This is a genomic window from Parahoeflea alexandrii (assembly GCF_027214025.1).
Lineage (GTDB): Bacteria > Pseudomonadota > Alphaproteobacteria > Rhizobiales > Rhizobiaceae > Hoeflea > Hoeflea alexandrii_A.
Map to the genome: position 1 here is coordinate 225734 of NZ_JAPWHB010000002.1, position 114249 is coordinate 339982.

The window sequence follows — 114249 nt, forward strand, 5'->3', positions numbered from 1 at the left end:
CCCGCCACCTGGTCTCGGGCGTCGTCGCCGGCGTCGGCGGTTACGGCAATTCCTTCGGCGTCCCCACCGTCGGCGGCGAGGTCGAGTTCGACCCGCGCTACAACGGCAACTGCCTGGTCAACGCCTTTGCAGCCGGCATCGCCAAAACAGACGGCATCTTCCTCTCCGAAGCCAAGGGCGTCGGCCTGCCGGTGGTCTATCTTGGCGCCAAGACCGGCCGCGACGGCGTCGGCGGCGCCACCATGGCCTCGGCCGAGTTCGACGAATCGATCGAGGAAAAGCGCCCCACCGTCCAGGTCGGCGATCCTTTCACCGAAAAATGCCTGCTCGAGGCCTGCCTCGAGCTGATGCAGACCGGCGCCGTCATCGCCATCCAGGACATGGGCGCTGCGGGGCTGACCTGCTCGGCGGTCGAGATGGGCGCCAAGGGCGAGCTCGGCATCGAGCTTGATCTCGATCACGTGCCGGTGCGCGAAATCAACATGAGCGCCTACGAGATGATGCTGTCGGAAAGCCAGGAGCGCATGCTCATGGTGCTCGAGCCGTCGAAGGAAGAGATCGCCAAGGCGATCTTCGTCAAATGGGGTCTCGATTTCGCCATCGTCGGCAAGACCACCGACGATTTGCGCTTCCGCATCCTGCACCAGGGCGAGGAAGTCGCCAACCTGCCGATCAAGGAACTGGGCGACGAAGCCCCCGAATATGACCGCGAATGGCGCGAGATCGGCAGCCTGTCGCCGCTCGATATTGCGGAAGTCGAGGAGCCCGAGGACTACGGCCAGGCCCTGCTCGACCTTCTCGGCTCGCCCAACAACGCCTCCCGGCGCTGGGTCTGGGAGCAGTACGACACGCTGATCCAGGGCAATTCACTGCAGATCCCCGGCGGCGACGCCGGCGTCGTCCGCGTCGACGGCCACGCCACCAAGGCGCTGGCCTTCTCCTCCGACGTCACCCCCCGCTATGTCGAGGCCAACCCCTACGAGGGCGGCAAGCAGGCAGTCGCCGAATGCTGGCGCAACCTCACGGCCACCGGCGCCGAGCCGCTGGCTTCCACCGACAACCTCAATTTCGGCAATCCCGAGCGGCCCGAGATCATGGGCCAGCTGGTCATGGCCATCCAGGGCATTGGCGAGGCCTGCACAGCACTCGATTTCCCCATCGTGTCGGGCAATGTCTCGCTCTACAACGAGACCAATGGCGAGGCGATCCTGCCGACCCCCACCATCGGCGGCGTCGGCCTGATCGACGACTGGAACCACATGGCCCGCATCGGCGGCGCCAGCTCTGGTGATGCCGTCATCCTCATCGGCGGTGATTGCAGCCATCTCGGCCAGTCGGCCTGGATGCGCGATTGCCTCGGCCGTGCCGAAGGCGCGCCGCCGCCGGTCGACCTGATGGAAGAGCGCCGCAACGGCGATTTCGTCCGCTCCGCCATCCGCAACGGCCAGGTCACCTCCTGCCACGACATTTCCTCCGGCGGTCTCGCCACCACGCTCGCCGAAATGGCCATGGCGTCCGATCTCGGCATGCAGCTTGATTTTTCCGCCTGCCACGGCCCGGCGCATGCGCTGCTGTTTGGCGAGGACCAGGCGCGCTATGTGTTGACCGTCCCCGCCGACCTCTCGGGCTACGTCATGGCCAGCGCCGAAGGTGCGGGCGTGCCCTTCCGCCATCTCGGCGCCATGTCAGGCGACAGCCTGCGGATCGAAGGTCTGATGTCGGTCCCCGTATCCGCATTGCGCGCCACCCATGAATCGTGGTTCCCTGCGTTCATGGACGTCCCCGAAGCCCTTGCCGCCGAATAGCCCAATCAGGAGCCCCCCCATGCCAATGAACGCAGGCGATATCGAGAAACTCATCAAGACCGGGATTCCTGACGCCAAGGTCACCATCCGCGATCTGGCGGGCGACGGCGATCACTACGCGGCGGAAGTGGTCTCCGAGAGCTTCCGCGGCAAGAGCCGGGTGCAGCAGCACCAGATGGTCTACAACGCGCTCGAGGGCAACATGGGCGGCGTCCTGCATGCCCTGGCGCTGCAGACCAGCGTTCCGGACTGAGACAAGCCATGGCGGGATTTCTCGACGGCCTGATCGGCGAGATCATTGACGGCGTCGTTGACGGCATGGCCAAGGGCGCCGTCACCCGCAAACGCCGCCGCTCCACCACCCGCCGCAAGACAAGCCGCAGGAAAACCACGTCGCGGCGCAAGCGCTCGACCACCACATCGACCATTGAAAAGGTGCTGGTCGAGGCGCTGACCGGCAAGAAACCTGCTACCGCCCCCCGCACCCGCGCCAAGACCCGCCGGACAAAGGCCCGGGCCACCCGCCGCAAGACCACAACGCGCAAGCGCTAAGCTTAGCAGCGGTCGATCGTCCAATGACAGGGCCGGAGCCGAATTCGGCCGTTCGCAGACCGCTTTCCCGGTCCCGTCAGGCCGCCAGACGGCGCGATTTGCGCAGGCCAGCAAGTGTCAGGCCGTAAATCGAAAGCGCCACCACGGTGAACGCCACGACTTGATGGACAGCGATCTGCTCGCCCAGCACGACTACGGCGAGGATCATGGTAAAGGCCGGCCAAGGCGTGGTGATCGAACTGGCGAGCGATACGTCGATGTGCCGGACCGCATAAAACCAGACCACGAGTTCGAGATAATAGACCAGCCCCATCAGCAGGGCGAAGCCCTGGAAGCCGGCGTCGAGCCCCGAGGCAAAGCCCGACGGCTCCGCCACCGCCAGCGCGACGGCCAGGAAGACCGTCGAAATCACCACCCGGAAGAAGGTCACCTGGATCGGGCTGATCGGCATTCGCCCCAGTTCCTCCTTGATGATAACGTGGGCGATGCTCCACAGCAGCGGCACGCCCAGGGCAACGAGGAACCATGCCGAGATCCCCTCGAGCCGCAGGCTGCCGCCGGTCGCCAGATAGTAGAGAGCCGCCATCAGCAGCGCTGTGAACCCGAGTTCGACCGGCGACTTCCGCCGCTTCAGGAACAGCGTTTCCCACAGGATCGCGAACATCGGATAGGCTTGCATGGCAATTGCCGCGTTGCCCGCACCGGCTTTCTCCACGCCCAGCACATACAGGAAGGTCGACAGGCCGAACATGGCGCCGGTCGCCAGCGCAACCCCGATGCTGCGGCGAGTTTGGCGCGGCGTGAGCCCGGCGGAGAAGATGCCCCGTCGTCCCGACCATAGCTCAAGCACAAATGGCGGCACCGCGAACACCACCTGCCAGACGGAAAGAAAGAACGCGAAACTGAGCGCGCTGAAACCCGCCGGCCGGCTGTTTGAGATGACCGGCATGACCGAGAGGATGCACAGACACACAAGCGCAAGCGAGACGCCCGTCTTCATGGAGTGGTTGGCCAAGATTTGCCTCCGCGCTTGCAAATTGCTCTGATTGACCTCAAAATTACATCTGAAATTGATACCATCAAGGAAATCATTGCACTGATGGCAATATGGAAGCCCGATCTCGCCAACCGGCGCGGCCCGAAATATCTGCAGATCGTCGAGGCGCTTTCCGACGACATCGCCGCGGGAATCCTGAGCTGCGGCGACAGGCTGCCGCCGCACCGGGAGCTGGCCTATCAGCTACAGCTCTCCCCGAACACCACCAGCCGGGCCTATGCCGAGGCGGTGAACCGCGCGCTCATCCGCGGTGAAGTCGGCCGCGGCACCTTCGTGCGCGGTCCCGCAACGGAAGCGCCGGCCTCGGACGGCGGAACGCTGCGGCGCCCGGCGACCGGACCGATCGACCTCTCGCGCAACCTGCCTCTGCCGGGGCTCGCCGGCGAAATGCTCGCCAGGACCTGCATCGAGCTCGGCCGGTCGGGCAACCTCGCCGCATTGGCCGACTATCAAACCGGGGCTGATCTCGATCGCCACACGGCCGCCGCCAAACTTTGGCTGAAGCGTCATGGCGTCATTTCAACCGCCGAGGAGACCGTCATCACCGCCGGCGCCCAGCATGGCATCCTCTGCGCGCTGATGGCGCTCGGCCAGCCGGGCGACCTGCTGCTTGCCGAACAGCTGACCTATCAGCCGGTCAAGGCAATGGCCGCGCGCCTCGGGCTCAAGATCGCAGCCATCGCCTCCGATTCCGAGGGGCCCTGCCCCGAGGACATCGACCGGCTCTGCCGGCAGCGCAGGGTCAGGGCGCTCTATCTCACCCCGACGCTCCAAACCCCGACCGGCCGCACCATGCCGCAACACCGGCGCGAGGCGATCGCCGCGATCCTCAACGCGCACGGCGTCCACCTGATCGAGGACGACGTGTTCGGGTTGTTTCACCCCGAGCGGCCGCAACCGATCGCCAGCCTGGCGCCGGACCTGACCATCTCCATCACCAGCACATCCAAGTACCTGGCACCCGGGCTCCGGGTCGGCTTCGTCCGCGCGCCCGCCGGTCTCGCCGGGGCGGTCCGCAGCGCGGTCAATCTGAGTTGCTGGATGACGCCCCCGCTCACCACCGAGATCGTTGCACGCTGGATTGCCGACGGCACGGCGGACGAGCTTGTCGCACGCCAGCTTGCGGCGGCATCCACCCGGCAGGCCCTCACCCGCCGGATCCTCGGTGAACATGCGCCCAGCGATCACGCCGCCGGCCTGCATCTGTGGCTGGACCTGCCGGACGGATGGAGCGCCGATCTGTTCTGCGCCCGCGCGGCCAGTCGAAATGTCCTGGTCACCGGCGGCGAGGCCTTCGCGATTGCGCGCTCGGCCGGAGCATCCTCGATACGAATCTGCCTCAGCCACGAGGCCGATGCGGCCCGGCTGGAAACCGGTCTTTCCGTGATTCGGGAAATTCTCGATGCCGGACCGCGCCAGGCGCCGCTGGTTCTTTGAAACGCCGGCGGCCGCGCGCATCCGCTCAAGCCCCTGGCCCGGATTTCAGTCCTCGGCCTTCGCAAACACCGCCACCACCGGCCCCGCCCGTTCGCCCGCATCGATGACCATCTGCGTGCCCCAGGCGAGGCTCGACACCGCGCCGTCGAAGAACAGCGCGTTCGGGCACTTAGCTACATCCCTGAACAGCCGTCCGAATGACCCGAGACTCACCGGGTCGCGGGTGATCGCCAGCACGATGCTGCCGTCGGCCCTCACGCCGACGCCGTTGCGGATGTATTTCGACGTGCCGTCAGGCAGGAAACGCGGATGGATGGCGCCGTCGATGACCAGCATCGGCCCCGACTGGGTGGCAAATTCCGGCGCAAGTCCCGCCGCCCGGTAGGCCTCCGTCTCCCTCACCCCGGCGCTTCCGTCCTCGCGGACAAAGAACACGCCGTTCGGCTTGAGAAAGAAGTTGCCGAACCCGTTATCCTCGTTGAGTGGCGCCAGCTCCGTGCCGTTTTCGACATAGAGACCCACCGGCGTCATGTCGGCGTGATACATGCCGGCGTTCATTGCCAGGATCGGTGTCTGTCCGACGGTCGCCAGCGCTGCGACCGCCTTTGCCACACTGCCCAGCACCTCGCCATCCGGCCCGCGATAGGCGAGCCGGACCGCATGAACGGCGGGATCGGCGACACACAGGATCGCCCGCGCGCCCTCGAACACGGTCTCCTCGCAGATATCGGGCTTGTCAGTCACCGTCTCGTTCCCCCTCGTCGGGCCACCCGCCATTGCACTTTCTGGCTGGCTTCGCTCCGGCAGTTCAAGCCGCGCCGGTTCCATCCGCACGGCCATCATCATCCATGCGCCCCATGCCCCGGCGGCCACGAGCAGGATCAGGACAAAATAACCGGCGCGATACATCCTCATACGATCACTTATAGGGCGCGCCTTCTTGTCTTGTCATGCCGCCCGCGTTATCTGAAGGACAAGAAATATCGTGGTCACGCGCTTTGAAAGGATCCAACGATGTCCGGCATCAATGATTTCATCGACAACGAAGTGAAAAACAACGACGTGGTGCTGTTCATGAAGGGCACCCCGCAATTCCCGCAATGCGGTTTCTCGGGCCAGGTCGTCCAGATTCTCGATTATCTCGGCGTTCCCTACAAGGGCATCAACGTTCTGGCTGACGATGCGCTCCGGAACGGCATCAAGGAATATTCCAACTGGCCGACCATCCCCCAGCTCTACGTCAAGGGCGAGTTCATCGGCGGCTGCGACATCATCCGCGAGATGTTCCAGTCGAGCGAGCTGCAGCAGCACATGACCGACGCCGGAGTGCCGGTCAAAGCCGCCTGACACTGACCAAATACGAAACGGCAAGAGGCGGATTTTCCGCCTCTTTTCATTTCAGCGGCAGCCGGAAATCCTGCCAGGCTGCCCGATGACAAGAATGCGACTGGAGACATGATCATGCCCTGGACCATCTATCTCTCGGGCGAAATCCACACCGACTGGCGCGATCAGATCGCAGCCGGCGCCAGGGCGGCCGGGCTGCCGGTGCAGTTCTCGGGTCCCGTTACCCATCATGAAGCTTCCGACGATGTCGGCGTCGCCATCCTTGGCGCCGAGCCGGACAAGTTCTGGCACGACCACAAGGGCGCGCAGATCAACGCTATCCGCACCCGCACGCTTTTGCAGAAGGCCGATATCGTCGTCGTCCGCTTCGGCGAGAAATACAAGCAATGGAACGCCGCCTTTGATGCGGGCTTCGCCGTCGCTCTCGGCAAGCCGCTGATCATCCTGCACCAGGACGAACACGCCCATGCGCTCAAGGAGGTCGATGCCGCCGCCCTCGCCGTCGCCAAAACTCCAGACCAGGTGGTCTCGATCCTCAGCTACGTCATCAATGGCGAATTGTCCGGCTACACCGATGCGCGGGACGCAGCCCAATGAGCCAAGCCGCCTATTCCGGTTTCGGCGACAAGGCCCTGCCCTTCCTGAAAGCCTTGGGCTTTCACCAGAACCGGGAGTGGTTTCACGAGAACAGGGACATCTTCGAAGAGCATCTGAACGAGCCCCGCGGGCGGCTGATCGACGATCTGGCGGTGCGCTTGGCCGAAAAGAAGATCCCGCTCACCTGCAACCGCAAGACCTCGACCTTCCGCATCAACCGCGACGTTCGCTTCGCCAAGGAAAAGCACCCTTACAACACCCATGTCAGCGCGGTGATCACCCGCTCGGGCACGAAAAAGGACCAGGGGCTGCTCTATTTCCACGTCTCGCCGGACGAGAGCTTCCTGGCCGTCGGTTTCTACGCGATGGAATCCGACGAACTGCGCGCCTTCCGGGAGGCCATCGTCAAGCGCAAGGACCAGTTCGACGCGGCGGTGAAGCCGCTCACCGCTCTCGGGTTTGCCTTCGACCGCGAAAACAGCCTCAAGCGCACCCCGCGCGGGTTCGAAGACATCACCGATCCGGAGATCGTCGATCTGCTCCGGCTCAGGCACCTGACCCTGTCGCGGCGCTTTGCCGCCGAGCGGCTTAAAGGCACGGCGCTGCTCGACGATCTCGTTGAACTCGCCGCCGCCGCGCAGCCGTTCCTGAGTTTCGGCTGGCGTGTCATCGACCCGGTCCGCGCCGCCCGCGACGAAACCAACCGCTGAGACAGTCAGACGTCCGTATCTGCCTTGAAAGCGGACCCAACCTGTATCAGGCCCCCTTCGGCCGATGATCTGATCATGGCCTCAATCAGCGCCTGCACTTCAAGCGCCCCGCGCCCTGTAACCGCCGGCAGGCGGTCGTCGCGGATCGCATCGGCGAAATCCTCAATCAGCGCCTTGTGCCAATCGCAGGGAAACGCCATCGGATCGGCGCCGCCGCCGGTCGCCGCCGGCTCGCCGGTCTCTTCCCGCCGCCCGTCGCGCCAGTTGACCGTGAGCCGCCCTGCCTTCAGAACCGCCGTGGCAAGCGCGCCATCGAGCGTGATCGATTCCGCCGATCCAGGATAACTCGCCGTCGTCGCCACGATCGAACCCACCGCCCCGGACGCAAAGCGGACGCCGGCGGCCACGAAATCCTCGGCTTCCATCCGGTGCAGGCTGGTCGTGGCGCTCAGCGCATGAACGGACGCGACAGGCCCGGCAAGATGCAGCATCAGGTCGAGCGTGTGGATCGCCTGGCTGATCAGCACGCCGCCGCCGTCGCGCGCATAGGTGCCGCGCCCCGGCTGGTCGTAGTAGTCCTGGCCGCGCCACCAGGGCACCTCCACCCGCACCAGCCCGATCTCGCCCAGCGCGCCATCTTCCAGCAGGGTTCGCAATTTCAGGGATCCAGCCCGAAACCTGTGCTGCAGCACGATGCCCAGGTGCACGTCATGACGCTCACAGGTCTCCACCAGGGCTTGGGCGGCTGACAGCGTCCGCTCGACCGGCTTCTCCATCAGCATATGCTTGCCGGCCTTCGCCATCATCCCGACAATTTCGGTCCGCTGGTCAGGAGGAGTGGCAAGGATGACACCGTCGACCGCCGGGTCGGATGCGATCTCCTCGAGATTGTCGAATATCCGGTAGCCGCAAGCCTTTGCGACACTCTCGGACCGGCCGCGGCTGCGGTTGTAGATGCCCGCAACCTCGGCTCCGCAGCCCGGATCCGACAGCGCCTCGAGATGCGGCCTCGTCGCCATGCCAAGTCCGATCAGCGCGAGGCGTACGGGTCGCCTTGTCTCCATGAAACATCCCTCCCTCAATCGCTTCAGCGAGCGATGCTGCAATTCCGGGCTGAATGTAGACGGCTTGCCGGCCACCGGGAAGGCCGCCGGCATGACGCATCCTCAGCCAATCGGCATCGCCTCCGATGGATCTCGATCCGCCGGCCCATAGAGAGCGCCCGTTTGCCCGAAAACTTCCCGGTGAAACCAAAAGCCCCGTGAAACCAAAGCTTGTCGGATTGGAAAACCGGGTTTAAGAACGGTTCCGGCATCAGCCAGTAAGGCCTGCCTTCTGATCTCCAGACACACCACGTTCAGGCAGATGCCGCATCACGAGGTGCCCATTGCTGGGACAGCTTCGAAAATCACCGGGCGCTTTCACGCACTCTGGTCCCGATAGGACAGTCAATACAATGCACGGAACCACGGCAACCGCCGTCAGCCCACCCGCGACCATCGGCGGAATTGGCCGTCCGCAATTCATCGCCATCATCGCTTCGCTGATGGCGCTCAATGCGGTGGCCATCGACATCATGCTGCCGGCGTTCCCGAACATATCGGGCAGCTACGGCATCACCGATGCCAACCGGGTCCAGCACATCCTGTTGTCCTATATCATCGGCTTCGGTCTGGCACAGCTGTTCTTCGGGCCGGTTTCCGATCGCTATGGCCGCCGCGCACCCTTGTTCATCGGCATCGGGCTCTATGCTTTCTGTGCCGTCGCCGGTGCATTCGCGCCGAGTTTCGAGATCCTGCTGGTCGCCCGCTTCCTGCAGGGCGTCGGAGCCGCCGCCACCCGCGTCATTGCCATTTCCGTTGTCCGCGACACCCATTCAGGCCGCGGCATGGCCGCCACCATGTCGCTGGTCATGATGGTCTTCATGGTGGTACCGGTGTTCGCGCCGATGATCGGACAGGTGATGATTCTTGCCGGCGACTGGTATCTGATCTTCATCTTCATGGCCTTTGTGTCGCTCGTGGTCGGCGCCTGGGCGCTGTTTCGCCTGCCCGAAACCCTGCATGAGGAATACCGCCGCCCGCTGACCGTCAAAAGCATCAGCCAGGCCTTCGCCATGGTGCTGTCGAACCGGATCGCGCTGTTCTACACACTGGCGACGAGTTTCTATTTCGGCTCTCTGTTCGGCTTCCTCAACGTGGCGCAGCCGATCTATGTCGACATTTATGGTCTGGGGTCCTATTTTCCGATCGCGTTTGCAGCAGTGGCCGTTGTCATGGCCGGCTCGTCATTCCTCAATTCACGGCTTGTCGGCCGGTTCGGCCAGCGCCGTCTCTCGCACGGCGCGCTAATCGCCTATTTCACCATGGCCCTGCTGCTCGCCGGGCTGACCGCAATGGGGCCGATCCCGTTCTGGCTGTTCTTCGGAATTTCCATGCTGATGATGCCGCTGTTCGGCTTTGTCGGCTCCAATTTCAATTCGATCGCCATGGAGCCGCTCGGCGCCATCGCCGGCACCGCATCATCGACGCTGGGCTTTGCCCAGACCGTCGGCGGTGGACTTGTCGGCGCGCTGATCGGGCAGGCCTATGACGGCACTGTCTTCCCGCTGGCCGCAGGCTATGCCCTGGTCTCCGCGGTGGCGGTGGCGATGGTGCTCATCGCCGAGAAAGGCCGGTTGTTCGGCGTCGGAACGCCGGACTGATGTGAGTCCGGCTCAGGCCCGCCACAGCGCTTCGCGTACAAGGTTCCAGCTGTCGATGTCGGTGGTGGCCAGCACACCGCCGTCGAGATGCTCCGGCCGGTAGACACTGCCGTCGAAACGGCGGACATAGCCGCCCGCCTCGCTCGTGATCAGGCTGCCCGCCAGATGGTCCCAGGGCATTAGCTTGTTGTAGAGCGCAAAGTGGATGTGACCGCCGCACAGCAGCCTGTATTCCTGTGCCGCGCAGCGATAGGCGACGCTGCCCAGGCAGAGCGCCTGGTTGCCGGCGATCCTGCTGCGCTCGGGCTCGGGCATGTATTGCCAGGACGCCGAACCGATCATGCGGCTGACCGCGCCTGCGGGCTCGGCAACCTTGAGCGCGCTCTCGCGCCCGTCAAGCCGGCGCAGGATCGCGCCGCCGCCCTTTTCCGCCATGATCCAGTCCTGGCCGACCGGATCGTGAATGATCCCGGCGATCGTCTCGCCGGCTTCCACCACCGCAAGCATGACGCCGAAGGCAGCAACGCCGGAGGCGAAATTGAAAGTCCCGTCGATCGGATCGACGACAAAGGTCAGGCTGTCCGATGTGCTCCAGCCTTCGAGCAGCGCCGGATTGTCCGACACCGCCTCCTCGCCGATCACCATCGCTCCGGGAAATCGCTCCAGCAGCGCTTCGGTGATCACCCGCTCGGCGCTCACGTCGGCTTCGGTGACCAGGTCGGCGGCAGAGGTCTTCTGCTGCACCGCGCCATCTCCGAGATTGCGGAACCGAGGCATGATTTCCGCCGTGCCGACGTCCAGCAGCAGCGCTGCCAGCCAATCCATATCCGCCGAGCCGAGTGTGGTCATGTTTCCGCTTTCCTTGGTTGAACGGCAAGTGCCGCAAAATCGAACAGCGATCTGTCGAGCAGATGCGAAGGCCGCGTGTTGGACAGAGCCCGGATCATCGACTCCTTGCGACCGGGCATCCGCCGCTCGATGTCGTTGATCATCAGCTTCATGGCATTGCGCTGCAGCCCGTCCTGCGATCCGCACAGGTCGCACGGGATGATCGGAAACTTCAGTGCTTCGGCAAAGCGCGCCAGGTCCTCTTCCGCGCAATAGGCCATCGGCCGGAGCACCATCACGTCGCCATCGTCGTTGAGCAGCTTCGGCGGCATCGCTTCGAGCCGCCCGCCATGGAAGAAATTGAGAAAGAAGGTCTCGAGAATGTCGTCGCGATGATGGCCGAGCACCAGCGCCTCGCAGCCCTCCTCCCGCGCGATGCGGTAGAGATTGCCGCGTCTGAGCCGTGAGCACAGCGCGCAATAGGTGGCGCCTTCGGGCACCTTCGATGTCACCACCGAATAGGTATCGCGGTACTCGATCCGGTGCGGCACGCCATGGGCGCCGAGATAGTCGGGCAGGATGTGCTTGGGGAAATTCGGCTGGCCCTGGTCGAGATTGCAGGCGATCAGGTCGACCGGCAGCATGCCGCGCCATTGCAGATCCATCAGCAGCGCCAGCAGTCCGTATGAATCCTTGCCGCCCGACAGCGCCACCAGCCAGCGCGGCCGCTTGCCGGTCTCACCCGCAGCCGACACCATCGAGAAATCTTCGATCGCCTGCCGCACATTGCGGATCAGCCGCTTGCGCAGCTTGTTGAACGACACGCTCGACGGCGCCTGCGCATAGAGCGACGGGCCGGCGCTTGCAGCGTCGACTGGACCGTCTGTCTCCAGGTCGGCCGCCCGCGCGGTATCATTATCGGCGGCAGGCGCGCCCAATGTCTCAAGTGTCTCGCTCATGCCACCGGGATGATGGCTTTGACCTGTCCAGTCAAGCCCCGAACACCGACCATTGCATCCGCCTGGCCAATTGCTCGAGCGCGTGCGTGCCGAGTTTCGAATTGCCGACCGTATCGAGCCCCGGCGACCATACTGCAATCGAGGCCTTGCCCGGCGCGATCGCCAGGATGCCGCCGCCGACGCCGCTCTTGCCCGGCAGGCCGACCCGGTAGGCGAACTCGCCCGAGCCGTCATAATGCCCGCACATCAGCATGATGGCGTTGATCCGTCGCGCCCGCTGCGGTGGCACCACCTGCGCGCCGGTCAGCGGGTTCTGCCCCTGGCTGGCCAGGAAAAGACCGGCCCGCGCCAGTTGCCGGCAATTCATGGCAATGGCGCACTGGTGGAAATAGACACCCAGCACATGGTCGACCGGATGGGAAATGCTGCCGAAGGAGCGCATGAAATGCGCCAGCGACGCGTTGCGGTCACCATGCTCGGTTTCCGAGCGCGCCACCCGCTCGTCGATTCTGATCGTGTCGTCATCGGCCAGGTAGCGCATGAACCGGACGATCTCGCCGATCGCCTCGCGCGGCTGGTGGCCCGCCAGGATGAGATCGGCCAGCACGATGGCGCCGGCATTGATGAACGGGTTGCGCGGCCGCCCTTTCTCCTGCTCCAGCTGGACAATCGAATTGAACGGATTGCCCGAGGGCTCGCGCCCTACCCGGGCCCACAGCGCATCGCCAAGCTTGCCCAGCGCCAGCGACAGCGTGAACACCTTCGACACGCTCTGGATCGAGAACGCCGTATCGGCGTCCCCCGCGCAGAAGACCTGCCCGTCCGGAAGCGCCACCGCGATGCCGAACTGGCCCGGATCCACCTTGGCAAGCTCTGGAATGTACTGCGCCACCGCGCCCCGGTCAGCCGCCATCGCCGCATCAAGGGCGATCTCGTCAAGCACTTGCTGAAGATCGGTCATTCACGGCCTCCCGTCGCGCCTCGGACGCGATAACAACGGACACAAAAAAGCCGCCCCGAAGGGCGGCCTTGATCTGGCGCAATCCGAAGAACGGATCAGCGCGAATAGAATTCGACGACCAGGTTCGGTTCCATCACGACGGCGTAAGGAACGTCCGACAGGGCCGGAACGCGAACGTAGGTGGCAGCCATCTTGTGGTGATCGGTTTCCACGTACTCGGGAACGTCACGCTCGGCCAGCTGCGAGGCTTCGATGACGAAGGCCAGCTGCTTGGACTTTTCCTTGACCGCGATCACATCACCCGGCTTGCAGCGGTACGAACCGATGTTGACGCGCTTGCCGTTGACGGTGACGTGGCCATGGTTGACGAACTGACGGGCGGCGAAGATCGTGGCGACGAACTTGGCGCGGTAGACGATGGCGTCCAGACGCGATTCCAAGAGGCCGATCAGGTTTTCAGGCGTATCGCCCTTCATCCGGTTGGCTTCGTCGTAGATCTTGCGGAACTGCTTTTCCGAGATATCGCCGTAGTAGCCCTTCAGCTTCTGCTTGGCGCGCAGCTGCACACCGAAGTCGGAAAGCTTGCTCTTGCGGCGCTGACCGTGCTGGCCGGGGCCGTATTCGCGACGGTTGACCGGGGACTTCGGACGGCCCCAGATGTTTTCGCCCATACGGCGATCGAGTTTGTATTTTGCCGATTCGCGCTTGCTCATCGCATTTCCTCTCAAAAGGTTACACCGGTCTGTTGCCAAACCGGATGAAGGAAACGCGCCCTCCTCTGGCCCCTGTTGATGAGACCTGACAGAACGGTTCACGCACGCATTGTGACAAACCGTCCACGGGACACGTAAGAAAACGCGAGGGCATGAACCCTCGCGCTGGCCGGGTCTCTAGAGCATCCGGCCCGGGCTGTCAACGCTTGCGGCGCTAGGCAGACACCGCAGAACAGCTTGCCGGCACGCACCGATCCGGCCCGGGTCTCGGCGCCCGGCGGTGGATGGCGGCGATGGCAGCACTATGTCGCGTCCGGCCACGGTTCCCCGACCCCGCCAGGATCGCTATAGCAGGTGAGACCCGCAATTGGAATCAGACCCTCCCATGACAGACACCGTACTCGACCGCCTGCTCCGCTATGTCGTCATCGACACCCAGTCCGACCCCGAGTCGCGCACCCAGCCCTCAACCGAGAAGCAGAAGGATCTCGGCCGCCTGCTGGTCGAAGAACTCCTGGCGCTCGGCCTCGATGACGCGCACATGGACGAGCACGGCAATGTCTACGCGACGGTTCCCTCCAACATCGACAAGCAGGTGCCGGTGATCTGCTTCTGTTCGCACATGGACACTGCACCCGACTTCACCGGCACCAACGTCAAGCCCAACATCGTGAAGAACTACCAGGGCGGCGACATCCAGCTCAGCGGCGACACCAGCCGCATCATCAAGGTCTCCGAGCATCCCGACCTCGCCCATCAGATCGGCCACGACATCGTCACCACCGACGGCACCACGCTGCTCGGCGCCGACGACAAGGCCGGCATTGCCGAGATCATGACCGCCGCCGCGACCCTCATCGCCAATCCGGAGATCAAACACGGCACCATCAGGATCCTCTTTACCACCGACGAGGAGATCGGCCGCGGCGCCGACAAGGTCGACATCGCCAAGCTTGGCGCCGCATTCGCCTACACGCTGGATGGCGGACGCATCGGCGAGATCGACAACGAGACCTTCTCCGCCGATGGCGTCGACATCGAGATCACGGGCGTGGCCCAGCACCCGGGCACCTCCAAGGGCGTGATGGAAAACGCCATCAAGATCGCCAGCGACATCGTCGCCCGGTTGCCGAAGGATCTGGCGCCGGAAACCACCGAGGGCCGCCAGGGCTTCATCCACCCCACCGACATCTCAGGCTCGATGGACGCGGCACATTTGAAGTTCATCATCCGCGATTTCGTCAACGAAGGTCTGACGGAGAAGGAAGGCCTGCTCAAGTCCATCGCCGAAGAGGTGATGAAAGCCTATCCCGGCTCAACCATGTGCCTCACGGTCACCGAGCAGTACCGCAACATGAAGCAAGTGCTCGACCTGAACCCCGAGATCGTCGAGAACCTGCTGGAGGCCGTCCGCCGCGCCGGCCTCGAACCGGTCACCAGCTCGATCCGCGGCGGCACCGACGGCTCGCGTTTCTCCTTCATGGGCCTGCCCTGCCCCAACATCTACACCGGCGGCCATTCCTACCACTCGCCGCTCGAATGGGTGAGCGTTCAGGACATGGAAAAGTCGGTCGAGACGATCGTCGAACTGGTGAAGGTGTGGGAGGAGCGGGCGTGAGTGTGAGCTCTCCCGCCTGCGGCCCGATGCAATGATCCGTCAGCGATGAAACGCAACTGAGGAGAAAAGTCGATGACTGATGAGTTCAACCTTCGACGCTTTGTCAAGGCCCAGGACCCGGTCTACAGCCGCGTCCTTGCCGAGTTGCGCCATGGCGAAAAGCGAAGCCACTGGATGTGGTTCGTTTTTCCGCAGATCCAGGGTCTCGGCTCCAGCCCGCTGGCCGAGTGCTACGCCATCACCTCGCTCGAGGAGGCCCGCGCCTATCTCGACCACGAACTGCTGGGACCTAGGCTTAAAGAATGCTGCGAAATCCTCGAAACGATCGAGGATCGAAGCGCCGAAGAGATTTTCGGCTATCCCGACGTCGACAAGCTGCGCTCGTCGATGACGCTGTTTGCCCGGGCAAGCGAGGGAGAAAACATCTTCACCCGGATTCTGGACAAGTTTTATTCGGGCGAAGCCGACCCTCAAACGCTCGACAGGATCGGCAGGAGCTGAGGCCTACTCGCTGCGGCGACACCGACGGCTCGCGCCTGTCCTTCATGGGCCCGCCCTGCCCCAACATCTACACGGCGGCCATTTCTGCCACTCGCCGCTCGAATGGGTGAGCCGCCAGGACATGGAAAAGTCGGTCGAGACGATCGTCGAACTTGTAATGGTCTGGCAGGAATGGGCAGCGGATTAGGCGCGGGGGATGAATACTGCAGCGGCCTTTGAGACTAGCCCGAATCTTTTATTGAGTTGCATAGGATTTTTTTGGGCTGTTCAAAAATGACTCAAACCCCATCACTCTCGCCAGCAGTATCAGCTTTCCGAAGGCCAGACGCAATTTGTTTTGCCCGCACTCTTGCAATCGTAGCGGGACGGACAAAAAGTCGATCCAGGAGATCAATGGTCAGTTCTTCGAGAGCCTCTGCTTCTTTGGTAGTGTAGGGATCTTCATCATGAGTTGCGTCATTGCCATCAAGCGCAGCAATATCTGCAAGCTCCACAATATCTTCATCCAATACCTTCATGTCACCTAACGCCTTCAACCGGCTCCTTAAAGCATTCGCCGGCTGTTTATCTTTCAGTCGTTCATTATTTGAATAGAATTCTTTCGTACCCACATCGATCGTTTTGCGAAACATAGCACCTGCAGGTTCACTAAGACCATAACGCAGGCAAGTGGCGGCCTGCCTAAAAAGATCGCGTGTTCTTGCCGGAATATCATCGCTAAGCTTAGGGATTTCGGGATAGATTTGCACTGGAGAGTCCCTAATAGAACGGCCGGTTTCTAGGTCCCGATCATCTGCAAAATTTCCTTTTGGCTGACCTTGATAAATGCTGCCGCGACCGCAAGCATTACAAACCATAAACATCTCGTAATTCAGGTCATCTTGTGTCGCAAACCCCTTGATCTGCATTTGAACATGTGATTTTCCACACCTTTGGCAATCCCTAATCAGATATCCCATCAATTCCCCGCCAATTGCTTCGTTTTGTCGATCACAAAGACATTATAACAATTTGTGCAACAGATTCTCTATCACCATGCACGATGCCAAATTTTAAGAAAGTACTGGCGATCTTAAATACACATCGCTTAATGACGTTCAGCGAGAACTCGGGTTCGACGGATATTCCTGAGGTTAAGCGAGAGAACGCTAAGTTCAGACCGCGAGACGGTTACCCCTCACTCCGCCGCTTCCGCCCCGCCTGCATCCTCGTCCGGCGCATCCGCCGCTCCGGGCGCGGTTTCGGCCTGGAGTTCGGGAATGCCGACGATCCGTTTTCCCGCATGATCAGCATGCACGATGATCAGGTCCTGCTCCTCGAAATAGCCGAGCAGCCTGCGGGCGCGGCGCGCCGAATGGGTGCCGTAAGCCCTTGCGATGCGGGCGTCTGACGGACACGGCTCGGCCCGGATCGCGGCCACCGCCAGCATCAGGAACACGCCCTGCAGGTCTTCCGACACCTGCGCCGAGAGCCGGAGCGCCGTGGCCCAGGCCTCGCCTGCGGCGGTTTCCGCATCGACGCCCGAGCGGGCGATGGCGACGCGGCGGCGGAATTCGCCGAGCGACATCGGCGACCCTGACACCCGGCGCATTCTCAGCCGCACCAGGAAATCCTGGTACAGCGCCGAATCCGTCCGGTAGCCCGATTCCGGATCGGCGAGGATTTCGCCAAGCACCGCCGCCACCCGCTCCTCGCGCTCTTCCGCCGACAGGCCGCCGGAACCGGCCGCCTCCCCGCCCGACCGCGCGATCGGCTGATCGGAGAGCGGCGTGGCGCGCGACAGTTCCGCCAGGATATCGGTGGTCGGCCGAGGCGCCGGACGCGCCCGGCGCGTGAGCGGCCGGGTCAGCTCTTCCGGATCGGGGGTGAAGATCAGGTCTTCGACGTCTTCCACGGTTTCGGGCATCGGCATCAGCTTCGGGCTCGATGACCGCGCCTGCGTTTCCACCGCGCCGATGGCGATCGGCAGCGGACGCCGCGACAAGGCCGGTCCGAGACCGACGAAATTGCCGCGCTGCAGATCGCGGAACATCTCCGCCTGCCGCCGGTCCATGCCGAGCAGATCGGCGGCGCGCGCCATGTCGATGTCGAGGAAGGTCCGGCCCATCAGGAAGTTCGAGGCTTCAGCCGCCACGTTCTTGGCCAGTTTCGCCAGCCGCTGGGTGGCGATCACGCCGGCGAGACCACGTTTTCTGCCGCGGCACATCAGGTTGGTCATCGCGCCGAGCGACATCTTGCGCGCGTCTTCGGACACGTCGCCGCCAACGGCGGGCGCGAACAGCTGCGCCTCGTCCACCACCACCAGCACCGGGTACCAGTACTCGTGATCGGCATCGAACATGGCGTTGAGAAACACCGCCGCCGCGCGCATCTGCTGCTCGACATCGAGCCCTTCCAGCGAGAGCACGCACGACACCCGGTGCCGCCTGATCCGGCTGGCGATACCGGCAAGCTCGCCCTCGCTGCGCTCGCCCTCGACCACCAGGTGGCCGTATCTCTCCGACAGGGTGACGAAATCGCCCTCGGGATCGATGATCACCTGCTGCACCCATTGCGCCGACTGCTCGAGCAGGCGCCTGAGCAGGTGCGACTTGCCCGAGCCGGAATTGCCCTGCACCAGGAGACGGGTCGCCAGCAGCTCTTCGATGTCGAGCCTGGCCGGCTGTCCGCCCGTCAAGCTTCCCATGTCAATTCCGACCTGCACCTTGGCTTTACTCCGTAAACGCGACGCGGCAATTCAGCGATTCGGCCAACACTCGGCCACCGCATTCCCTAGCAGAATTTCCCGGCCCTGCTGCCGGTGATCTCGGAAATACACAGGATTTCGTACACGCAATTAAAGGCCAACATGCAGCACAACAACACCGAACAACTGCGTATGAGATTCCTCACGTGCCCAAAATCTATCGCTACTCCTCAATATTCAACTTTGCTTAGCTTGCTTCGGCCCCACTGGAGGAGAAATAGACATGCTCAAATCCTAATACCCAAATAGCATCTCGCCCACGACTCCTCTTTACCACCAAGATAAGTATTGATACTGATGGCTAAAAAAAATCACGAGAATGGCGGGCTGCATCACTTTTTCAGCCAAACGGGGGAGTTATGTTCGATATATTGAGGCGTGCAAAGAACGCGATTTTTTTGTTTTTCGGCATAATTGGAGGTATGGCCACCTACTTCGCCACATTTGACCCAATTCAAAAGCTCTTAGAGGACCATGTAGCCGTTAGCACCTTAGCAGCAATATATCTAGGATTACTCATATGCTCGATAGTCATTTTCTTCGTATTTAGAGAATACCAAACAAGCAGAAAAGAAAAATATGCAAACATAGCAAACAGTCTTCATGTAATAAATCACAACATTAGAGACTTAAACTACATACAAAACAAACACATTAAAAGTAAAAGCGATCTCGAATTAACAATAAATCAACAAAGATCGAAAATTGTTGACATACTTGATGGCATCGCCCTCGTATTCCATACGATTACAGGAACTAAGTGCAGATCATCAATAAAAATTATTTCAGCTATAGAAGAAACAGAATACGTAGTAACAATCGCTAGAAATAAATCTGAAGACGAAATACTGAAGAATTTTGATAAAAAAAGACGGAAAGCCCTTGTTGACCCTCTATCTGAGAATGAAAAGTACAAACAACTCATCTCTCCAGACAAGGAAAAATGGCATATTTACTGCCCAAGCGTTGCAAATGCTCCCAACTCTACAAGCTTTACCGCGTACATGGAGAAAGAAAAAGATGTTCGACCACCAACTGGCTGGTTTTCCAGTGTATACAATCGAGACCCACGCCCCTATCGATCATTCATGACGTGCGTTATACGAGCATCCAACTCAGGGACACCCGACGGAGAACAGAAAATAATTGGATTTCTATCTGTAGATAGCGAGGCCACAGACGCATTTGTTGAACGCTGGGACGCACAGCTTTTGTACTCATTTGCTGATTCTATGGCCTATGCCTTAGACAAGTACCAAGTCATGGCAGCTTCTTCAGGGTCCGAAACCTGATGATGCCGACGCTGCCCGCCAGCGAGCGCAGGAAAGCCCGTCCCATTGCTCTTCACATATTGGTCGGCTTGTAAAGCTGTCAAGATTTTTACAGATAATATTGTGGGTTTGTAAATCCTTCGGAAATATCCTATATTGCTTATATCGAAAGGGTGAAATTATGGCTGATAGTTCATCGTCTATTACTTCATCAACATGGAAGGAGCAGATTTCCGTTCCACTCCAAACCAAAGACCAATCGAATGTTAAGACCGTCGAGAACAGATACGACGATGGATTTGGGTTAATGTCAGTAGTTTATTATCGGACTTTTGATGATTCAGTCATTGATCGGTTTTTCGAAGATTGAATTTGTGGCCCGGTATTGAGTTCGAGGATCAAGCGCCCGAGAAAATGATTGATTAACTAGCTTACCTACCCCGCCGTCAGCCCGAAGCCGTGCATCAATCTCAGCGCGCTGTAGTCGGGATTGCCCGAGGTGAATTCCACCGTGTCACGCGCGTCCGGCAGCGCGTGGCCGCCCGGCAGCGTCTCCACGATCGCCAGCGCCCGGCGCGCGATCGCTTCCGCCGGGTCGATCCAGTCCACCGGCCAGGGCGCGAGCTTGCGCATGCGGTTGACCAGGAACGGAAAATGCGTGCAGGCCAGCACCACGATATCGGTCTTGCGTCCGTCCTTCGTAACGAAGCACGGTTCGATCTCGGCCTTCACCGCCGCCTCGTCGACAAAGCCCTTTCGCATGTAGGTCTCGGCAAGTTCGGCGAGATTTTCCGATCCCACCAGCCGCACATGCACCTTGTCGGCATAGTCGCGGATCAGGTCGCGGGTGTATTGCCGCTTCACCGTGCCCGGCGTCGCCAGCACCGAGACCAGGCCCGAGCGGGTCCGTTCGGCCGCAGGCTTGATCGCCGGCACCGTGCCGACGAACGGCACGCCGAGATAGGCCGCCCGTAGCGCCGGCATGACGATGGTCGAGGCGGTGTTGCAGGCAATGATCACCAGCGCGGGGTCGTGGCGTTCGATCAGGCCGGCAAACAGCCCGACGATCCGGTCGCTGAGCGCGCCCTCTTCCCAGCGGCCATAGGGAAAGCCGGCATCGTCGGCGACATAGACAAAGCGTCGGCCCGGCATGATCACCCGCGCCTCGCGCAGCACGCTTAAGCCCCCGATGCCGCTGTCGAAGACCAGAACCGGCCGCTCGCTCATTCGTCGTCCCCCTGCCCCTTGTCGAAAGTTTCGTCGCCCGCGCCGGGCGTTCTTTGTCCGGGGCGACTGAACCTGTCAAATGAGGCGAAAAGACCGCGCAGCACGGCGATTTCATCGCTGGAGAACCCCGGCCGGGTCAGCACGGCGCGCAAGTTGTCGACCGCCTTCATCTTCTTGGTCTCGGAGCGGAAATAGCCGCGCGCCTCGAGCCCTTCCTCGATCTGGGCGAAAAGGCCGAACAGATCGGCCTTCGGCGCCGGCTCCACCTCGGCCTTGTCGAACGCCGTCTGGTGCGGGCTCGAAAGCCCCGATTTCATCCATTCATAGGACATCAAGAGCACGGCCTGGGCGATGTTCAATGAGGCATAGGCCGGGTTGACCGGAAATGTGACGATCTCGTCGGCAAGGCCGACTTCCCAGTTGCGCAGGCCGATGCGTTCGCGCCCGAACAGGATCCCGGTCTTCTCGCCGCCGTTCTCCCGCCCGCGCAGCACTTCGCCCGCCTCCACCGGCCCGCGCACCGGCTTGTGCCCGTCGCGCGGCCGCGCCGTGGTGGCGTAGACGAAACTCAGATCCGCGAGTGCGGCTTCCAGCGTGTCATAGACGATCGCCCCCTCGATCACGTGGTCGGCGCGCGCGGCCGCGCTCACCGCCTTCTCGTTCGGCCAGCCGTCGCGCGGATTGACGATCCTAAGGTTCGACAGCCCGAAATTGGCCATGGCGCGCGCCACCATGCCGATATTCTCGCCCAGTTGCGGTTCGACCAGGATGATCGCCGGCCCGCCGGTGATCAGTTCGCGATTTCGATCCGTCCCGGCCATTCAGAAACCGCCCTTGTCCATTTCGTTCCATTCCCTTGCCAGCATGGCGTAGTGGAATTCTTCGTCCCAGACGCCCTTGAACAGCGCATGCTCGCGAAAATGCGCTTCGCGCCGCATGCCCAGGCGTTCCATCAGCCGCCACGAAGCCCTGTTGCGCGCGTCGCAACGCCCGAAGATCCGGTGCAGATTGAAGTGGCCGAAACCGATTGCCAACACCGCGCGCGCCGCCTCGGTAGCGTAGCCCTTGCCGCCATGCGAGGGATGGAAGGTGAAACCGATCTCGCCCTGCCGCGCCTCCCTGTCACGGAACAACAGCACCATGTCGCCGATCAGGATCCCGCTCTGCTTCAGGGTGACGGCGAAAACGATGGCGTCGGCATCGGGCGCCTGCCGGTCCCAGCCTCCGTCAGCCCACTTGCTGACTTCCTCGACCACCTCGTCGCGCGAACGCGGCTCCCAGTACTGGTAGCGCGCCACCGCTTCCAGGCTGTGATAGCCATGCACGGCATCCACATCCGCGGGCGTGAACGGGCGCAACCGCAATCGCGCCGTCTCGATCGGATAGGTCAAATCAGCCAAGGCGTGCCCCGTTTCTGTCAGGCCGACAGCACTAATGCCGCGCCCGCGCACAATCAAGGCTCGCCACGGCTAGATCCCGCTGAACACCAGCGAGGCGTTGACGCCGCCAAACCCGAAGGCGTTCGACAGCACATTCCGCAACTGTTTCCGGCGCGGCGTGTTCGGCACCAGGTCAAACCGGGCGGCAGCCTCGTCGGGGTGGTCGAGATTGATCGTCGCCGGCATCATGCCGTCACGCAGCGCCAGGACCGAAAACACCGCCTCGATGGCGCCGGCCGCGCCGAGCAGATGCCCGGTGGAGGACTTTGTCGCCGAGACCGACAGGTCCTGCCCCCTGCCAGCGAAAACATGGCCGATGGCGGCGATTTCCGCGGCATCGCCGACGCCGGTCGAGGTCGAATGGGCATTGACATAATCGATATCGTCCGGCGTCAGCCCCGCCATCTTCAGCGCACCGCGCATCGCCTTTTGGGCGCCATGGCCTTCCGGATGACCGGCCGTGAGATGATAGGCATCGGCGGACGTGCCGTATCCCGACAGGATCGCCAGCGGTTTGGCGCCGCGCGCCATCGCATGGCTGAGCCGCTCGATGACCAGCACCGCCGCCCCTTCCGAAAGCACGAACCCGGCACGCGACTGGTCGAACGGCCGCGAGGCGCGCGCCGGATCGTCATTATAGGCCGTGCACAGCGCCCGCGCGGCGGCAAACCCGCCGATCGAGATCGGATCGACCGAGCCTTCGGCGCCGCCGCAGACGACAACGTCGGCTTCGCCGGTGTGGATCAGTCGCATGCCGTCGCCGATAGCCTGTGCCGAGGCGGCGCATGCCGTCACGGGCGCGCCGATCGGGCCGGTGAAGCCGTGGCTGATCGAGATCCAGCCGGATGCCAGATTGGGCAGGAATGCCGGAACAGTGAAAGGCGACAGCCGCCTCGGTCCCCTTTCAGCGATCGTCTGCGCCGTCTGCGCCATCAACGGCGAGCCACCGACGCCGGTGCCGATAATGGTGGCGGTCGCATCCCGATCCGCCTCGGTTTCGGGTCTCCAGCCGGATTGCGCCAGCGCCTGCGTCGCCGCGGCGAGGCCATACTGGATGAACCAGTCCATCTTCTTGACGTCCTTACCGTCAATCCAGTCGCGCGCATCAAACCCGTCCGGGTCGACGCTCTTTGGCGGAACCAGGCCGGCGATGGTACAGCCGTAGTCGCTGGTGTCGAAACGGTCATTGTGAACCACGCCGCTGCGTCCGGCGAGCAGCCTTGACCAGTTGGTCTCCACTCCCACGCCCAGCGGGCTGACGACGCCCATTCCGGTGACCACGATCGGATCCTTGTGCATGCTCATGCCTTTCGTTGCTATTACACTGGTGTATTTACACTATTGTGATCAAAAAAAGTCCTGGATCGTGCCTCAACCCGCCGTCAACGCCCGCAGGGCTGAGAGCAGATGCTCGGATTGCGCCGGACTGAGCAGCCCGCGCACCTCGACCTGCGCCTCCCGCCAATGCGGCACCAACTCGTCCGCCAGTTCATGACCGGCCGGCGTCAGCCTGAACGCGCGGCCATTGCCCTTGGCCGCCGGCGCCGTTGCCACCAAACCCTTGCGGATCAGCAGTTCGAGATTGCGGATCAGCGTGGTGCGGTCCATGGCAATCCGCCTGGCCATGTGGCTCACCGGTTCGTCCCGTTCCTGCAGCAACACCATGAGCACAGAAAACTGCACCACCGAGACGCCAAAGCGCTGCAAGCGGGCATCGTAGCGGCGGGTCATGGCGCGCGCCGCCATGACCGTGTTGAGCAACAGGCAATCGGAGAAGTCAGGGTCCATCGCGGGCACGATACCGTGTAACTACACGTTGTCAATGCCCCGCCCGCTCCGGTCCCGCCGCGGCCGCCGAACCGGAGGATGATGGCGCGCCGGAACGATGGGGGCCGTGGCGCACACCCATGCGGACAGCTTTCCCCGCAAGTCAAACGGAAAGAAGTCGCCTGACAGTCGAGCAAAACCGGCGGCCTTGGCGGGCTGGTGGCTGCGCCTCACACCTTCGCCGCAATCGGGCCGCAGGGGGCGCCCGGCATGTTGTGCGCGCGCGCGGCTTTTGTTATGAGAAGCGCCAACTGAACGGGTGGCTTTCGGCCTCCCCCTGATAACCCCCTCGGAAGGTCAAACAAGCATGGCAAAGATCAAGGTTGCAAACCCCGTCGTCGATCTCGACGGCGATGAGATGACACGGATCATCTGGCAGTTCATCAAGGAAAAGCTGATCCTGCCCTACCTCGACCTGCCGATCGACTATTACGACCTCTCGGTCGAGTATCGCGACGAGACCAACGACCAGGTCACCATCGACGCCGCCAACGCCATCAAGAAGCACGGCGTCGGCATCAAGTGCGCCACCATCACCCCCGATGAGGCCCGCGTCGAGGAATTTGGCCTCAAGAAGATGTGGCGTTCGCCCAACGGCACCATCCGCAACATCCTCGGCGGCGTCATCTTCCGCGAGCCGATCATCATGAAGAACGTACCGCGCCTGGTTCCCGGCTGGACCAAGCCGATCATCGTCGGCCGTCACGCCTTCGGCGACCAGTACCGCGCCACCGATTTCCGTTTCCCCGGCAAGGGCAAGCTGTCGATCAAGTTCGTCGGCGAGGATGGCGAAACCATCGAGCACGACGTCTTCGACGCGCCGTCCTCGGGCGTTGCCATGGCCATGTACAACCTCGATGATTCGATCCGTGACTTTGCCCGCGCCTCATTGAACTACGCGCTGATGCGCGGCGTGCCCTGCTACCTGTCGACCAAGAACACCATCCTCAAGGCCTATGACGGCCGCTTCAAGGACCTGTTCCAGGAAGTCTTCGACGCCGAATTCAAGGCTCAGTACGACGAAGCCAAGATCTGGTACGAACACCGCCTGATCGACGACATGGTCGCCTCGGCGCTGAAATGGTCCGGCGGCTATGTCTGGGCCTGCAAGAACTATGACGGCGACGTCCAGTCCGACATCGTCGCCCAGGGCTTCGGCTCGCTCGGCCTGATGACCTCTGTGCTGATGACACCCGATGGCAAGACCGTGGAAGCCGAAGCCGCGCACGGCACCGTGACCCGCCACTACCGCCAGCACCAGAAGGGCGAGGAAACCTCAACCAACTCGATCGCCTCGATCTTCGCCTGGACCCGTGGCCTGGCGCACCGCGCCAAGCTCGACGACAATGCCGAGCTCGCCACCTTCGCCGAAACGCTGGAAAAGGTCTGCATCCAGACCGTCGAATCCGGTTTCATGACCAAGGATCTGGCGCTGCTCATCGGTCCCGACCAGCCCTGGCTGTCGACCACCGGTTTCCTCGACAAGATCGACGAGAACCTGCAGAAGGCCATGGGCTGAGCGATGGCCGCCGGAGCCGTCGCCACGCTCAAGCGGCTGTGGCGGCACAACCGGTGGCTCACGATTGCCTTTGCACTGACATTGACGCTGGCGCTGGTGTTCATCATCCGCGCCGGCGTTTTTTTTGTCTACTGGCAGCAGCACCGGGACGAGCCGATCGAAGGCTGGATGACCGTACGCTACATCGCCCGTTCCTACCGGGTCGATCCGAAGATCGTACGCGACGCTGTCGGCCTGCCTGAGACCGGCCCGGACCGCCGCCCGCTGGTGAGAATCGCCCGCGAGGACGGCAAGCCGCTCGATGAAATGACCACCGGGATCCTCCAGGCGATCAGGGCGGACCGCGCCGCCCGCGGACAGCCCGGGGGCACTCTTCCCGCCCCCGCTCTGTCGCCTCCAGGAACGGCGCCAAGCGCATCCTCGCAGTCCTCCCGGCAGCCATGACCGCATACCTGCTGGAGTTCCTCACCAGCTATGGCATTCCCGCAGCCGCGCTGCTTCTGGCGATCGGCCAGTTCGGCGTGCCGATTCCCACCTCGCTGGCCCTGCTGACGCTGGGAGCACTTGCCGCCAATGGCGACGCGGACGTGGCAACCGCCTTCTTCTGGGCGATTGCCGGCGCCACCCTTGGCGATCAGACGGGCTTTCTCGCCGGCCGCTTCGTCGTCCTGTCCGCCGAAGGACGCCCCGGATTTCTCGGCGGACTGGCCAGGAAGGCCCGCGCCGCCGAACCGAAGCTGAAAAGATGGGGCGCAAGCGGCGTGTTCCTCAGCCGCTGGCTGTTCACCCCGCTCGGCCCGGCCATCAACATCGCCAGCGGCATCACCGGGCTCTCCTGGCCGCGCTTCACCCTCTGGGGCGTTCTGGGCGAAGGCCTGTGGGTGTCGATCTACATCACGCTCGGCTACGCCTTCGGCTCCAACATCGAGACTTTGTCCGGCATCCTCGGCAACCTGTCGATGGCGCTGGCCATGCTGGCGCTGGCAGCCTTGCTTGGCTGGCGGCTGAAGCTGGCGGTAGATGTCGCACAGGCCCGTTCGGGCCGGAAATCGGAAGGTCAACACTGAGAGCCCGGCGAAGAACGCAAACTCTCAAAAACTCAGGCTGAAGACCGCACCGGCTGGCGCAACAGCGTCTTGATCTTTTCCGGCGCCACCTTGCGCGGATCGTTGAGATAGATCTCGTGGTGCAGCCCGGTTGGCTCGTAGCCATGCTCCGGCATGAACCGGTCATGCAGGTCGATCAGCAGCGGTGCCTCGTCGACATAGGGGCCGAAATAGAGCCGCTGCAGCGAGCTGCCTTCCCGGTAGGCCGTGAGCGCGACCGCTTGCAGCGTCTCGGCGTTCGTCCCGGCCTCCGCCTGCCCCTTGAGCTTACCAAGCACAGCCAGCCGAACCGCCTCCAGATCGGCTTGAGTGATCCAGTCCGGCTGCCGTATCATCATCCGCCACTTCCACGCCGCCCGGTCGCCGGAGCGGTAGGCCTCCATGTCGTCGGCCCACCACAACCCTTCCAGCGGGCCCACCACGTAATCGCGGCCGTAAACTGATTTCGACCGGAACTTCAGCCCGTAGGACAGGCTGTAGAGCGCCGACACGGCGGCGCTGTAGGCGGGCGAAGTCTGCGGATCGCCCTGCCCCTCGACCTTCAGGAACTGCCATTCCGGCACATCGACCGGCTCCCACCGGTCGGTCTTCGCCGTATAGAAAGCCTTGTCGGTTTTCTTGAAATCAATCTTGTCCATTTCAGCCTCTCCGTGCGCTGCGCTTCAGCCAAGCTGCATGTGGATTTCAGTCAGCAATTCAGTCGGCCCGGCATCGAGCGGCGTGTTGAGATAGCGCTCGACCACCGGCGCCGGACCGGCGCTCTCGCCGCTCTGCGCCAGCCACGGTCCGAACAGCCACTGATAGGCCTTTCCCAGCTCCGCATAAGGGCCCTTGTGGGTCAGCACCGCATAGCGCCCCGCCGGCAGCAAGCAGGTTTCCACCCCGTCCGGCGGCACCGCCCCCGGTTTCAGCGCCATGCCGGCCAGCGACTTGAGCTCCTCGGGCGGCGTGATGTCGGGATCGGAGAAATAGACCGCCGCCATGCCAGCCGACTTCTCCCAGCCGCCCGTCACCGCCAGGTGCGAGCCGAACCGCTCGAACGCGGCGCCGACATCGATGTAGGGGCCGGTATGAATCAGGCCCGTGATTGTTACAGGATCATGCTCTTCTATCCGCACGTCATACATCTCTTCGATCTCCTGCCAGTCAGGATTGTCATAGCGCCGGTGGCCGCCCTCGGCGCGATAGCGAAGCGGTGGCAGACCGAAATCCGACTTGAAGGCCTGGGAGAAGGCGCGCGGATTGGTGTAACCCGACCGGGCCGCGATCTCTTCGATCGGCAATGTGCCGTTGACCAGTTCCGATGCTGCACGATGCAGCCTCAGCCGTCTGACCGTCTGCCACACGGTTTCCCCGGTCATGCCGCGATAGGTGCGGTGCCAGTGGAAGCGGGACATGCAGGCGATGTCGGCAAGCTCGTCGAGATTGAGCGGCCGGTCGAGATTGGCGCGAATATGCCTTTGCACCCGCTCGAGCCGTTCGCGATAGTTCCTGATGCCCGCATTGTTCACGATACCTGTCCCTCCGTCGGTCGACAGATTAACAGCACATCCCGACCGCACAAATCTTGCTGAGTTGCAGTGGCCAGACTGCCGGCAAGATCGCTGCCGCGCCATCGATAACAGCCCGATCCGCGCGAGAAATCCGTAGCCGGCCGCTGGCTGAGCAAGGCTGGAACAAAATGCGGTCATTGCGGGACGAACTCGGCGTTGAGCGATATATGCCGGGCCTCTTCGTTCGCCTATAAACTCGTCCAAGGCATGTGCCGTAATGCGTATCTGGTTACATCCGATCCATTCCACACCTTGCGACAAATCAGCGAACACAAAAGGCATGAACTCGTTTCAAGCCTGATGGAACTTGCTGTTTCCGGTTCGAGAGGCGACGGAACAGGCGTGGTGTATTGCATTGATAGCAAACAGATATCCCGCAGCCGGCAATTTGACCTGAATTGAACTCGCTACATTGCGACAATGCGGAGAATTTTCATGGACTTTACTGCAACCAACGCGGTTTGTCGGCGCGGCCGGAACAGCAGCCTGGGCTCTGTCTGTCTGCTGACGGCACTTCTTGCCTCGACCTCTCTGGTCGCAAGCCCGCTGATGGCGGCGAACAGACTGCCCGCCGGCGGCGACGCTGCGGCGAGCGTGGAAACCGCCGTACCTTCCACCGCCCCGGCGCAATCGGTTTCGGTTGAACTGACCGAGGCGCTGAAACTGGCTGTGTCCTACGGTCAGTCCTCGCTGATTGCCTCGGTCTACGAGAACACCCGGATCACACCATTCCGGGCAGACGCGGTGGTGAGCCAGGCGATTGCCCTCGCACCCGGGCTTTCACGGGAAATCCGGCTCGCGACGGACCTGGCGCTCAGCCACGCCAGAAGAATGGGTCTTGGCGCCGCCGCCTCGGAGAACAGCCTGCGTGCGGCGACCGCCTTGCCGCCAGGAGCAGATAACGCGGTCGACCTGAGCACCATGACGGAGTTCCAGCGCAACTGGGGCCTTGGCGCGATCGGCGCGCAGGAGGCCGTCATCCGCAACCTGACCGGCAAAGGGGTCGTCGTCGGCGTCGTCGATACGGGACTGGACATGCTTGCCAGCGGCACTCCGCATTCGGAATTTACCGGCCGGGTCGATGAGCGTTCGGCTTCCCTGTATCACTGGTATGACCCGAACCTCGCGGTTGCGGCTGGCGATGTGGCCGCCGGTTTCAACCGGCCGTCCAATGCATCCACGGACGGCAGTGGTCACGGAACCCATGTTGCCGGGATCATCGCTGCGGCCAGGGATGGCAATGGCATGCAAGGGGTAGCGCCCGGCGCCACCATCCTTGCCATTCAGGGGCTTGCGTCCGTGCAGCCATCCCAATTCGTGGACGAGAGCAACAACTTCGTCATCAACGGCACGACCTACAACGCGGCAGCGCTCGCATATTGTGGCAGCGCAATCTATCTCACCGACGAGGATCAGTGCACTCAGGCCAACCAGATGGGCATCGGCACGACTGCGGCCATCACCTATCTGGCAACCCAGAAGGATGTACGCGTCATCAACGGCTCGTTCGGACCGGATCCGGCTGCCGGTGAGAAAACCTGGGCGACCGGCGATCTGGCAGAGGAGGCGACCGCCGTGCGCGCTTCGCTCATGGCCGGACAGATATTGACGATTGCAGCCGGCAACGAACGCGCCAAGGCGCCGATCTATGGTGAAAACCCCTCGGGAATCGGGCTTTTCCCGTTCATCAACCCGTCCAACGCCTTCAAGACCAACTCGGCGGGCGAGCGGATCTACTCAGGCTCCGACACCGCCGACTTCAGCGACATGACCGATGCGTCGCTGGCCGCGGCCGAAGCCGCCGATGGCATCAAGCGCGGCCGTATCATCGTCGTCGTGGCAACGGATTCCAAGAAGGTCATCGCCGACTATTCCAACACCTGCGGCGTCGCCGCCGAATGGTGCATCGCCGCTCCCGGCGGCACGTATGATGACAGCGTCGAACGGCCGATCTATTCGACCTATACAGGCGGCGAATACAAGGCGCTTCAGGGTACCTCGATGGCCGCACCGCATGTCGCGGGCGCTCTTGCGGTTCTCATCGAGGCCTTCCCGACCTACACCCCGGCCCAGATTACCAACATCCTTTTCGAAACTGCCGAGGATCTGGGTGCCGCCGGCACCGACTCGGTCTATGGCCGCGGCTTCCTTCGGCTTGACCTGGCGCTGCAGTCGGGACCCGCCGGGCTCGACCCCGCCGACAAGGGAAAGTTCGTCGCCGGCGCCGGTGCGGCAAAGGGCGACAAGACCGTCTGGACCAAACAGGTCGACAGTTCCGGTTCGCTCGGCAAGCAGGGCGAAGGCACCCTGGTGCTGCTTGGCAATGCCAGCTTCGATCAGGGCGTGGCCGTCGAACAGGGCGAGTTGCGCGTCGACGGCAACCTGACTGGCGCTTTTGTCACTGTCGCCAAGGGCGGCACCATGTCCGGTAATGGCAAGATTACGGCCAACGTCACATCGAACGGCACCCTTTCGCCGGGCCAGTCACCCGGCCTGCTGACGATCAACGGCAACCTGACGCTCGCCGCCGGCAGCCAAACCGATATCGAAGTCGATGGAACCGCAGCACAGGTCGGTGCCGGCGGCTTCGACCGGATTTCGGTCGAGGGGACCGGTCGAACCGCCACCGTCGGCGGCATTCTGGCACCCACCCTGCGCGGCATATCCGGTTCGGCCAACAACACCTTCACGCCGTCGCTCGGCAACGGCTTCAAGTTCCTCGAAGTGGTCAACGGCCAGGTCGTCGGCTCGTTTGCCAGCCTGCTGCAGCCGGCGGCCGGACTCGCCGCCAACACGCGCTTTGACGTTGTCTATGGCGCCAGCAGCCTGACGCTGGCAACGACGCCGCTCAGCTACGCCAATCTTGGGGCCTTCGGCGTGGCGCAAAGCGCAGCGGCAAAGGCGGTCGGCAGCGCAATCGATGCCGCACGGCCCGCAGCGGGCGTCCGTCCGACTTCCGATCTCTCGGCACTTTTCTCGAGCCTCTATCTCGGCGACGCGAAAAACCTCGGGCTCGGCCTGGAGCAGGCGACCGGCCAGATCTACGTGGACAGCGGCCAGTCCGCCGTTCTTTCGGTCGGACGGTTCGCCGATCAGCTCTGGCAGCACCAGACGGACCTGTCGATCGCCGGCGCGCCGGAAGGCGACGCCACACGCCTCTGGTCCCAGGGAGACGCGTGGTTCACCAACACCACCGGCTACAGATCCGAAAGCGCAAGCGCCACATTCGGCATGGATGTTCCCCTCAATACAGGATGGGTCGGCGGCGTGTTCCGCTACGAGGGCACCGGCATTTCAGCCGGCACCAACGGCAAGGCCGATCTCGGCACCTATCAGGCCGCGGCCCATGGCCAGATCGAGTATGGCGCCGTCCAACTGTCCGGCCGCGCCGGCCTGACCTACGGCCAGCTGGATGTGTCGCGCCGCATCAGCTTCGGGGCGGGCGCTGCGTCGACGCTGAAGGGCAAGGACAATGGCTTCGGCGGATTTGCCGAGGCCACGGTCCAGAAGACCATCGCTCTCGGCGAGACCAGGGCCATCCCCTCGCTCACCTTTGGTTACCGCGCATTCGGCTTTGACGGAACCAGGGAAACCGGCGACTTCCTGCCGCTGACCACATCAGGCAAGACCTTCCGGCAGGGGCACGTCACGGCGGCAGTCACGGTCTCGCACAGGTTCGATCTCGACAACGGCTACCAGGTGACGCCGGTGGGAACGGTCGGCTATCGCCGCGACCTGCTGCCGGTTTCCGATTATGCGTCCGCGACAGTTCTCGGCACCGGATTCACCACCCATGGACCAGAGATCGGCCGTGATGCGCTCGTCGGAAGCGTCAAGCTCCAGGCCGGCAAGGGCGAGGGTCTGTCCTTCGCCACCGGCTATGACATCGACATCCGCAAGGGCGCACGGCAGCATCGTTTGTCCGGATCTCTCACAATGCGGTGGTAACAACCACACGTCCTGCAAGGCAAGGTCAGCCCGCGGCATTTCATGCCGCGGGCTTTGAGTATGACCGGCCGCGATCGCTGCTCGCCTGCCCGTCGATTCTGTCGTTGACAGGAGGCAATGCCGGCCATATTTCCGGTCACGCGGATCAGGGCTTGATGTCGTGCGGAAGATCGCCCGGGGGCGTCGGCTGCGATCAGGGCCGGCACTGCCGGTCGAATTCGGGATGACACGGGCCGCTGATAACCTTTCAGTGAGAACAACAGCGTAACGATCCCTCAGGCGAGCGGGCCGGAAACCGTGTTGCGAGCATTTGCCTTGACCACTGCAGACATCGAACATCAGATCCTTCTATCCTCCGAGCTTGACCGGAAGGCAAACTATGAGCATTGGCGCACCGGGGTCGCGAGCCTGTTTGAGGCAGCACCTGCCAGCGGCAACCTCGACGATTTCAGCGCCGATCTCGCAAGCTACAATCTCGGGCACTTCCTCATCGGCGCCTCGTCGGCCACCGCGCAGCACTTCCATCGCTCCCGTGAACTGGTGGCCGCAACCGGCGTCGATCACCTGCTGATCCAGCTCTATGTCAAGGGCGAATGTGCCTATGACGCCGATGGCGGCATCGGCAAGGGCGTCACGGGCGACATCATCTGCTTTGACCTTAGCCGGCCGATGCGCAGCCAGACCACCGATATGGACATCATCAGCCTGATTCTGCCCCGCTCGATGATCCGGCTGATGCCGCGAACGATCGACGCGTTGCACGGCGCGCGCCTTGACGGGTCCACGCCGCTGGGGATCCTCTTGGGCGAGCACATGCAATCGATGGCGAAAATCGCGCCCAGACTGGCCGGCCCGGATGGAAACCTGGCGGCCGAAGTCGCCTCGGTTCTGGTCTCGAGCGCACTGTCGGCGGCAATCGCGGCGGAAAACGGCACGCTGATGGACAATAGTCTGCAAGCCATTCAGGTCTTCATCGAGCGGAACCTGACCAATCCGGATCTGTCCACCGAAATGGTCCTGCGCCAGTTCGCGATGTCGCGTTCGGTGCTTTACCGTCTATTCGAGCCGATCGGCGGGATTGCGAATTACATTCGCGAGCGGCGCCTGCTGCTGGCCAAGCTCAAGCTCGCCTCCGTCGGCACGGGGCGCGGTTCCGTGGCGAGGCTCGCCTACTCCACCGGTTTTTCCAGCGAAGACGCCTTTTCCCGCGCCTTCCAGCAATATTTCGGCATCCGGCCGAGCGAGGCCATCCGCAACGCCGAAGCGGGCATTCAGCTCAAGCGTCACATTGACTCGAGCCAGGAGAACTGGATGCAGCCCTGGCTTGATAAGCTCCGCGCCACATCCTGAGCAACGGCCGGATCCCGGCCGTTGCAATGAGGCATCAACACAAAGCAGTCAGCCCAGCGCAGCGGCAACCGCATCAATGGCGGCGTTGGCATTGACGCCGTCCGGGCCGCCGGCCTGGGCCATGTCGGGCCGGCCGCCGCCGCCCTTGCCGCCGATGGCCTCGGACGCCGCGCGCACCAGCTCGACCGCCGACAACCGCGATGTCAGGTCCTCGGTGACGCCGACCACGACGCTGGCCTTGCCGTCCTCGCTGACCGCCACGAAGGCCGCAACGCCCGAGCCGAGCGAGGCCTTGGCGGCATCCACCAGGCCCTTGAGATCCTTCGGCGCCACGCCGGTGACCACCTTGCCGAGATATTTCACCCCGCCGATGTCGCGGCTTTCGTCGCCGCCCGCCGCACCGCCGCCGCCCAGCGCCAGCTTCTTGCGCGCTTCGGTAAGCTCGCGCTCGAGCTTCTTGCGCTCGTCCATCAGCGCCTCGATCCGCGAGGCGACATCGCCGGGCTGCACCTTGAGCAGTGCCGCGGCCTGCTTGAGCTTCTCGTCCTGCTCGCTCAGGTGCTGGCGCGCGGCCTCCCCGGTCAGCGCCTCGATGCGGCGCACCCCGGCGCTCACCGCGCTGTCGGACAACACCCGTACCAGGCCGATCTCGCCGGTGGCCGCCACATGGGTGCCGCCGCAGAGCTCGACCGAGTAAGGCCGGTTGGCCTTGACCCCGTGCGTGGCCGTGCCCATCGACACCACCCGCACCTCGTCGCCGTATTTCTCGCCGAACAGCGCCATCGCGCCCTCGGCGATGGCGTCGTCGACCGCCATCAGCCGGGTCGTCACCGGGCTGTTCTGCAGGATGATCTCGTTGGCCATGGTCTCGACCTCGGCCAGCTCCTCGGCGGTCATCGGCTTCGGGTGCGAGACGTCGAACCTGAGACGCTCGGGCGCGACCAGCGAGCCCTTCTGCGCCACATGGGTGCCGAGCACTTCTCTCAGCGCCTCGTGCAGCAGATGCGTGGCCGAGTGATTGGCGCGGATCTTCGCGCGCCGGGCATGATCAACCGTCAGCTGCGCCACCGCGCCGCGCGTCACCTTGCCGGATACCACCTTGGCGCGGTGCACGAAGACGCCTTCGCCGCGCTTCTGCGTGTCACTCACCTCGAGCTGATAGCCTTCGCCCGAAATCGTGCCCTGGTCGCCCATCTGGCCGCCCGATTCGCCGTAAAACGGCGTCTGGTTGACCACCACGTCGACCAGCTCTCCGGCCTGGGCGGCATCCACCTGCTTGCCGTCGCGCACCAGCGCCAGGATCACGCCTTCGGCCGCCTCGGTGTCGTAGCCGAGGAAATCGGTGGCGCCGGCCTTGTCCTTGATCTCGTACCAGATCGTCTCGGTCGCCGCGTCGCCCGAGCCCGACCAGTGCTTGCGCGCCTCGGCCTTCTGCCGCTCCATCGCCACATTGAAAGCATCGGTGTCGACATCAACGCCGCGCTGACGCAGTGCATCCTGGGTCAGGTCGAGCGGGAAGCCGTAGGTGTCATAGAGCTTGAAGGCGGTCTCGCCATCGAGACGGTCGCCTTCGCCAAGCTCGGCACTGGCTTCATCGAGCAGGCTGAGGCCACGCTCCAGCGTCTTGCGGAAGCGGGTTTCCTCGAGCTTCAGCGTTTCCGAGATCAGCGCCTCGGCGCGCTGCAGTTCCGGATAGGCGCGGCCCATTTCTGCCACAAGTGTCGGCAACAGCCGGTACATCAGCGGATCGCGCGCGCCGAGCAACTGCGCGTGGCGCATGGCGCGCCGCATGATGCGGCGGAGCACATAGCCACGGCCCTCGTTCGACGGCAGCACGCCGTCGGCAATCAGGAACGAGGCGGAGCGCAGATGGTCGGCGATCACCCGGTGGCTGGCCCGGTGCTTGCCCTCGGCGGGCACACCGGTCGCATCTTCCGAGGCGGAAATCAGCCGGCGGAACAGGTCGATGTCGTAATTGTCGTGCTGGCCCTGCAACAGAGCCGCGATGCGCTCGAGCCCCATGCCGGTGTCGATCGACGGTCTGGGCAGGTCGACACGCTCTTCCGTGGTGACCTGCTCGAACTGCATGAACACCAGGTTCCAGATCTCGATGAAGCGGTCGCCATCCTCTTCGGCCGATCCGGGAGGTCCGCCCCAGATATGGTCGCCGTGATCGTAGAAGATCTCCGAGCAGGGACCGCACGGTCCGGTGTCGCCCATCGCCCAGAAATTGTCATTTGTCGGGATCCGGATGATCCGGCTTTCGGGAATTCCGGCGATCTTGCGCCACAGATCGAAGGCATCGTCGTCGGTGTGGTAGACGGTGACCAGCAGCCGGTCCTTGTTGATGGCGAAGTCCTTGGTCAACAGGTTCCAGGCAAGCTCGATGGCGCGTTCCTTGAAATAATCGCCGAACGAGAAATTGCCGAGCATCTCGAAGAAGGTGTGGTGACGCGCGGTGTAGCCGACATTGTCGAGGTCGTTGTGCTTGCCGCCGGCGCGGACGCATTTCTGCGACGTCGCCGCCGTCGAATAGGGCCGCTGCTCGAGACCGGTAAAGACATTCTTGAACTGCACCATGCCCGCATTGGTGAACATCAGTGTCGGGTCATTGCGCGGCACCAGCGGGCTCGAGGCCACCACTTCATGCCCGTTCTTCTTGAAATAGTCGAGAAACGCCGACCGGATTTCGTTCACGCCACTCATGATCAACCCTTTGTCTGATAGGCAGTCCACCACAAAACCGCATCGAATGCCGGTTCCGGGATCCGCATCGCGACGTGCGGACCGCCGCTTTTATCTCTCGCCCGGATGCCTGTCCAGACGCCAGCCGCCGCCCTGTCAACGGAAAACCGGCCGCCAGCCCCCAAAAGGACCGGCGGCCGGCTTGAAACCAGCGCCATAAGTGCGCCGAAAGGCCTACATTTCGGCTGCGCCCGCGCTGCCGTCGTCATCCTCGCCGCCGCTGCGATCCTCATCGAGGAACTTCTCGGCGATCAGCCCTGCATTCTGCCTCAGCGCCAGCTCGATCTCGTCGGCCAGCACCGGATTGTCGCGCAGGAACTGCTTGGCGTTCTCGCGCCCCTGCCCCAGCCGCTGACTGTTGTAGGAGAACCAGGCGCCGGACTTCTCGACGATGCCGGCCTTGACGCCGAGATCGACCAGTTCGCCCATCTTCGACACGCCCTCGCCATACATGATGTCGAACTCGACCTGCTTGAAGGGCGGCGCCATCTTGTTCTTGACCACCTTGACCCGCGTCTGGTTGCCCACCACCTCGTCGCGGTCCTTGACCGAGCCGATGCGGCGGATGTCGAGACGCACCGAGGCGTAGAATTTCAGCGCATTGCCGCCGGTGGTGGTTTCGGGCGAGCCGAACATCACGCCGATCTTCATGCGGATCTGGTTGATGAAGATCACCATGCAGTTCGAGCGCGAGATCGAGGCGGTGAGCTTCCTGAGCGCCTGGCTCATCAGACGCGCCTGCAGGCCGGGAAGGCTGTCGCCCATCTCGCCCTCGATTTCGGCGCGAGGCGTCAGTGCCGCCACCGAATCGACCACCAGCACGTCGATGGCGCCGGAGCGGACCAGCGTGTCGGTGATTTCCAGCGCCTGCTCGCCATTGTCGGGCTGCGAAATCAACAGGTTCTCGAGGTCGACGCCAAGCTTGCGGGCATAGACCGGGTCGAGCGCATGCTCGGCGTCGATGAAGCCGCAGATGCCGCCCTTCTTCTGGGCTTCCGCGATGGTCTGCAGCGCCAGCGTGGTCTTGCCCGAGCTTTCCGGTCCGAAAATCTCGATCACACGGCCGCGCGGCAGGCCGCCGATGCCGAGCGCGATGTCGAGCCCCAGCGAGCCGGTCGGAACCGTTTCGATCTCGACCACGCCCTCATTGGCGCCGAGCTTCATGATCGAGCCCTTGCCGAACGAGCGTTCGATCTGGGAAAGTGCGGCGTCGAGCGCCTTGCTTTTGTCCACGGATTTTTCCTCTACCAGCCGCAAAGAGTTCTGTGCCATTCGGTCCACCTTTAGGTTATCGTGCCAACGCAAGCAATGTGTGCTCGTTTGTGCAATTTGTACTCTATTTGTTCCGGTTGCGCAAGACCCCATCAAGGCACTGAAATAAAATGAAAAACGCCGCCATGTTCTTTTTTTGTTTTTCGGCAGGGCCACGCACCGCCGCACGCGTCGCGCCGGCCCGCTGCCGCCATTTCCGGCCCTGTGCGATTCGGCCCGGCGCCGCTCTGGCGGGGCATTGAGATGGCGCGCATTCTGGCCATCGGCGGCGCCCATGTCGACCGCAAGGGCTGGCTCTCGGCCCCGCACCGGCCCGGCGCCTCCAATCCCGGACGCTGGGAAGCCGAGGCCGGCGGCGGCGCCTTCAACGCGGCGCGCAACTTGGCCCGGCTCGGTCACAATGTCACCCTCGTCGCCCCGCGCGGCGGCGATGCGGCAGCGGAGATGGTGGCCCGCGCTGCCGACGAGGCAGGCATCGAGGATTGCCCGCTGACCTTCCTCGATCGGGCCACGCCGAGCTATTCGGCGATCCTCGAGCCGGACGGCAACCTGGTCACGGCGCTGGCCGACATGGCGCTTTACGATCTCATACCGGCGCGCCGGCTGCTGACCTCGCGGCTGCGCAAGCGTCTCGCTGAGGCCGATCTGCTCTTGATGGATTCCAACCTGCCCGAAAGCGCGCTCACCGCGATGGCCGGGGCCGCGTCAGGTCTCGGCCTGCCGCTGGCCGTCATCGCCGTCTCGCCGGCCAAGGTGGTGCGGTGGAAACAGAGCCTTTCCAGCATCACCTGCCTCGCCATGAACCAGGCCGAGGCCGCGGCGCTAACCGGTACGCAGGTGCAATCGCCAGGCGACTGGCGAACGGTGCTTTCCGGCAAGGGCCTCGCGGGCGGCCTTGTCACCGCCAGCGCCGGCCCGGTCGCGGCCTTCGCCGCCCTGCCCTCCGGCCCCGCGTCCACCGTGCTGCTGCCGCCGCTGCTCTATCAGGTGCGCGATGTCACCGGCGCCGGCGATGCACTGGCCTCGGGCTATCTCGACGGCTGGCTCTCGGGCGGCGCCTTCGAAGACAATCTTACCCGCGGCATTGCGCTGGCCCGGCTCACCGCCTCGGTGCGCGGCCCGGTGCGGCCGGATTTGTCGCCAGACCTGCTTGCGCGGACGCTTGAAGACATGCCAAAGCCCGCCCAGTTCCCCTTGCCCCACTCAGGAGCCTCCGCATGACCGGATCCGTCCCCATCCAAACCACGCCCGAAGTCACAGCCGCGCTGGCCGAGGGCCGGCCCGTCGTGGCGCTCGAATCCACCATCATCACCCATGGCATGCCCTGGCCGGGCAACCGCGACATGGCGCTCGAGGTCGAGGCCGCGATCCGTGCCGAGGGCGCGGTCCCCGCCACCATCGCCGTCATCGACGGCCGCCTGCATGCGGGCCTCGATGAGGCCGCCATCACCGCCCTCGCCCAGGCAAAGGACGTGATGAAGCTCTCGCGCGCCGATTTCGCCTATGCGCTGTCGGAGGGACGCACCGGCGCCACCACCGTCGCCGCCACCATGATGGCCGCCCATCTCGCCGGCATCTCGGTCTTTGCCACCGGCGGCATCGGCGGCGTCCACCAGGGCGCGGAAACCAGCTTCGACATTTCCGCCGATCTCGACGAGCTCGGCCGCACCCCGGTGATCGTCGTTTCCGCTGGCGCCAAGGCCATTCTTGACATCCCCAAGACGCTGGAAGCGCTCGAAACCCGCGGCGTGCCGGTGGTGGCCTTCGGTCAGGACGCGATGCCGGCCTTCTGGTCGCGCGAGTCCGGGCTCAGGGCGCCGCTCAGGCTCGACACGGCGCAGGCCATCGCCCGCTTCGAAGCAACCCGACGGGCGCTCGGCGGCCATGGCGGCATGCTGATCGCCAATCCGGTGCCGGTGGAGGACGAGATCGCGGCATCCGAGATGAACCGCCATATCGCATCCGCGCTCGCCACCGCCAGGGCGAAGGGCATCGAGGGCAAGGCGGTCACCCCGTTCCTGCTCGGCGAGATACTCGAGCTGACAAAGGGCGCAAGCCTGAAAACCAACATCGCGCTGGTGCTCAACAATGCCCGGCTCGCCGCCCGCATCGCCGCGGCTCTCGCCTCGCCCGCCGCCTGATCGCCCGCCTCCACCTGTCCAATCGAGAGGATATCGAGATGAAGCCACCCCGCCGCACCGGCAGCGCCTTCGAACGCGCCGAAGCAGCCTTCAAGTCCGCCACCACCAAGCCGGTGGAGGCCGCCCCCAAATCAACGACGGTGCCCGAGGGCAAGGAAATGGTCTCGATCCGCCTCGACCGCGCCGTGCTCGAGCATTTCCAGGAAGACGGCCCCGGCTGGCAGGACCGCATCAACGCCGCCCTTCGAAAGGCTGCGGGGCTGGACGGGGAATAGGTCGGCTTCCGCCGCGAAGAGCCTGGCTGGGGAAGAAGACACCGTTCTCGTCATCCCGGCCTCGACACTTCGCATGATCTCCGGCAAGGGCGCTACCACGTCGGCAGGCGGCCTTTCCGGTGACAAATCCAGGGTTTGCATCCGGCAGAGGCTCCACCCACCGTCATCCCGGCCTTGAGCCAGACAAACGAAGCGACGTCGTAGGCTCCGGGATCCAGCCAGCCCAAGTCCTTGGGCTGTATGAGTCCTTCGACCCGGCAGACGCCGGGTCTCCTGGATGCCGGATCAGGTCCGGCATGACGGGGTCTAGAGATCGATGCACCGCACAGCCGCCTGCCGCAAGCCTCCCATAGGAAAAGACCCGACCGCTTCACGCAGCCGGGCCTGATATCGCTTCAAACGATGGTGTTTCGCGCAAGCCTAAGCTCAGCCGCGAATTCCGAGACTTCCAGCGACTTGCTCTACGGTCGAACGCGCATGTGATTTTGTGTAGGATTGAACACCACGTTTCACCGTACTGATGTAACCAGCGTTCTTCGCAAATGCCGAAGTTGTGCCCATCATTGTCACAGCTGCAATTGCGCCAATCCCGGTCAGCAGATGACGACGGGAAATTCCGCCTTCGCCTCCAGTCGAAGCCTCGTTCTTTGCCGCTGCCGCAAGGCCCAGCATGGCAGGCGCCACCAGAACGTCCACATCCAGAGCGGAGCTCTTCTTCCCCTTGTTATTCTTCTTCCAGTCCTTGTAGGCGGCCTTGATGGCTGATTTCGCCGCACCTTCAATCGCCTGGTTGATGCTGTTGGCGGTAGCTGTGCTCCAGGACTTGGCGTAGCCCTTTTCCTTGCCGCGCGCCGCCTTGTCAGCAGCCACCGATGAATTCCAGCTCGCCTTCTTGGCAGCCGCCGCCGAAGGTCCGCGCTTGCCGAACGCCTTGTGGGCTTCTGCAGTCATCACTGCATCGGCATAAGCCTTGTGTGCCGAATTGAAATCGAGTGCCATGATTCTTCCCTACTAATTCCGACGAAAATGCAACCTGGACACTGATAGATTCGTTTAATGCAATTGCAACATGAAAAAGACCCGGCCACTTTCGCGGCCGGGTCTGATGTTGCCTCAGAAGCTGGTTTCGCCTGAGCCTAGCTCAGCGGCGAAATCTGGATTTCCACGCGGCGGTTGGCGGCGCGGCCGGCGTCAGAGCCGTTGTCGGCGATCGGCTGGCTTTCGCCGAAGCCCTGGGTGTAGAAGCGGCGCGGATCGTTGCCCTGCGAGATCAGGTAACTTGTCACCGACTGCGCCCGCTGTTGCGAGAGCGTCAGGTTGTAGCTGTCGGAACCGGTGGAATCAGTGTGTCCGGCCACGTCGACCAGCGAGCGGTTGAACTTCTGCAGCACCAGCGCCACCGAATTCAGCGTGTCGTAGAACTGCGGCTTGACCGCCGACTGGTCGGTGTCGAACGTGATGTTGGAGGGCATGTTGAGCACGATCTTGTCGCCGACGCGCGTCACCGACACGCCGGTGCCCTGCAGCTGCGCCCGCAGCTGCGCTTCCTGCTGGTCCATGTAGCCGCCCACGGCGCCACCGGCGAGTGCGCCGATGCCCGCGCCGATCAGCGCATTGCGGCGGTCGTCGCCGCCGGCCAGCGTGCCGAGCGCGGCCCCGCCGAGCGCACCAAGCGCCGCGCCGCCGGCCAGGTTGGAAACCTTCTGCTGACCGGTATAGGGATCGGTCGTGCAGCCGGAGACGAAGACGGCGGCCAGCGCCGCGATCAGGAGTTTGGATTTCATGATGGCCCCTCTTGGCGAAACTCGAAAATCGGACTTTAGCGGAAAATGCGGCAGGATGATGAATATTCTGTCACCGCGAAATTAACCCTGTGCCGCGCGGCGCGGCCCCTGCCCCCGCTCCGCCTTACAGTCGTGATCCTGATCGCTCTCCTCTCGTCATCCTCGGCCTCCGAGCAAGACAAGCGAAGCGCCGTCGTTGCCTCCGAGGATCCATTCCGTGATCCCTCCGCGTGCCGCATTGTGCCGAGAGACAACGGAATGGATCTCGGGGTCGTGGCCCCGGGATGACGTCGGCGAGGGCGCGTCATGACAAGAACCGGGTGCCTCCATCATAGCCACGATTGTGGGCACCCATCGAGAGAATTGCTATGAAGAATTCATGGTGACATCGTCATTAGTTTTTCTCCGTGTCAAAAGCGCCAGAAGCCAATGAATTTGCAAAACGGTTCTCAGCATTGACCGTTTCGAGTCGATTTCCGTCCAAATGCTTGTCGTAGTATTCGCCCAACCACCCCAACACCGCCTCCACCCGGCCCTTGGTCACTGGCTCGTCGGTGATCGCAAGCGTGATCGAGGAGAGCGCGTAGCCGGGACCGAAATGGGCTGCGAGATCATCGGGATCGACGCGGGCAACGCTGGCCGGGTCATTGATGTCGGCGAAGGTAACCAGCAGGGGATATTGAAAGCGCGGCACGGCAATGGGCTTTGCCGCAGCGCCCTGCCGGTTTTTAATCTGCCCGAACAGGTCTTCGTCGATCACCCGGCCCTTGCGGCCCGAAAGGCTGGCTGCGGCCACCGACCCCATGTATTCCGTCGTGCCCGCACCTTTCATGAGGGCGAACAGATAGCGCGGACGTGACGCGGAAGACCCCAGATCGACAACCACCGCCTCGCCGGTCACCTTGAGGCTCCAGCCCATGCCCTCAGCCTTGATGGCGTGCTCTTTCCAGCGCACCGCGCTGACGCTCCAGCCGGACACCGGCCCATCGGGCGTGTCGATCACAACGGTCATTTGCTGATGCCAGTCATAGACCGGCGTGCCAAACCTCAGAAACAGCAACAGGGCAATGATGGCAGCGACGACCAGCCCGACAATCCAGCCCAGCAGTTTGAAAACAAACATCATGCGGCTGGCTCCATTCGAGCGTGCGAGCAGTCCGTCATCCTCGGCCTCCCACTCTCGTCATCCTCGGCCCCCGAGCAAGACAAACGAAGCGCCGTCGTTGCCTCCGAGGATCCATTCCGCGATCCATCGGCACACCGTTTGTTTGGAGAGACAACGGAATGGATCCCGGGGTCGTGGCCCCGGGATGACGACGGTGAGAGCATGTCAAAACGGAAACCTGATGCCGGCATTAAGAATCCATCGCAAGGATTGCCATAAACAAGTCTTGTGAGATTGGCATGATCAAAGCCCTCTTTGAAAATCAAGTCGATTTAACGAGTTAGCAAAACGATTGGGTACGCTGAGTTTGGTGTAGCGATCACCATCAAGCTGCCTATTTTCATACGCTTCCCACCACCCCAACACCGCATCCACCCGGCCCTTGGTCACCTTCTCGTCGGTAATCGCAAGCGTGATCGAGGAGAGCGCGTAGCCGGGGCCAAAACTGGCTGCGACATCATCGGGATCGACGCGGGCAACGCTTGCGGGGTCATTGATGTCGGCGAAGGTGACCAGAAGGGGGTAAACCCCGACCGGAAGGACAAGCGGCTCCTTCAGTCCGAGAATGGCCCGGCTGTTGTCCTTCATGCTGGCGCCGCGGCCATCCTTGTTGCGGAGCTGGTAGAGCAACTTGCTGTCCATGCCGTCGATCAGCGCGAACAGATGGCGCCCGTTGCCGAGCTTCACCACGGGAGCTTCCCCCGTCAGTTTGAAGCCGCCACCTCTTGCATCGCCCACGATGAAGGGAATACCGCCGCTCCACGAGACTTCCATGACGCTTGCGCCGGACACTTCGCCATTTGGTGTCACCATTGTCACCGTGACTTTCTGCCGCCAGCTGACATCGCCGCCGCAGGCCGAGAGGCCCGCCACGGCCAACGTCAGAACGAAAGCTCCCAAAAGCCGACGCCAGCCACTCATACGCGATACCCTCGTTTCGTCATCCTCGCCCCCCGAACCGAGGATCCATTCCGTGATCCATCCGCGCATCGCATTGTGCGGAGAGACAACGGCATGGATCCCAGAAGCAACGACGTCGCTTCGCTTGTCCTGGTCGTGGCCCTGGAATGACGACGACGGGGGGCACGTCATGACAAGAACCGGGTGCCGAAGTGATAACCGCGGTTGCAGAAATCCATCGAGAGGATGGCTATGAAGAGTTCAGATGACATGGTCATTAGTTTTTCTCCGTGTCAAAATCGCCAGAGGCCAATGAATTTGCAAAGCGGTTCTCGGCTTCGACCGTTTCGAGGCGATTTCCGTCGAAATGCTTATTGTAATAATCTCCCAACCACCCCAACACCGCCTCCACCCGGCCCTTGGTCACCGGCTCGTCGGTGATCGCAAGCGTGATCGAGGAAAGCGCGTAGCCGGGGCCGAAACTGGCTGCGAGATCGTCGGGATCGACGCGGGCAACGCTTGCCGGGTCATTGATGTCGGCGAAGGTGACCAGCAGCGGGCGGTGGGCCGGCGGGACTTCGCGGGTCTCGCCGCGGCTCGCGGCGACTGTCTTGATCTGTTCCAGCCAATAGCTGCGACCGTCGCCAAACATGGCGATCCCGCGCCGCTCGGCGCCCTTGATCAGCGCAAACAGGTACTTGCCCTCGCCCAGATCGACCACCGTCGCCTCGCCGCGCACGTCGGACTGGAAAGTGGGCGCATCAGGCAGAATATCGGGCGTATCCGCCCAGCGGACCTGCACCACCGCACTGCCGCTGCGTTCCCCCGCGGGGGTCATCACAGTCACGGTCGTCTTCTGGCCCCAGCTATAGGTGGGGAAGTTCAACTTGTACAAAAAATACGGCAGCCCCACCAGGATAAGGAGCCAGATGGCGAGCTTGCGCAGCAGCCGCCTCGTAGCCTTGGGATTGAGCGGCGGCGCGTCCACAGGCGGACGGGTCCCCGGGCGTGGAAAGTTCATCGGATTTTGCTCGTCCCACCGACTCATCGCGCCCTCGCTCGTCACAACCCAGAGACGAACATCGAACACGCCGCCACGCAACCCTGCACACAAAGGAAGATGCGGATGTGGTTGCTGACCCGTTAGCGGGCTTGAAGCCTACACCGGTCCGCGCGTGCCCGCCTCAGGCGTCCAGCATCTCGCGCACGGCGGTGGCCAGTTGCTTGAGCGAGAACGGCTTGGCCAGGAAGCCGAATTTGGCGTCGGCGGGCAGGTTTTTCGCAAAAGCATCCTCGGCATAGCCCGAGACGAAGATGAACTTCATGTCGGGATAGTCCTTACGCAGCTCGGTCAGCAGCGTCGGGCCGTCCATCTCCGGCATCACCACGTCGGAGACGACGATGTCGACCCTGCCCTCGAGTTCCTGCAACACGTCCAGCGCCTCGACGCCGGTGCCGGCCTCGTGCACCTCGTAGCCGCGCGCCTCGAGCATGCGTTTTCCCCCGCGCCTGACCGCCTCCTCGTCCTCGACCAGCAGCACCACGGCGGAGCCGCCGGTGAGGTCCTCCGGCCCGTCGGCGACGATTTTGGCCTGCTTCGCAGCACCGGCTTCAAGCGTGGCTGCGGCTTCGGCGGCGGCCACGGCCTTCTCCGCCTCGTCCTCGACATGGCGCGGCAGGTAGATGCGGAACGTGGTGCCCTGCCCCACTTCGGAATCGGGATAGATGTAGCCGCCCGACTGCTTGACGATGCCGTAGACCATCGACAGGCCAAGCCCGGTGCCCTTGCCCACGTCCTTGGTGGTGAAGAACGGCTCGAAGATCTTTTCCAAAACGTCGGGCGCGATCCCCGTGCCCTGGTCGGCCACCTCGATCAGCACGTAGTCGCCAACCTCCATGCCGCGGTGATTGAGCCGCTCGACCTCGCCCGCATCGACATTGCGGGTACGGACGGTGATCGTGCCGCCGTCCGGCATGGCGTCGCGGGCGTTGACCGCCAGATTGATCAGCACCTGCTCGAACTGCCCCAGATCGGTCTTGACCGGCCACAGGTCGCGGCCGAATTCAAGCTCCAGCTTCACATTGGTGCCGATCAGCCGGTCAACCAGCATGCGCAAATCGCCGATCACGTCGGTCATCGACAGCACCGTCGGCCGCATCGTCTGCTTGCGCGAAAACGCCAGCAACTGCCTTACCAGCACCGCGGCGCGGTTGGCGTTGCGCTTGATCTCGATGAGATCGGCAAAGCTCGAATCCGCCGGCCTCAGCGACATCAGCAAATGATCGGCCGACAGCAGGATGGCGGTGAGAACATTGTTGAAATCGTGCGCGATGCCGCCGGCCAGCGTGCCCACGGCATTCATCTTCTGGGTCTGCGCCATCTGCGCTTCCAGCGCCTTCTGCTCGGTGGTCTCCACCGCGTAGATGATCGCGGTCTCCTCCGGCGCCTCTTCCGAATGCTCGATCACCGCGTTGACGTAGAAGCGGAAATGCCGCTCCTCGTTATCGGCGCGGCGGCTGTCGATCGGCGCGATGTCGCCCTGCTTGTCGGCTGCCTGATCAAGCGCGTCCTGGAACGCCTTGCGGTCTTCCTCGCGCAGCACGGTCTCAAACAGCGAACCGCGCTCCATGTCATCGCGGGTGATGAGGCCCGCGAACATCTGCAGGAACGGACCGTTGGTCCTGAGAATCTTGCCGTCGCCGTCGACCGAGGCGATCGCCATCGGCGTGTTGTTGAAGAAGCGGGTGAAGCGCATTTCGGCGCTGGCCGCGTCGTGGACGCCCGTGCCGCCCTCTTCCCGGCTGATGACGATGGTCCGGCTTTCGCCCGGCGCGCCATCGCGCGTGGCCGAAACCCGGTGCACCAGACGCACCGGCAGGCTTTGGCCGTTGGATTTGAGCAGATCAAGATCGAGCTGAGCGGTGCGGTTGAGGCCGGGTTCCGCCTGCACCGATTCCACCAGCGCCATGCCGGCGCCGGCAACGAGGTCGCGCAGCATCACCTTGCCCGGCAGGAACGAGGTGAGATCGATGCCGAGCCAGTCGGCCAGCGTCGCGTTGAGATAGACGATCTCGCCGTCGCGGCCCGCCGAGAAGAAGCCGACCGGCGCGTGGTCGAGATAGTTGATGGCGTTCTGCAACTCCTTGAACACCATTTCCTGTTCGGTGCGTTCATGGCTGATGTCGGACAATTGCCAAGCCATCAGCGTGACGTCCTTTTCGCCCGAGGCGATCGGCCGGCCGCGCAGCCGGTACCAGTGGCCGCCCTCGGTGCTCTCCTTGCCCGCGCCCAGCGGCTGGGTCATGCGGAATTCTTCCTGCCCCTCCCGGCCCTCGCGCATGGCGTTGGTCAGCCGGTAGACGGCTTCCGCCGACTCCCGGTGGCGCGACAGGATGGCCTCGATCGACTGCACGTCGGCTGCACTGGTCGAGCCGGTCAGCTGCCCGTAGGCATGGTTGGCATAGACCACCCTGTCCTTGTCGTCGGTCACCAGCGTGCCTTCGGGATGGGTGTCGATGAAGGCGCGGGCCAGCGGGTCCGCCGTCGTCTTCGGCATGATGTCGACAAAGCCGATCACGGTCGAGACGAGGAAGAAGATCCCCACCACCGCCAGCACGCCGAGAATGCCGAGCATCAGCTCGTTGTTGAGCCTGTCCTTGAACAGGAAGAATACGATCGACGCGCCGATCATCACCAGCGCGAGAAAGATCAGCCTCGACACCGAGCGTGGTTTCGCGCTTCGGTCTACAAGCGCCGCCGGGTTTCCCGCCGCTGGTTTCGTCTCGGTCATGAATCGCTCTTTCGCCCCGCCACGGATCCGTCCGGTTTGAATCACATTCCGCCGCTGATGGAAAGCCCAAACACCGCCAGCGCCTGCTTCGCACCCCAGTTTACCGGGGAAACCGCTCCTGGCGTTCGCGCGGCAGGCATATCCTCGCCACATTTCACACGATACTGGAAAACCGCTTCATCCGGCTTGTGAACCGGGTGGAAAACAAGTCAAATGCGCTCCGGTCACGATCAAATCCGGTGGAGCGCCGCTGATTTCATCGGCTTTATCGACTGCAACGGGAGGACGCCGGATGCCGGACAGTCTATTGGGCGGCCAGGGTGCAACACTGTTGACCGCCATCATCATCGTCGCCGTGGCGCTGCTGGCGCTTGTCGGGGTGTTCTGGCTGATCCGCAACCGCGCCGCCTCGACCTTCATCCGCGGCGGCAAGAACCGGCAGCCACGCCTCGCCGTGCTCGATGCCACCGCCGTCGATACCCGCCGCCGGCTGGTGCTGATCCGCCGCGACGATGTCGAGCATCTGGTGATGATCGGCGGCCCGACCGACGTCGTCATTGAAAGCCGCATCGTCCACCCGGAGCAGGCCGGAGGCGCCCGGCAAGCCGAGCAACAACAGTCCGTTGCGCCAGCCGCACCGCGACCGCAGCGCGCGCCCCAACCCGCCCCGGCTCAGCAACCCGCCCCGGCTCAGCAACCAGCGCAGGCACGTGAGCCAGCACCGGCACGTGCCGCGCCGCCCCAGCCGGCCCGCACCACGGTTCCGGGGACCGCTTCCGGTGGCTTTGTCGAACCCTCGGTGCGCCAGGCGGAAACCGCTCCCCAGCCAGCGGCCCGGCCACAACCTTCCGTATCTGCCTCACCCCCCTCTCGCGGACCGGCAGCGGCCGCAGCGACAGCCGTCGCCGCCGGCTCTATCCGCGCCGAGGCCGCAGACCTGCTCGACAGCGCCAGAACGCGGGTCTTCGAAGAACCGGATTTCGACGAAAGCGATCTTGACGACCTGATGGACGTCCCGCCGGTTACTGCCCGGCCGACACCCTCGCCATCAGCCGCTGCACCCTCAAGACCGCAAACGCCGCAAACCCCGGCCTCGGCCCAGGCGCCATCCCATGGCGCTCCCGGGGCAGAAGCCGCGGCCGATCCCCTGCAGGCGGAAGCCGCCGACCTGCTCGAAAACGCCAGGACGCGGGTCTTCGAGAACCCAAGCTTCGACGAGAGCGCCTTTGACGAACTGACTGCGGCTCCCGCAGAACAGGAGCGGTCCGCCGCACCGATCCCCGGCGGCGGCAGGGCGACCGGCGAACCGGCCACACCGGCCAAGCCTGCAGCCACGGTGCCGTCCGAATTCGAGGCCGTGCTGGCCGCGGAGCTGTCGCAGGACCTGACCCACGAATCCCCGCGCGACAGCCTGATCGCCGCTCACTACACCGAGCACCAGCTCGATCCGGACGAAGCCGACTTGCTGGAAGCACCGGAGGTTCAGCCCGAAACCGAGCCGTCAAGGGATTCGCTTGAAGCCGAGATGGAACGCCTGCTCGGCGACCTTTCGCGCAAGCCCTGAAGGCCTTGGCGACAGCCTGCCGTTGGCCAGGGCCCTTCCGCTGAACCATGCTTGCCCAGGCCATTCACAAGCGGGCATGAAAAAAGCCGGCGCAGCGGCCGGCTTTAAAAACAATTCGAAAATTTCGGACAAAGCCTATTCGTCGCGGTAGACCTTCTCGCGCCGCTCGTGGCGTTCCTGCGCCTCGATCGACAAGGTGGCGATCGGCCGGGCATCGAGCCGCTTCAGGCTGATCGGCTCGCCGGTCTCCTCGCAATAACCGTAGGTGCCGTCATCAATGCGCGCGAGCGCCGCATCGATCTTGCCAATCAGCTTGCGTTGACGGTCGCGGGCGCGCAATTCGATGGCGCGGTCCGTCTCGGACGATGCGCGATCGGCCACATCGGGGTGGTTGGCACTTTCCTCCGCGAGATGGTCAAGCGTCTCGCGAGCCTCCTTGAGAATGTCATTCCGCCAGGCAATCAGCTTGGCCCGGAAATAGGCCTTCTGCTTGGCATTCATGAAATCCTCGTCATCCGAAGGCACATAAGAGGAAAAATCGAAGTCTTCACTCATGACGATTCTCCCGGCTAAGCCATTTCGGGGGGTGTATAGCCACACGGCGGCACCGGTACAAGCAGGAAAGTGGCGGATCACCGCAATTTCATCGAACTGTCAAATTGTATTAGAATTCCGACATATACCGGTTTTCTCGGGCCTGCCGGGCGGCGCCTGCCATCCCGGAGCTTCCCAGCCGTGGCTGCACCCCGGCGCCGCCGGCCGCCCAGCCGGCAAGTTGATATTGCAGTGCACTTTGTCCTTTTGGAGAATTGAAGCACCGGCGCAAATGGCTACATTCACGAGATGAATCCTGCACCGCTCACACATCTGCGCATTTTTCTCGTCCGCCACGCGCATGCCGCCTGGGCCCTGCCCGGTGTGCGCGATTTCGACCGTCCGTTGGATGAGCGCGGGCGCGAGGAAGCCGCCCGCCTTGCCGCGACCATGTCGGTCAACGGTTTTGAGCCGGACCTGGTCTACTGCTCCAACGCGCGCCGCTGCGCCGAAACCCTCGAAATCCTGCAGAAAGCCCGCGCCAATGGCGAACTGCGGGTCGAATACAGCGATGCACTTTATGCCTCCAGCCATGACGCCTATCTCGACCTGATCGGATCCGCGCATGACGACACCATCCAGTCGATCATGATCATCGGCCACAATCCGATGCTTGAGGACACGGCACAGGCCTTGCTGCAGGACGACCCGGCGGCTTTTGAAACCGCGCTCGGCAATGGCTTTCCGACCGCCGGCCTGATGATTCTCGATTGCGACACTCGCGGCGGCAGCGCGATCAAGGGCGGCGCCCGGTTTGTCGGCCTGCTCTCCCCCGTGGACGCCTGAACCCGGCATTCGGGCCCTTCGATAGGAGCCGGGATCGCATTTCACTGTTGCGCTTTCAATTGCACCGGCAAATTCCTATATCTTGGCAAGCAATTCGGAGCAGGCCGCAACGTGTCATCGTCCATCACCAGTTTCACCGATGAGGCACTGATCGCCTTTGACACCCTCACGGACCGCGCCAGCAACCTGATCCAGCCGACCCTGCGGCTCGGCGTCACCGGGCTTTCGCGCGCCGGCAAGACCGTCTTCATCACCTCACTTGTGCACAATCTGCTGCATGGCGGCCGTCTGCCGATGTTCGAGGCCGCCCATTCCGGCAGGCTGTCACGCTCGTTTCTCGAACCCCAGCCCGATGATGCGGTGCCGCGGTTTCAATACGAGGATCATGCCGCCCGCATGATCGGCGAGCGCATCTGGCCGGATTCAACCCGCGCCATCTCCGAGCTGCGGCTGGTCATCGAGTATGAATCGGCCAGCGGCTGGAACCGTTTCTTCTCCGGCGGCAGGCTCTGTCTCGACATCGTCGACTATCCCGGCGAATGGCTGCTCGACCTGCCGTTGCTCGGTCAGGATTTTGCCGCTTTCTCGCTCAACGCCGCGTCGCTGGCGCGATCCCCGGTGCGCGCCGATCTCGCCGCCGCCTGGCTTGAAAAGGCCGGCTCCATCGATCCGCTCAAGCCCGCCGACGAGTCTGACGCGCGCGAGCTCGCCCGGCTGTTCACCGATTACCTGAGGGCCTGCAAGAAGGACGAGCGGGCGCTGTCCACCCTGCCCCCCGGCCGCTTCCTGATGCCGGGCGATCTCGACGGTTCGCCCGCGCTCACCTTCGCGCCGCTGCCCAACCTGCCCGATGGGCCTGCGCCGAAAGGCTCGCTGATGGCGATGATGGAGCGGCGCTACGAGAGCTACAAGTCGGTGGTGGTCAAGCCGTTCTTCCGCGAGCACGTTGCCCGTCTCGACCGGCAGATCGTGCTGATCGACGCGATGCAGGCGATGAATGCCGGCCGCGAGGCTGTGATCGATCTCGAACGCGCGCTCTCGGACGTGCTCTCCTGCTTCCGCCCCGGCAGCGGCAACCTGCTGACCAGCCTGGTCTCGCGCCGCATCGACAAGGTGCTGATCGCCGCCACCAAGGCCGATCACCTGCACCATGAAAGCCATGACCGGCTCGAGGCCATCGCGCGGCGCATCGTCGAGCGCGCCTCGACCGGCATCGGCTCCTCCGGCGCCGACATCGAGGTGCTGGCGCTGGCCGCCGTCCGCGCCACCCGCGAAGCCACCGTCCGCCAGGATGGCGAGGAGCTTCCGGTGATCGTCGGCACCCCGCTCGAAGGCGAGCGCATTGCCGGCGAACTGTTCGACGGCAATCGCAAAACAGCCATATTTCCCGGTGACTTGCCAAAGAATCCGGACTCATTCTTCAAGGCGGTTGATTCATCCCGTGAACCGCTCCTGCCGGAGATCAACATCGTCCGTTTCCGCCCGCCGCTGATCGAGGAAATCGACACCGGCATCAAGCTGTCGCTGCCCCACATCCGCCTCGACCGGGCCCTGGATTATCTTCTGGGAGACCGTCTGGCATGACCGACAGCAATGCTTCATCCGGATCCCGCAAGCCGCGCTCCTTCACCGTCGACGACCCCGCTGCCAAGGCTTCCACCGGCGCACCGGAGAGCAAGGCGAAAACGGCGCGCAAGCCTGCGGCCATCCCCGTCACCGTCGAAATGACGATGGAACAGGACGATCCGTTCGTGTCGCAGCCGGAAGCTCTCGAGGCTCTGACGCCGCCGCCGGCAACGCCGCGGCCGCGCCGCCTGACCGCGGGTAAGATACTGCTGACGAGTCTCGGTTTTCTCTTCGCGCTGGCGCTCGGGATCTGGACCGACACGCTGATCCGCAGCCTGTTCGACCGCATTGCCTGGCTCGGCTGGGCCGCAACCGCCGCGGCAGCGATCGCGGCGCTCGCCCTGCTGGCGCTGGTGATCAGGGAAATCATCGGCATCCGCCGGCTGGCGAAGGTTGCGCATATGCGCGAGAATATCGCCACGAAGGCCCGCTCCGCCACGGCCAGGGAAGCCCGCGCGCTTGCAGCCGAGGTTGCGGGCCTGGTTGCCGCCAACCCGCTGACGGCGCGCGGCCGCAAGAGCCTCAAGGCGCTCGATGACGAGATCATCGACGGGCCGCATTACCTTGCCTTCGCCGAACGCGAACTGATGGCGCCGCTCGACCGGCAGGCCCGCCAGCTGACCGCCAACGCGGCCAAGCGGGTGTCCGTCGTCACCGCGGTCAGCCCCCGCGCCTTCGTCGATCTCGCCTATGTCGGCTTCGAAGCCGTCCGGCTGATCCGGGCCATGGCCGAACTTTATGGCGGACGGCCCGGCGCCATCGGCATGATCCGCCTGTTCCGTGACGTGATCGCCCACCTGGCCGTGACCGGCGCCATTGCCGCAGGCGACAGCCTGATCCAGCAGGTGGTCGGGCACGGGGTTGCGGCGAAGCTCTCGGCCCGGCTCGGCGAGGGCGTCATCAACGGCCTGATGACCGCCCGGATCGGCATTTCCGCCATGGATCTGTGCCGCCCGATGCCGTTCAAGGCTCTCAAGCGGCCCGGCATCAGCGATTTCATGTCGGACATCGCCAATGTCGCCGGCAAGCAGGCTGACCCGGGAAAAGCCGCCGGCGGGCTATGAATTACCCCGAAAATGTGGATATATCGGCGCCGATTACGGTCCATTAACCATTCTGGGGCAATCTCAGATCTCGTTTCCAGCCGCAACAGGTGTGACCATGTTCTCGAAGTTTCGCATCATCCCGCTCTGTCTTGCGGCAGTCGTGCTCTCGCCCGTCCCGTCCTCCGAGGCTCGGGACAGGGATACGGTCTTCTTCGAATCTGTAGCCGGCGAATGGAAGGGTCCGGGCGAAATCGTTGCCGGCAAGTACAAGGGCACCAAGTTCGTCTGCAATCTCAGCGGCGATGCCGTGCAGGGCGATGCCGCCGGCATTTCGCTTGACGGCCATTGCCGCGTCGGCGTCTTCAACCAGAAAATGTCGGCCATGATCACCCGCAAGGGCGCCACCTACACCGGACGCTTCCTCGATGGCTCCGCCGGCGAAGGCCTCGACATCGTTTCCGGAAAGATCACCCGCGACCGCGCGGTGATGGCGATCAACCGCAAGACGCTTGACGGCGCCATGATCGCCCGCCTGCACGACGAGCAGACCATGAACGTCACCATTTCGGTCAAGGTCGGCAAGGAAATGGTCCCGGTCATCGGCATGACGCTCAAGCGCGGCGCCCGCAAGGTCGCCTCCGGCGTGCTGCGCTGATTCAGGCCAGCCGCGCCTCTAATCCTCGTCCTGCCACCAGTCGCCCGTGCGGCTCAGCGCCTCGATCCCCTCGGAATCCACCTCGCTCGACCAGTCGGCGATGCTTTGCAGGTTGACCACGGCCTTGGGCGCGATGTCGGCCAGCGGCACCATGACGAAGGCGCGCTCGGTCATCCGCGGATGCGGCACAGTGAGATCCGCGTGATCGGACAGGAAATCGCCGTGCAGGAGCACGTCGAGATCGATGGTGCGCGGCCCCCAGCGGTCGGTGCGCACCCGGTCGAGCTTGAGTTCGATACCCAGGCACACCTTGAGCAGCTCATGCGGATCGAGCGTCGTTTCCACCAGCGCGCAGGCATTGTGGAACCATTCCTGGTCGGTCTTGCCCCAGGGCGGCGTGCGGTAGAGCCGCGACACCGTGCGGATGGCGACATCGTCGCGCGCATCGAGCAGTTTCAGCGCCCGCGCCATGGTCCGGCGCGGATTGCCGATATTGCCGCCAAGCCCGATGGCGGCGATCACCTTCTTCGCCTCAGGCACGATGTTCGACCGTCACTTCGACATGGTCGAGAATGCCGGGCACTGCCGCACTCGGCTTGCGCACCGTGATCCGCGCCAGCCGGATCTGCGAAAACCGGGCGGTCAGCGCCCTGGCAATATCCATCGCCAGCGCCTCGATCAGGTAGCGCCGCTTGCCGGTGACGATCTCCTCGATCACCTGGAAGGCGATGCCGTAATGCACCGTGCCCTCGATATCGTCGGTTTCAAGCGCATCGCCCGGATCGACTTCCAGTTCGGCGTCGACGAAGAAGCGCTGGCCGAGGAATTCCTCCTCGTCATGCACCCCGTGGCGGGCGAAGAACGCGCAATTGGCGAGGCGGATTGTGTAACTGTCAGCCATGGCCGGGTTCCTTTTTGCGGCTGCTTTGAACCATCGCGTCGGCGACCGCAAGCCCGTCCTTGTTGAAAGCCACATTGTGTACCCGAAACATCGCTGCACCCGCGAGCCTGAGCACGACGCTGGTCGCCACCGTGCCGACATCGCGGTCGGCGGCCTCGCGCCCCGTCAGCCCGCCGATGAAGCGCTTGCGCGAGGTGCCCGCCAGCAGCGGCAGACCGAGAGCGTGCAGCTCGGTAAACCGCGCCATCAGTTCGAGATTGTCATCCGCGTCCTTGGCGAAGCCGAAGCCGGGATCGAGCAGGATCCGGTCGTCGTCGATCCCGGCCCTGCGGGCGATCTCCAGCGAACCGGCGAACCAGCCAAACTGGTCCTCGACCAGGTCGGGCAGACATTGCCGCTCGCGGCCGGTGTGCATGATCGCCACCGCGGCCCCGGCGTCGCTCGCAAACCGCGCTATCTCCGGCTCGCGCTGCAGCCCCCAGACATCGTTGATCAGGTGAGCGCCGGCGGCGAGCGCCAGCCGCGCCGTCTCCGCCCGCCAGGTGTCGACCGAGATCAGCACCCCCTCCTGCCCTGCCAGCGCCTCGATCACCGGCAGGATCCGCCGCTGTTCCTCGAGCGCGCTCACCGGGTCGGCGCCCGGACGCGTCGATTCACCGCCGATATCGACGATGTCGGCGCCCTCCCCGACCATCGCCAGCGCCGCTTCTACGGCGATGCGCTGGTCCGCATGCAGCCCGCCGTCGGAAAACGAATCCGGCGTCACGTTGAGAATGCCCATCAGCCGCGCCCGCGGCCCCAGCTCGATTGCCCTGTCCCGGCCAAGCCGCAGGGGTCTGGGAAGAAAGACGCTGTCGGGTGGCGTTTGCATGGCGGTTTGACCTGTTACCTGTGGCAATATGGCTACGGGTTCCTGTTGCATGAGCCAGCGGCATGGCGCAAGTTCCGGTTTGCTGTTTCTGACCGGGAGTTCTCCATGCGCCGCCTGCGCTTCGCCGTCATGGCCCTGACGTTGCTGTGCGCATCGGCGGTTGCGGTGTCTTCCACGCCGCTGATCAAGAAAACCTACTCCTATTTCAACATTTCCGGGCTCACAGGCGCCGATCTTGAGCGAGAATTATCAAAGCACGGGCCGATCCTGTCGGAAACCGGCATCCGCCATCCCGGCGCCACCAAGATCAAGCTCGGCGGATCGGTCGATTACAGGAGTTCCGACGGCAGATGCCGCGTGCTCGACGCCAAGGTCACGCTCGAAACCCATCTGACCCTGCCGCGCTGGAAAGACAGGAACCGCGCCGCCCGCGAAACCGTTCTGGTCTGGGACACCCTGTCATCCGACATCAAGCGCCACGAGGAGCGCCACGCCGAGATTGCCCGGCAATACGCCCGCAAGCTGGAAAAGACGCTTGAAGCGCTGCATCCCGAGCGGACCTGCCAGCAGATGGAAGCCAGGGTCGATGCGACCAGCAAGCGGATCATCGAAGAACACGCCGCCGACCAGCAGCGGTTCGACCGTGTCGAGGCCGCCAGCTTCGAACGCCGCATGCTCAGAATGCTCCGCTTCAAGGCGGCCGAGGAAAACAACCGCAGCTGACCCCTGCCCCGACACAGCCGGGCAGGCCCGGCCGATCCCGGCCTGTGTCCGTCAACGCATTAATCTCTTGTTGATGTCTTCAGCGCAAGATTGTAGTACTGATTCATACAACTTATGGGCTTTCCATTAGGGAGAGCTTACATATTTCAGTGACTTGACGCCAATGAGTGGCTATCCGGGCACATTTTTTGTGAGCTTGATATGACCATAGGCATTTCAAACAATTCCGCAGCTCTTGCCATCCTCAGGCAGTCCTTTGCGCAGGACCTCTCCGGGCAGCAGCAGAACGCCACCGACAGGATCATCGACATCGTTTCCGGCAAGACCGCAGGCAGCACCGCCACCGGCACGATCTCCAAGATCGCCGCCAAGGCGCAATCGCTGGCCGACGCGGAAAAGCGCGAGGCCGGCGGAACCGTATCTTCGGAAATGTCCAGGAGCTACTCGGGCGCCGTGAACCAGGCCGTGCAGTCCAGCATGAACCGCATGTATGCGGAAGGCGAAGCTGCCGGCATGAAGCTTTGGGAAGCCAATCTGGAAAACGGCAAGGCCGTGGCAGGCATACTTGTCAATTCCATCAACGGCTACAACAACCCGCCTCAAATGAAAGAAATTCCAACTCGCGAAGAGTTCAACAATTCAGCATTGGAGGGCGAGAAGGATAGACTATCAAGGGGGGCAGACCCTGTTGATGCCAAAAGAATAACCGAAATAAATATGAGCGATGAAGCCTACAAGCGCAAGATCGACTACATAAACGGACATAATGAGCGCGTTGCAAACCGTGACCCGAACCTACACGTCAATAATTTCTACTATTTTGGAGGCCAGTTCTCATACAGATTTGGCGTTTCACCAAAACTGAGTTTCGATGACCAAGGAAAGGCCCACATGAGCGCTTTTGAAATCAAATACGCCAGTGGCCAGACAATGCTGCGCTATGACGGCGAGACACTGACGGCCTACAATGAAGACGGAAGCGTGTCGAAATAGCGGTACTCCCCCCAGTCAACAACCATCAATCCTCTGCTGATGACTTCATCATATGGTTGTATCAACGTTTGACACAATTGCAATCGGGCGCCATCAGGGCGGTCCAATCGTTTCAGTGACTTGGCGCCAATGACTGGCATCTCGGGCACAAGTTTATTGAGCTTGATATGACCATAGGCATTTCCAACAATTCGGCAGCGCTTGCCATCCTCAGGCAGTCCTCCGTGCAGGACCTCTCCGGGCAGCAGCAGACCGCCACCGACAGGATCATCGACATCGTCTCCGGCAAGACCGGCGCCAGCGCCGCCACCGGCACGATCTCGAAGATCGCCGCCAAGGCGCAATCTCTGGCCGACGCGGAAAAGAGCGCATCAGGCGGCGGCACCGTATCGTCGGAAATGTCCAGGAGCTACTCGGGCGCCATGAACCAGGCCGTGCAGTCGAGCATGGACCGCATGTACGCGGAAGGCGAAGCTGTCGGCATGAAGCTTTGGGAAGGCAACCTGGAGCAAGGCAGTGCCGTAGCAACGATCCTGATCAATTCCGTCCTCCGCTACAACAACCCACCTCAAGCGAAAGAAATTCTGACTCGAGAAGAGTTTAATGAACGCATACCGGAAACAATTGAGAAAAATTTGGCGATGGGCATCGATCCTAAACACATCGAAGAACACGCATCATTCTGGAGAAGCGACGAAGGTTACGATAAATATGTAGACACCATTAATAAGTTGAATAAACACAATGAGAGAATAGACACAGATATACTTATCGAAGGCTTCAACATGCTTGGCGGCCAATTTGGTTACAGGTTCGGGGTTACGCCAAAGCTGAGCTTCGATGATGCCGGACAGGCTCAAGTCGGCGCGTTTGAAGTCAAGTATCGCAATGGCCAGACAATGATGAGCTATGACGGCTCGGGTAATCTTAAGACCTACAACGCGGATGGCAGTGAGTATAAGAGCTTTGTTGAAAGCTATGGCGAGTGATTTCAGCGGGTAGCCATGACAATACCTTGTCGGGCAGGAGAATGCTCGGCGCCTTCGAAGTCAAATATGGCAGCGGCCAGACCATGCTGAGCTATGATGGTAAGGCCCTTACGGCCTACAATGAAGACGGCAGCGACCAATGATCAGGGTATCAATAGCGAAGTAAATTCCGCCTTCCGCCGTTGCCCGGCAACCCTGATTCCAGCCTGCGGCAACAGCGGCGTTTCCGGTCTCCGAAGCTTACAGACAAGCCCAACCAAATTCCATTATCTGGGAAAATAAACCCTCAAATAGTCTTCGCCATTCGAGTTCACCCCAAGTTTCCACCGGGCATTACTTCCAATATTCGCACCGGCTTCATTGTATAAGAGTGTGCTTAAGGGACAGTTTTCAGCACTTGATTCGGGTTCCCCGGCGCATGGAAGCCATCTGGCGGTCCTCCCTCGTCAGGTTTGAGACCTAGGCGCCTATTGGCCCCGCTTTTCCTCGATGGGAGAGCGGGGCTCTTTTTGCGCAGTGCCTCGGGTCGCGACCGTGCGCGGCGCGGCCTTACTGGACGCCGAGCTTCTTCTGCAGGCTGGTCGAGGACGTGGTGTACTGGAACACCATCTTCTCCCCCGGATGCGCCAGCCGCTTGACCGCCTGGGTCATCAGCGCCGCCTCGTGGAAGCCCGACAGGATCAGCTTGAGCTTGCCCGGGTACCAGTTGATGTCGCCGATGGCGAAGACGCCGGGAATGCTGGTCTCGAACTTCTCGGTGTCGACCTTGATCAGGTTTTCGTGCTGGTTCAGGCCCCAGTCGGCGATCGGGCCGAGCTTCATGGTCAGGCCGAAGAACGGCAGCATGCGGTTGCAGGCAACCTCGACCTCGCCGTCCGGGCCCTTGATCGTGGCGCCTTCGAGCTGGCCGCCCTCGCCCTTGAGCCCGGTCACCTGGCCGACCTCGAAGTTGATCTTGCCCTCTTCGCGCATGGCGAACATCTTGTTGACGCTGTCGGGAGCCGCGCGGAACTCGGGCCGGCGGTGCACCAGCGTCACCGATTTGGCCACCGGCTGCAGGTTGAGCGTCCAGTCGAGCGCTGAATCGCCGCCGCCGACGATCAGCAGATCCTTGTCGCGGAATTCTTCCATGCGGCGCACGGAATAGAACACGCTCTTGCCTTCATAGGCCTCGATGCCCGGCACCGGGGGTCGCTTCGGCTGGAACGATCCGCCACCGGCCGCGATTACCACGGCATGGGCATGGAACAGCTCGCCCTCGTCGGTCTCGACCTCGAAGCGGCCATTGTCGAGCTTGCGGAAGCCGGTCACCATCCGGTTGAAATGGAATTCGGGCGAAAACGGCGCGATCTGCTCCATCAGCTTGTCGGTCAGCACCTGGCCGGAGATCTCGGGCCATGCCGGAATGTCGTAGATCGGCTTTTCCGGGTAGAGCTCGGCGCACTGGCCGCCCGGACGATCGAGAATGTCGATCAGGTGGCATTTCAGGTCGTAAAGCCCAAGTTCGAACACGGCGAACAGGCCAACCGGCCCGGCGCCAATTATCACGACATCGGTTTCAATCGGGGAAGTCATAAGGCGTATCCGGAAATGAGAGAAAAATCAGGCCTGCCGCTCGGGCACATGCACCACCAGGCCATCCAGTTCGTCGCGAACCTTGATCTGGCAGGACAACCGCGAGGTCGGACGCACGTCGAATGCGAAATCGAGCATATCCTCTTCCATCGCTTCGGGTGCACCGACGGTTTCGGCCCAGGCATCGTCGACATAGACATGGCAGGTCGCGCAGGCGCAGGCCCCGCCACACTCGGCTTCGATGCCCGGAACGGAATTGCGGATCGCGTTTTCCATGACGGTAGAGCCGTTTTCGGCATCGACATCGAAACGCGTGCCGTCAAAAGCGACGAGGGTGATTTTGGTCATTACGGCCTCTGGCATAGTCTCAGGGATATGAGGCTTTCATACACGCTGGACTGTGCGAGGCAAGAATGAAAACCGCCCTGCGACAGTGATTCGCGGCATGGTTTTCCAAAATGACGATTTGCCGGCCTGAATCGGCCGGCTGGTCAGCGCATCAGCCCGACGATGAAAGTGTCGGCCTCGACCACCGCCTTGGTAAACGCCGCCACCGCCGCGGCATTGCCCGGCTGGGTTTCCAGCGCCGAGGCGCAGCGGGCAACGTCGGAAGCGCCCACGCCCTTGGCGGCGCCGGCAATCCTGTGTGCCAGTTCGGAGCGTGCGTCGGTCTTCATGTCACCGATCTGGGCCACGGCCTGCCGCGCCTGACGTGCAAACAGCGCCAGAACCTCCGTTTCAAGCGACTTGTCGCCACCGGTCTGACGCGCCAAATGCACCAGATCGATTGGCCGGCCGCCCGAGGGGCGCGGCTGGGGGCTGACTTCCTGAACTTCGAACGCGATACCGAGTGCCGCCATTGCGGATTTCCTTTGCGAGATCAATGATTGGGATGGTTATGACGCATTCAGTGTCTAGATCGGGTAAACACCGGCGCCAGGCGGGCTTGAAAACCTGCCGGAATGGTTAACAGCCCGTAAATATGGCGTTTCATTGACGTTTATGGCTCTTTTTGAGACAGCCAATCGTTAAAAACCAGTGGATGCAGGGGCCATCTTACCGGTTTCATTTGTGAATTAGCGCCGTGTGTGCCACTAAATTGAGAGTTTAAAGGGCCGGAAAGCTGTTTTCCGGATCCTGTCGCATGCCCCGAGCGAGCCTGATCCGGCGCTCCGGGAGTGCGAAAATGACGGGGAACATGCGCGAACCCTGTTCGGAGTAATGAGGCTTGAGTGGCATGAGTAAGACACCAGCGGACAAAACCATTGAAGAGCAGACTTTCGAGGCGCTTGAAGACGCCTTGAAGATCGACTTGGGCGAAGACGGCCTCGGCGTGCTCGACGATGTTTCGTTGGACGAGCTGGAGGACAAGGTTTCCAGCGCCGCCCGCGAACTCAAGAGCGCAGGCGCGACGCCGCGGGCATCGTCCGTTTCGCAGCAGTCCGCCCCCGGCGAGAGCACCGCGCCAAGAATGCCGACGCCGCCGTTCACGCCCGCCGGCCCGATGGCGCCCGCCAATGACGACAGCCGCAAGAACATGGCCGGGCTGCTGCGCACGCTCGAAAGCCGTTCGAGCCGCGGCGCGCTGCGCAATGCCGCCATCCTCTCGGCGCTGTGGACCGTTGGCGGCATCGGGCTGGCCAACCTGCTCTACTCGCCCGCCATCTGGCAGATCCGCTCGGTCTCCGACCTGCTGGCGATGCCGGCGGCCATCGGCCTTTTGGTCGGGATTATTGTCCCGATCCTGATCTTCTTCTCGTTCTCGATCATGATGGCCCGCGCCCGCGAAATGCGCTCGGCCGCCCGCTCGATGGCCGAGGTCGCGCTCCGCCTTGCCGAACCGGAAAACATCGCCGGCGACCGTATCCTCACCGTCGGCCAGGCCGTCCGCCGCGAAGTCTCGGCCATGAACGAAGGCATCGAGCGCACGATCGCCCGCGCCTCCGAACTCGAGACCCTGGTCCATTCCGAGGTCAATGCACTCGAGCGCAGCTATTCCGACAACGAAATGCGGGTCCGCGGCCTTGTCCAGGAACTGGGCAGCGAGCGCGATGCGATCGTCAGCCACGCCGAGCGGATCCGCGCCTCCATTGCCGGCGCCCATGAACAGCTCAAGGAAGAGCTGACGACGGCCAGCGAGGAAATCTCCACCCGCATCTCGACGTCGGGCGAGGCTTTCGCCCAGCTCATGGAAACCCGCGCCGCCGCCCTGCAGGAGCGCACCTCGCAGACCAGCCGCGAGCTGGAGCAGCTGCTCGATGGCCGCACCGAGGCGCTGATCACATCGCTGAAGACCTCCGGCGGCGAGCTCACCGACGAGTTCGACACCCGTCTGGAAATGCTCAACGTCCAGCTCAACCATCGCGGCAAGGCGCTGCTGGCCGAGTTCGAGACCCGCGCCTCGACACTCGACGCCAACACCGAAAAGCTCAACGCCGCCCTTGGCGAGCGCGCCCGCCAGCTCAACGAAACACTTATCGCCCGCACCCGGGAAATCTCCGACAGCCTGTTCTCGGGCCAGCAGGCGATCTCGGCGGGCCTCGAGGAAACCCTCGCGGCACTCAATTCCTCGCTCGACGAAAAGGGCTCGTCCTTCAGCCAGGCGCTCAAGTCGAGCGCCGACGACGCGATCATGGATCTCGATCTGCGCTCCGGCTTCTTCGAGGAAAAGCTCGAATCCACCATCGGCCGCATCACCACGGTGTTCGACGAGCGCGTCGGCGAATTCACCTCCGCCTTCGACAGCCGCGCCGGCAATCTCGACACCAAGCTGTCCGAAAGCCTGGCCAAGATCAACGAGACGCTCAACGGCGGCACCAATGCCATGGACGGCATTCTCTCGGCCAGCCTTGAGCGCATCGGCTCGACGCTGTCCGATCGCAGCCAGGCCCTGGAAGCCACACTGGGTTCCGGCGCCGACCGCATCGAGACATCGACGACAAGCGCCGCCGAACGTGTCGAGGCAACCGCGGCCGGCCTGAGCGAGCGGATCGAGACGTCCGCCAACACCGCCGCCCAACGCCTGGAAGCAGTCGCGTCTGGCCTGGGCCAGCGCATCGAGACCTCAACCGGCACCGCCGCCGAGCGGCTGGAAGCCAGCGCATCGAGCGCGGCTGATCGTGTTGAAACCACCGCTGCAAGCCTCGCCGACCGGATCGCGGCGTCTTCGAGGAGCGCTGCCGAACAGCTCGAATCCACAGCTTCGAGCACGGCCGATCGCGTTGAAACCACGGCCGCAAGCCTCGCCGACCGGCTCGAGACCTCGTCGAAGTCCACTACCGAACAGCTTGAATCCACCGCGTCGAGCCTCGTCGAGCGGATGGACAACACCGTTCTTGACCGCACCATCGCTCTCGAGATGGCACTTTCGAGCGGCGCCGAGCGCATCGAGGCTTCCACGTCCGATGTTGCCGAACGCGTGGAGAACTCCACCCGCAATGTCACCGAACAGATCGACAGTACGCTGGCCAGCCGCACCGAAGCGCTGGAGAAGGCGCTGGCCGATGGCGCCGAGCGCATCGACACCAGCCTGAGCCAGCGCTCCGCCGCCCTCTTCGGCTCGATCGCTGAAAGCGCGGAAGCCATCGATCTCAAGCTCGCCGAACGCGCCAGCTCCTTCGGCACCGCCATCAGCCAGTCGGCCGAAGCCATGGACGGACTGCTCAGCGAACGCACCAGCGCCGTTGAAGCGAGCATGACGCAGGCAACCGAGCGGCTGGCCGCCACGCTCGATGTCGAAGGCCAGCGCTTCTCCGAGCTGTCCAACGCGGCATCCGATCGCGTCGATGCCACCTTCCTAAAGGGCACCGACCATATCAACGAACGCCTGTCGACCATGAACAACATGCTCGGGATCGGTCTCGAGTCCGTGTCCAAGACCATCGAAGGCAAGGCGACCGGACTGGCGGCCAAGTTGCGCGAGGCCGTTTCCCAGGCTGCCACCGAACTCGACGCCGAGGCTCTCAAGGCGGGCGAATCGCTGCAGTCGATCGGCACCGGCTTTGCCGGCCGCATGGATGAACAGGCGCGCAGCTTCGCCGAGCGGCTGGACAGCCATGTCGACGAGCGCACGGCCAATCTCGCCGCCCATGCCGAAGCCATCGCCAGCCGCATTTCCAACGGTGCCACCGAGCTGCGCAGCGAAGCCGGCCGGATCAGCGACCTGGTCGAACATGTCGGCGAAACCGTTGCCAAGCAGGCCGACGCCATTTCCGGCACGCTGGATGCGACCGAAGCGCGCTTCGCCGCCCAGGCCGCAGCACTTGCAAACCGCCTGGAAACCGAAACCGGCGTCATCTCCAGCCGCCTGGGACAGACCGCAAGCGAACTGGTCTCGACGCTGGATGACAAGACCAACGCGATCGACGCCCGCCTCGCCGCTTCCGGCGAGAGCCTCGTCGCCCGCACCGGTGCGCTGGGCGATGCGCTGGACCAGAAGGCCGGCTCGATCATCGAGCGCCTGGCTCAGGCCGAGCAGGCCATGGATGTCCGCACCACCTCGGTACACTCGACGCTTGACGATCGGACCCGCGAACTCAACTCGATGCTGGCCAGCCGCTCGGCCGAGCTGTCCCGCGTCATCGACGAGCAGGCCCGCCCGCTGGTCGACCGCTATGTCGCAAGCGGCGAGGAATTCGCCAACCGCCTGACCGAAGTCACCCAGAGCTCCACCGATCGCCTGCGTGCGGAAAACGCCGCACTGATCAACGCCATCACCAACCGCACCAGCGAAACGCTGTCGGCGATCGAGACCGTCAACCAGAGCCTCAGCGGCAATGTCGGCGCCCTGCTCGAGCGCCTCGGCACAAGCAACGAGGAAATCTCGTCCGTCGTCGCCAAGGCCGCCAACATGCTCGGCGGCGCCACCACGCAGCTGTCGCAGACCTCCGCCGAGATCTCCACCTCGACCGAAAAGGCCGCCGAACTGCTCTCCGGCTCCGCCCGTCTGCTCGACGGCAAGGTCGAACGGCTCACCGACATTTCCAGCCGCACCCTCAACCAGGTCGGCGCCATTGCCGGCCGTTTCGACGATCATTCGCGGGTGCTGGCATCCGCATCCGATCTCTTGGGCGCGGCGCAATCCAACCTTGCCACCACGCTCGAGGAACGCCGCGAGGCGCTGCAGGCGCTGTCTCTCGGACTGGTCAACCGCTCCGAGCAGATCGAAGCGACGATGCATTCGCTCGAAGACATCATCGTCAAGGCATTCGACGGCGCCGAGAACCTCTCCAAGCGCTCGGCGATGCGGCTTGAGGGCGGATTGCGCGACGCCGCTGAAAATGCCGGCAAGCTGATGGGCGAAACCGAAGACCGGGCGCAGATCGCCGCCGGCCTGATGCGCGAGAGCATCCGCGAAGCGGTCGAGGACGCCGACAAGCTGCTTGGCGCCACCGAGAGCCGCGCACAGTCGGCTGCCAGCTCGATGCGCCGCACCGTCAGCGAGGCCGTTTCCGAGGCCGACAAGCTGCTCGGCACCACCGAAAGCCGCGCTCGCTCGGCCGCCGGTTCGATGCGCGAAAGCGTGCAGGAAGCAATCGAGGACGCGATTGCGCGCTTCTCGGGCGCCACCGAGGAAATCCGCCAGTCCGCAGCCAGCATCCGCAAGGAGCTGGAAGACACCCGCGGCGAACTCAAGCGCGGCGCCTTCGACCTTCCCGAGGAAACCCGCGAAAGTGCTGCCGCCATGCGCCGTGCAGTCGCCGACCAGATCAAGGCGCTGCAGGAACTCTCGCAGATCGTCGGTCAGTCGGGCTACCGCACCGAAGTCAGCGAACCGGCACCGCGCGCAGCACCCCGGGCAGCCGCCCAGCCTCAGCCTGCTCCGGCCCCGCAGCGTGCGGCACCACCGCGCCGTGAGCAGCCTGCGCCGCGTCCTGAGCCGCAAGCCCAGCGCGCGCCGCTGCGCGGCAGCCTTGAGCCCGCCGGCGCAGCACCGGCCAAGAGCGAAGGCTGGGTCAGCGACCTGCTCCGCGGTGCTTCGCGCGAGGAACAGGCCCCGGCTCCTGCACCGGTCGCCTCGCGGGCGCCCGAACGCAACCCGCGCCATGTCGTCGAATCGCTCAATTCGCTGTCGGTCGACATCGCCCGCGCCATTGACCACGACGCCTCGGTCGACCTGTGGCGCCGCTACCAGCGCGGCGAGCGCGACGTCTTCACCCGCAGGCTCTACACACTCAAGGGTCAGCAGACCTTCGAGGAGATCAAGAGCAAGTATGGCCGCGAGCCCGAGTTCCGCGAGGCGGTTGACCGCTACATCGCCGACTTCGAGAAGCTGTTGTCGGATGTCGCGCGCAATGACCGCGACAACATGATGACGCAGACCTATCTCACCTCGGATACCGGCAAGGTCTACACCATGCTGGCTCACGCCAGCGGCCGCTTCGGCCGGGACTGACACGAGACCGGACCGGCGATGTCTGAGACAAGGACCAAGATGAAGAACCCCGCCACAGAGCGGGGTTTTTCGATTTCGGGCCTTGGTGAAATCGCCATCCGCTGCATCGATTTCGATGCCATGACGGCATTCTACCGCGACACACTGGGGCTCGAGTTGCTGGCCGATCGCGGTGGTCTGATCTTCTTCCGCCTCGGCAACGGCGTCGAGGGCCACACCGCGGTGCTGGCGCTGTTTGACGCCGGGCGCGACCCGGAACGCGGCGAGCCGCAGGCCCGCCCGTCAACGCTGCACCATGTGGCACTGAGCCTGAGCCAGGCCGACCAGGACATGGCCTGCCGCTGGTTCGACAAGACCGGCATCGGCTACACGGTCAGCCAGTTCCCCTGGATCGGCTGGCGCGGCGTCTTTGTGACCGACCCCGACGGCAACACGGTGGAACTGGTCTCGGCCGGCTGGCCGCGCATCAAGGACGCCTGACGTCTCAACCGATGCCGGCTTCCCGGCCTCTCCCGCATTCAGCCAGGCCCTGCGGCTGCGTCGTTATGACGTGGTGCCAACGGCGAAACTCGACCCTAAATAGTGTGATATCAAGCTCATGCGACGGTTTTCTTCGCGCAAACCACCGCTCATGACGGGCATTCGAAGACACACAAAGGGAATGACGATGACTTTGGCAATTCTGGCTTACGCGGCAATCATTGGAGTTCTCGGCTGGGCGGCGTGGCGAAACGGCGTCACCGAGAAGGCGATGTTCGTCGTCAATGTCGTCCTGCTGTGGATCAGCGCCATCTGGTTCTTCGGCTATCCCGCGCTGATCGGTCCGGCAGTTGTCGCGGCCACCCTCTACCTGGCGCTGCTGGTGGTCATGACCTCGTCGGATCTCCGGGTGCCCGTCACAGTTCCGGCTCGCCGGCAACAGCCGGCATACACGTACGACGAGGACTGAGCCCGCAACAGCGTCGAGACCGGTCACGCAGTGACATGGCGCCTGTCCCGCTGAACTGTAATTTGAACAGGAAAGAGGCCGGTCAGATCCGCGCGAGCGTCCAGCCGACGATGTCCTGGACAACGGTCTCGAAGGCCCGGTCGAGAGACTGCACATAGGCGGCATTGCCGCTGCCGGTGACCGGCGTCGTTGCGCCGAACACCTTCTGCGCCACCACTACGCCGTTGCGGTCATTGAGGATCTTGACCGAGAGCTCGACCACCGCGTGCGCGCCCGCATCGGCCTTGATCTCGAAGGCGCGGATGGCCGTGAGGATCTTGTAGTCGATCGCCAGCCCGTCGCCCGGCCTGCCGACTCCGCCGACCTGCCCCGAATTCTCGAACGCCTGCACCAGCTTGTCCTGGACGATGTTGGGCAGCCGGTCGGACCATTGCGACTTGGCCAGGTATTCTATCGCCGATGGCGTCGGCCGGATGATGATCTTCTCGCTGTCGAGCGCCTTGAGCGCGCTGGGTTCGTTGATCAGGATCTGCCGGTTCCTGGCGCGCGGGCCGGCAACAGACGGTGCGGCGGACAGTCCGTAGGTGTCAGGCGGCGGAGCCGAGACAAGCCCGCCGGCGCAGCCCGACAGGGCTGTGGCCATCGCCATTGCAACAATCCAACGCCCCGCTTTCACGCCTACACCACTCCTGCGACCGCACCCCGGTCCATTACCTATTCCTTAACCTATGTCTTCCGGTACAGGAAAGGAAGACTCAGCGCCGGGTTCTCCCGTCATATTGCTTGACCGTCTCGCCGCCGAAAATCAGCCGCTGCGGATCCTGCTCGATCGTCGTGATCGATCGCTCGATCCGCTGGATCGACCGCCGCGCATCGTTGACCAGCGCTTCGACATCGCGCAGCCCCGAACCCGAGAACCGTTGCAGATTGTCGGCGATCGGCCCGACGCGGGCATTGAGCGTGTCGGCCACGTCGCGGAACGATTTGAGCGTTGCCTGGGCATCGGCAATCAGCGTCGAGGCGTCCCCTTCCCCGAGGAAACCGTCGAGCTTGGCCAGAACGCCGTCAACCCGCGTCGAGGCGGCATTGAGCCGCGCGCTCATTTCCTTCACGTCGGTGATGATCTGATCGTAATCGTCTTTCCTGGCGCTGAAGGTCTCGACCACGCCGCGCGCGTCGGCGAGTGCCTTGCGCGCATCGGCGCTGGCAAGCGCGATATCGTCCATGGACTGGCCAACCTTGGCCGGGTCGATGGCGGAGATGACCTTGTCGACCTTCTCCAGCGAGGCACCGGCGTCGGCGGCAAATGTCTTGAGCGAATCCGCCGTCTGGCTGAAACTCTCGAGCGTATTGGTGAGTTCGCCCGACGCACTGGCGACGTCCGCCGTCACCTTGTCAACATTGGCGAGAATGCGGTCGATCTTCTTGGTATCGACCGAATTGAGCAGGTTCTCCGCCGAGGCAAGTGCTGTGTCAATCCGGCCCGAGAGCGATTTCACCGTCTCCGCGAGATTGCCCACGCTCTTGAGGAAACCGTCGATGCCGTCGGCATTGTCGCGCAGCGCGGCGGTAAAGACCTCTGTGTTTTTCAAGGTCTCGGTCAGCGGCGAGCGCGCATCCTTGATGAAACCCTCGACCTCGCCGATGACCCGGTTGGCGCGGTTGAGAATATCATCGGCCGTTGCCAGCAGGTTGGTCACGCCCGACGGATCGGCATCGATAACGGCGATCTGCTTGAGTTCGCGCGCCCGCGTCAGGATGTTCGGATTGGTGGGCGAACCGCCCTGCAACTCGATATAGGCCGACCCGGTCAGTCCCTGGATCTCCAGTGCGGCGCGGGTGTCGGTGTAAAGCGGGGCGTCCGCCCGTATGGTGGTTTCGGCGATGACAAAATCCGGGCTGTCCGGATCGATGCTGATGTTGCGGATCACCCCATAGGGAATGCCGTTGAACCGCACCGCCGAACCGTTCGACAGGCCATTGGCGGATCCGGGGATGCGCACGATCAGCGGCACGGTTTCACCGGTGTTGCCATAGCGCGCCATCCAGTAGACGAAGCCGAACGCCGACAACATCACCACAAGGGTGAAGAAGCCGACAATGGCGTAGTTGGCCCGCGTTTCCATCAGCTCGTTTCGCCTTCCTGGCGTGATTTCCGGCCGGGGATCAGCCGCGCCCGCTTGCCCTTGAAGTAGGACTGAACCCACGGGTCGTCAAACGAAAGCATGTCCTCGATCGTTCCTTCCACAAGCACCCGCTTCTGGCCCAGTACGGCAATGCGGTCGCACACCGAAAACAGGCTGTCGAGATCATGGGTCACCATGTAGACCGTCAGGCCCAGCGTATCACGCAATTGCGCGATGAGTTCATCAAACTCCGCCGCACCGATCGGATCAAGCCCCGAAGTCGGTTCATCCAGAAAAACCAGGTCCGGATCAAGCGCCAGCGCCCGCGCCAGAGCCGCCCGCTTGATCATCCCGCCCGACAGTTCGGACGGATACTTGTCCGCCGCATCCGGCGACAGCCCGACCATCGCCACCTTGAGTTCGGCCAGTTCGTCCATCAGCGACTGCGGCAGGTCGAGGTATTCACGCATCGGCACCTGGATGTTCTCGCGCACGGTCAGTGCCGAAAACAGCGCCCCGTGCTGAAACAGCACGCCAAGCCGCATGTCGAGTTCGATCCTCTTGATCTCGTCAACCGTGTCGTAGTCCTCGCCAAGAATCCGGATCACCCCGCTCCGGCGCGGGATCAGCCGCAGGATCGAGCGCATCAGCACCGACTTGCCGGTCCCCGACCCGCCGACAAAGCCCAGGATCTCGCCGCGATAGACATCGAGATCGAGATGATCGAGCACCACGTTGTTGCCGAAGGCGACGGTGACCTCATGCGCCGACAGGATGACTTCGCGCTTGCTCGGATCGGTCTGGGTGCTGGGGGTCATCGGCTCGGCCTCAAAAATCGATGGCGGCGTAGAACATGGCGAACAGGCCGTCGACGAGGATGACCACGAAGATCGCCTTGACCACCGAGGCGGTCACCCGCTGGCCCAGCGATTCCGCGCTGCCGCCGACCTTCATGCCCTCGACCGCGGCGACGATGCCGATGATCAGCGCCATAAAAGGCGCCTTGATCATGCCCGAGGTGACGGTCGACATGTCGATAGCCTCGCGCAGCCGGGTGACAAACACATCCGGCGTGATCCCCGAATAGCTCCACGACACCGCCGCGGCTCCCGCAAGGGCCGCGAAGTTGGCCACCACCGTCAGCAGTGGCAGCGCGACGGTCAACGCCACCAGCCGCGGGAATACCAGCACGCCGATCGGGCTGAGCCCCATCACCTTGAGCGCGTCGACCTCATCGCGCATTTTCATCGAGCCGATTTCGGCGGTGATCGCGCTGCCTGACCGGCCGGCGATCATGATCGCGGTCAAAAGCACCCCGATCTCGCGCAATTGCAAGATCCCCACAAGATCGACAACAAACACTTCAGCGCCGAAATAGCGAAGCTGGAACGCGCCCTGCTGGGCGATGATGGCGCCGATGAGGAAGCTCATCAGCACGATGATCGGCACGGCGCGCACGCCCATCCGGTCGATATGAGTGACGATCGCCGCCGGAGAAATGCCGGCCGAGCGGTTGAGCTTGAGCTGTGCGCCGCGGACAGCCGACCCGAGAATGTGCAGCGAGGCGAGGAAATCGTCATAGAGTTCATACAGCGTCTCGCCGAAGGGGGCGAAAATGCGCTCGAATCGCGAAGGCCCTGCGGGACGGTCGACCGCGGCCTGGTCCACCAGGTCCGGGATCGCCTCGATCAGTTCGGCCACCGGCACCGACGCCCCGGTTAACTGCACATCGGCGCCGCACGAGCGGGCGGCAAGCATGGTCTTGCGCACCAGCCAGGCGCCGGCGGTGTCGAAACTGTGGAGCTCGCTCAGATCGATTTCCAGCGGCTTTCCGGAGAGATCTTTCTGGATTTCCAGCAATTTGCCGCAGACGCCGGAGATCGCTGCATGCCGCCAGTCACCCGCAAGAACAAGTTTCTCCCCGTCAGAGGAGACGTGATGCTCGATCCGCGCCGGACGGTCTTTCGGATCCCCCGGTCGGGCATCGGCCCTTGTATCTTTTTGCTGTTTGGTCAACATGCCTCACACATAGCGGCTCGTTCCCGACCTGTCACCGGACAGCCTCGGGAATAGCGCCGTCTTGCCCGTCCATCGACCCTTTTTTACGGACCCGTTGCAATGCCCCGACACCTCAGCGCCAGGATCGACAGTTTCCCGCTCAAGCGAGCCTTCAACATTTCCCGCGGAGCCAAGACGGCGGCCGATGTGGTGACCTGTACCATCACTGAAAACGGCGTCAGTGGATATGGCGAATGCGTCCCCTATACCCGCTACGGCGAAACCGTCGAAGGCGTTCTCGAGGCGGTCGAATCCATGGCCGTCGCCATTTCTTCGGGGATGACGCGCCGGGAGCTGCAGACTGCCATGAAGGCCGGCGCCGCGCGCAACGCGGTCGACTGTGCCATGTGGGATTTCGAGGCCAAGCTAAGCGGCACGCGGGTATCGGCGACCGCCTGCCGGATCCTGCCGCGGCCGGTCCCGACCGCCATCACCATTTCACTGGGCGAGCCCGGCGACATGGCCAGTGAAGCCCGCGCCCACGCCTCGCAAAAGCTGCTCAAGGTCAAGGTCGGCACCGCCGACGACCGGGCCCGCATGCATGCGGTGGCGAGTGCCGCGCCGGACGCCGAAATCATCCTCGACGCCAACGAGGGCTGGACCGAGAGCAACATCCGCGAACATCTGCTGCTTGCAGCCGAGTTGCACATCGGCCTGATCGAACAGCCGCTGCCGGCCGGCAAGGACGAGATCCTCGCCCACATCCCCCATCCGGTGCCGATCTGCGCCGATGAAAGCGTCCACACGCTTGCCGACCTGCAATCGCTGTCGGACCGCTATGACGCGATCAACATCAAGCTCGACAAGACCGGCGGCCTCACCGAGGCGCTTTTGATGCGCGACCGCGCCCGCGAACTGGGTTTTGGCGTGATGGTCGGCTGCATGGTTGGCACCTCGCTTGCCATGGCCCCTGCGGTGCTCCTGGCGCAAGACGCCGACTGGGTCGATCTCGACGGCCCGCTGCTGATGGCGAAGGACCGCTCGCCTGGACTGGTCTATTCCGGATCGCTGGTCTCGCCCCCGTCCGCCGATCTCTGGGGATAGTATCGGGCGCACCCGGGCGCCCGAAGCAAGCATCAAACAGGTTCCATTTGGTTTCGATCGGTTCTAGAAAGAAACCGACCATTAAAACGGTTCGTTCGGGGGGAAGTTGCATGAAACTTGGCAGGCTCGGCGCCGCCCGCGCCAAAACAGGGCCGCATGCCGCCTGTCTCTCCCCGCTCGTGTTCCCGATCCCGGTGGGATGACCGCCGCCGACCATCGACTATCCATGCCACCAGTAAAGAAGAGCCGCAGATGACCTCCACCGACAACAAGCGCGCCGTCGATCCCAAACCCTCCAGCGGTGAACTCGACGAAAACGCCCTGTTTTATCATCGTTATCCGCGGCCGGGAAAACTCGAGATCCAGGCGACCAAGCCGCTCGGCAACCAACGCGACCTGGCGCTGGCCTACTCGCCGGGTGTGGCAGCACCCTGCCTTGCCATCCGCGACAACCCTGATGCCGCCGCCGCCTATACGTCGCGCGCCAATCTCGTTGCCGTGGTCTCCAACGGCACCGCCGTGCTCGGCCTCGGCAATATCGGTCCGCTCGCCTCCAAGCCGGTGATGGAAGGCAAGGCGGTGCTGTTCAAGAAATTCGCCGGCATCGACGTCTTCGACATCGAGATCGACGCGCCCGACGTCGACCGCATGGTCAGCGTGATTTCGGCGCTCGAACCGACCTTCGGCGGCATCAATCTCGAGGACATCAAGTCGCCCGAATGCTTCGAGGTCGAGCAGCAGCTGCGCGAGATCATGGACATTCCGGTCTTCCATGACGACCAGCACGGCACCGCCATCATCGTTGCGGCCTGCATCCTCAACGGGCTCGAACTGGCCGGAAAGGCCATAGAGGACGCCAAGATCGTCACCTCCGGCGCGGGTGCTGCGGCGCTCGCCTGCCTCAACCTCTTGGTGGCGCTCGGCGCCAAGCGCGAGAACATCTGGGTTCACGACATCGAGGGACTGGTCTACGAGGGCCGCGAGGTGCTGATGGACCGGTGGAAATCGATCTACGCGCAGAAATCCGACAACCGGGTGCTGACCGAATCGATCGGTGGTGCCGACGTGTTTCTCGGCCTCTCCGCCGCGGGCGTGCTCAAGCCCGAGATGCTCGCCACCATGGCCGAGCGGCCGCTGATCATGGCGCTCGCCAACCCGTCACCCGAAATCATGCCGGACGAGGCGCGCGCCGCCCGCCCCGACGCGATGATCTGCACCGGCCGGTCGGATTTCCCCAACCAGGTCAACAATGTCCTGTGCTTTCCCTACATCTTCCGCGGCGCGCTCGATTGCGGCGCGCGCACCATCAATGAAGAGATGAAGATGGCGGCCGTCCGCGCCATCGCGGCGCTCGCCAGGGAAGAACCCTCAGACATCGCCGCCCGCGCCTATTCCGGCGAGACGCCGGTGTTCGGGCCGGAATATCTCATCCCCTCGCCCTTCGACCAGCGGCTGATCCTCAGGATCGCCCCGGCCGTCGCCAGGGCCGCGGCGGACTCCGGCGTCGCCCGGCGGCCGATTGCCGACATGGATGCCTATGTCGACCAGCTCAACCGCTTCGTCTTCCGCTCCGGCCTGATCATGAAGCCGCTGTTCACCGCCGCCAAGACCGCCACCAAGAAGAGGGTGATCTTCGCTGAGGGAGAGGACGAGCGGGTGCTGCGCGCCGCCCAGGTGCTGCTCGAGGAAGGCATTGCCGAACCGATCCTGATCGGCCGTCCCGGCATCATCGAGAGCCGCCTGCAGCGGTTTGGCCTGCGGATCCGGCCCGGCGCCGATTTCACGGTGATCAATCCCGAAGATGATCCGCGCTTCCGCGACTATGTGGACGAGTATTTCTCGATTGTCGGCCGCAAGGGCGTGATCCCCGAGGCCGCGCGCACCATCGTGCGCACCAATGCCACCGTGATCGGCTCGCTGGCGGTCAAGCGCGGCGAGGCTGATGCGCTGATCTGCGGTCTGGAAGGCCGCTATACCAAGCACCTGCGCGATGTCTCGCAGATCATCGGCAAGCGCGAGGGCGTCATCGACTTTTCCGCGCTCAGCCTGCTGATTTCGCAGCGCGGCGCCACCTTCTTCACCGACACCTACGTGTCGTTCGATCCCAGCGCCGAGGAAATCGCCGAGACCACCATCATGGCGGCCCAGGAGATCCGGCGTTTCGGCATCAATCCGAAAGCAGCGCTGGTCTCGCATTCCAACTTCGGCTCACGCGATTCCGGCAGCGCCGACAAGATGCGCCGGGCGCTTTCGATCATCCGCTCGCTCGCCCCGGAACTCGAGGTCGACGGCGAGATGCACGGCGATTCAGCCATATCCGAAGTGTTGCGCCGCAGGGTGATGCCCGACAGCACCCTGTCGGGAGAAGCCAACCTGCTGGTCTTCCCCAACCTCGACGCGGCAAATATCGCGCTCGGCGTGGTCAAGACCATGACCGAGGCACTGCATGTCGGACCGATCCTGCTCGGCCCCGCCCTGCCCTCCCATATTCTCTCCCCGTCGGTGACATCGCGCGGCGTGGTCAACATGGCGACGCTGGCCGTGGTCGAGGCCTCTTCATCGGACTGAACGCTTCGCCACAGCTCCTGACCTCTGGAACCTAACCACAACGGTTAAGGTAAATAGTGGGTTGTGATTGGAGCGGGCACTCTCGAACGCTAGTATAAGAATGTTAGGGTATCCGGGTTATGACTTGGAGCGCTGACGATGTTTTATATGTGTTGGAGTTGATCATGCGTCGCGTCCGGATTCGCAATCTCCTGGCCATCCTCGTGCTTGCCCTGACCGGGAGCGGCGCGGCGGAGGCTTCTGCAGTCTGCGATCGGCTCAGGACCCAGCTTGAGAATGCCTCCTCCAGCAGCGGCTCCTCGGAAAAGTACCAGCGTTACGCCGAGGCCGCCGAACAGCAGTCCCTGCAGATCAACCAGGTCGTGGCCGACTTGAGCCGCTTCAAATGCTCCTCGGGCAGCTTTCTTGTCATGGGCGGCCAGAACGCCAAGGCCTGCGCCAAGCTCACGGCCGCCTACGACAAGATGCGCGCCAATCTCGGATCGCTGGAGCGCAAGCGCGACTCCTACGCCAATCGCGGCGGCAAGATTGTCCAGCGGCGTATCCAGGCGGCACTCGACGCCAATGATTGCAACGGCAACCGCGCCTCCATCCAGGCCGCGGCGCTGAAGGGCAAGATGGCGGCGCTGAAGGCGAAGTCGCGGCAAAGCCCGGGCCTCGTGGCCGTGCTCGGCAATGGCGCCGGCGATGGCCAGAGCATAGCCCGCGCCCGGCAGACCCAGGCCCGGATCGTCATCGAGCCGAAGGCCTCGCGCGGCGGCGATTACCGGACGCTGTGCGTGCGCACCTGCGACGGCTTCTTCTTCCCGGTCTCCTCGGCCGCAGCCCCGTCGGATTTCGCCCGCGACGAGCGAACCTGCCAGATGATGTGCCCCGGCACCAAGACCGCGCTCTATTTCCATGACGCGCTCGGCCAGGAGAGTGAGGACATGATCTCGGCGCGCACCCGCGAGCCCTATGCGGAAATGGAAAACGCCTTTGCCTACCGCAACGCCAGCGCGCCAATGAGCAAGGCCTGCGGCTGCAACATGCGCGCCTTCTACAACGAGATGCAGCGCCGCGAGGCGATCCTCAACGGCACCGCCGACAGCGATGAGGCGGTCACCACCTGGGTGCGGCCGTTCAACCGGCCCGATCCCGGCGAGGATCCCGAATCCGTGCTCAACGCCGAGATGCGCCTGACCTCGGAAGATGTCGCAGCCGTTCTCGCCGCCTCGACCGCCGAGCGGCCGCTGAGTGATGACCGGCAGAACGTCCGGGTTGTAGGCCCCGCCTTCCTTCCCGACCAGTCCGACCGGCTGGATTTGAAATCCGGTTCCGGCTCGCTGATCCGCTAGATCATGCCCGGCCGGGCTGCTGGCGCGCCAGCGCCCTGCGGCTGACCAGCGTCATGATCACGATCACGGCGACGCTGTAGACGCCCATCGCTGCGATCTGTCCCGGATAGGATATCCCCGCATCGATCAGCGCCCCGGTCAGGCCCGGCCCCATCGCCGTGGCGAAGACCATGAAGGCGACGATAAGCGAGCGGATGCCGCCAAGGTGCTTCGAGCCGTAGAGTTCCGGCCAGAGCGCCCCGAACAGGGTCGACGAGAAGCCGTAGGATATCCCCATCAGCGCCATGAACGCGTAAGCCCCCCACGGCGCGTCGGTGGACGCCAGAACGAAGCAGCTGAGCGACAGCGGCACCAGGAAGGACGGCAGCAGCCGGATGGCGGAAAACCGGTCGACCAGCTGGCCGGCGATCAGCGCGAACAGGATGGTCATCGACGACATGATCGCAAACGAGGCCGCGAACACGCTTGGGCCCCAGCCGCGCAGTTCCGACAGGTAGACCTGGTGGAAGAAGATGGTGGTGCCGATGAAGGGCGGCGCGAGCACGCCCGACAGCGACGCCCAGAACAGCGGATCGCGCACCACTTCGCCCCGCGTCCATTCGCGCGCCACCGGACGGCCCGGATCCTGCACCACCGATTGCGGCGTCCGCTCGACCTTGAGCAGGCTGTAGATCAGCGGCAGCGCCACCAGCATCATCACGGTGGCTGCCACCAGCCAGGAACCGCGCCAGCCGATGAGCGCCGCCACGCCGACAAAGCTGATCGGGAACAGCGCCTCGCCGAAATTGACGCCGATCGAGGCGAGCGAGATCGCCCGGCCGCGCTGGGCCGCGAACCAGCGCCCCATCGCGGTCATGGAAATGTGGGTGAACATCCCCTGCCCGAACAGCCTGAGCAGGTAGATCGACAGCACCAGCAGCACGAGCGACCGTGACCAGGCCATCAGCACGCAGGCGAGCGCCAGCACCGGAGCGGCGAGCGCCACCGTCGAGGCGACGCTGATCCGGTCGACGATCTTGCCCAGCTGCGGCAGCGTCGCCGCACTTGCGAGCGTCGCGATCATGTAGATCGTGCCGAAGCCGCCATGGCTGAGCCCGTATTCCGCGCGGATGTCTCCCGCCGACAGCGAGATGAAATAGGTCTGCCCGAACGAGGAAAACAAGGTCAGCAAAAACCCGCCGGCAACCCAGCGGGCATTCTCGCGCAGGAAATGGAGGATCATCCGCGGTCCCTGAACCGGTTGGTGATCGGGTAGCGGCGGTCGCGGCCGAAGTTCTTGCGGGTGATCTTGACGCCGGGCGCCGACTGGCGGCGCTTGTATTCGGCGATGTAGAGCAGGTGCTCGATCCGGTGCACGGTGGCGACATCGTGGCCGCGCGCGACGATTTCCTCGACCCCCATCTCGTGTTCGACCAGGCATTCGAGAATATCGTCGAGCACCGGATACGGCGGCAGCGAATCCTGGTCGGTCTGGTCGGGCCTGAGTTCGGCGGACGGCGCCTTGTCGATGATGTTGACCGGGATCACCTCGCCCGACGGCCCAAGCGCGCCCGGCGGCACCTGGGTGTTGCGCCAGCGCGACAGCGCATAGACCTGCATCTTGTAGAGGTCCTTGATCGGGTTGAAGCCGCCGTTCATGTCGCCGTAGAGCGTGGCGTAGCCGACGCTCATCTCGCTCTTGTTGCCGGTGGTCACCACCATCGAGCCGAATTTGTTGGAGATCGCCATCAGGATGACGCCACGCGCCCGGCTCTGCAGGTTCTCCTCGGTGATGCCCTCTTCTGTGCCCTCGAACATGTCGCCGAGCGCGCTCATGAAGCCCTGCACCGGCTCCTCGATCGCCACCGTGTCGTAGCGGCAGCCGAGCGCCCTTGCACAGGCTTCCGCGTCGGTGAACGAGCTTTGCGAGGTGTAGCGGTAGGGCAGCATGACCGTGCGCACCCGCTCTTCGCCCAGCGCATCGACGGCAAGTGCGGCGCAGATCGCCGAATCGATGCCGCCCGAAAGCCCCAGCACCACGTTGCGGAAACCGTTCTTGTTGACGTAGTCGCGCAGCCCCAGCATGCAGGCCCGATAATCGGCCTCCTCGCGCTCGGGGATCACCGACACCGGTCCGTTCCTCGAGGCCCACTGGCCGTCCGGCTGGCGCTTGAAGGTGACGACCGAGACGGTTTCCTCGAACTGGCTCATCTGGAAGGCGAGGCTCTTGTCGGCGTTCATGGCGAAGCTGGCACCGTCGAACACCAGCTCGTCCTGGCCACCGACCTGGTTGGCATAGACCAGCGGCAGCCCACTCTCGATCACCTGCCTGAGCACCACCTGGTGGCGGATGTCGACCTTGCCGCGGTAGTAGGGCGAGCCGTTCGGCACCAGCAGGATTTCCGCGCCGCTCTCGCTCAATGTCTCACAGACGCCGAGATCGCCCCAGATATCCTCGCACACCGGGATGCCGAAGCGCACGCCGCGGATCGCCACCGGTCCGGGCATCTCGCCGACATGGAACACGCGTTTTTCGTCGAATTCGCCGTAATTGGGCAGGTCGACCTTGTCGCGGCTGGTTACCAGCCTGCCGCCATCGAGCACGGCCGCCGAGTTGAAGCGCTTGCCGCCCTCGCTGCGCGGATAGCCGATGATCACCGCCGGGCCGCCGTCGGCGGTATCAGCGGCCAGAGCTTCCACGGCCTTCAGGCAGGCTTTCAGGAAAGCCGGCTTCAGCACAAGGTCCTCGGGCGGATAGCCGGCGATGAACAGTTCGGTAAACAGCACCAGATCCGCGCCATGCCGTGCGGCGTCAGCGCGCGCCTCGCGCGCCCGGGCAAGGTTGCCGGCAACATCGCCCACCGTCGGGTTGAGCTGCGCGATGGCGATGCGGATTGTGTCGGTCGAGGATGATGCTTGGGTCTGGGTCATGGGTTTGGTGTTACCCCAACTCGCACCGCTTGAAAATCATCGAATTCCGATTGCCGGGGCAACGGCGGCGATTTTCATCCCCGCCGTCGTCCCGCCCTCAGCGGTCACGCTGGCTGCGCGGCAATCACGTCTTCGGGCACAGGACGCCCGGCTCAGGCTGCCGCTGCATCCCCGGCCGGGTCGAACCGCCACATGGTCATCGCCAGCACGCCGAACTCGGCGCTGTCATGCACCAGCCGGGCCTTGCCGGACTCGCCGGCGGCGCCCATGGCGACAAAGAGCGGCAACAGATGCTCGTCGGTCGGATGGTTTTCCACTGCAAAGGGCGCTCGCCGACGATAGTCGAGCAATGCGTCGAGATCGTTGGCGGCCAGCCGGTCGTTCATCCAGCCGGTGAAATCCTGCACCCATCCCGGCACGTCGATCGAGCGCCTGCCGGTCCTGAGCGCCTTGAAGGCCTCGCCGAGATTGTGGGTGAACGAGCCCGAACCGATCACCAGCACGCCCTCGCTGCCGAGGCCAGCCAGCGCCTGGCCGAGCCGGAAATGATGCTCGGGGCCCTGCCGCGGATCGACCGAAACCGAGACGACCGGAATGTCGGCGTCGGGATAGGCGAGCTTCAGCGGCACCCAGACACCATGGTCGAAACCGCGCCGGTCCACCGCGCGCGCCGGAAAGCCCGCCGCCTGCAGGTCACCGGCGATCCGCCGCGCCAGTTCCGGCTCGCCGGGCGCGGGATATTGCATGGCATAAAGTTCCGGCGCGAAGCCGCCGAAATCATGGATGGTCTCGGGCTCCGGGTCGGCCGAAACGGCAACGCCGCCCGAGACTTCGAAATGGGCGCTGGCGACGACGATGGCGCGCGGCCGCGGCAGATCGGCCGCCATCCGCCTGAGCCAGGCCGCGGCATCAGTGTCGGCGATCACCGTGTCCGGCGAGCCGTGCGAAACGAAAAGGGCGGGAAATGTTGTCATGATCTTTCTCCTTGCCAGCAAGATAGGCCTCCCCAACTGTTCATAAAAGATATCGTTTTGACCACTCAGCGTTCGGCATTTGAAGACAACTGCGTCAGCCCGGCGTCCGGACGCGCCGAAACGCCCGCATGGCATCGCCACCGGGAGGATGAGATGAAAGTCCGGAGGGCCGCGCGTTGGCTGTGCCGTTCGGAAGATGGGTTTGGTGTGCATGTGAGGAACATGCACGGGGTGGCGCAACCGCGCGCGGCCCGAAAATCGCCGGATGGTGTCCGCATCCGACAGGCGGCGCCTCGCATCCCCGGGATTTCAGCCCCGCCCGGATTGCTCCGGCCGCGATCCGGACAGACCGCGGGACATGCTTTTCGTGGTCCGGCACGGACCCTGACGCGCAGCATACTGCGCTTCATGTCCGCCACAGGCCCGTTCCGCTATCCCGCCCTGCCCGCCTTGCGGCAGACATCGAGCGGGTTTCCGGCCCGGTGGCTAGCTTTGCACGGTCTCCCGAGAGAGAGCCGCCCGCCAGCGGAGCCACGATGGCCTTCGCCTCCTTTCTCGCTTCGCCGCACGTTACGGCAAACTCCGAAAGGCCTTCCTCCCGCCTGGTCGAAAACGTTCGCGAACCACCCGGCGGCGGGAGCAGGAGGAGTATGGCACGGGCTCAGAAAGTGGGGATGAAATGGCGATTTTTTTCTGGAGGCATGTTGGATGCGGGCAAAGCAGGTCTGAGAAACCGCCATCAATCTGTCGCCAACCTTCGGGCAGTTGGGAAAACGGCTAAGAGCCAGACCGATTGCATGAACGCCGGACATCGACGCCACCCGTGGGCAAAGAAAAACCCACCGCCGCACATTGGTGCTGACGGTGGGCGTCTTCATCAAGCTAAGACTTGATCGGGAGCTGATTGACGTCAACGATCCCGACCGGGGAAGGCTCCTAGAATTCTTCCCAGCTGTCGTTTTTGGTCTGGACGGCAGCGTTGCCCGAGAATGCCGCAGCAATCTTCCTGCCCATGGCTTTGATCGGGGATTGGGCAGCTTTCCGGGTTGCAGCAGGAGCGCGCGAAGCCTCCAGATCCGTTCCCAGCTTGAACTGTCTCAGAAGATCATTCAGCGACGCTGCCTCACTGGCAAGACCGTGACTTGCTGCCGTGGTTTCCTCAACCATCGCGGCATTCTTCTGGGTGTCGCTGTCCATCTGGCTGATGGCAGAGTTGATTTGCTGAATGCCCGAGGATTGTTCTGCAGCGGATTCAACGATTGCCTTCACATGCTGGTTTATCTCCTGCACTTCGCTGGCAATCTTCTCCAAAGCGGACCCCGTATTGCCGACAAGCTCGACGCCTTCACGCACCCGGTCGTTGGAATTGGTGATCAGGGTATTGATCTCCTTGGCGGCCTTGGCGGAACGCTGTGCCAGTTCGCGAACTTCCTGTGCGACGACCGCGAAGCCCTTGCCTGCCTCGCCGGCGCGCGCGGCTTCCACGCCCGCATTCAACGCCAGAAGGTTGGTCTGGAAGGCGATTTCGTCAATAACCGAGATGATATTGGCGATTTCGCTGGAGGATTTTTCGATACGCTCCATGGCTTCCACCGCGCGGCCGACCACCTGGCTTGACTCCTCGGCGCCGGTCTTTGTGCGTTCGACAAGGCGTCCCGCCTCCTGGGCGCGGGAAGTGGAGTTCTTGACCGTCGTGGTAATCTCTTCCAGGGCTGCAGCGGTTTCTTCCAGTGCAGCGGCCTGCTGTTCGGTCCGTCTGGACAGATCGTCGGTCGACGACTTGATCTCTCTGGCGCCGGAGTTGATGCCGTCTGCATTCCTGGCCACGGCTTGCAGCGCGCTCTGGAGCTTTTCAGCCGACTGATTGAAGTCCTGACGAACGGAGTCCAGGCTTTCCACGAAAGGCTTTTCAATGCGGTAGGACACATCGCCATCTGAAAGCTTGGTGAGACCTGCGGCAAGGTTGTCCACGGCAAACTGCACGTCGGCGGCTTCCTTGGCCTTTTGCGCTTCGCGCTCCAGACGCTCTTTTTCGCTCATGCTGCGATTGGCTTCGGCTTCCTGTTCGAGGCGAATACGCTCGATGGCATTGTCGCGGAAAACCGAAACCGCATTTGCAATCTGCCCGACTTCGTCGCCGCGTTCCTGGAAAGGAATGGGAGAGCGTGTGTCGCCATTGACCAGGTCCTTCATGGCAGCGGTGATCTTCTCGATCGGCTTGGCGATGTTGCGCGCCGCCCAGGCCATGATAAGGCAAGCGACAATCGCAATGGCGATCCCGATGCCGGCCTGAACCAGTGTCGCAAACGAGGCCTGCTTCGACAGGGTGGTATTCAGGGCCGTCACCTGGGCCAAAGCGACATCACGCGGAATGGAAATCGCAAACGACCAGGGCGCGCCATCGGCACTGAGTTTGATCGGCGAGTACACATTGATGTTGGCTTGAGCAGGATCGTCAACCGCGAGAGGCTTGGCCGCTTCCACGGCCTCCATGCTCTTGCTCCATTCAGGACCGGCTTTTGCCACGTCTTGCCCGATAAGGCTGGCATCGGCGCTGTCGGCGATGATCAAACCGTTATCGCTGATGATAACGACAGAGCCTTTACCCTCGAAGAGTGACGAATTGACCTGTGTCGCCAGCTCCTGGATGAAACCAAGATTGAAATTCGCCCCGGTTATGCCGCGGAATTTTCCATCGATCATCACGGGAATGGCGAAGGTTGCGAGAGATTCGATCTTGCCTTCGGCCGGATAGGTCAAAGGACCGACGATGCGCTCCTTTCCGGTCGCCCGCGGATCGAGATACCAGACGCCCGTTGCCAGCCTGTTCGAACCCATCGAGGCGTCTTCATGGCCCGAGAGTGGCTCAACCTTGAACTTGCCCTCGCCTGCTCGCGTCCAGTAAGGCAGATAGCGGCCGGTTGCGTCCGCGCCGGTGTCACTGCTGTTCCTGAACGCCTCGTCGTTGCCATCGAGCGCATTCGGCTCCCAGGCAGAATAGGCGCCATTGATGGTGGGATTGCGCTCGAGAACACGCTGCATGATAGCGTTCATCTGCTCGCGCCGCTCCGCCGCAGGCGTGGCACCTGCCTTGTTGCCAGCCAGCACCGAGAAGGACGTTGCCATTTCGCGAGCAGCGTCAATGGCCACACGCAGTTCGGACTTGATTGCGCCGGCCTCCGATCCGGCACGATTGATCAGAATTTCGGTTGTCTGCTGACGCGCGATTTCATCCATTTTCGCCGCGGCGAATTCGTTGGAGCTCTTGGAGAAATAGATTGCAGTACCCGCAAGCGCGGCAACCACTCCAATAATGCTAAGGCCCGCTATTCCGACAACTTTGAATTGAATGTTGTCAAAACGCCTCAATAAAGATACTGTCATGGCTGCAAGTACTCCCTCGTCTGCGCGCTTTAAGCAGTGTTAAGTCAGGGCGTAAATTTAAGTGGCGACATCAGCGAAAATGCCCACGCACATTAGTTTACCGGTCACCAAATCAATACTCGGTTATTGGTTAATAAGTTGCTGCTAAAATTAATGCCCGAAGAATACGCAAACCGGGCTCGCAGCAAGCGATGACCGAATGATCTGACGGACGGCTGCGGCCCGATGCGCCGTTGCCCCCTCGAAGGCCAGTCGATGGCGCCCACAGCGGTTTGGCGGGCAAATCGATGATGATTGAAAACCGCTTTAATCAGCCACCAAGATCCCCGCAGAGCCCTTTTCATATTGCGGCAGGCCGTCGGTGATCTCGTAGAAATCGCCCTTGTCGGCGCAGAAGATGTGCTTGGTCATTTTCAGCCCCGTCGGCGCATCGAAGCTGCCGGCCAGCACCGAGATGTGGGCATCATCCCGGTGCTTCCAGAACAGCGCCGAGCCGCAGATGGCGCAAAAGCCGCGCCTGGCGACCTCGGAGGCGTGGTACCACGTGATCGCGTCGCCGCCCTCGATCTCGATATGATCGTCGGCCACGTTGGTGGCGGCGTAATAAAGCCCGGTCTGGCGCCGGCACTGCGAGCAATGGCAGGCCACAACCTCGCGCAAGGCCCCCCGCGTGCGAAACCGGACCGCGCCGCAATTGCACCGTCCGGTGCGGATTTGGGTGTCTGACATGGCCCCTCCAGAGTCCGTGATTCACGTCGGAGGCGATGAAAGCACGGAGCTGCCCTGCCATTCTACTGACATTTGCGGCATTTGCCGCCGCGGTTTGAAGCCAAAAGCTCCAAACCGGGAAGCCCACCTGCGGACATCGGGCCCGGCCGCCGATCGAAGCGGCCGGGAACAGCCTGTAAGGCGGCGGCCTACTCCGCAGGCGCCAGCGACACGTCGGCAGGGGCACCCGGGGTGACAGTGATGGTGCGGCGCGCGATGACGCGGCGGTCGCCTTTCATGCCCTCGATGACGTAGCGCAGGTCGTAGCTGCCCGGTTCGGCCGGGGCGGTGAGGCTGCCCTCCATGAACGGCGTGCCCGGTTCACCGAGGTAGAAATAGCCGATCTCGCCGCTGAATTCGGAGAACCCGGGCGTTACGATGTCGACCCAGTGGCGCGAATTCTGCGGGCCGCGGGCGCGGACCGGGAACTCTGTCCCGGGCGCCACCTCGGCAGCGGCCTCGATCTCCGCCCTGCCCTCGATCACGTTGAGCGGCACCGAAAGTCCGACGGCGCGCGCGTTCTCGCCCTGCACCACGTAGCGCAGCTGGTACTCGCCGGCTGTCACCGGCGCCATCAGCGTTGCCGGATTACCGTCGCGGGTCCAGGCATAGGAGGGTTCATTCTCGGTGGCGGAGGAGCCCTTTTCCATGATGTCGATATAGTTTTCCTCGCCCTCCGGCCCGCGCCAGTTGACGCGGAAGCTCTCGCCCACCTGGACGGTCAGCGGCCCGTCGAGAACGAAATCGCCTTCGAGCACCTTGATCGGACGGCTTGCCACCACTGGCTCGGGGGCATCGGGGGCGATGTAGCGGATCACATAGTCGCCGGGTTCGGGGGGCATCCGCAGCATGACCTTGTCGCTGTCGCCAAGCTCGACCCAGGCGGACCACTCGAAGGTGGGCGCATCAACGGGTGCGACGTCGATGTAGTCGCGTTCACTACGCGTGGCGGTCCAGGTCACCTCCAGCGCCGAGGTGATGGTCGCGCTGTCGGCGGCATCGAGCGTGGCTTGCGGCTGAACCGGCGCGGGCGCGGGCGCAGTTGGCGTTTCCGCCGGAGCGGCGGTCTTGATCGCCTGGTCCAGCGCCTTGCCGAGACCTTCTCGATCGGAGGCGTCGAAATAGGAGCCGCCGGTGTTGCGCGCCAGGCACGACAGCTCCGATCCTTCCTGACGGGTCAGGCCGAAACCGACGACATGGGCGGTGAACTCGACCCCGGACTGCTCGAGTTCCTTTCCAAGTGCACAGGGATCGGCATTGCATGTCTCGATGCCGTCGGTCACTAGGACCACGGTAGCCGGATTTTCGGTGTAGCGAAGTTCCTCCGCGGCCAGGCGCACGGCGTCGGACAGCGGCGTCCGCCCCTGGAACCGCATGGTGTTGACGGCCTCAGAGATCGCGGCGGCCGTTCCCGCGGCCGGCGGAACCATGATCTCGATGTCGCTGCAGTCGCCGCGCGTCCTGTGCCCATAGGCAATCAGCCCGATTTCCCGCTCCTGCGGAAGGCCCTTCAGGACTTCCGCCACCGTTTCACGGGCGATCTCGAGCTTCGGAACACCATCGATCTGGCCCCACATCGACCCGGATCCGTCCATGACGATGATGGTCCTGGTTCCAGCGGATGCATCCTGGGCGAAGGATGTTCCAGTCAATTGATGAGCAACAAGGGAGAGAACGAATGCAAGACCAAGTCTGCCGGCAATTTTTCCAGACAACACACACCTCGAAACAATGAACAAGACAACAAGCGAAAAGCTGTTTTACCGTCCAAGCTGGTGATGTTCAAACCGATTCTGGTATCAAGCACGCGGCACAACCACAAACGCAAGACGCCGGAGCAAGCCCCGGCGTCTGAAGTCGTGAACCTTTGTGTCTGGCCCGGAAACCTTACCCGTTGACAACCTGCTTCTGCTCGTCGCGGCCACCCTTCATGCGTTCGGCGACGAGGAAGGCGAGTTCGAGCGCCTGGTCGGCGTTCAGACGCGGGTCGCAGTGGGTGTGGTAGCGGTCCTGCAGGTCCTCGCCCGACAGCGCCCGCGCCCCGCCGGTGCATTCGGTGACGTTCTTGCCGGTCATCTCGATGTGGATGCCGCCGGGATGCGTGCCCTCGGCGCGGTGGATCTGGAAGAACGAATCCACCTCCGACAGGATCCGCTCGAACGGACGGGTCTTGTAGTTGTTGAGCGTGATCGTGTTGCCGTGCATCGGGTCGCACGACCACACCACCTTGCGGCCCTCGCGCTCGACGGCGCGGATGAGCTTCGGGAGATGATCGGCCACCTTGTCATGACCGAAGCGGGCGATCAGGGTGAGCCGGCCGGCCTGGTTGGCCGGGTTGAGAATGTCGATCAGCGTCAACAGCTCGTCGGGATCGAGCGACGGGCCGCACTTGAGACCGATCGGGTTCTTGATGCCGCGGGCATATTCGATATGGGCATGGTCAGTCTGACGGGTGCGGTCGCCGATCCAGATCATGTGGCCCGACGTGGCGTAGAAATCGCCCGAGGTGGAATCGTTGCGGGTCATGGCTTCTTCATAGCCAAGCAGCAGCGCTTCGTGGCTGGTGAAGAAATCGGTCTCGCGCAGATTGGCGTGGTTCTCGGCGGTAATGCCGATCGCCTTCATGAAATCCATCGTCTCGGAGATCCGGTCGGCGAGCTTGCGGTAGCGCTCGGCTTGGGGGCTGTCCTTGACGAAGCCGAGCATCCACTGGTGCACGTTGTCGAGATTGGCGTAGCCGCCCTGGGCAAAAGCGCGCAGCAGGTTGAGCGTCGCCGCCGACTGCCGGTAGGCCATGATCTGGCGCTCCGGATCGGGAATGCGCGACTTCTCGTTGAACTCGATGCCGTTGATGATGTCGCCGCGGTAGCTCGGCAGCTCGATGCCGTCCTTGGTCTCGAAATTTGACGAGCGCGGCTTGGCGAACTGGCCGGCAATGCGCCCGATCTTGACCACAGGCTGCTGCGCGCCGAAGGTCAGAACCACGGCCATCTGCAGGAACACGCGAAAGAAGTCGCGGATATTGTCGGCCTCGTGCTCGGCGAAGCTCTCGGCGCAATCACCACCCTGAAGCAGAAAGCCCCTGCCTTCGGCGACCTCGGCAAGGGCCGACGTCAACCGGCGGGCCTCCCCCGCAAAAACAAGTGGCGGAAACTTGGCCAGCCGGGCCTCGGTCACCTTCAGTGCCTCTGCATCCGGATAATCCGGGACCTGCTGGATCGGTTTGTTGCGCCAGCTTGTTGGGGTCCAGTTCTGTGCCATGTCCGTTCACCGTGTTGGCCGGGCTCGTGCCCGGGTGCTTTGCGGGCTCATGCCCGCGGGTTGGCCGGGCTCGTGCCCGGATGCTTTGCGGGCTCATGCCCGCCGAAAGACCGATTTCACCGGGCTTATAGCGATCAATTAACCGGCTGCAAACCCGGCATTTCGAATCAGTTGCCGACAGGCGGCGTCCGCCGGCCAAGGGCCAGATCGAACAGCTCGGCTTCGCCCGGTGAGAGCGGTACCGCGCGCGGATAGAGCGGGCGGTCGCGGTCCTCGTGGATCGGCATGTGAAAGGCGCCGGTCTCGGCCACGAAACGGTGCAGGCCATCCTCTCCGAACTCGCGGTAAAAGCCCTGCATGACCGCATCGAGATAGGATCTGAGGATCGGCGACGGGCCGAGGGTCTCCGGATGCTCGGTGCGCGCCTCGTAGACGTGGAGCCTGATGGCCGGATCAAGCCCGGGTGCTGCGGCGGGGTTCTCGCCGAAGATCAGGTCCTCGAGCGCGATGTCACGCCGGTGGTAGCGGAATTCGCGCGCGTCGACGCCCGGCAGGTTCTCGGCGAGATCGATCACCAGCACGCCGTCGATCGAGGCCCCTTCTGAACGGTGCGCGGTGAGCAAGGACGGCGTCAGCCCTTCGGGCAGCATCACGCCCGGCGTTGGCCCCATGTCCGGGCGCGGCCGCCAGGTGCGGCCCCAGCCCTTGAGACGTGCGGGAAACACCGCCACGGCTTGCGACAGCAGGGTCGCGCGGTTGACCAGCGATCCGTAGCCGAAATAGCCGACAAGCGAGCCCGGATCGTGGGCCGAGAGCGCATCGGCGAACGCGTTGCCGCCGCGATCCGGACCTTTCTGCATCACCTCGGGCAATCGTTCAATCTTGGACATCGTGCTTGCGGCTTCCTACATGTTCAACCAGTACAAGGGACTTCGAACCGATCAGACCGGACCATATCATGACCGAGCCAACAGACAGCATCGCCAGCCTTCGCACGAGCTTCGACAGCGGCAAGACCCGGCCGGAGGAATGGCGGCGCGCCCAACTCGAACGCCTCAAGGCATTGGCCGAGGAGAACGAGGACGCCATCGCCGAGGCGCTGCATGCCGATCTCGGCAAGTCCCGCTTCGAGGCCCGCATGACCGAGACCGGCACCGTGCTTGCGGAGATTGGCCATACGAAGTCACACCTGAAGGCCTGGATGCAGCCGAAGAAGGTCTCGACACCGCTGTCGAACCAGCCGGGCCACAGCCGGATCGTCTATGAGCCGCTCGGCGTGGTGCTGATCATGGCGCCGTGGAACTACCCGGTCAACCTGGTGCTCACGCCATTGATCGGGGCCATCGCGGCGGGCAATTGCGCGGCGATCAAGCCGTCGGAAGTCTCCCCTCACACCTCGGCGCTGCTGGCACGGCTGATCCCGGCCTATCTCGATCCGGACGCGTTCAAGGTGTTCGAAGGTGGCGCGGACGTGTCGACCGCTTTGCTCGAGGAACGCTTCGACCACATCTTCTTCACCGGCAGCGAGCAGATCGGCAGGATCGTCATGACCGCAGCCGCCAAGCACCTGACCCCGGTGACGCTGGAACTCGGCGGCAAGAGCCCCTGCATCGTCCACGGGGACTGTGATCTCGCGACCGCCGCCCGGCGGGTGGCCTGGGGCAAGTTTCTCAATGCCGGCCAGACCTGCATCGCGCCCGATTACGTGCTGGTGCACGAGAGCGTGGCCGACGCTTTCATCGAGAAGCTCGGAACCTCGATCCGGAAATTCTTCGGCAAGGACGCGAAAGGCAGCCCGGATTATCCGCGGATCATCAGCGAGCGCCATTTCGACCGTGTCGCCGGGCTGATCGAGGGCGGCAAGATCGCCATCGGCGGCGAGAGCGACCGGACGGAGAAATACATTGCACCCACCGTGCTTACGGAAGTCGACCCGGAGGCAGCAGTGATGCGCGAGGAAATCTTCGGCCCGGTTCTGCCGGTCATTAGCTACCGCACGATCGACGACGCGATCCGGTTCGTCACCTCCCGCCCCAAGCCGCTCGCACTCTATCTGTTTACCAAGTCGGCCGAAATCCAACAGCAAGTGATCGGGCGCACCAGTTCAGGCGGCGCCTGCATCAATGACGTGGTGATGCACCTTGCGGTCCCGGAACTGCCTTTCGGTGGCGTAGGCCCGAGCGGCATGGGCGCCTATCACGGCCGTGCCTCCTTCGACACGTTCAGCCATGCCAGAGCCGTGCTGACCAAGAGCGAGCATCTCGACGTGCCGTTGCGCTATCCGCCATTCTCCGGCTGGAAGCTGAAGGCACTCAAATGGCTGCAGTAGCCCCCTCGCCGCCTCGAACCTTTCGGACAGCCTCGGGCTTGACGCACGTCAATGCCACCGGGTCTGCCGGCTGTATCTATTGGTCCACGGACAAATCCTGCGCACCCGGACGCATCGCGCATAAAATGAGCAAACCATGACAGACCCGATCCATATCTCCTGCCCCGCCTGCCAGGCCAAGAACCGGATCCCGGCGGCAAAGCTTTCCGCAAGCCCGACTTGCGGCGTCTGCAAGGCGCAGCTGTTGCCCGAAGCGCCATTCGACATCAGCGAGGCGCAACTCAACAAGCACCTGAAGAACGACGAACTGCCGCTGCTGGTCGATTTCTGGGCGCCCTGGTGCGGGCCGTGCCGGATGATGGCGCCACAGTTCGCCGAAGCCGCCAGGCAGATGTCACCGAAAGTGCGCTTCGCCAAGCTCGACACCGAGCAGCACCAGGCCGTCGGCAACCGCTTCCAGATCCGCGGCATCCCGCTGATCATCCTGTTTGAAAATGGCCGCGAGATCGCCCGCCAGGCCGGCGCCATGGACACGCGCTCCATTGTCGGTTGGGTGAGCCAGCACCTGAAGGGCTAGTACCGCTTGCCGGTCGCATGGTCGCACTGCTGCCCGAACAGGACCGGTGGCGGCATATCGCATGGCGGATGGGGGTGTTTGCCTGCGGGCCTTGATTCAATCTCTCAACGCCATGAATCGAATTGCCCGGACCTGTCCACAAGCCACTGAATTGGCGCAACAAACCGGCGTCAGTCGCCGGTGGTCAGCGCCTTGTCTCCGGCCCGGCTCTCGAAATCCGCCAGTGGCACAGGTCTGCCATAGAGGTAGCCCTGAAACTTGGCGCAGCCGAAACCTGCCATCAGCGCATGTTGCTCGCGTGTCTCGACCCCTTCCGCGATCACCTCGAGACCGAGATCTTGCGCCATCGCGACGACATTGCCGACGAGCGACGCGCTTGCCTGGCCGCTCGTTGCATCCTGCACGAAACTGCGGTCGATCTTGACCATCTGGATCGGCAGCCTGCGGAGGTATGACAGCGAGGAGTAACCGGTCCCGAAATCGTCGAGCGCAATGGTCATTCCCATCTCGTGGAGTTCCCGCAGCCTTTCGATGACTTGTTCGACTTCGCTGACCAGGATGCTTTCTGTCAGCTCCAGGGTCAGTTTCTGCGGCTTTGCACCGGTTGTGATCAGGGTTTCGCGCACCTGTTCGACAAAACCCTTGTCCATGAGCTGGTCAGCACTGACATTCACCGACAGCGTGAGATGGCGAAGCCCGGGGATGCTGTCCCATGCCGCCAAGGTGGAGCAGCCTTTTTCCAGGACCCAGTTGCCGATGGGTATCATCAGACCGAGGGACTCCGCTTCCGGAATGAACTCTGCCGGAGAGACCAGCCCGCGTTTCGGGCTGTTCCATCGCAGCAACGCTTCCGCACCGATCACCATGCCGTCGCCATCGACCTGCGGCTGGTAGACGAGATGGAATTCGCCGTTCCAGAGCGCGGCCATCAGTTCGCGACTCGTTCTGTCCTTGCGGTTGAATTCTGCCTGCATCACGTAGATGCAGCCCGCAAGCATGGAGGTGGCGACGAAGGAGTTGAACCAGGTTCCGCCCAGGCGCAGCCAGTCAGGCATCTCGATAAGGGCATGGGATGAAAGTGAAGCGCTCGACAGCACGATGAATGCCAGCAGACAGAAGCCGATCAGGGACAACTGAACTCGCGACCCGTCGCGCTGGTAGTTGAGATAGCCGAGCGCGGCAACGACGAGCAGGTAGATGTGGGTGACGCGAGGGCCATTGACCGAGGGCGGATCGATCAGCAAAGCCATGATGAGGCAAATCGCGATGATGGCCACCTGCGCCAGGAGCAACCCGAAAGTCAGATGTCCGATGCGGATCAACCAATAGATCGAAAGCCCGCAGGCGATGATCGCGAAGTCCAGCGCCACCACCCACCACCAGCCGACAAGAGAGAAGACCACGGCCCACACAGCGCCGAGAGCGGCCAAGACCAGCGACCCGTAACGATAGGCAAGAATCATCCTATCCGAGTAATGATTGACAAGGGCCGACGAACGCTGCGTAACTGCTTTTGGCATTGTATTTCCGGTCGCCTTCTCGTCTCTCGGAATTGTAGTATACAAGATTTGTTAAGATCGGATGCTGTGAAAAACCCATAATGTTGCAGTCCACGACCGAAAATCCATCGAATAGACTGTCGCGCAAGATCTCCGGCTCATCGAAGGATCTGTTGACATCACGTCATTGCTTCCAGCGATGGCCGGACCGAATCTGCCTGCCAGAAAATCTGGCATAGAGATATGATCTAAAAAGACACTTCCGGATCGCGATCCGCACCGGCGGGTACCGGCCAGTCGACCGCACTTTCCGGCGGGCCGAAATCCCGGTCGGCGCCCGCCGCCCGCAAGGCCGCCTCGAAGATCTCGCAATTGCGGGCGATCTCCTCGCCGATCATTTTGGCGTCGCCGTTGACGATGTCGCGGGCGGCGGCGTAGTCGAGCGTGTCGCCGGAGCAGAAGTCCGCGAGCTTGCGGGGCCGGAACCAGCCCTCGATCATGCCGGAAAAGGCCACGTGGGCGGAGACCACCGGATCGAGGATCAGGTCGTAATTATCGCCGAGCCCGACCGACACCCCGAAGCGTCGCCTGAGCCCCTCCTCCGCACCGAGATAGTTGCGCCGGTGGGTGAGCTGGATGTCGCCGCCGCCGACCGGGTGGCGGCCGGTCTCGTCGGGCAGCCAGTAGGGCTGCTTCACCCATTTGAGCCGGCCGGCGTCATAGGCCTTCTGCAGCCGCTCGGCCGAGGTCGCCCGGTCCGGCGCAAACGCCTCGAGCACCGGCTCCATCCGCCCGCCGGTCTCGCGAAAGATCTGCCCCAGCGCCGCCGCAAGGAAGGTCAGCGGATACTCGGCGGCATACCATCTGGCCCAGACGTCGAGCTTGACCGACAGCCCTGCCCGCTGCGCGGCGGTCATCCCGTCGGGGAACAGGCGCGGATCGGTTTCGGTGAGGTGGGTGAAGAAGGCGGCGCGGTTCATGGCGCGACGATGAACACTTCGCGGGCAATGCTCAAGGGGGTGCCTGGGCTCCAGAAGGAACGCTTTGCCGTCCGGCCGAAGCCGGCAGGAAACCGGACCGGTGGAAGACCATCAGCAATGACGTCACAGGTAATTGACGTAAACGTAAACGTTAGACAGACTGCCGCCTGCGCCACAGGAGGTCTTGCGCCATGCCGTCCCGATCCAGTCCGTCAGCCGCTGCCGTTCAGCCCGCAGCGGCCATGGAAGCTTCCGCTAGCGTCGAAACCATCCGGTTTACGGCGGAAGACAGTCATCCGCTCGAAGGCACGCTCACGACAGGCACCGGCGACGGGCCACTGGCGCTGATCTCGTCCGCCACCGCGGTCAAGCGTGGCTTCTACCAGAAATTCGCCGAAAGCCTTGTTACCGACCACGGCTTCCGCGCGGCGCTGACCTATGACTATCGCGGCACCGGAGGCTCGGTGAGCAGAAGCGTCAACCCGCGCCAAATCTCGATGGCCGACTGGGGGATAAAGGATTTCCCCGCGAGCCTCGCCCGGCTCGAAAGCGTTGCACCGGGTCATCCGGTTGTCGGCGTCGGCCAGTCCTATGGCGGTCAGGCGCTGGGACTGGGCAATGTCTCCGAGCGCTTCGAGCGTTACCTGATGGTGGCGACGATCTCTGGCTACTGGCGCAACTTGGGCGGCGGGCTGAAACTCTACGCCCTGATGAACTGTGTCGCCAACCCGGTCGCCTCGGTCGTGGGCCGGGTCCCATCCGGCATGGGGCTCGGCGCCGGCCTGCCCGGCGGCGTCTTCGCCGACTGGACCAGATGGTGCCGCAAACCGGACTACTTCTTCTCCGAGCCGCGCTTTGACGCCAAATCCCTGTTCGCCTCGGTGAAAACACCGATCCTGGCGGTCGGGGCGACCGACGACCCGTGGGGAACGCCTGAGGCGCGCGACGCCATCATGCGCCACTTCGTCAACGCGCCGGTGGAAACCAGATGGCTTGACCCGGATACCGCCGGCGGGCCGATCGGTCACCTGGATTTCTTCCGCTCGCGCTTCCGCGAGACGCTGTGGCCGGAACCGGTCGCCTGGCTGAAGGGCGAGGAGCGGGTCTGACGGCTACACCCGTTCGCCGCCCTTCACCCGGTAGCTCGGCTTGTACATCGTCACCAGTTCCTCCGATGCCGAGGGGTGCAGCGCCATGGTGCGGTCGAAATCGTCCTTCGTGCAGCCGGCCTTCAGCACGATGCCGAGGATCTGCGCCATTTCGCCGGCCTCGTGGCCGAGAATGTGGACGCCGAGCACCTTGCGGTCTGCCGCGTTGACGACGATCTTCATGATCATCTTCTCGGCCCGGCCGGACAGCGTCGCCTTCATCGGCCGGAACTCGGCCCGGTAGATTTCCAGCTCGTCGTATTTTGTGGACGCCTCGTCCTCGGACAGGCCGACCGTGCCGATCTCGGGCTGCGAGAACACCGCCGTGGCGATCAGTTCGTGGTCCGGCGAGGTCGGACGGTCGTGATAAAGCGTGTCGATCAGGCACATCGCCTCGTGGATCGCCACCGGGGTCAGCTGCACCCGGTCGGTGACATCGCCGACCGCATAGATGCATTCGACATTGGTCCGCGAATACTGGTCGACAAGGATCTCGCCCTTGTGGCCGGTTTTCACGCCCGCCGCCTCGAGCCCCAGCCCCTCGGTGTTCGGATCACGGCCGAGCGCCAGCATCACCTGGTCGGCGACAAGCGCCTTGCCGGCCGAGGTATGCGCCAAGAGCCGGCCGTCCGGACCGCGCTCGATCTTCTCGAACACCTCGTGGCAGAGAATGCGGATGCCCTTTTCCTCCATCGCCGCATGCAGTCCGCGGCGCATGTCCTGGTCGAACCGCGACAGGATCTCCTTGCCACGGTAGATCAGCGTGGTGTCGACGCCGAGCCCATGGAAGATATTGGCGAATTCGACGGCAATGTAGCCGCCGCCGGCGATCAGGATCGCCTTGGGCAACTCCTCGAGGTGAAACACCTCGTTGGAACTGATGCACAGCTCGTGGCCGGGCAGCGCCGCATGCGGATTGGCGCGCCCGCCAACGGCGATGAGAATCCGTTCCGCCGTGACCGTCTGTCCCGTCGCCTTGATCAGCACCGAGTTGGGACCGGTGAGCTCGGCGCGCGAGGCGATGATCTCGGCGCCCGCGTTTTCCAGCCCGCGCCGGTAGAGCCCTTCAAGCCGGTCGATCTCGCGGTCCTTGTTGGCGATCAGCGTCTTCCAGTCGAACGAGGTCTCGCCGACGCTCCAGCCGAAGCCGTGGCTGTCCTCGAAATGCTCGGAAAACTGCGAGGCGTAGACGAACAGCTTCTTGGGCACGCAGCCGCGGATGACGCAGGTGCCGCCGAAGCGGTATTCCTCGGCAATCGCCACCTTCTTGCCGAGCCCCGCCGCAAGCCGTGCCGCCCGGACACCGCCAGAACCGCCGCCGATGACAAACAGGTCGAAATCGAAGTCGCTCATGTGCGGAGTTCCTTTTATGTGTTCTGTCTTGAGGCAGGCGCCCCCCGGGAAACAACGGCGAGGCAATGCCGCCTTGCGTGCTGCCTATTTAGCCAACTGGGGTCAAAATAAAAGCCCGGAGGTTCCCCCCGGGCTCTCGTTTGTCCGTATCAACACGACAATGTGATGGCTGGCATCACCGCGAGCGGGCGATGCGACGGCCGCAAATTCTCAGTTGCCGCCGTCGAGCTTCGGGCGCTCGCCCACCTTCGCCTCGATCGCCTTGTTGACGTTGTCGGCCAGATCGCGGGCAACGCCGGAAGACCAGATATCGGCCGACTTGATCAGCTCGCGCGTCACCAGCGGACCGGTTTCGATCAGCTTCTTGCCTGGCTCGGAAGAGTAGAATTCGGCGATCGCGACAAGCTCTTCCTTGCTGAAGGCCTTGGCGTAGATCTGGGCGGCTTCCTTTTCGAGATCCGCACGGCGCGGCACGATCTTCAGCGCCTCCTCGTCGACGGTTTCGCTGATGACCTGCTGAAGATCGGCATTGGCCCGAATCAGGTTGATCTTGAGCTGCTCGGCAGCACCCGGAATGATGCCGTCGAACTGGTCGGTGGAGCCGAGGGCTGAAATCGCTGTACGCGCGGCGGCAAGGTGATCCTCGCCGACTTCCTGCGCAACGGCCGAATGACCCGCAACGGCGAGGCTCGAGATCACAATGATGCCTGCGCCGAAACGCTTGAGACCGGTGAGGATAGTCATGTTCGGTTTCACTCCTGTTTAATCCTTCGCGAACAACGTCCGCGCCCCGCTTTGCGAAGCGATGATCGCGGCATCCGCCATATTGAGAAACAATCCGTGCTCGACCACGCCGGGGATGGCAACGAGCCCGTTTGCGAGCGCTTCTGCATCCGGAATGCGGCCAAAAGATGCATCAAGGATGAAATGGCCGCCATCGGTGAGATATGGGCCGTCCTTGTCGGGCCGCTGGACGATCTCGCCGGTCAGGCCGAGCCGGGATGCGAGCCGCTCGACCGCAATACGGGTCGCCGTCATGCCGAAGGGCGCGATCTCGACCGGCAGCGGAAACCGCCCGAGCGTGTCGACCAGCTTGGTCTCGTCGGCAATGACGATCATCCTGGCCGAGGCAGAGGCGACGATCTTCTCGCGCAGCAGCGCTCCGCCGCCGCCCTTGATCAGACCGAGCGAGCCATCGACCTCGTCGGCGCCGTCGATGGTCAGGTCGAGTTCCGGCAGGTCGTCGAGAGAAAAGAGCGGTACCCCGAGCTCGACGCAGAGCCGTGCGGTGCGTTCGGATGTCGGAACCCCCTGCACACTAAAGCCTTCAGCGACTTTTTCGGCCAGCAGGCGGACAAATTCGTCCGCGGTCGAACCGGTTCCGATACCGAGCCGCATTCCGTCCTCGACATGTTCGAGTGCTGCCTGCGCTGCTGCGATCTTGAGTTGCCGGGCGTCCATGCCAGTCTGCCATTGTTGTTGATGCTGGACCGCCTGTTAGCATGGAAGCCCGGCAAGGCAAAGCCCGTGATGCCTGCTCAGGCCGGTGGCCCGGCGGCCAGGGCCGCAATCTGCGGAGAAAGCCCCGTTTTCCGGAAAAATTGGCGATCCTGGCGCGGCAAGCCGCCGATTGCGCCGTTGCTGCTTGACTGTTAAGTCAGCGTCGCGCCGCCCGTCCGGCGCCACCCGTCCCCTTCCTCCCGGAGCACCCATGACATCCTCCCTGGTTATCTTCGACCTTGACGGCACGCTGATCCACACCGCGCCCGACCTGATGGCGAGTCTCAACCACGTGCTGGGTCTCAACGGCCTCGCTCCTGTCACATTCGACGACATGACCTGGCTTGTCGGCCAGGGCGCCAAGGCGATGATCGAAAAGGCCTGGGCACATCATGGCCACCCCTCCTCGCCCGAGCAGCTGGAAAACGCCTTCGATGCGTTCCTGGTCCATTACGCCGCCGAGATGCCCGGCAAGTCGGAACCCTATCCCGGCCTGATCGACGCGCTTGACCGGCTCGAGGCGGACGGCATGAAGCTTGCCGTCTGCACCAACAAGACCGAAGCGCTGGCCCGCCGCCTGCTCGACAGCCTCGGCCTTACCGCACGCTTCGCCGCCATCACCGGCGGAGACACGTTCCCCGTGAAGAAGCCGCATGGCGATCATATTCTCGGCACCATCGACATGGCCGGCGCGAAGGCGGACAATGCGGTGATGATCGGCGACAGCGTCAATGACATCCTGGCGGCGCAGAATGCCTCGGTGCCGGCAATCGCCGTTCCCTTCGGCTATTCCGACAAGCCGGTCGCAAGCTTCAACCCTGATATCATCATCGGGCATTTCGACGAGCTCGATGCGAAGATGGTGCGTGAGCTGATCGCGCAGCGCGGCAGGACTGGCTGAGCCAGCCCGCCGGAGCTTGGCAAAAAAGCCGCCCCGCCCGCCGATCTCCCGCTTGACCTTTGCCGGGCGGACCGCTTATACCGCCGCTCAACCGATCGCACCGCAGCTTGCGGGCCGGCGACGGGCGCGTAGCTCAGCGGGAGAGCACTGCATTCACACTGCAGGGGTCACAGGTTCAATCCCTGTCGCGCCCACCATTTTCCAACAACGACACCAACGACCCGCCTGTCGCCTCATGCCGGGATCGTATCCTTCGGCCAGCGCCGCCCTGCCTCCTCGTGGCGCGGCGAACCGGTTCTGACGGTACGTCTTCCAACCGGTTTTCCACCGCTTGCGCTGAACTTGAGCCGGCTAACGTGTTGTCTATTGCGGAAAGCCCCAAAATGCGATTGGATTGCCGTCGGGGGCATGTCGGATCGCGACTGTCATCCTACCGTCATCGACGGTGCTTAGGTGCTGACGTCCCGGTGACAAATCACCCGAGGCCGCCTCGTGCGGATAATAATCAATCCGCTTCGGCGGAAACAGGAGCGTTCGAAATGTCGAGACTTCAAAAGCTTGGCGTGGTGCTTGCCACCACCACGGCCTTCACAATGAATTTTGCTGGCGCGGCCTTCAGCCAGAACATGGACGAGCTCGTCGCAGCCGCCAAGGCCGAAGGCATGCTCACCACCATCGCGCTGCCGCACAGCTGGTGCGGCTACGGCGACGTCATCGCCGGTTTCAAGGCGAAGTACCCCGAAATCACGGTCAATGAACTCAACCCCGACGCCGGCTCCGCCGACGAACTCGAAGCGATCCGCGCCAACAAGGACAACACCGGTCCGCAGGCGCCGGATGTCATCGACGTCGGTCTCGCCTACGGTCCGGCTTCGAAGTCCGAAGGCCTGGTCCAGCCTTACAAGGTCTCGACCTGGGATTCGATTCCCGATGGCGCAAAGGATGCCGAAGGCTACTGGTACGGCGACTATTACGGCGTGATGTCCTTCCTCGTGAACAAGGATCTTGTCGCCAATACGCCGATGGACTGGGCCGACCTTCTGAAGCCGGAATATGCCGGACAGGTTGCGCTCGCCGGTGATCCGCGCGCATCCAACCAGGCGATCCTGGCCACTCTCGCCGCTGGTCTGGCAAACGGCGGCGCCGCAGGCAAGGAAGCCGGCGAAAAGGGCCTCGAGTTCTTCGCCGAACTCAACAAGGCCGGCAACTTCGTCCCCGTGATCGGCAAGGCCGGTACGCTGGCACAGGGTGCAACCCCGATCGTCGCCATGTGGGACTACAATGCACTCGCCGCCAAGGACACTCTCGCCGGCAACCCGCCGGTCGAGGTCGTGGTTCCGGCTTCGGGCGTTCTCGCCGGTGTGTACGTGCAGGCGATCAGCGCCTACGCACCGCACCCGAACGCCGCCAAGCTGTGGATGGAATACCTCTATTCCGACGAAGGTCAGCTCGGTTGGCTCAAGGGCTATTGCCACCCGATCCGCTTCAACGACATGGTTGCCCGCGGCGTTGTCCCGCAGGATCTGCTCGATGCCCTGCCGCCGGCTGAAGGCTATGCAAAGGCCTACTTCCCGACGCTTGACGAAGTCAACGCCAACAAGGAAGCCGTTGTTGCCGGATGGGATGCCGTCGTCGGCGCCAACGTTCAGTAACCTGACCACCTGAACAACCGCCCCGCGGCAGCCCGCGGGGCGGATCCTGTTTCCGCTTTACCGAACATGGCCTGATGACCGCGCAGCCCTCCCCCGACATCAAAACGCACAGGCCGGTTCCCTTGAGCGGCAGACTGCCGCTCCACTGGCTGGGACTTGTTCCCTTCGCCCTGTTTGTGGTGCTGTTCCTGCTGGCTCCGACCATGTACATCGTAGTGGGCGCGTTCCGCACCATCGATGGCGCCTTCACATTCGACAACGTGATCGGCCTCAACACCGCATCGATCCGCTCCGCCTACTGGATTTCGATCAAGATCTCACTGGCCTCGGCCTCGCTTGGCTGCCTTATCGGCTTCTGCATGGCCGCCGCGATGACGCTCGGCGGCCTGCCCAAGGTCATCCGCGGCCCGCTGCTGACCTTTTCCGGCGTCGCTTCCAATTTCGCCGGCGTACCCCTGGCCTTCGCCTTTCTCGCTACGCTGGGGCCCATCGGCCTGGTGACGGTGTTTCTCAAGACACAACTCGGCATCGACCTGCGTCTGCTCGGGTTCAACATCCTGAGCTTCTGGGGCCTGACGATCACCTATCTGTTCTTCCAGATCCCGCTGATGATCCTGATCATCACCCCGGCGCTTGACGGGTTGAAGCGGGAATGGCGCGAAGCCGCCGAGATCCTCGGCGCCAGCGGCCCGCAATACTGGCGCATGGTCGCCTTCCCGATCCTGTTTCCGGCGATCCTCGGCACCATGGCGCTGCTGTTTGCCAACTCCTTCGGCGCCGTCGCAACCGCCATCGCTCTCACCGGCTCGTCGCTCAACATCGTCCCGATCCTGCTGTTTGCGCAGATCCGCGGCGACGTGCTGGGCGATCCGCATCTGGGCTATGCACTGGCCTTCGGCATGATCGTCGTCACCGGCATCGCCAACACCATCTACATCGTGCTCAGGGCCCGCTCCGAGAGGTGGCAGAAATGAAGCGCATAGCCGCCTGGGCCGCACTCGCGTTCGGCACGCTCTACTTCCTGCTGCCGCTGATGGGTATGACCGAGTTCTCGCTGAAAATGCGGCGCGGCGTCTATTCGCTCGACGCCTATGCGCGGGTGCTGGCCGATCCGAAATTCCAGGAGACCTTCAGCTACTCGGTGATCATGGCAGTGTTCACCATCCTGTTCGGCATTCTCCTGGTGGTGCCGACCGCCTACTGGGTGCGGCTAAAGCTGCCGCGCGCGCGGCCTTATGTCGAGTTCGTCACCCTGCTGCCGCTGGTCATCCCCGCGATCGTCGTGGTGTTCGGCTATATCAGGCTCTACAACACCTCGAGCTGGCTGCCGCTGACCGGCACTGTGACGGGCACCAACATTCTTCTGATGTTCGGCTACGCCACCCTGTCGCTGCCCTACATGTACCGCGCCGTCGACACCGGACTTCGCACCATCGACGTGACCACCCTGACCGAAGCGGCGCAATCGCTCGGCGCCGGCTGGGTGACGATCCTGGGCCGGCTGATCCTGCCCAATGTGCTTGTGGCGGTTCTGTCGGGCGCCTTCGTCACGCTCGCCATCGTCATTGGCGAGTTTACCATGGCGGCGCTGCTCAACCGTCCCGCCTTCGGACCTTACATGCAGCTGCTCGGCGCCAACCGGGCCTACGAGCCGGCCGCACTCGCGGTGATCGCCTTCGGCATCACCTGGGGCTGCATGGGACTGATCCAGCTTGTCGCGCGGCTCGCGCCCAAACCAGCAATACCGGTGAAAGACTGATGACCGAAGCCCCCTATCTCTCCATCAACGGCATCTCCAAGTCGTTCGGCCCCATGCAGGTGGTGCGCAATGCCGACATCGAGGTCGGACGCGGCGAATTTGTCTCGTTTCTCGGGCCCTCGGGCTGCGGCAAGACCACGATCCTCAGGATGGTTGCGGGCTTCGAGACGCCGAGCACCGGCTCGATCAGCATCGATGGCCGCGACATCACCTATCTCAAGCCGAGCCAGCGCAATATCGGCATGGTGTTCCAGTCCTACGCGCTGTTCCCGAACCTGACGGTGGCCGGCAACATCGGCTTCGGCCTCAGGGTTGCGGGCGTGAACCGGGCCGACATCGACCAGCGGGTCAAAGAAATGCTGGCGCTGATCGGGCTGCCGCAACTGGCTGACCGTTTCCCCTGGCAGCTGTCGGGCGGACAGCAGCAGCGCGTGGCGCTGGCCCGGGCGATCGCGCCCCGTCCCTCGGTGCTGCTTCTCGACGAACCGCTGTCGGCGCTCGACGCCAAGATCCGCGTCTCGTTGCGCGAGGAAATCCGCGCCATCCAGCAGGAACTCGGCATCACCACGATCTTCGTCACCCATGACCAGGAAGAGGCGCTGTCGATGTCGGACCGGGTGATGGTCATGTACCAGGGCCGGATCGAGCAGATCGGCACCCCCGCCGAGATTTACAATCAACCGAGGACGTCCTTCGTCGCAGCCTTCGTCGGCACCTTGAGCCAGCTCGACGCGACCGTGACCGATTTGGGCCGCGGCGAAGCGAAAGTCGGATCCGCCGCGATCTCCGGCCTGACGCTGCCCGACTCGGTCAAGCCGGGAGACGCCATCCGCCTGGCGATCCGGCCCGAATCGATCCGGCGCGAACACCGCGACGGCGACCAGACGCTGGAAGCCCGCATCGAATCGGTCAATTTCCTCGGCGCCGTCATCCGCATCAAGCTCACGATCGGCGACGTTGCGCTGTCACTCGACACGTTCAACGACCCGACCCGGCCGTCGCCGGTCAACGGCCAGACGATCAAGGTCCATTTCGCGCCGGAAGCCGTTCTCGCGCTCACCGATTGAGATCGTTCGCCGCGCGGCGATCTGAGCATCAGCCCTGACCATCGCGTCGCCAGCCGCACGCAGAGCGGACACGCGGCTTGATCAAGCTCAATGCGCTCCCGCACCGGGCGGTGCTAGAAAAGCCTTGAATCCACATTAAATAATGCTGGTCATGCTGACTTGGAGCCCTGAACACATCAGGTGTCGAAAAACGGCATGAGTGCGGCGAAATGACGGATGGCCAATGCTGGAGCGAACCGAATGAAGAACCCATACGAGGCCCTCGGGCTGAAACAAGGCGCAAGCGATCAGGAGATCAAGCTTGCCTTCAAGAAGCTCGCCAAGAAATACCACCCCGACCTGCATCCCGACGACAAGCAGGCCGAGGCGAAGTTCAAGGACATTTCAGCCGCGCATGAATTTCTCAAGGACAAGGACCGCAAGCGGCGCTTCGACGCCGGCGAGATCGATGCGTCGGGCGCCGAGACGTACCAGCAGCAATACTATCGCGACCACGCCGGCCCGCAGTCCTCGGGCTTCCACGCCGGCCAGGACGGTTTTGCCAGCAATGAGGATCTCGAGGAGTTCCTCGCCCGCGCCTTTGGCGGCATGGGCGGGGGCATGGGAAGCGGCCGCGGCCGCGGTCAGGCCGGAATGAAAGCGCCCGGCCAGGACGTGAGCTACACCTTGCGCGTTTCCTTCCTCGACGCCGCCAGGGGCGGCGTGAACACTTTGCAGCTGCCTGACGGCAAAACCCTGAAGGTGACGATCCCCGAGGGCGCCGAGGACCGCCAGACGCTGCGGCTCAAGGGCCAGGGGATGCCCGGCTATGGCGGCGGCCCCGCCGGCGATGCCTATATCGAACTGCACATCGAGCCGGACGCGCATTTCTCCCGCAAGGACGACAACATCCATCTTGAGGTCCCGGTGACGCTGAAGGAGGCAGTGCTCGGCGCAAAAATCGAGGTGCCGACGCTGACCGGCCATGTCAGCCTCACGGTGCCCAAGGGCTCCAACACCGGCACCAAGCTCAGGCTCAAGGACCGCGGCATCAAGAACCGCAAGACCGGGGTGAGAGGCCATCTCTACATCAGCCTCAAGGTGGTGCTGCCCGAGGGCGACGAGCCGGAGTTGACGGCGTTCCTTGAAGGCTGGACGCCCAGGCAAGCCCAAAATCCCCGCAAGGAGATGCTGTCATGAAAAACCTGGAAGAGGTGATTGCGCTCATCCCCGAACTCCATCGCGACGAACTTGACCGGTGGATGCGCGATGCTCTGGTCGAAGCCGCCGAGGAGGCGGGAACCGCGATCTTCAGCGAAACCCAGGTCGCCCGGGTCCGGCTGATCTGCACCCTGCGCTACGACATGGACGTCGAGGAAGAGACCCTGCCGGTGGTTCTCGACCTGCTCGACCAGCTGCACGACACAAGGCAGCGGCTGCACACGCTGAGCCAGGCGGTGCTGGCGCAGGACGAAGAGGTCAGGGCAGCCGTTCTCGAGGTGCTGGCGCAAGCCCGGCGGCCGGGCGGCAGATAATCGCAAATGGAGACGCCGCCGATCCGGCCGGAGCGGCGAAACGCCCAAGGGAATGGGTCAGATCTTCTCCAGCCCGCACCAGCTGGCGATGAACAGCGCGGTCGCCTGCGTCACCCGGCGAACAGATTCGAGATCGACCCGCTCGTTGAAGCCATGGATGGCTTCGGCCTTCGGGCCGTAGACCAGCGCCGGAATGCCGGCATAGAGCCCGAAAAACCGCGCGTCGGTGGTCGCGGTAATCGCGAGCTTGTCGAGGCTCGCGCCTGTGACCGTATGGTGTGCCGCTTCGAGCGCAGAGATCGCCCGGGAGGCATCCTCGGAGCCGTCCTCCGACAGCGCGTAACCTTCGGCATGGAAGCCGTGATAGACGATTTCCGGCGCGTTCTTGGCGAGGAACGGGTGGGATTTGGCGGCTTCCGCCAGCACCGCCTCGATCTCGCGCTTGGCCTCGTCGAGCTTCTGGCCCGGAAACAGCCCCATGCGCACGTCGAAAACGCACCAGGCCGGCACCGAACTGGTCCAGTCGCCACCCTGGATCTTGCCGATGTTGAGATTGAGCGCGTGGTTGTGCCCGGCATAGGCGCCGTGACGGCGGCCGGGCTCGTTCCAGCGGTGCTCCATTTCGTGCAGCGCCTGTATCAGCGGGATCGCCGCCTCGATGGCGTTCGAGCCACTGCCGGCATAGGCGACATGCACCGGGATGCCCTTGAGATGCACCTGGAACCACAAGACGCCGAGCTGCGCGGTGACCAGCTTCTCCTCGAACGGCTCGGGGATCAGCGCCGCATCGGCCTTGTAGCCACGCTGCAGACAGGCGAGCGCGCCGTTGCCGGTGCACTCCTCCTCGACCACCGACTGGATGAACACGTCACCCGCCGGCGCGAAGCCCAAGTGCCTGAGCGCGTCGAGCGCGAACAGGTTCGACGCCAGCCCCGCCTTCATGTCGCCGGCGCCGCGGCCATACATCCAGCCGCCCTCGACGCGTGGTTCGTAGGGTGGCGTCTCCCACATGTCGAGCGGGCCTTCCGGCACCACGTCAATGTGGCCGTTGAGGATCAGGCTCTTGCCGTTGCCGCCGCGGGTCCGGTGGGTGCCGACGACGTTGACCGCATACTGGTAATTGCCGATCACCGGCGAAAATCCCGGCAGATGGGAAATGTCGGCGACATCTATGGTCCAGCGGTCGACCTCGTAGCCGCGTTCGCCGAGTTCGCGCGCCATGAAATCCTGCGCCGACTGCTCATTGCCGCGGGTCGACGGGTGTGAGGTCAGTTCAGCGAGAAACTCGATCTCGCGGTCGAACACGGCATCGACGGCCTTGAGGATCTCTGTCTCGTTGTCGGGAGTCATGTGTCTCGCTCCTAGAATGTCGGCATCGGTCCGTCGGCGACCACGAGCGGTGCACCGGTGGCCTCGCGCACCTCGGCGAGGGTTATACCCTCGGCCAGTTCGACAAGATGCAACCCGTCGGGATGCACGTCGCAGACCGCCATGTCGGTGTAGATGCGGTGAACGCAGCCGACGGCGGTCAGCGGCAGGGTGCAGCGCTCGAGGATCTTCGGATTGCCGTGCTTGTCGGTGTGGGTGGTCAGAACCCCGACCCGGCGCGCCTTCTGCGCCAGTTCGATGGCGCCGCCAACGCCTGCCGCGAACTTGCCCGGAATGATCCAGTTGGCAAGATCGCCATTGGCCGCCACTTCGAAGGCGCCGAGCAGGGTGAGATCGAGCCGCCCTCCCCTGACAAGCGCGAATGACACCGCGCTGTCGAAGAACGATCCGCCGGGCGCACAGGTGATGTAGCCGCCGCCGGCATCAATCAGGTTGCGGTTGGCGTGGCCGGGCGCTGCCAGCCCGCCGACCCCGGCGATCCCGTTTTCCGAATGCAGGCACACCGGGCAATCGGCGGGGACGAAATTCATCACCTGCGTCGGCAGGCCGATGCCGAGATTGACGGTCATACCGGGCGTGATGTCGCGCGCCGCGCGGGCGAGCATTCTATCTTTTGACGACACCGTAGACCTCCGGAAGTTCGGCAAGCGCCACCAGGTGATCGACAAACGGCGCCGGCGTGTGCACCGCATCCGGACCGATGTCGCCGATGGGCAGGACGGTCTCGGCCTCGGCGATGGTGCATTCCGCCGCCATCGCCATCAGCGGATTGAAATTGCGCGCGGTCGCCTCGTAGACGAGATTGCCGCCCGCATCGGCGCGGGCGGCATGCACCAGCGCGAAATCGGCCTCGATCGCCGGTTCGAAAAGGTAGGTCGCCCCGTCGATCTCGAGCCTCTGCTTGCCTTCGGCCAGCAGGGTGCCCATGCCGATGTCGGAGACAAAGCCTTTCAGGCCGGCACCGGCAATGCGGATGCGCTCGGCGAGAATGCCCTGGGCGACGAATTCCACCTCGATCTCGCCGGCGTTCATCATCCTGATGGCGTTGCCGTTCAGTCCAACATGGCTGGTGATCAGCCGCTTGACCATGCCGGCGCTCAGCAGCCAGTCGACCCCCATTCCCGGCTCGTTGGCATCGTTCTTGATGATGGTGAGGTTCTTGGGCCCGCGCCGGACCAGCTCCTCGATCAGGCAGAACGGGGTGCCCGGCACGCCGAAGCCGCCGATCATGACGCGGGCGCCGTCGCCGATCAGGGCGATGGCTTCCGTCAGCCCCGCGGATTTGTCGAGTGCGGGCATTACAAGTTCACCGGCAGGTTCATCTCGCCGGCCATCGCATCGAGGCACTCGATCAGCGTGGCGATGATCTCGCCGACCTGCGCGGCAGTGATGATCAGCGGCGGGCAGACGAGGAAATGGTCGCCCTCGTGCCCGCCGCGGGTCCGCCGCGAATAGATGATCAGGCCGCGCTCGTAGGCGAGATCGACCAGACGGTTGTAGGCGTTGAGGCCTTTGGGCAGCGGCGTCATCGTCTCCCGGTCGGAGACAAGCTCGAAGGCCAAGAGCAGCCCCTTGCCGCGTACGTCGCCGATGAAGGGATAGCGGTCCATCAGCTTGGTCAATTCCGCCTTCAAGAGGTCGCCCATGTCGCGGGCGTTGTCGACCAGTTTCAGCCGGTCCATTTCTTCCAGAACCGCGCAACCGGCGGCGCAGGCAAGCGGATTGCCGGCATAGGTGAAGCCGTGCATGAAGCCGCCGGCGTCGAGCACATGATCGACGATCTCGTTCTGCGCCACCATGGCGCCGAGCGGGGCGTAGCCCGCCGCAAAGCCCTTCGACAGCGCCACGATATCGGGGATCACGCCCCAGTGCTCGGAGGCCACGAATCTGCCGGTGCGGCCTGCCCCGGTCATCACCTCGTCGTAGATCAACAGGATGCCGAACTCGTCGCAGATCTCGCGGATGCGGCCGTAATAGCTGTCGGGCGCCACCAACGCGCCGGTGGAGGCGCCGCCGACCGGCTCCATGATGAAGGCGAGAACGGTTTCAGGCCCCTGGGCGATGATCTCGTCGCGCAGCATGTCGGCGTACTTCAGGCCACGATCGTGGTCGGAGAGATTGTCACGGTCGAGATAGCACAGCGGTGCGGCGATCTTGGGCATCGGCCTGAGCATCGGCTCGAACGGCTTGGTCAGCGGGTCGTAGCCGGTGAGCGCCACGGCGCCGAGCGTGCCGCCGTGATAGGAAGGAAACCGCGAGATCACCTTCCAGCGGCTGTCCTGCCCGATCGCCAGCGCATACTGCCGCGCAAGCTTGATGGTGCTTTCCACCGCCTCCGAGCCACCGGAAACGAAGAACACCCGGTCGAGCCCCTCGGGCATCCGCTCGGCGGTCATCCGCGCCAGCTTCTCCGCCGCCTCGTTCTGGAAATGCAGCCGGTAGCCGAAGGTGGCCTTGTCCATCTGCTTTTTCATCGCCGCAAGCACATTGGGGTTGGAATGGCCGATATTGGACACCATCGCGCCGCTCGATCCGTCGAGGTAGCGCTTTCCCGTGGTGTCATAGAGATAGATGCCCTCCGACCGGTCGAGCATCGGCCGGGTGAGACGGGACTGGTAGAAGAGGTTCGACTTCAGATCGGCGCCGCTGGTCTTCACGTTAATGCTGTCCTTTGAGGTGTTTGCGGAGGAAATTCTTGGTTCGTTCATTGGAGGGATTCCGGAAGATCACCTCCGGCGGGCCTTCCTCGACGACCACGCCCTGGTCCATGAACAGAACCCGGTCGCAGACGTCCTGGGCAAAGCCCATCTCGTGGGTGACGATGATCATGGTCATGTGCTCTTCGGCGAGCTGCTTCATCACCAGGTTGACCTCCTCGACCAGTTCCGGGTCGAGCGCGGATGTGGCCTCGTCGAAAAGCATCACCTTGGGCTTCATGGCGAGAGCCCGGGCGATCGCCACGCGCTGCTTCTGCCCGCCCGAAAGCTGCGACGGGTAGTAGTCGATCCGGTCGAGAAGCCCGACCTTGTTCAACTGCTCGACGGCCAGCTGGTCGGCTTCGGCCTTGGAAATGCCCTTGAGCATCTTCGGCGCCAGAGTGATGTTGTCGCGAACCGTCAGGTGCGGAAACAGGTTGAAGTGCTGGAACACCATGCCGATGTTCTGCCGCACCGAATTGATATGCGTCTCGTACTGGCGCGGCGGCAGGGCCTTGTTGACCTGGATGTCGTCGAGCCAGACCTCGCCCGAGCTCAGCGGATCGAGATCGTTGATGGCGCGCAGAAGCGTCGACTTGCCCGAGCCGCTCGGCCCGATGATGGCGACGATCCGGCCCTTCTGCACCTGAAGGCTGATGTCTTTCAGCACTTCCAGCGGGCCGTAACTCTTGGCCGCGTGGCGGATGTCGATGATCGGTCTGTCGCTCATGCGTGTCTCCCTTCAGGCCCTAGCGGGCAAGCTGGATGCGGCGCTCGATGCGACGCAATCCGGCCTCGAGGCCAAGGTTGATGACGTAGTAGCAGGCAGCCGCCGCCACGTAGAATTCGAACGGCCGGAAGGTGCGCGAAATCGCCATTTGCGACGAGAGCGTCAGCTCGGCCACGCCGATCACGGAGACCAGCGCGGAATCCTTCAGAAGCGCGATCATGTTGTTGCCGATCGGCGGCACCACAGAGCGCACCGCCTGCGGCACGACCACCTTTCGAAGCGTCTGGATCCGGCTCAGCCCCAGCGTGCGCGCGCCCTCGTACTGGCCCTTGTCCACCGCCAGGATGCCGGCCTGGATGATGTCGGAATTGTAGACCGCGAAATGTAAGCCCAGCCCGATGACGCCGGCAACGAAGGCCGGCAGGTCGATGCCGATCTGGATCAGGCCGAAATAGATCAGGAACAGCTGCAAAAGCAGCGGCGTGCCCATGAACAGCCAGGCAAACAGCCGGAATGGGTAGCGGATCACCAGCGGCGCATAGAGCGCGATGACGGCAAACACGATGCCGCCGAAGAAACTCAGCACGGCCGCGCTCAGTGTGATCGCGATGGTCCAGAGCGCCCCCGAAAACAGCGCCCCGGCAAAGGCCGGCACGACCGAAAAATCAAGACCCATGACGGCCTCCGGATGTCTGCGGGAGCGCCGTCATTTGAGCGCCACCCGCCGGTCGAGCCAGGACACGCCCAGGCCTGTCACATAGATGATCACCATGTAGATCGAGCCGGCCAGCAGGAACATCTCGAACGGCTTGTAGGTCGAGCCGATGTAGCGCTGCGCGGTGTAGGTCAGCTCCACCACCGAGATCGCGGCGACCAGCGCCGTGCCCTTGATCAGCGCGTTGATGTTGACGCCGAGCGGCCGGATCATCAGCCTGAGCGCCTGCGGCAGGATCACCGAGCGGAAGGTCTCGAACCGGCTCAGCCCCAGCGTCCGCGCCGCCTCGTTCTGCCCCCGGTCGACCGAGATGATCGCGCCGCGCATGGTTTCGGTCATGTAGGCGCCGATGTTGAAGCCGAGCGCCAGCACACCTGCTTCGAACGCCTCGAGCTGGATGCCGATCTGCGGGCCGCCGAAATAGAGGATGAACACCTGGATCAGCGCCGGCGTGCCGCGGATGACGCTGACATAGGTTGCCCCGGTGAACCGCAGCGCCGGCGAGCGCGACAGCCGCGCTGCCGCTCCCAGGGCGCCGCAGACCAGGCCCATGGCGCAGGACAGCACCGACAGCTGGATGGTGACCCAGGCCGCCTGCAGGAAGAACGGGAAGACGCGAAGCATCAGGTCAGTGTCCACGGCGTCCCCCTTCCCCTTTCAAGTGCTGGTCGTCAGTTGCGAGTGATCAGTGATGGTCTTTGCGCGGCAGCAGCGGCAGCGCGCGGATTTCCTTGACCAGTTCGACGGTGGCGTTGACCGCCGCTTCGAGGAACTTCTTGCCGTTCTCCGCCGTTGCCACAGTCGGGTCACCCATCGTGCCGTCTTCGGAGACAGAGGACCACCAGCGCATCAGCATCGCCTTGCCGCCGCCCCCGGCGAGATCGAGATTGAAGAACTTGCTGCCGGGATTGTGGGCGATCTGCTTGGTCGCCTTGCTCAGGTCCACCAGATCGGGATGCAGGTACATGTACATCGCCGCCTCGAACTCTCCGGCATGCGCGATCCCGCCGATCTCCGACTTGCGGATGGCGTTGATCTCCTTGGCGCACAGGTTCCAGTAGGAGGCCGAGACGCAAAGCACCTCGGACTGGATCACCGTCTTGCGCGCGGCGAGATCGAGAACCGGATGGTTCGAGCCATGCGAATTCAGAAGCAGGATGCGGCGGAAGCCATGATGGGCGAGCGACTTGGTGATGTCGGTGATGAACGAGATCAGCGTTTCGGGCTCGATCCAGATGACGCCCGGGAAATCCTTGTGGTGCTCGTTGAAGCCGTAGGGAATGGGCGGCATCACCAGGATGTCTTCCGGCGCCAGTTTCGCGGCCCCTTCGGCCACCGCCATGCCGAGCACCGTGTCGGTGTCGAGCGGCATGTGCGAGCCGTGGTCCTCGGTGGCCGAGACCGAGAGGATGACCACCCGGTCCTTGTCCGCCTCGCGGACTTCATCGATGGTGAGCTGACCGTAGCTGGTCTTCATGGCAATTCGTTCCTGATTGGATCCCGCGGGCGGTTGTGTACCCCGCGCCCAGGCAATCCGGGCGCGGGAACATGGTAGAGCTTAGCGAATGTCGCCGCCAACCCACTTGTTGGCGATTTCGACATAGGTCCCGTCGGCCTGGATGGCATCGAGCGCCTTCTGCATCTCGGCCTTGAGTTCCGGGTTGCCCTGGCGGATGGCGATGCCGGCGCCGACGGAATCTGTCTCGAGATCGTCGATTGCGACCAGGTCGCGCCCGCTTTCCTTGGCGGCAAGGATCACTGCGACGGAATCGGCGATGATGGCGTCAACGCGACCGTTTTCGAGTTCCAGCAGCAGCTCCGGCAGACCCTTGTAGGTCTTGACGGTGTAGCCCTGTTCCCGCGCCCACTGCTCATGGGTCTCGCCGAGCGTCACGCCGACGGTGACATCGCCCAGCTGCTTGACGCTGGTGATCGGCGAACCGGCCTTGGTGAAGATCGCCCGCTTGGTCGTGTAGTAGGGACCGACGAAATCGACCACCTTCGAGCGCTCCTCGGTGATCGACATCGAGCCAACGATGGCATCGTACTTGTTGGCCAGAAGCCCGCCGATGATGCCGTCCCAGGCGGTGGTGACGATTTCGGCTTCAAGCCCCATGCGCTTGGCGATCTCCGTGCCGATGGCAGCGTCGAAGCCCACCACTTCGTTCTGCTCGTTGACGAAGTTGAAGGGAGGATAGGCGCCGCTCATGGCAATGCGCATGACACCCTTTTCCTTGAGTGTCGCAAGCTCGTCCGCGGCAACCGTGCCGGCAGACATGAAGGCAATGGTTCCCGCAGTGAGCACGGTCCCTATGATCTTGGCAAAAGCGTTCATATCGCTCCCCTGTTGGTCGATGAATTGCCGGACTGCCCTGCTGCGCGCCCGAAAACCGCGTGTGCTGCATCAGCCCTGAACAATTTTCTCGCATGGCGATTTACTATGGATCAAACAAATAATATCTATCCAGACTATAAACAGGATTTATGATGCAGCCTTACGAACAACGCTTCCCCTGGAATCTCGACTGGAACCTGCTCAGGACCTTCATGATCGTGGTCGATCAGAAGGGCCTGACCCGCGCAGCGGACTATCTTGGTGTGACACAGCCGACGATCTCGAGCGCGCTCAAGCGCCTGGAAACAACAGTCGGGGTCTCGCTCGTGGACCGGCGCCCGGGCAATTTCGCGCTCACCGAATCCGGCCAGCTGCTCTATCAGGAATGCAACGCCATGTTCAGCGTGGTGTCCCAGATCCCGGGACTGCTCAACAAGGCCAAGCAGCATGTCAGCGGCCACATCAACATCGTCATGACCAGCCACGTGGTCTCGACGCATCTCGACGCCTTGCTGCACCGCTTCAATACGGAAAACCCGGACGTGACCTATTCGATCTCGATTGCCGAGAGCTCGGAAGTGCTCAACCGGCTGCGCCAGAACCGGGCGACCTTCGGCGTCTGCCTGATGCGCGATCCCGACCCTCAGCTCACAGCCAGGCCGCTCTACCGGGAACGGTTCGCGCTTTACTGCGGTCCGCGCCACCGGCTGTTCGGCAAGACCCAGATCAAGCTTGCCGAACTCAAGGGCGAGAACTCTGTCTCGTTTCAGACCGAGGTCGAAAGCGGCCCGCTGTTCCTGCTCGCCCAGCTGCGCGAGCGCGCCTTGCTCAATCCCGTGGTCAAGGGCATCTCCGCAAATCTTCCCGAGGTGCGGCGCATGATCGTTGCCGGGATCGGCGTGGGGGCGCTGCCGGTCCATGTCGCCAATCGCGATGTCGATGCGGGCCTGCTGTGGCCGCTGCCGCCCTATTCGGGCCTGCCGGTCGCCGACATCCATTTTGTCACCAATCCGCGCCGCAGCCTGAATCCGGCCGAGCGGGTTCTTGTCGGCGCGATCGAGAACCTGATCGAGACAACGCCGATCACCGAGCGAACCTATCCGTAGCCCCGACGAAGCCAGCAGTGCGGGCCTCGGCCCGCCGGTGTTGCAATCGAAACCATGAAAAGGTGAAACTCACGACCGGAGCAAAAATGAGCAATAGAGATTGTATTGGTTGGAAAGCCATGGCCGCCTGATCGTCATCGAGCCGCACAGTTCGAGTAATATATGCTAAATTTCGAGTGCCAATTGTTTGAAGTCGAACTTGTCCACGCGCCGCAAGACTACCCGTCCCTGTATTGTCGATCTTTGATGTTTGCTCCATACAATTTTAGGGTTACGGTGTCGAAATAAATGGTCTGATTCAGGTCATTCCAGGCTATCTGACACCGGGTTATCTAATGGGCACGCAGGAAAAAGCGGTATTCGAATTCATCGAGCGGGTCGACAATCACATCACGATTGACGCCCTTCTTGACGACCTCTTGCAAGTCATCGGCGACTACGGCATCGAGCATATGATCTACACCGGCCTGCCGGTCGGCGACAGCTCGATCGATCCGCTGGTCAAGACCAACCGGTTTCCGCAGTCCTGGTGGAACCGCTACGTCGAGCGGGACTACGCCAGGAAGGATGCCGTTTGCCAGCAGGTCTATTCAACCATGTCGCCGTTTGCCTGGCACGAGGTCGAACCGCGCTTTTCCTCCCGGGACGGCGCCTTTCAGATCGCCGGCGAAGCCAGCGAACATGGCCTGGCGGACGGCTATATCGTGCCGGTTTTTTCACGGGACGAATGGCTTTCGGCGCTGTCGTTCGGCGCCCCGAACAAGCTCAAGCTGAGCCAGAAGGAGCGCGGCGCGCTCAACCTGATGGCGATCTATACCTCTTCCGCCATTGAACGGCGCCAGCAGCGGCGTCCGGTGCGCGGCAGGCTGAGCGCGCGCGAGCGCGAGGTGCTGCTGTGGACCTCGGCCGGCAAGTCCTGCTGGGATGTCTCGGTCATCCTCGGCATCAGCGAGAAGACCGTGCGCTTCCATACCGCGCAGATTCGTGCCAAGCTCAACGCCACCAACACGACCCATGCCGTGGCGCGGGCACTTCAACAAGGCGAGATCTCCCTT

102 protein-coding genes, 1 tRNA gene and 1 pseudogene (2 of these 104 only partly in view) are annotated in these 114249 nt (G+C 63.3%); 47 read left to right on the top strand and 57 right to left on the bottom strand.

All coding sequences use genetic code 11. From position 1 onward, the window contains the following. The 3 genes in view from purL to O4H62_RS07295 are tightly spaced (at most 19 nt apart) and all read left to right on the top strand, a layout consistent with a single transcriptional unit that may run on beyond the window. Positions 1-1805, top strand: partial view of a phosphoribosylformylglycinamidine synthase subunit PurL gene (purL, locus tag O4H62_RS07285; protein WP_269386640.1) — the 3' portion only. The gene continues 427 nt to the left of window position 1, outside the view; the window shows 1805 of its 2232 coding nt (coding positions 428-2232); its start codon lies off the left edge, out of view; it ends in the stop codon at positions 1803-1805. A gap of 19 nt (positions 1806-1824) precedes the next feature. After that, positions 1825-2058 carry a BolA/IbaG family iron-sulfur metabolism protein gene (locus tag O4H62_RS07290; RefSeq protein WP_152008465.1) on the top strand — a complete coding sequence of 78 codons (234 nt, stop codon included), beginning with the start codon at positions 1825-1827 and terminating at the stop codon, positions 2056-2058. 8 nt (positions 2059-2066) lie between these two features. Next, entirely contained in the window at positions 2067-2357 is a 291-nt protein-coding gene (locus tag O4H62_RS07295) for a hypothetical protein (RefSeq protein ID WP_269386642.1), read from the top strand. A gap of 76 nt (positions 2358-2433) precedes the next feature. Here the strand turns inward: O4H62_RS07295 and O4H62_RS07300 are convergent, their stop codons facing one another. After that, positions 2434-3372 carry a DMT family transporter gene (locus tag O4H62_RS07300; RefSeq protein ID WP_269386644.1) on the bottom strand — a complete coding sequence of 313 codons (939 nt, stop codon included), beginning with the start codon at positions 3370-3372 and terminating at the stop codon, positions 2434-2436. A gap of 84 nt (positions 3373-3456) precedes the next feature. On the opposite strand from O4H62_RS07300, the gene O4H62_RS07305 reads away from it, so the two are divergent. Continuing rightward, complete coding sequence (locus tag O4H62_RS07305; protein ID WP_269386646.1) at positions 3457-4851, top strand: PLP-dependent aminotransferase family protein; 1395 nt, start codon at positions 3457-3459, stop codon at positions 4849-4851. Positions 4852-4896: 45 nt separating this feature from the next. On the opposite strand, the gene O4H62_RS07310 is transcribed toward O4H62_RS07305, so the two are convergent. Continuing rightward, positions 4897-5766, bottom strand: coding sequence for a phosphodiester glycosidase family protein (locus O4H62_RS07310; protein ID WP_269386648.1), 870 nt, complete (start codon positions 5764-5766; stop codon positions 4897-4899). A 99-nt stretch (positions 5767-5865) separates the two neighbouring features. On the opposite strand from O4H62_RS07310, the gene grxD reads away from it, so the two are divergent. The 3 genes from grxD (at position 5866) to O4H62_RS07325 (ending at position 7505) form a co-directional block, all read left to right on the top strand. Further along, on the top strand, positions 5866-6198 hold the full coding sequence (gene grxD, locus O4H62_RS07315; protein WP_269386650.1) for a Grx4 family monothiol glutaredoxin: 333 nt from the start codon (positions 5866-5868) through the stop codon (positions 6196-6198). A gap of 114 nt (positions 6199-6312) precedes the next feature. Next, on the top strand, positions 6313-6795 hold the full coding sequence (locus O4H62_RS07320) for a YtoQ family protein (protein ID WP_430538392.1): 483 nt from the start codon (positions 6313-6315) through the stop codon (positions 6793-6795). Continuing rightward, positions 6792-7505: a TIGR02453 family protein gene (locus tag O4H62_RS07325; protein ID WP_269386654.1), complete on the top strand. Its 714-nt coding sequence runs from the start codon at positions 6792-6794 to the stop codon at positions 7503-7505. The genes O4H62_RS07320 and O4H62_RS07325 overlap by 4 nt, the downstream gene beginning before the upstream one ends. A 5-nt stretch (positions 7506-7510) precedes the next feature. Here O4H62_RS07325 and O4H62_RS07330 read toward each other — a convergent pair whose 3' ends face one another. Then, entirely contained in the window at positions 7511-8569 is a 1059-nt protein-coding gene (locus tag O4H62_RS07330) for a Gfo/Idh/MocA family protein (RefSeq protein ID WP_269386656.1), read from the bottom strand. A 392-nt stretch (positions 8570-8961) separates the two neighbouring features. On the opposite strand from O4H62_RS07330, the gene O4H62_RS07335 reads away from it, so the two are divergent. Beyond that, positions 8962-10209 (top strand): multidrug effflux MFS transporter, encoded by a 1248-nt coding sequence (locus O4H62_RS07335; protein ID WP_269386658.1) that lies wholly within the window; start codon positions 8962-8964, stop codon positions 10207-10209. Positions 10210-10221: 12 nt separating this feature from the next. Here the strand turns inward: O4H62_RS07335 and O4H62_RS07340 are convergent, their stop codons facing one another. From O4H62_RS07340 to rpsD, 4 genes are all read right to left on the bottom strand, one after another. Continuing rightward, positions 10222-11058: an inositol monophosphatase family protein gene (locus O4H62_RS07340; protein ID WP_269386660.1), complete on the bottom strand. Its 837-nt coding sequence runs from the start codon at positions 11056-11058 to the stop codon at positions 10222-10224. Then, positions 11055-11996, bottom strand: a complete 942-nt coding sequence (gene ttcA, locus O4H62_RS07345) for a tRNA 2-thiocytidine(32) synthetase TtcA (RefSeq protein ID WP_269386661.1) — start codon at positions 11994-11996, stop codon at positions 11055-11057. Before ttcA ends, O4H62_RS07340 begins: the two co-directional genes overlap by 4 nt. Before the next feature lie 31 nt (positions 11997-12027). Continuing rightward, positions 12028-12957 (bottom strand): glutaminase, encoded by a 930-nt coding sequence (locus tag O4H62_RS07350; RefSeq protein ID WP_269386662.1) that lies wholly within the window; start codon positions 12955-12957, stop codon positions 12028-12030. 95 nt (positions 12958-13052) lie between these two features. Continuing rightward, positions 13053-13670 carry a 30S ribosomal protein S4 gene (gene rpsD / locus O4H62_RS07355; RefSeq protein ID WP_269386663.1) on the bottom strand — a complete coding sequence of 206 codons (618 nt, stop codon included), beginning with the start codon at positions 13668-13670 and terminating at the stop codon, positions 13053-13055. Between the two features lie 385 nt (positions 13671-14055). Here rpsD and pepT point away from each other — a divergent pair, with 385 nt between their 5' ends. From pepT to O4H62_RS07370, 3 genes and pseudogenes are all read left to right on the top strand, one after another. Then, the gene (gene pepT / locus O4H62_RS07360; RefSeq protein WP_269386664.1) at positions 14056-15288 is read left to right on the top strand and encodes a peptidase T; all 1233 of its coding nucleotides are present in this window, start codon (positions 14056-14058) and stop codon (positions 15286-15288) included. A gap of 72 nt (positions 15289-15360) precedes the next feature. Next, positions 15361-15789 (top strand): DUF1810 domain-containing protein, encoded by a 429-nt coding sequence (locus O4H62_RS07365; RefSeq protein WP_269386665.1) that lies wholly within the window; start codon positions 15361-15363, stop codon positions 15787-15789. 14 nt (positions 15790-15803) lie between these two features. Then, positions 15804-15976 (top strand): annotated as a pseudogene (locus O4H62_RS07370) (peptidase T); the annotation flags it as partial. Positions 15977-16067: 91 nt separating this feature from the next. On the opposite strand, the gene O4H62_RS07375 reads toward O4H62_RS07370, so the two are convergent. Then, the gene (locus O4H62_RS07375; RefSeq protein ID WP_269386666.1) at positions 16068-16697 is read right to left on the bottom strand and encodes a DUF4145 domain-containing protein; all 630 of its coding nucleotides are present in this window, start codon (positions 16695-16697) and stop codon (positions 16068-16070) included. A gap of 269 nt (positions 16698-16966) precedes the next feature. Next, the gene (locus O4H62_RS07380) at positions 16967-18493 is read right to left on the bottom strand and encodes an ATP-binding protein (protein WP_269386668.1); all 1527 of its coding nucleotides are present in this window, start codon (positions 18491-18493) and stop codon (positions 16967-16969) included. 401 nt (positions 18494-18894) lie between these two features. On the opposite strand from O4H62_RS07380, the gene O4H62_RS07385 reads away from it, so the two are divergent. Beyond that, on the top strand, positions 18895-19827 hold the full coding sequence (locus O4H62_RS07385) for a hypothetical protein (RefSeq protein WP_269386670.1): 933 nt from the start codon (positions 18895-18897) through the stop codon (positions 19825-19827). Positions 19828-20241: 414 nt separating this feature from the next. Here O4H62_RS07385 and murI read toward each other — a convergent pair whose 3' ends face one another. The 5 genes from murI to O4H62_RS07410 all read right to left on the bottom strand — a co-directional run bounded on the left by murI (position 20242) and on the right by O4H62_RS07410 (position 24260). Further along, positions 20242-21033 (bottom strand): glutamate racemase, encoded by a 792-nt coding sequence (gene murI, locus O4H62_RS07390; protein WP_269386671.1) that lies wholly within the window; start codon positions 21031-21033, stop codon positions 20242-20244. Beyond that, positions 21030-21854: an RNA methyltransferase gene (locus O4H62_RS07395; protein ID WP_269386673.1), complete on the bottom strand. Its 825-nt coding sequence runs from the start codon at positions 21852-21854 to the stop codon at positions 21030-21032. Before O4H62_RS07395 ends, murI begins: the two co-directional genes overlap by 4 nt. After that, entirely contained in the window at positions 21855-22433 is a 579-nt protein-coding gene (locus tag O4H62_RS07400; protein ID WP_269386675.1) for a GNAT family N-acetyltransferase, read from the bottom strand. Between the two features lie 69 nt (positions 22434-22502). Continuing rightward, positions 22503-23777, bottom strand: a complete 1275-nt coding sequence (gene fabF / locus O4H62_RS07405; protein ID WP_269386677.1) for a beta-ketoacyl-ACP synthase II — start codon at positions 23775-23777, stop codon at positions 22503-22505. Between the two features lie 66 nt (positions 23778-23843). After that, positions 23844-24260: a MarR family winged helix-turn-helix transcriptional regulator gene (locus tag O4H62_RS07410; protein ID WP_269386679.1), complete on the bottom strand. Its 417-nt coding sequence runs from the start codon at positions 24258-24260 to the stop codon at positions 23844-23846. 346 nt (positions 24261-24606) lie between these two features. On the opposite strand from O4H62_RS07410, the gene O4H62_RS07415 reads away from it, so the two are divergent. Genes O4H62_RS07415 through O4H62_RS07425 form a run of 3 tightly spaced genes read left to right on the top strand, consistent with a single transcriptional unit; the run spans position 24607 to position 26885 of the window. Continuing rightward, on the top strand, positions 24607-25818 hold the full coding sequence (locus O4H62_RS07415; RefSeq protein WP_269386681.1) for an NADP-dependent isocitrate dehydrogenase: 1212 nt from the start codon (positions 24607-24609) through the stop codon (positions 25816-25818). 3 nt (positions 25819-25821) lie between these two features. Further along, on the top strand, positions 25822-26262 hold the full coding sequence (locus tag O4H62_RS07420) for a hypothetical protein (RefSeq protein ID WP_269386683.1): 441 nt from the start codon (positions 25822-25824) through the stop codon (positions 26260-26262). After that, positions 26259-26885, top strand: coding sequence for a DedA family protein (locus tag O4H62_RS07425; RefSeq protein ID WP_269386684.1), 627 nt, complete (start codon positions 26259-26261; stop codon positions 26883-26885). The genes O4H62_RS07420 and O4H62_RS07425 overlap by 4 nt, the downstream gene beginning before the upstream one ends. Positions 26886-26917: 32 nt before the next feature. Here the strand turns inward: O4H62_RS07425 and O4H62_RS07430 are convergent, their stop codons facing one another. After that, entirely contained in the window at positions 26918-27562 is a 645-nt protein-coding gene (locus tag O4H62_RS07430; RefSeq protein ID WP_269386686.1) for a GyrI-like domain-containing protein, read from the bottom strand. 24 nt (positions 27563-27586) lie between these two features. Then, positions 27587-28435: an AraC family transcriptional regulator gene (locus O4H62_RS07435; protein WP_269386688.1), complete on the bottom strand. Its 849-nt coding sequence runs from the start codon at positions 28433-28435 to the stop codon at positions 27587-27589. 477 nt (positions 28436-28912) lie between these two features. Here O4H62_RS07435 and O4H62_RS07440 point away from each other — a divergent pair, with 477 nt between their 5' ends. Together O4H62_RS07440 and O4H62_RS07445 are read left to right on the top strand one after the other, a co-directional pair. After that, complete coding sequence (locus tag O4H62_RS07440) at positions 28913-32425, top strand: S8 family serine peptidase (protein WP_269386690.1); 3513 nt, start codon at positions 28913-28915, stop codon at positions 32423-32425. Between the two features lie 315 nt (positions 32426-32740). Beyond that, entirely contained in the window at positions 32741-33775 is a 1035-nt protein-coding gene (locus O4H62_RS07445; protein ID WP_269386691.1) for a helix-turn-helix domain-containing protein, read from the top strand. A 48-nt stretch (positions 33776-33823) separates the two neighbouring features. On the opposite strand, the gene alaS is transcribed toward O4H62_RS07445, so the two are convergent. Then, the gene (gene alaS, locus O4H62_RS07450; protein ID WP_269386692.1) at positions 33824-36481 is read right to left on the bottom strand and encodes an alanine--tRNA ligase; all 2658 of its coding nucleotides are present in this window, start codon (positions 36479-36481) and stop codon (positions 33824-33826) included. A 213-nt stretch (positions 36482-36694) separates the two neighbouring features. Further along, positions 36695-37792 carry a recombinase RecA gene (gene recA / locus O4H62_RS07455; RefSeq protein ID WP_269386693.1) on the bottom strand — a complete coding sequence of 366 codons (1098 nt, stop codon included), beginning with the start codon at positions 37790-37792 and terminating at the stop codon, positions 36695-36697. Between the two features lie 243 nt (positions 37793-38035). On the opposite strand from recA, the gene O4H62_RS07460 reads away from it, so the two are divergent. The 3 genes from O4H62_RS07460 to O4H62_RS07470 are packed head-to-tail and all read left to right on the top strand — an operon-like array spanning position 38036 to position 40208. Beyond that, positions 38036-39013 carry a carbohydrate kinase family protein gene (locus O4H62_RS07460; RefSeq protein WP_269386694.1) on the top strand — a complete coding sequence of 326 codons (978 nt, stop codon included), beginning with the start codon at positions 38036-38038 and terminating at the stop codon, positions 39011-39013. Then, entirely contained in the window at positions 39010-39933 is a 924-nt protein-coding gene (locus tag O4H62_RS07465; RefSeq protein WP_269386695.1) for a pseudouridine-5'-phosphate glycosidase, read from the top strand. The genes O4H62_RS07460 and O4H62_RS07465 overlap by 4 nt, the downstream gene beginning before the upstream one ends. Before the next feature lie 38 nt (positions 39934-39971). Beyond that, positions 39972-40208, top strand: coding sequence for a BrnA antitoxin family protein (locus tag O4H62_RS07470; protein ID WP_269386697.1), 237 nt, complete (start codon positions 39972-39974; stop codon positions 40206-40208). Between the two features lie 426 nt (positions 40209-40634). Here O4H62_RS07470 and O4H62_RS07475 read toward each other — a convergent pair whose 3' ends face one another. From O4H62_RS07475 to cckA, 6 genes are all read right to left on the bottom strand, one after another. Beyond that, positions 40635-41207, bottom strand: coding sequence for a hypothetical protein (locus O4H62_RS07475; RefSeq protein ID WP_269386699.1), 573 nt, complete (start codon positions 41205-41207; stop codon positions 40635-40637). A 137-nt stretch (positions 41208-41344) separates the two neighbouring features. Further along, positions 41345-41992 carry an OmpA family protein gene (locus tag O4H62_RS07480; protein WP_269386701.1) on the bottom strand — a complete coding sequence of 216 codons (648 nt, stop codon included), beginning with the start codon at positions 41990-41992 and terminating at the stop codon, positions 41345-41347. Between the two features lie 394 nt (positions 41993-42386). Then, complete coding sequence (locus tag O4H62_RS07485) at positions 42387-43118, bottom strand: hypothetical protein (protein ID WP_269386703.1); 732 nt, start codon at positions 43116-43118, stop codon at positions 42387-42389. A 282-nt stretch (positions 43119-43400) separates the two neighbouring features. Further along, positions 43401-44147, bottom strand: a complete 747-nt coding sequence (locus tag O4H62_RS07490; protein WP_269386705.1) for a hypothetical protein — start codon at positions 44145-44147, stop codon at positions 43401-43403. A gap of 187 nt (positions 44148-44334) precedes the next feature. Next, positions 44335-45147 carry a hypothetical protein gene (locus O4H62_RS07495; RefSeq protein WP_269386707.1) on the bottom strand — a complete coding sequence of 271 codons (813 nt, stop codon included), beginning with the start codon at positions 45145-45147 and terminating at the stop codon, positions 44335-44337. 94 nt (positions 45148-45241) lie between these two features. Beyond that, positions 45242-47848: a cell cycle histidine kinase CckA gene (gene cckA / locus O4H62_RS07500; RefSeq protein ID WP_269386709.1), complete on the bottom strand. Its 2607-nt coding sequence runs from the start codon at positions 47846-47848 to the stop codon at positions 45242-45244. A 292-nt stretch (positions 47849-48140) separates the two neighbouring features. Between cckA and O4H62_RS07505 the strand changes: the two genes are divergently transcribed. After that, the gene (locus O4H62_RS07505; RefSeq protein ID WP_269386712.1) at positions 48141-49412 is read left to right on the top strand and encodes a flagellar biosynthetic protein FliO; all 1272 of its coding nucleotides are present in this window, start codon (positions 48141-48143) and stop codon (positions 49410-49412) included. Positions 49413-49547: 135 nt separating this feature from the next. On the opposite strand, the gene dksA is transcribed toward O4H62_RS07505, so the two are convergent. After that, entirely contained in the window at positions 49548-49967 is a 420-nt protein-coding gene (dksA, locus tag O4H62_RS07510; RefSeq protein ID WP_269386714.1) for an RNA polymerase-binding protein DksA, read from the bottom strand. Positions 49968-50255: 288 nt separating this feature from the next. Here dksA and O4H62_RS07515 point away from each other — a divergent pair, with 288 nt between their 5' ends. The 4 genes from O4H62_RS07515 to O4H62_RS07530 all read left to right on the top strand — a co-directional run bounded on the left by O4H62_RS07515 (position 50256) and on the right by O4H62_RS07530 (position 54119). Next, positions 50256-50792, top strand: a complete 537-nt coding sequence (locus O4H62_RS07515) for a SixA phosphatase family protein (protein WP_269386716.1) — start codon at positions 50256-50258, stop codon at positions 50790-50792. Between the two features lie 111 nt (positions 50793-50903). After that, a complete protein-coding gene (locus O4H62_RS07520; protein ID WP_269386718.1) occupies positions 50904-52376 on the top strand; it encodes a YcjX family protein in 1473 nt (490 codons plus the stop codon). Next, positions 52373-53482, top strand: a complete 1110-nt coding sequence (locus O4H62_RS07525) for a YcjF family protein (protein ID WP_269386719.1) — start codon at positions 52373-52375, stop codon at positions 53480-53482. The genes O4H62_RS07520 and O4H62_RS07525 overlap by 4 nt, the downstream gene beginning before the upstream one ends. Positions 53483-53579: 97 nt before the next feature. Next, the gene (locus O4H62_RS07530; RefSeq protein ID WP_269386720.1) at positions 53580-54119 is read left to right on the top strand and encodes a hypothetical protein; all 540 of its coding nucleotides are present in this window, start codon (positions 53580-53582) and stop codon (positions 54117-54119) included. Between the two features lie 18 nt (positions 54120-54137). On the opposite strand, the gene folK is transcribed toward O4H62_RS07530, so the two are convergent. The 3 genes from folK to folP are packed head-to-tail and all read right to left on the bottom strand — an operon-like array spanning position 54138 to position 55891. After that, complete coding sequence (gene folK / locus O4H62_RS07535) at positions 54138-54659, bottom strand: 2-amino-4-hydroxy-6-hydroxymethyldihydropteridine diphosphokinase (RefSeq protein WP_269386721.1); 522 nt, start codon at positions 54657-54659, stop codon at positions 54138-54140. Beyond that, positions 54652-55020, bottom strand: a complete 369-nt coding sequence (folB, locus tag O4H62_RS07540) for a dihydroneopterin aldolase (RefSeq protein WP_269386722.1) — start codon at positions 55018-55020, stop codon at positions 54652-54654. The genes folK and folB overlap by 8 nt, the downstream gene beginning before the upstream one ends. Next, complete coding sequence (folP, locus tag O4H62_RS07545) at positions 55013-55891, bottom strand: dihydropteroate synthase (RefSeq protein WP_269386723.1); 879 nt, start codon at positions 55889-55891, stop codon at positions 55013-55015. The genes folB and folP overlap by 8 nt, the downstream gene beginning before the upstream one ends. Before the next feature lie 105 nt (positions 55892-55996). Between folP and O4H62_RS07550 the strand changes: the two genes are divergently transcribed. From O4H62_RS07550 to O4H62_RS07560, 3 genes are all read left to right on the top strand, one after another. Beyond that, positions 55997-56614, top strand: a complete 618-nt coding sequence (locus O4H62_RS07550; RefSeq protein ID WP_269386724.1) for a DUF922 domain-containing Zn-dependent protease — start codon at positions 55997-55999, stop codon at positions 56612-56614. A 201-nt stretch (positions 56615-56815) separates the two neighbouring features. Further along, positions 56816-57607 carry a hypothetical protein gene (locus tag O4H62_RS07555; protein ID WP_269386725.1) on the top strand — a complete coding sequence of 264 codons (792 nt, stop codon included), beginning with the start codon at positions 56816-56818 and terminating at the stop codon, positions 57605-57607. A 167-nt stretch (positions 57608-57774) separates the two neighbouring features. Further along, a complete protein-coding gene (locus tag O4H62_RS07560; protein ID WP_269386727.1) occupies positions 57775-58596 on the top strand; it encodes a hypothetical protein in 822 nt (273 codons plus the stop codon). Between the two features lie 549 nt (positions 58597-59145). Here O4H62_RS07560 and O4H62_RS07565 read toward each other — a convergent pair. The 3 genes from O4H62_RS07565 to O4H62_RS07575 all read right to left on the bottom strand — a co-directional run bounded on the left by O4H62_RS07565 (position 59146) and on the right by O4H62_RS07575 (position 61031). Further along, positions 59146-60171, bottom strand: a complete 1026-nt coding sequence (locus tag O4H62_RS07565; RefSeq protein WP_269386728.1) for an NAD(P)/FAD-dependent oxidoreductase — start codon at positions 60169-60171, stop codon at positions 59146-59148. A 27-nt stretch (positions 60172-60198) separates the two neighbouring features. Further along, complete coding sequence (locus O4H62_RS07570) at positions 60199-60519, bottom strand: 2Fe-2S iron-sulfur cluster-binding protein (RefSeq protein ID WP_152008420.1); 321 nt, start codon at positions 60517-60519, stop codon at positions 60199-60201. A 143-nt stretch (positions 60520-60662) separates the two neighbouring features. After that, a complete protein-coding gene (locus tag O4H62_RS07575) occupies positions 60663-61031 on the bottom strand; it encodes an Hpt domain-containing protein (RefSeq protein ID WP_269386731.1) in 369 nt (122 codons plus the stop codon). Between the two features lie 677 nt (positions 61032-61708). On the opposite strand from O4H62_RS07575, the gene O4H62_RS07580 reads away from it, so the two are divergent. From O4H62_RS07580 to O4H62_RS07590, 3 genes are all read left to right on the top strand, one after another. Next, positions 61709-66565 carry a hypothetical protein gene (locus O4H62_RS07580; protein ID WP_430538408.1) on the top strand — a complete coding sequence of 1619 codons (4857 nt, stop codon included), beginning with the start codon at positions 61709-61711 and terminating at the stop codon, positions 66563-66565. 18 nt (positions 66566-66583) lie between these two features. Further along, positions 66584-67045, top strand: a complete 462-nt coding sequence (locus tag O4H62_RS07585; protein WP_269386734.1) for a VOC family protein — start codon at positions 66584-66586, stop codon at positions 67043-67045. 187 nt (positions 67046-67232) lie between these two features. Continuing rightward, positions 67233-67514: a hypothetical protein gene (locus O4H62_RS07590; RefSeq protein WP_269386736.1), complete on the top strand. Its 282-nt coding sequence runs from the start codon at positions 67233-67235 to the stop codon at positions 67512-67514. Between the two features lie 82 nt (positions 67515-67596). Here the strand turns inward: O4H62_RS07590 and O4H62_RS07595 are convergent, their stop codons facing one another. From O4H62_RS07595 to O4H62_RS07610, 4 genes are all read right to left on the bottom strand, one after another. Further along, on the bottom strand, positions 67597-68163 hold the full coding sequence (locus tag O4H62_RS07595; protein WP_269386737.1) for an ABC-type transport auxiliary lipoprotein family protein: 567 nt from the start codon (positions 68161-68163) through the stop codon (positions 67597-67599). Positions 68164-68269: 106 nt separating this feature from the next. Next, positions 68270-69640, bottom strand: a complete 1371-nt coding sequence (locus O4H62_RS07600; protein ID WP_269386738.1) for an MlaD family protein — start codon at positions 69638-69640, stop codon at positions 68270-68272. Beyond that, positions 69640-70458 carry an ABC transporter ATP-binding protein gene (locus O4H62_RS07605; protein WP_269386740.1) on the bottom strand — a complete coding sequence of 273 codons (819 nt, stop codon included), beginning with the start codon at positions 70456-70458 and terminating at the stop codon, positions 69640-69642. Before O4H62_RS07605 ends, O4H62_RS07600 begins: the two co-directional genes overlap by 1 nt. Positions 70459-70468: 10 nt before the next feature. Next, complete coding sequence (locus O4H62_RS07610) at positions 70469-71656, bottom strand: ABC transporter permease (RefSeq protein WP_430538409.1); 1188 nt, start codon at positions 71654-71656, stop codon at positions 70469-70471. 102 nt (positions 71657-71758) lie between these two features. Between O4H62_RS07610 and dgcA the strand changes: the two genes are divergently transcribed. The 3 genes from dgcA to O4H62_RS07625 all read left to right on the top strand — a co-directional run bounded on the left by dgcA (position 71759) and on the right by O4H62_RS07625 (position 76647). Then, on the top strand, positions 71759-72742 hold the full coding sequence (gene dgcA, locus O4H62_RS07615) for an N-acetyl-D-Glu racemase DgcA (RefSeq protein ID WP_269386743.1): 984 nt from the start codon (positions 71759-71761) through the stop codon (positions 72740-72742). Between the two features lie 252 nt (positions 72743-72994). Then, positions 72995-75310 carry an NADP-dependent malic enzyme gene (locus O4H62_RS07620; protein ID WP_269386744.1) on the top strand — a complete coding sequence of 772 codons (2316 nt, stop codon included), beginning with the start codon at positions 72995-72997 and terminating at the stop codon, positions 75308-75310. Positions 75311-75474: 164 nt separating this feature from the next. Further along, positions 75475-76647 carry a DUF2865 domain-containing protein gene (locus O4H62_RS07625; protein WP_269386746.1) on the top strand — a complete coding sequence of 391 codons (1173 nt, stop codon included), beginning with the start codon at positions 75475-75477 and terminating at the stop codon, positions 76645-76647. Between the two features lies 1 nt (position 76648). Here O4H62_RS07625 and O4H62_RS07630 read toward each other — a convergent pair whose 3' ends face one another. From O4H62_RS07630 to O4H62_RS07665, 8 genes are all read right to left on the bottom strand, one after another. After that, on the bottom strand, positions 76649-77869 hold the full coding sequence (locus tag O4H62_RS07630) for an MFS transporter (protein WP_269386749.1): 1221 nt from the start codon (positions 77867-77869) through the stop codon (positions 76649-76651). After that, positions 77866-79557, bottom strand: a complete 1692-nt coding sequence (locus O4H62_RS07635; protein WP_269386751.1) for an NAD+ synthase — start codon at positions 79555-79557, stop codon at positions 77866-77868. The genes O4H62_RS07630 and O4H62_RS07635 overlap by 4 nt, the downstream gene beginning before the upstream one ends. 152 nt (positions 79558-79709) lie before the next feature. Continuing rightward, positions 79710-80531, bottom strand: coding sequence for a DODA-type extradiol aromatic ring-opening family dioxygenase (locus O4H62_RS07640; protein WP_269386753.1), 822 nt, complete (start codon positions 80529-80531; stop codon positions 79710-79712). A gap of 936 nt (positions 80532-81467) precedes the next feature. Next, complete coding sequence (locus tag O4H62_RS07645; protein WP_269386755.1) at positions 81468-83837, bottom strand: methyl-accepting chemotaxis protein; 2370 nt, start codon at positions 83835-83837, stop codon at positions 81468-81470. 384 nt (positions 83838-84221) lie between these two features. Then, positions 84222-84644 (bottom strand): GFA family protein, encoded by a 423-nt coding sequence (locus O4H62_RS07650; protein WP_269386757.1) that lies wholly within the window; start codon positions 84642-84644, stop codon positions 84222-84224. A 188-nt stretch (positions 84645-84832) separates the two neighbouring features. After that, positions 84833-86278 (bottom strand): VWA domain-containing protein, encoded by a 1446-nt coding sequence (locus O4H62_RS07655; protein WP_269386759.1) that lies wholly within the window; start codon positions 86276-86278, stop codon positions 84833-84835. 292 nt (positions 86279-86570) lie between these two features. Continuing rightward, on the bottom strand, positions 86571-87944 hold the full coding sequence (locus O4H62_RS07660) for a class II 3-deoxy-7-phosphoheptulonate synthase (RefSeq protein ID WP_269386761.1): 1374 nt from the start codon (positions 87942-87944) through the stop codon (positions 86571-86573). 167 nt (positions 87945-88111) lie between these two features. Beyond that, complete coding sequence (locus O4H62_RS07665) at positions 88112-88834, bottom strand: gamma-glutamylcyclotransferase family protein (protein ID WP_269386763.1); 723 nt, start codon at positions 88832-88834, stop codon at positions 88112-88114. Between the two features lie 68 nt (positions 88835-88902). Here O4H62_RS07665 and O4H62_RS07670 point away from each other — a divergent pair, with 68 nt between their 5' ends. Together O4H62_RS07670 and trxC are read left to right on the top strand one after the other, a co-directional pair. Beyond that, positions 88903-90273, top strand: coding sequence for an aldehyde dehydrogenase (locus O4H62_RS07670; RefSeq protein ID WP_269386764.1), 1371 nt, complete (start codon positions 88903-88905; stop codon positions 90271-90273). Between the two features lie 136 nt (positions 90274-90409). Further along, positions 90410-90850, top strand: a complete 441-nt coding sequence (trxC, locus tag O4H62_RS07675) for a thioredoxin TrxC (RefSeq protein ID WP_269386765.1) — start codon at positions 90410-90412, stop codon at positions 90848-90850. 170 nt (positions 90851-91020) lie between these two features. Here trxC and O4H62_RS07680 read toward each other — a convergent pair whose 3' ends face one another. Together O4H62_RS07680 and O4H62_RS07685 are read right to left on the bottom strand one after the other, a co-directional pair. Next, positions 91021-92370, bottom strand: coding sequence for a putative bifunctional diguanylate cyclase/phosphodiesterase (locus tag O4H62_RS07680; protein WP_269386767.1), 1350 nt, complete (start codon positions 92368-92370; stop codon positions 91021-91023). A gap of 227 nt (positions 92371-92597) precedes the next feature. Beyond that, on the bottom strand, positions 92598-93329 hold the full coding sequence (locus tag O4H62_RS07685) for a hypothetical protein (protein WP_269386768.1): 732 nt from the start codon (positions 93327-93329) through the stop codon (positions 92598-92600). Between the two features lie 242 nt (positions 93330-93571). On the opposite strand from O4H62_RS07685, the gene O4H62_RS07690 reads away from it, so the two are divergent. Continuing rightward, positions 93572-94438, top strand: coding sequence for an alpha/beta hydrolase family protein (locus O4H62_RS07690; RefSeq protein ID WP_430538410.1), 867 nt, complete (start codon positions 93572-93574; stop codon positions 94436-94438). A gap of 3 nt (positions 94439-94441) precedes the next feature. Here the strand turns inward: O4H62_RS07690 and gor are convergent, their stop codons facing one another. The 3 genes from gor to rpiA all read right to left on the bottom strand — a co-directional run bounded on the left by gor (position 94442) and on the right by rpiA (position 97291). Continuing rightward, positions 94442-95830 (bottom strand): glutathione-disulfide reductase, encoded by a 1389-nt coding sequence (gor, locus tag O4H62_RS07695; RefSeq protein ID WP_269386771.1) that lies wholly within the window; start codon positions 95828-95830, stop codon positions 94442-94444. A gap of 210 nt (positions 95831-96040) precedes the next feature. Continuing rightward, complete coding sequence (locus tag O4H62_RS07700; RefSeq protein ID WP_269386772.1) at positions 96041-96574, bottom strand: DUF2059 domain-containing protein; 534 nt, start codon at positions 96572-96574, stop codon at positions 96041-96043. Between the two features lie 18 nt (positions 96575-96592). Beyond that, positions 96593-97291: a ribose-5-phosphate isomerase RpiA gene (rpiA, locus tag O4H62_RS07705; RefSeq protein WP_269386773.1), complete on the bottom strand. Its 699-nt coding sequence runs from the start codon at positions 97289-97291 to the stop codon at positions 96593-96595. A 250-nt stretch (positions 97292-97541) separates the two neighbouring features. On the opposite strand from rpiA, the gene O4H62_RS07710 reads away from it, so the two are divergent. The 8 genes from O4H62_RS07710 to O4H62_RS07745 all read left to right on the top strand — a co-directional run bounded on the left by O4H62_RS07710 (position 97542) and on the right by O4H62_RS07745 (position 104223). Continuing rightward, entirely contained in the window at positions 97542-98231 is a 690-nt protein-coding gene (locus tag O4H62_RS07710; RefSeq protein ID WP_269386776.1) for an HAD family hydrolase, read from the top strand. Between the two features lie 122 nt (positions 98232-98353). Then, positions 98354-98428, top strand: a tRNA-Val gene (locus O4H62_RS07715). A 396-nt stretch (positions 98429-98824) separates the two neighbouring features. Beyond that, positions 98825-99883, top strand: a complete 1059-nt coding sequence (locus O4H62_RS07720) for an ABC transporter substrate-binding protein (protein WP_430538411.1) — start codon at positions 98825-98827, stop codon at positions 99881-99883. 74 nt (positions 99884-99957) lie between these two features. Further along, positions 99958-100857: an ABC transporter permease gene (locus O4H62_RS07725; RefSeq protein ID WP_269386779.1), complete on the top strand. Its 900-nt coding sequence runs from the start codon at positions 99958-99960 to the stop codon at positions 100855-100857. Next, positions 100854-101642, top strand: a complete 789-nt coding sequence (locus O4H62_RS07730; RefSeq protein WP_269386780.1) for an ABC transporter permease — start codon at positions 100854-100856, stop codon at positions 101640-101642. Before O4H62_RS07725 ends, O4H62_RS07730 begins: the two co-directional genes overlap by 4 nt. Continuing rightward, a complete protein-coding gene (locus O4H62_RS07735; RefSeq protein ID WP_269386782.1) occupies positions 101642-102709 on the top strand; it encodes an ABC transporter ATP-binding protein in 1068 nt (355 codons plus the stop codon). Before O4H62_RS07730 ends, O4H62_RS07735 begins: the two co-directional genes overlap by 1 nt. Before the next feature lie 240 nt (positions 102710-102949). Then, a complete protein-coding gene (locus tag O4H62_RS07740) occupies positions 102950-103888 on the top strand; it encodes a DnaJ C-terminal domain-containing protein (protein WP_269386784.1) in 939 nt (312 codons plus the stop codon). After that, complete coding sequence (locus tag O4H62_RS07745) at positions 103885-104223, top strand: chaperone modulator CbpM (protein ID WP_269386786.1); 339 nt, start codon at positions 103885-103887, stop codon at positions 104221-104223. The genes O4H62_RS07740 and O4H62_RS07745 overlap by 4 nt, the downstream gene beginning before the upstream one ends. 57 nt (positions 104224-104280) lie before the next feature. On the opposite strand, the gene O4H62_RS07750 is transcribed toward O4H62_RS07745, so the two are convergent. The 9 genes from O4H62_RS07750 to O4H62_RS07790 all read right to left on the bottom strand — a co-directional run bounded on the left by O4H62_RS07750 (position 104281) and on the right by O4H62_RS07790 (position 112088). Continuing rightward, entirely contained in the window at positions 104281-105573 is a 1293-nt protein-coding gene (locus tag O4H62_RS07750; RefSeq protein WP_269386788.1) for an ArgE/DapE family deacylase, read from the bottom strand. Positions 105574-105584: 11 nt separating this feature from the next. Continuing rightward, the gene (locus O4H62_RS07755; RefSeq protein ID WP_269387556.1) at positions 105585-106217 is read right to left on the bottom strand and encodes a 3-oxoacid CoA-transferase subunit B; all 633 of its coding nucleotides are present in this window, start codon (positions 106215-106217) and stop codon (positions 105585-105587) included. A gap of 1 nt (position 106218) precedes the next feature. Next, positions 106219-106911: a CoA transferase subunit A gene (locus O4H62_RS07760; RefSeq protein ID WP_269386789.1), complete on the bottom strand. Its 693-nt coding sequence runs from the start codon at positions 106909-106911 to the stop codon at positions 106219-106221. Further along, complete coding sequence (locus O4H62_RS07765; protein WP_430538393.1) at positions 106911-108320, bottom strand: aspartate aminotransferase family protein; 1410 nt, start codon at positions 108318-108320, stop codon at positions 106911-106913. Before O4H62_RS07765 ends, O4H62_RS07760 begins: the two co-directional genes overlap by 1 nt. Then, positions 108271-109038 (bottom strand): amino acid ABC transporter ATP-binding protein, encoded by a 768-nt coding sequence (locus O4H62_RS07770; RefSeq protein ID WP_269386791.1) that lies wholly within the window; start codon positions 109036-109038, stop codon positions 108271-108273. The genes O4H62_RS07765 and O4H62_RS07770 overlap by 50 nt, the downstream gene beginning before the upstream one ends. A 19-nt stretch (positions 109039-109057) precedes the next feature. Next, positions 109058-109714 carry an amino acid ABC transporter permease gene (locus O4H62_RS07775; RefSeq protein WP_269386793.1) on the bottom strand — a complete coding sequence of 219 codons (657 nt, stop codon included), beginning with the start codon at positions 109712-109714 and terminating at the stop codon, positions 109058-109060. Between the two features lie 30 nt (positions 109715-109744). Further along, complete coding sequence (locus O4H62_RS07780; protein WP_269386795.1) at positions 109745-110392, bottom strand: amino acid ABC transporter permease; 648 nt, start codon at positions 110390-110392, stop codon at positions 109745-109747. Between the two features lie 46 nt (positions 110393-110438). After that, a complete protein-coding gene (locus O4H62_RS07785) occupies positions 110439-111230 on the bottom strand; it encodes a creatininase family protein (protein WP_269386796.1) in 792 nt (263 codons plus the stop codon). Positions 111231-111311: 81 nt separating this feature from the next. Beyond that, a complete protein-coding gene (locus O4H62_RS07790; protein WP_269386797.1) occupies positions 111312-112088 on the bottom strand; it encodes a transporter substrate-binding domain-containing protein in 777 nt (258 codons plus the stop codon). Between the two features lie 152 nt (positions 112089-112240). Between O4H62_RS07790 and O4H62_RS07795 the strand changes: the two genes are divergently transcribed. Both O4H62_RS07795 and O4H62_RS07800 read left to right on the top strand, forming a co-directional pair. Next, positions 112241-113194: a LysR family transcriptional regulator gene (locus O4H62_RS07795; RefSeq protein WP_269386798.1), complete on the top strand. Its 954-nt coding sequence runs from the start codon at positions 112241-112243 to the stop codon at positions 113192-113194. 335 nt (positions 113195-113529) lie between these two features. Then, positions 113530-114249 carry the 5' portion of a LuxR family transcriptional regulator gene (locus O4H62_RS07800; protein WP_269386799.1) on the top strand. 36 nt of this gene lie beyond the right edge of the window, so the window shows 720 of its 756 coding nt (coding positions 1-720); it begins with the start codon at positions 113530-113532; its stop codon lies off the right edge, out of view.

What these genes read in the sequence shown, in the direction of transcription:
- O4H62_RS07480 (WP_269386701.1), bottom strand. Translation starts at nt 41,992, where the DNA reads ATGAAATCCAAACTCCTGATCGCGGCGCTGGCCGCCGTCTTCGTCTCC.
- grxD (WP_269386650.1), top strand. Translation starts at nt 5,866, where the DNA reads ATGTCCGGCATCAATGATTTCATCGACAACGAAGTGAAAAACAACGAC.
- O4H62_RS07330 (WP_269386656.1), bottom strand. Translation starts at nt 8,569, where the DNA reads ATGGAGACAAGGCGACCCGTACGCCTCGCGCTGATCGGACTTGGCATG.
- gor (WP_269386771.1), bottom strand. Translation starts at nt 95,830, where the DNA reads ATGAGCGACTTCGATTTCGACCTGTTTGTCATCGGCGGCGGTTCTGGC.
- O4H62_RS07515 (WP_269386716.1), top strand. Translation starts at nt 50,256, where the DNA reads ATGAATCCTGCACCGCTCACACATCTGCGCATTTTTCTCGTCCGCCAC.
- murI (WP_269386671.1), bottom strand. Translation starts at nt 21,033, where the DNA reads ATGAGCGAGCGGCCGGTTCTGGTCTTCGACAGCGGCATCGGGGGCTTA.
- O4H62_RS07745 (WP_269386786.1), top strand. Translation starts at nt 103,885, where the DNA reads ATGAAAAACCTGGAAGAGGTGATTGCGCTCATCCCCGAACTCCATCGC.
- O4H62_RS07505 (WP_269386712.1), top strand. Translation starts at nt 48,141, where the DNA reads ATGCCGGACAGTCTATTGGGCGGCCAGGGTGCAACACTGTTGACCGCC.
- O4H62_RS07440 (WP_269386690.1), top strand. Translation starts at nt 28,913, where the DNA reads ATGGACTTTACTGCAACCAACGCGGTTTGTCGGCGCGGCCGGAACAGC.
- O4H62_RS07555 (WP_269386725.1), top strand. Translation starts at nt 56,816, where the DNA reads ATGACCATAGGCATTTCAAACAATTCCGCAGCTCTTGCCATCCTCAGG.
- O4H62_RS07295 (WP_269386642.1), top strand. Translation starts at nt 2,067, where the DNA reads ATGGCGGGATTTCTCGACGGCCTGATCGGCGAGATCATTGACGGCGTC.
- O4H62_RS07525 (WP_269386719.1), top strand. Translation starts at nt 52,373, where the DNA reads ATGACCGACAGCAATGCTTCATCCGGATCCCGCAAGCCGCGCTCCTTC.
- O4H62_RS07710 (WP_269386776.1), top strand. Translation starts at nt 97,542, where the DNA reads ATGACATCCTCCCTGGTTATCTTCGACCTTGACGGCACGCTGATCCAC.
- O4H62_RS07430 (WP_269386686.1), bottom strand. Translation starts at nt 27,562, where the DNA reads ATGGACAAGATTGATTTCAAGAAAACCGACAAGGCTTTCTATACGGCG.
- trxC (WP_269386765.1), top strand. Translation starts at nt 90,410, where the DNA reads ATGACAGACCCGATCCATATCTCCTGCCCCGCCTGCCAGGCCAAGAAC.
- O4H62_RS07785 (WP_269386796.1), bottom strand. Translation starts at nt 111,230, where the DNA reads ATGAAGACCAGCTACGGTCAGCTCACCATCGATGAAGTCCGCGAGGCG.
- O4H62_RS07340 (WP_269386660.1), bottom strand. Translation starts at nt 11,058, where the DNA reads ATGACCACACTCGGCTCGGCGGATATGGATTGGCTGGCAGCGCTGCTG.
- O4H62_RS07685 (WP_269386768.1), bottom strand. Translation starts at nt 93,329, where the DNA reads ATGAACCGCGCCGCCTTCTTCACCCACCTCACCGAAACCGATCCGCGC.
- O4H62_RS07620 (WP_269386744.1), top strand. Translation starts at nt 72,995, where the DNA reads ATGACCTCCACCGACAACAAGCGCGCCGTCGATCCCAAACCCTCCAGC.
- O4H62_RS07605 (WP_269386740.1), bottom strand. Translation starts at nt 70,458, where the DNA reads ATGACCCCCAGCACCCAGACCGATCCGAGCAAGCGCGAAGTCATCCTG.
- O4H62_RS07365 (WP_269386665.1), top strand. Translation starts at nt 15,361, where the DNA reads ATGACTGATGAGTTCAACCTTCGACGCTTTGTCAAGGCCCAGGACCCG.
- ttcA (WP_269386661.1), bottom strand. Translation starts at nt 11,996, where the DNA reads ATGAGCGAGACACTTGAGACATTGGGCGCGCCTGCCGCCGATAATGAT.
- O4H62_RS07290 (WP_152008465.1), top strand. Translation starts at nt 1,825, where the DNA reads ATGCCAATGAACGCAGGCGATATCGAGAAACTCATCAAGACCGGGATT.
- O4H62_RS07465 (WP_269386695.1), top strand. Translation starts at nt 39,010, where the DNA reads ATGACCGGATCCGTCCCCATCCAAACCACGCCCGAAGTCACAGCCGCG.
- cckA (WP_269386709.1), bottom strand. Translation starts at nt 47,848, where the DNA reads ATGACCGAGACGAAACCAGCGGCGGGAAACCCGGCGGCGCTTGTAGAC.
- O4H62_RS07310 (WP_269386648.1), bottom strand. Translation starts at nt 5,766, where the DNA reads ATGAGGATGTATCGCGCCGGTTATTTTGTCCTGATCCTGCTCGTGGCC.
- O4H62_RS07665 (WP_269386763.1), bottom strand. Translation starts at nt 88,834, where the DNA reads ATGTCCAAGATTGAACGATTGCCCGAGGTGATGCAGAAAGGTCCGGAT.
- O4H62_RS07470 (WP_269386697.1), top strand. Translation starts at nt 39,972, where the DNA reads ATGAAGCCACCCCGCCGCACCGGCAGCGCCTTCGAACGCGCCGAAGCA.
- recA (WP_269386693.1), bottom strand. Translation starts at nt 37,792, where the DNA reads ATGGCACAGAACTCTTTGCGGCTGGTAGAGGAAAAATCCGTGGACAAA.
- O4H62_RS07600 (WP_269386738.1), bottom strand. Translation starts at nt 69,640, where the DNA reads ATGGAAACGCGGGCCAACTACGCCATTGTCGGCTTCTTCACCCTTGTG.
- O4H62_RS07740 (WP_269386784.1), top strand. Translation starts at nt 102,950, where the DNA reads ATGAAGAACCCATACGAGGCCCTCGGGCTGAAACAAGGCGCAAGCGAT.
- O4H62_RS07560 (WP_269386727.1), top strand. Translation starts at nt 57,775, where the DNA reads ATGACCATAGGCATTTCCAACAATTCGGCAGCGCTTGCCATCCTCAGG.
- alaS (WP_269386692.1), bottom strand. Translation starts at nt 36,481, where the DNA reads ATGAGTGGCGTGAACGAAATCCGGTCGGCGTTTCTCGACTATTTCAAG.
- O4H62_RS07585 (WP_269386734.1), top strand. Translation starts at nt 66,584, where the DNA reads ATGTCTGAGACAAGGACCAAGATGAAGAACCCCGCCACAGAGCGGGGT.
- O4H62_RS07420 (WP_269386683.1), top strand. Translation starts at nt 25,822, where the DNA reads ATGGCCGCCGGAGCCGTCGCCACGCTCAAGCGGCTGTGGCGGCACAAC.
- O4H62_RS07655 (WP_269386759.1), bottom strand. Translation starts at nt 86,278, where the DNA reads ATGGACGGATCCGGGTCGATGTGGGGCCAGATCGATGGTGTTCCGAAG.
- O4H62_RS07395 (WP_269386673.1), bottom strand. Translation starts at nt 21,854, where the DNA reads ATGGCCGGGACGGATCGAAATCGCGAACTGATCACCGGCGGGCCGGCG.
- O4H62_RS07580 (WP_430538408.1), top strand. Translation starts at nt 61,709, where the DNA reads ATGGCCGGGCTGCTGCGCACGCTCGAAAGCCGTTCGAGCCGCGGCGCG.
- O4H62_RS07550 (WP_269386724.1), top strand. Translation starts at nt 55,997, where the DNA reads ATGCGCCGCCTGCGCTTCGCCGTCATGGCCCTGACGTTGCTGTGCGCA.
- O4H62_RS07565 (WP_269386728.1), bottom strand. Translation starts at nt 60,171, where the DNA reads ATGACTTCCCCGATTGAAACCGATGTCGTGATAATTGGCGCCGGGCCG.
- O4H62_RS07575 (WP_269386731.1), bottom strand. Translation starts at nt 61,031, where the DNA reads ATGGCGGCACTCGGTATCGCGTTCGAAGTTCAGGAAGTCAGCCCCCAG.
- fabF (WP_269386677.1), bottom strand. Translation starts at nt 23,777, where the DNA reads ATGAGCATGCACAAGGATCCGATCGTGGTCACCGGAATGGGCGTCGTC.
- O4H62_RS07460 (WP_269386694.1), top strand. Translation starts at nt 38,036, where the DNA reads ATGGCGCGCATTCTGGCCATCGGCGGCGCCCATGTCGACCGCAAGGGC.
- O4H62_RS07320 (WP_430538392.1), top strand. Translation starts at nt 6,313, where the DNA reads ATGCCCTGGACCATCTATCTCTCGGGCGAAATCCACACCGACTGGCGC.
- O4H62_RS07595 (WP_269386737.1), bottom strand. Translation starts at nt 68,163, where the DNA reads ATGGCGATGGCCACAGCCCTGTCGGGCTGCGCCGGCGGGCTTGTCTCG.
- O4H62_RS07530 (WP_269386720.1), top strand. Translation starts at nt 53,580, where the DNA reads ATGTTCTCGAAGTTTCGCATCATCCCGCTCTGTCTTGCGGCAGTCGTG.
- O4H62_RS07570 (WP_152008420.1), bottom strand. Translation starts at nt 60,519, where the DNA reads ATGACCAAAATCACCCTCGTCGCTTTTGACGGCACGCGTTTCGATGTC.
- O4H62_RS07680 (WP_269386767.1), bottom strand. Translation starts at nt 92,370, where the DNA reads ATGCCAAAAGCAGTTACGCAGCGTTCGTCGGCCCTTGTCAATCATTAC.
- O4H62_RS07750 (WP_269386788.1), bottom strand. Translation starts at nt 105,573, where the DNA reads ATGACTCCCGACAACGAGACAGAGATCCTCAAGGCCGTCGATGCCGTG.
- O4H62_RS07765 (WP_430538393.1), bottom strand. Translation starts at nt 108,320, where the DNA reads ATGAACGAACCAAGAATTTCCTCCGCAAACACCTCAAAGGACAGCATT.
- dksA (WP_269386714.1), bottom strand. Translation starts at nt 49,967, where the DNA reads ATGAGTGAAGACTTCGATTTTTCCTCTTATGTGCCTTCGGATGACGAG.
- O4H62_RS07335 (WP_269386658.1), top strand. Translation starts at nt 8,962, where the DNA reads ATGCACGGAACCACGGCAACCGCCGTCAGCCCACCCGCGACCATCGGC.
- dgcA (WP_269386743.1), top strand. Translation starts at nt 71,759, where the DNA reads ATGCCCCGACACCTCAGCGCCAGGATCGACAGTTTCCCGCTCAAGCGA.
- O4H62_RS07720 (WP_430538411.1), top strand. Translation starts at nt 98,825, where the DNA reads ATGAATTTTGCTGGCGCGGCCTTCAGCCAGAACATGGACGAGCTCGTC.
- O4H62_RS07735 (WP_269386782.1), top strand. Translation starts at nt 101,642, where the DNA reads ATGACCGAAGCCCCCTATCTCTCCATCAACGGCATCTCCAAGTCGTTC.
- O4H62_RS07725 (WP_269386779.1), top strand. Translation starts at nt 99,958, where the DNA reads ATGACCGCGCAGCCCTCCCCCGACATCAAAACGCACAGGCCGGTTCCC.
- O4H62_RS07305 (WP_269386646.1), top strand. Translation starts at nt 3,457, where the DNA reads ATGGCAATATGGAAGCCCGATCTCGCCAACCGGCGCGGCCCGAAATAT.
- O4H62_RS07590 (WP_269386736.1), top strand. Translation starts at nt 67,233, where the DNA reads ATGACTTTGGCAATTCTGGCTTACGCGGCAATCATTGGAGTTCTCGGC.
- O4H62_RS07625 (WP_269386746.1), top strand. Translation starts at nt 75,475, where the DNA reads ATGCGTCGCGTCCGGATTCGCAATCTCCTGGCCATCCTCGTGCTTGCC.
- O4H62_RS07385 (WP_269386670.1), top strand. Translation starts at nt 18,895, where the DNA reads ATGTTCGATATATTGAGGCGTGCAAAGAACGCGATTTTTTTGTTTTTC.
- O4H62_RS07410 (WP_269386679.1), bottom strand. Translation starts at nt 24,260, where the DNA reads ATGGACCCTGACTTCTCCGATTGCCTGTTGCTCAACACGGTCATGGCG.
- O4H62_RS07770 (WP_269386791.1), bottom strand. Translation starts at nt 109,038, where the DNA reads ATGAGCGACAGACCGATCATCGACATCCGCCACGCGGCCAAGAGTTAC.
- O4H62_RS07650 (WP_269386757.1), bottom strand. Translation starts at nt 84,644, where the DNA reads ATGTCAGACACCCAAATCCGCACCGGACGGTGCAATTGCGGCGCGGTC.
- O4H62_RS07325 (WP_269386654.1), top strand. Translation starts at nt 6,792, where the DNA reads ATGAGCCAAGCCGCCTATTCCGGTTTCGGCGACAAGGCCCTGCCCTTC.
- O4H62_RS07700 (WP_269386772.1), bottom strand. Translation starts at nt 96,574, where the DNA reads ATGACTATCCTCACCGGTCTCAAGCGTTTCGGCGCAGGCATCATTGTG.
- O4H62_RS07640 (WP_269386753.1), bottom strand. Translation starts at nt 80,531, where the DNA reads ATGACAACATTTCCCGCCCTTTTCGTTTCGCACGGCTCGCCGGACACG.
- O4H62_RS07475 (WP_269386699.1), bottom strand. Translation starts at nt 41,207, where the DNA reads ATGGCACTCGATTTCAATTCGGCACACAAGGCTTATGCCGATGCAGTG.
- O4H62_RS07350 (WP_269386662.1), bottom strand. Translation starts at nt 12,957, where the DNA reads ATGACCGATCTTCAGCAAGTGCTTGACGAGATCGCCCTTGATGCGGCG.
- rpiA (WP_269386773.1), bottom strand. Translation starts at nt 97,291, where the DNA reads ATGGACGCCCGGCAACTCAAGATCGCAGCAGCGCAGGCAGCACTCGAA.
- O4H62_RS07660 (WP_269386761.1), bottom strand. Translation starts at nt 87,944, where the DNA reads ATGGCACAGAACTGGACCCCAACAAGCTGGCGCAACAAACCGATCCAG.
- O4H62_RS07670 (WP_269386764.1), top strand. Translation starts at nt 88,903, where the DNA reads ATGACCGAGCCAACAGACAGCATCGCCAGCCTTCGCACGAGCTTCGAC.
- folB (WP_269386722.1), bottom strand. Translation starts at nt 55,020, where the DNA reads ATGGCTGACAGTTACACAATCCGCCTCGCCAATTGCGCGTTCTTCGCC.
- O4H62_RS07630 (WP_269386749.1), bottom strand. Translation starts at nt 77,869, where the DNA reads ATGATCCTCCATTTCCTGCGCGAGAATGCCCGCTGGGTTGCCGGCGGG.
- folP (WP_269386723.1), bottom strand. Translation starts at nt 55,891, where the DNA reads ATGCAAACGCCACCCGACAGCGTCTTTCTTCCCAGACCCCTGCGGCTT.
- O4H62_RS07775 (WP_269386793.1), bottom strand. Translation starts at nt 109,714, where the DNA reads ATGGGTCTTGATTTTTCGGTCGTGCCGGCCTTTGCCGGGGCGCTGTTT.
- O4H62_RS07690 (WP_430538410.1), top strand. Translation starts at nt 93,572, where the DNA reads ATGGAAGCTTCCGCTAGCGTCGAAACCATCCGGTTTACGGCGGAAGAC.
- O4H62_RS07490 (WP_269386705.1), bottom strand. Translation starts at nt 44,147, where the DNA reads ATGCGCGGATGGATCACGGAATGGATCCTCGGTTCGGGGGGCGAGGAT.
- O4H62_RS07760 (WP_269386789.1), bottom strand. Translation starts at nt 106,911, where the DNA reads ATGCCCGCACTCGACAAATCCGCGGGGCTGACGGAAGCCATCGCCCTG.
- pepT (WP_269386664.1), top strand. Translation starts at nt 14,056, where the DNA reads ATGACAGACACCGTACTCGACCGCCTGCTCCGCTATGTCGTCATCGAC.
- O4H62_RS07485 (WP_269386703.1), bottom strand. Translation starts at nt 43,118, where the DNA reads ATGATGTTTGTTTTCAAACTGCTGGGCTGGATTGTCGGGCTGGTCGTC.
- O4H62_RS07425 (WP_269386684.1), top strand. Translation starts at nt 26,259, where the DNA reads ATGACCGCATACCTGCTGGAGTTCCTCACCAGCTATGGCATTCCCGCA.
- O4H62_RS07790 (WP_269386797.1), bottom strand. Translation starts at nt 112,088, where the DNA reads ATGAACGCTTTTGCCAAGATCATAGGGACCGTGCTCACTGCGGGAACC.
- O4H62_RS07635 (WP_269386751.1), bottom strand. Translation starts at nt 79,557, where the DNA reads ATGACCCAGACCCAAGCATCATCCTCGACCGACACAATCCGCATCGCC.
- O4H62_RS07795 (WP_269386798.1), top strand. Translation starts at nt 112,241, where the DNA reads ATGCAGCCTTACGAACAACGCTTCCCCTGGAATCTCGACTGGAACCTG.
- O4H62_RS07755 (WP_269387556.1), bottom strand. Translation starts at nt 106,217, where the DNA reads ATGCTCGCCCGCGCGGCGCGCGACATCACGCCCGGTATGACCGTCAAT.
- rpsD (WP_269386663.1), bottom strand. Translation starts at nt 13,670, where the DNA reads ATGAGCAAGCGCGAATCGGCAAAATACAAACTCGATCGCCGTATGGGC.
- O4H62_RS07415 (WP_269386681.1), top strand. Translation starts at nt 24,607, where the DNA reads ATGGCAAAGATCAAGGTTGCAAACCCCGTCGTCGATCTCGACGGCGAT.
- O4H62_RS07375 (WP_269386666.1), bottom strand. Translation starts at nt 16,697, where the DNA reads ATGCAGATCAAGGGGTTTGCGACACAAGATGACCTGAATTACGAGATG.
- O4H62_RS07730 (WP_269386780.1), top strand. Translation starts at nt 100,854, where the DNA reads ATGAAGCGCATAGCCGCCTGGGCCGCACTCGCGTTCGGCACGCTCTAC.